The organism is Microbulbifer agarilyticus (assembly GCF_019800665.1).
GTDB lineage: Bacteria > Pseudomonadota > Gammaproteobacteria > Pseudomonadales > Cellvibrionaceae > Microbulbifer > Microbulbifer agarilyticus_C.
On sequence record NZ_JAHVKO010000003.1, the window covers coordinates 173014 to 288356 of the forward strand.

Consider the following 115343-nt stretch of genomic DNA (forward strand, 5'->3'; position numbering starts at 1 on the left):
CGGAAAACCTGATCTCGGGTCACGCGTTCAAACTGGGCGATGTGATTCGCTACAAAAATGGTGTAACCGCAGAAATCCTGAATACCGATGCGGAAGGGCGCTTGGTCCTGGCAGATGGCCTACTGGAGGCGAGCGAACAGAACCCGCGTTACATCCTCGATGCGGCCACGCTGACCGGTGCTGCGAAGATGGCGGTCGGACGGGATTACAATTCGGTGCTGAGCCTGGAAGATGGTATGGCGGACAAGGTGCTGAGTGCGGCCAAGTCCGAGCACGAAAAGGCCTGGCGTTTGCCGCTGGAAAAATTCCACCTGGAACAAATCCCGTCCGGTTTTGCAGACATCGCCAATATCGGTCGTGAGGGCACTCCCGGCGCTTCCACGGCGGCGGCATTCCTGGCCAAGTTTGTGCGCGATGAGGGGCGCGGCTGGGTGCATATGGATCTTTCCGGTTCCTATTTGCCCGCGCCAAATGATCAGTGGGCGCAGGGCGCCAAGGGGCATGGGTTCCGTACCATTGCCCGTTTCTTGCTGGATAACTAATAGGAATCAACACGATGGAAGAGTATCAAGTAATGATTCAGTCGCGGGAGTGGCTGGTGGGTTGGGGCACACTTTCCCTGATTAACGCAGGCTTGGCCCAGGGAAAGAATCGCAGTGGCCTGATCTGGTGGATTTTGAGTTTGATCTTCGGTCCGCTGGCGACACTGGTGCTCGTTTTGCTGAGTAAAGCTCCGGCAACCCCGCACGACTAATCATCGGTTTTGATTGCGTGTTTTTGTGCGGTGGCGAAATTAAGCCACCGCACAAGCTTACTTCCGCTCCATTCGATAGTATTCCCCATCTATCTACTTTCCCGCCTCAATTCATATCCCTACCTTTCGGTGCCGCGATAACAACTGGCTTGACGCTTTCCGTGCCGGGGGTGGATTGCCCGGAAATGCATGTCTGGTAAGACTTGAAACTGAAAACTGCTCATTTTTGGTCAGGCCAAAGGTCTGGGGTTGGTTGAGCCTGCCAAAACCCTTCTGCTAGAATCCCGCCACAATTTTTTAGCCTGACGGCCTGTGTGAGTGCAGCAGTGTTCGCCATAAGTGTGAATGAGCATTCTAGTGACGCTGTCATTGTGGCATGGGTCAGGCCAGGCTGGCCGTTCTGCTGCCAAGTGGGATGACCACAGAAGCCATTCAAGTCTATTTTTGCTGCCACAGTGGTCAGATAGGCGTGGCATAAAAAGCAAAATGGCAGATGCCGTAGATATTGGAGAGTGAGGAATGCGGGGCGCGAGACTTTACCAGCAGGTGGCGGAAAAGCTGGCGGCCGCTATTGGCGCGGGGGATTACCCGGCCGGCACTCGCCTTCCGGCGGAGCGCAAGCTGGCGGAGCGCTTTGAGGTCAGTCGCCCAACCGTGCGTGAGGCGATCATTGCCCTTGAGCTTGGCGGCTACGTCGAAGTAAAAGGTGGTTCCGGTGTGTACGTCACCGACGCACAACCCAGCGGCTTTTCCGGTGGTGATAACGACATCGGCGCATTTGAAGTCTTGCAGGCGCGCATGATGTTTGAAGGTGAGGCCGCGGGCCTTGCCGCGCGCGAGATGTCCGATAGCGAAATCACGCAACTGGAAGTATTGCTTGAAGAGATGGTTGCGGAGAACGCCGCCGAGTCCGGCGCTGAGATCGTGGACGAAAAATTCCACTTACATATTGCCCGCTGTACCCATAACGATGCCGTGGTTTCCGTGTGTGAGCACCTATGGAAACTGCGCAATAGCTCCTCTATTTCCGTGCGTATTCTAGAACGCGCACGACAGGCCGGCAGCAAACCGCGCATTGAAGAACACCGTCGTATCCTGCAAGCGATCAAGGCGCGCGATCCGGAAGCCGCGCGCAATGCCATGCGTGATCATTTACAACGCGTAGTTCAACAGTTGCTGGACGCTACCGAAGCGGAAGCGCTGGAGCAGGCGCGCCGAGAAATGAGCGCAGCCCGTCAGCGTTTTGCATTGCCTTGATACCTTTCCCGTAAGCGAGAATTTCAGATAAACCGGCCATGGGCCGGTTTTTTTGTGTCGCGCATTTATTCTCGACAAATCTCAAGTCCCGATGGCAGCAATTTCTTGCCGTCGCCGAAACCCTTTCTAGACTCAAGGTATGTGCTGAATTTTCCCGCCAGTGTAAAGCTGCGTGGCAATTGCGCATCGAAAGGAACCAGTCAGTTCTTTTTCATACTCGGTACGGCTCTTATTTCATTCGGTAATGAGCGGGTGACTTCCTTGGCGGAGCAAAAATCTGCAGACACGGCGGCGCAGCGTAAACGCGAAGGGCGGCTGGTGCTGTTTATCTTGGTTTTCCTGTTTCCGATTCTGGCGGTGATTATCGTCGGCAGTTACGGCTTTGTGGTTTGGATTCTGCAAATGATTTTTGGCCCACCGGGGCCTCCGATGTCTTAGTTGAACTAGAGGGAAAAATTCCGAGTGAAGTCATCGATAGCCGCTATTAAATCAAGCTCTTTAAGCTCGCCCTTGAGAGAAATCGCATGGAAAAACAAGGCCCCAGGTCACCGCTAAGCCAAGCTGCGACGCCAGCCAGTTTGCACATCGCGAGCCTGATTGTGCATGTGCGCCCGCATCTAGAAGGAGTCCTGGTCAGCTGGCTTGAAAGTCAGAGGGCATTGGAGATGCGCCTGTCGAATGACGCGGGGAAGCTCATTGTCTTGGTCGAGACCGAGCACCACCTGCAAATCAATCCGATGATCGAAGACATCCGCAACCAGCCCGGCGTACTGAATGTCGCCTTGGTGTATCACGAAGAATTGAGCCTCGCAGAGGCCGACGATGTGCTGCAAGAGGACGCCGATGTGCCGCAGCCGGTAAATATTGTGGGAGAGGGGTGATATGACGATCACACGACGGGAATTTGCCAAAGCCAGTGCGGTCGTTGCCGCTGCGACTGCCGCGGGTCTGGCCATTCCGGCAAAGGCGCAAAACCTAGTGAGCAAGGGTGGTGCCAATGAATTGCGCTGGGCCAAGGCACCCTGTCGGTTCTGCGGTACTGGTTGCAGCGTGATGGTGGCCACCAAGGACAATCGAGTAGTCGCCACCCATGGGGATATCAAATCTGAGGTAAACCGCGGCCTGAACTGCGTGAAAGGTTACTTTCTGTCAAAAATCATGTACGGCAGTGACCGGCTGATGAAGCCACTGCTGCGTATGAAAGATGGCAAGTACGATAAAAATGGCGATTTTGTTGAGGTGTCCTGGGACCAGGCCCTCGATGTGATGGAGCAGAAGACCAAGGATGCGCTGAAAAACCACGGCCCAGATTCCGTGGGTATGTTTGGTTCCGGCCAGTGGACCGTGTGGGAGGGCTACGCGGCCAGTAAATTGATGAAGGCGGGTTTCCGCACCAACAATATTGACCCCAATGCACGTCACTGTATGGCATCGGCGGTGATGGGTTTTATGCGTACCTTTGGCATTGATGAGCCCATGGGTTGCTATGACGATATGGAAGCCGCCGACGTATTTGTATTGTGGGGCTCCAATATGGCGGAGATGCACCCCATTCTGTGGTCGCGGGTCACCGATCGTCGACTTTCACATCCGGGATGCAAAGTCGCCGTCTTGTCCACCTTTGAGCACCGCAGTTTTGAGCTGGCGGATCTCCCGATCATATTCAACCCACACGCCGACCTTTTGGTTCTGAATTACATCGCCAACTACATCATTCAGAACAACAAGGTAAACAAAAATTTTGTGCAAAAGCATACGCGCTTTGTGCGTGGGCAAACGGATATTGGTTACGGTTTGCGCCCCGACGATCCGTTACAGAAAAAGGCCACCGGTAGTGACAAGGCGAACAGCTGGACGGACATGACCTTTGAGGAATATGCGGAGTTTCTCAAACCCTATTCGCTCAATCGCGTGTCCAAGGAAAGCGGCGTATCCAAGGAGCACCTGAAAGAACTGGCGGGGCTGTACGCAGATCCGAAAACCAAGGTGATGTCATTCTGGACCATGGGCTTCAACCAGCACACCCGCGGTGTCTGGGCGAACAATATGATCTATAACATACACCTGTTGACCGGGAAGATCTCCAGTCCCGGCAATAGTCCATTTTCACTCACCGGTCAGCCCTCTGCCTGTGGCACAGCGCGCGAAGTGGGTACCTTTGCCCATCGGTTGCCGGCAGACATGTTGGTGGAAAACGCTGAGCACCGCGCACGCACCGAAAAAATCTGGCGAATTCCAGTAGGTACTATTCCACCGAAGCCGGGATTTGATGCGGTGGCCCAAAGTCGCGCGCTGAAAGACGGCAAGCTGCGGGTGTACTGGACCCAGGTTACGAACAATGCCCAGGCGGGCCCTAACCTGATGCAGGAGTTGCTGCCCGGTTGGCGTAACCCAGACACATTTATCATCGTCTCCGATGTATACCCGACCACCTCTGCACAGGCTGCCGACCTGATCCTGCCCACCGCCATGTGGGTGGAAAAGGAGGGCGCTTACGGTAATGCCGAGCGCCGCACCCAGTTCTGGCATCAGCAGGTCAGGGCGCCGGGGGAGAGTAAGTCAGACTTGTGGCAGCTGGTGGAATTTTCCAAGCGCTTTAAAACAGACGAAGTGTGGCCGCGGGAACTGCTGGACCAAAACCCAACATTCAAAGGCAAGACTTTGTTTGAGGTATTGTTTGCCAATGGCCACGCCAATCGGTTTCCCAATTCCGATCGCGACAAGCGGTTTGAAAATGATGAGGCGGAAGCGTTTGGATTTTATATCCAGAAAGGGTTGTTCGAGGAGTACGCGGAATTCGGCCGTGGCCATGCCCACGACCTGGCGCCCTTTGATGTCTATCACAAAGGACGCGGTCTGCGCTGGCCGGTAGTGGATGGGCGCGAAACCCGCTGGCGTTTTCGCGAGGGATACGACCCCTACGTCAAGCCGGGAACGCGGGTACAGTTTTATGGCAATGAGGATGGCCGCGCGCGAATCTTCGCGTTGCCCTATGAGCCACCGGCGGAATCGCCGGATGAAGAATATCCGTTCTGGCTGTGTACCGGTCGTGTGCTTGAACACTGGCATACCGGTTCCATGACCCAGAGGGTACCGGAGCTGTTCAGTGCCGTGCCCTATGCGCTGGTATATATGCACCCCGATGACGCCAAGGCACAGGGCTTTCGCCGCGGCAGCGAGGTCAAGTTGGTCAGCCGCCGTGGCGAAATGATTGCGCGGGTGGAAACAAGAGACCGGGTGCAAGTGCCGAAAGGATTGGTCTATGTACCTTTCTTTGACGCCGAGCGCTTGATCAACAAGCTCACTCTGGATGCCACCGATCCCATCTCTAAGCAGACCGACTTCAAAAAGTGTGCGGTGCGGCTGGAGCTGGTGTCTTTGGCGTAACCCGAGGGCGCAGTGTAATGAAGCTTTTGTTTAGTGTAACCGCCGCCTGCATAGTACTGGTATATGCATTGGTGGCGATTGCGGCAGAGGTCATCGAACCATCCGGGCCAAATGGTATCCGCAAGGGGGGCACCTTGTTGGAAACCCTGCCAGCGCCACCTATCGCCGATCCTGTTGATGCGGAAAGCAAGCGGATGCGTGCCTACCCAGAGCAGCCCCCGACGATTCCCCACACTATCCGCGATTACCATATCAATAAAAACAACAATCGCTGCCTTGAATGCCATAACCGTATTCAAACCGCCGTCAGCGGTGCGCCAATGATCAGTATTACCCATTTTATGGACCGGGACTTTCAGGTGCTGGCAGATGTCGCGCCCCGGCGTTACTTCTGCCTGCAATGCCATGTGCCGCAGACCAAGGTTAAACCACCAGTAGGGAACACCTTTAAAGATATCGACATCCTGCTGCGCGACCAGAAGCAGCAGCCCACGCCATGACCGCCCCGGACTTTAGTAATGAAACAGTGGATTAAGAATTACTGGCAGACCCTGCGCAGCCCGGCAACCGCCTTCAGTTTGGGGTTCCTGTTATTAAGTGGTTTTGTCGGTGGCATCATTTTCTGGGGTGGTTTCAACACGGCCCTGGAGGCAACCAACACCGAAAAATTTTGCATCAGCTGCCATGAAATGCGCGATAACGTGTACGAGGAACTGAAAGGCACCATCCACTGGACTAACCGCTCCGGTGTGCGGGCAACCTGCCCGGACTGCCATGTGCCCCACGAATGGACACACAAGATCGCGCGTAAGATGCAGGCCTCAAAAGAAGTGTGGGGTAAGGTCTTTGGCACCATCAATACACGGCAGAAGTTTCTCGATAAACGTTTGGAGCTCGCACGTCACGAGTGGGCAAGGCTCAAGGCCAACGACTCACTGGAATGCCGGAACTGCCACAACTTCGAATACATGGACTTGAGTGTGCAGAGCCCGCGGGCGCGCGAGATGCACGCTACCCAGCTTGCCACTGGTAAGGCAACCTGTATCGATTGCCACCGGGGCATCGCCCACCACTTGCCAAATATGCAAAATGAAGATGCATGGGGACCGAAAAATCCGGCCCACGATGCCAGCCGCTTTGGTGATGAAAATCCGCTCAAGATTGAAAAGGAGAAACAGAACACGTCAGAGTAGCGTGTTGTAAGCATCGCAGGGTACGTGTGCACTTCACGTCAATTAGTCTTCGAGGAAGCTTGCTGTGATTTTTTCAATTATAAAGTTCATCTTTATTGCGGGTTTAATACTCTCTATGCCGGTTACAGCAAAAACCGCTAATGAAGATGGCACAAACGCGCCGATCTTTATTCTCGTTCACGGAACATTTCAATGGGGAGGTCAGTGGATTCCTCTTGCCTCAATACTTGAAGAAAAGGGTTACACAGTCCATATGCCAACGCTTTCTGGGCTGGGAGAGCGGAACAATCTGGTGTCTAAGCAAATCGGCTTGTCGACCCATATTGAGGATGTGAAGAATTACATCCAATGGTACGACGTCAAAAACGTTATCTTGGTCGGGCACAGCTACGGAGGTGCCGTCATTACCGGTGTCGCCGATGCGGTACCGGATCGAATTGCGCATGTTGTCTACGTGGATGCGACGGTGTTAAACCAAGGGGAGAACTTGGCGGGTGATTTTTTCACCGCTGAAGTTTCAAAAGGCATCAAGGGCGCTGTGGATAAGCTGGGAGATGGTTGGTTAATTCCTCCGGAATTTCTACGCAATCCACCACCAAAAACCATGAGTAAGCAGCCGTTTAAAACGTATACTGACCGTATTGATCTACAAGGCCCCTCTCCCAAATCTGGCACCGTCATCAATGCTACTGAGAATCCGGAAATCTTCGGCGTGATTCGCGAGAAGGGTAGCAAAAGGGCAAAAGAGCGCGGTTGGGCCTTGCACGTTGTTGAAGGACCTCATCCGCTTCAAGAGAAGAATCCCTCCAAACAGAAAGTTGCGGAGATTCTTCTGGATATTGCGCAAGACAATAAGTAAAAATAGATGTGTCGCAAGAATATTAATCCCGCAGCTTCGCGGTAGGCTTTGATATTCGCAGCTTCAACGACTATTTCGACAGGTCTTTGAGGTGCGGCCTCTTTTCACATTGATGGGCCTGGGAAATCACATGAGTGATCAAAAAGAAAGCAAAGGCAGTTCTTCAAACCTGACGGGAGTAGGTATCGCAATAGGTACTGCGATCGGTGCTGGTATTGGCGCGGCAATCGATAATCTCGCTCTCGGTATTGGCGTTGGTATAGCGATCGGTGCGGCAATCGGAGCAAGCAGGGCGGCGAAGAAAGAGGGTTCTGGCAAGTAGCGTTGTTGGTCGTATTGACGCGGTATGCTCTCTGCGCCGGGTAACTTAGATATGGATGTAGCGCAAGCAAAGCAATTCTGTCGATCCTTTCCCGGAGTGCACGAGGTGGAAAGTGGTCATCCAGCCAATGTGTTGTCCTATAAAGTCCGGGATAAACTCTTTGCATACTTCAAAACTAGTGAGCCGGAACGATGGCGATTTAGCTTTCGGGTAACGCCAGAGCGGTTTTTGGCGTTAACCGACCAGGCGGGGATCAAGCCTGCTCGGTATATGCATCGATATCATTGGGTTACCGTTGTCGACGTGAGTCGTTTTGACGATGAGTACCTGAAAGAGTTGGTGGCTTGGTCATTTAATAAAGCAGTTAGCCGTTTACCAAAGAAAGTGCAGGCAGAAATACGCGACATGACGTAGCGGGGGTGCTAGCTGACGCTGACTAGTCAGGCTGCTGGCTTGTTTGAAATCGGATTTCTTAGGGCGATACCCTTTTCAGCTGGCGAGAACCAAATGCGAGAGAGAATATGAAGATTCTTAACGAATCAAAAATCATGTATCTACTTTTGTTCGCCACGCTTCTATGTTCATTCTTCGGCCTTAGGGGGCTGTCGTTTCTTCTGATGTCGGTAACGGTCCCCATATTTGTAAGCTGGGCGTTAAATCACCGTGACTTCAGATATCGAATACAGGCATTTATCTACTTTGTTGTAATCATTATTATTGAGATCGCTGGATTTGCTGCGCTTTATGAGCGAGAAGGTATCGTGTGTGAAGGTAGTTTGGTTAAGGATACTTATACAAGTTTATATTTTAGTGTTGTCACATGGACAACCTTGGGGTACGGCGACTGTATACCCGCGCCACATATTCGACACTGGGCCGCGCTGCAGGCCATCCTGGGATACGTCATGATGGCCATTTTCACCGCGCTGATACTAAATTTCCTTAACGGCCGAATCCCTGTGAAAAGCGATAGGGAAAACTGATGTACGTATATGGGCAGCAGGTGGCTTTCTGCGCGAGGCGATTTTCTCAGATATATGTTTAGTGTCTCTGAGCATATTTTCAATAATTTTCAGTTATGAACTTTGATTTCGAAACGTCGCGGCTTGTGGTGACTGAGTTAACGGCTGATGGCGCTGTATCAGATCGAACGGGATTGCTTTTAGAAATACCGGAAATTCTGACACCTGCGGTTGTGGCTTATCTGCCACCACACTTTTCCGGGATTTGTTCTTCCCAAGATGCGGAGGCATGGCTAGATCGCATGTATTCTGAGAGCCATCTTCTATTGGTTACAGCACGGGTCGATAAAACGCCCGTCGGCTTTCTGTTTGTCCATGTGGGTCAGGAGCGCGATGCGCATATCGGTTTCTTGCTCCGAGAATCACACTGGGGGCAAGGGCTGGCGAGTGAATTGTTACGCGGCTTTATTGATGAGGTGCGTGAGAGTAGGACTCTTCGCACGCTAATTGGTGGTGTCAGTTTGGAAAATACCCAGTCTCAGCGACTTTTTGAGAAGCTCGACTTCTCTAAAAGGATTGATAGTCAAATGGATACTCTATTTTATGAAATCGCACTTGAGAAAAGTGACGTATAGGCAATTGTGCGGTCTGGCCTGATTTAGTGATTCTAGTGTTTTCGATTTTAAGGGTTGTGCGATGGGGAAGGTGATATTGAATGGGTACATTCTTGTCCCTGAAGCTGAGCTTGATAGCGTCAAACGAGAACTCATCGAGCATACTCGTCTTACCTGCGCGGAACCGGGGTGTCTAAAATTTGTGGTCGAACAGGATGGTGAAGAGCCGACACGTTTCAATGTGCAAGAGGAATTTATTGATCGTGACGCATTTGAACATCACCAAGAGCGTGTAAAAAACTCACGCTGGGGTAGCTTAACCACGAACGTTTCGCGTCACTATACGGTTGTTGGATAGCAGTTGTTTATTGTTTAGGGGACCTGCCCGTCTGATGTCTGTCTAACTGTGATAGCGTCATTTTCCACCTCATGGCCTATGCTTATTGCGATGATTCTCCACGATATATTCTTAATTGAGATATAGATATGGCTACTTCTACCAAACTGAGAGCAGGTGACACCTTTCCTTCTCTGGAGGCGGTCAAGCTGGATGGTTCGAGCGTTACGCTCGGTAAGCCACAAGGAGGCGCGACCTGGCAGGCAGTGTTTGTTTATCGTGGCAAACACTGCCCCCTGTGTACCAAGTACCTGAATGAACTGGAGACGTTTAAGCAGGCCTTTCAGGATGCTGATGTGGACATTCTGGCGGTGTCCGCTGATTCAAAAGAACAGTTGGAGCAGCACCTAGAAAAAGTGCAGGTTAGCTTCCCCGTTGCCTACGGGCTGACGGAAGAGCAGATGAAGGCTCTGGGCCTGTACATCTCCATCCCCCGCTCGGAACAAGAGACGGACCACAATTTTGCTGAGCCCGGACTGTTTGTGGTGAACGAGGAGGGCAATCTGCATGTTGTGGATATCTCGAACAATCCGTTTGTACGCCCGGAGCTGGGTGCGCTGACCCGGGGCCTCGCGTGGATTCGCGATCCGGACAACCATTACCCGATTCGCGGGACACTGAAGTACTAATACCAAGAAGAATTCGTCCCAGAAGTAATCATTCCGGCTTCACAATTCACCGGCTACTGGTGCTGTTATGGCGACACATTCCTTCGCGGTTTCTCCCGAGGACTATCCTCGCCCGCTAAATGTGATGGGTGATACGGTGAGCGTACTGGCGCGGCTCGCGCAGACCGGCTCATATGCAGTCACCATCGTTCACGGCAAGGCAGGGGATGGGCCGCCCCCGCACCGGCACGACTGGAACGAAACGTTTTTTGTGGTGCGGGGTAGTGTCGATTTTTCGTTTCGTGGTTGTGAGGCCTGTGCGGAGGCCGGGAGCTTGGTGCACTTCCCCGCAGGGGAGATTCACTCTTTCACCTTTGGTGCCAACGGTGCCGAACTACTCGAGATCACCGGGCCGGGGAGCCGGGCGGTGGAGATGTTCGAAGCGTTGGACCGCGAAATTCCTGCTGGTGCGAACGACGGGACACGTATCGCAGAGGTCCTTGCGCAGAACGGGGTGGAGGTGGTTTCGGGTACACCTTCCCACGACTAAGCGGTCCGGTGCGAAGTCATAGGGTCTTATTGGTCATCTCTATCAAACTGGAAAGTACAAACAATTTTTACAAATAGGAATTGTTCTCGATAATCGGCATATTGTTCGCGGCTGTACAAAATATGAACAGTGCAGCTGCGACCCGATACCGGTGCAACTGAGGATGATTCGCTATGAAGAAGACCTGTAGTTTTGCGTTAGTTCACATGGCCGTTGCGTTTACCGTGGGCTTTGTGATGACCGGGGATTTCTTGGTCGGAAGTGCGCTGGCACTTGTAGAGCCCGCGTGTAACACGGTCGCTTACTATTTTCATGAGAAGTGGTGGGGTGGTGCTGCGGTTGCCTAATACGCAGTGTCATCAGCGTCGGGACTTAGTCTGAATTCTTTTCGATGGTCAGTTAGTTTGCCCTAGCTTTTTAATGGCCTCCAATTAACTGCTTCGTTATTGAGATTCCCAAAAGAAAAGGCCGCGGATCGATTGCAATCCGCGGCCTTTTCTTTCTATCTGCCTGTTACTCCAGTCTCGCTGGAGCTGTTGAGGCGCAATTACTCAGTTATTACCAAGCACGAAACAACGTTCCAGTTCCTTCGGATATCGCAGGCTCAAATTATCGCTGGTCTTACCCAGCTTGGTTTGTGACTGAGGTTGCGTCTTGGTGTCTTTCTGCCGTGTGGCGAGAAAGGCTGCTTTGCTTTGGTTGTGGGGTTTTAGCGGCAAGTGCGTATTCATTTGGAAACCTCTACTGCATATACGCTGCGGTGAATGCCTTTGCTGCTTTCGCGGTCGTTCTCTCGTGAGCGTGTTGACCAGGGAAAAGATACGGAAAGTCTGCGCGGCCACGTTTTAACTGTAGTGTAAAAAACGAGGGACCAGCCGCCACATGCCCAATGTGCGCACAAATGCCATTTTCCCTGAGACTCACCGCAAATTCCCGTCGCCTGAAAGCAGGTTCACCGATTTACCAGCAATCGCTAGCGCATTGATATAGTCTTCGGCAATCACCGCCAAAGCTATATTTGATTATCGCTATGGTGACTTTGGGTCTATTCTTAGTCTTAGTTTCGCGAATACACGACAAACAGATTAAGAAATAGCGAGAGCAAAAATGAAAAATTTCACGACAACCTGGCTACTTACAGAGTTACCTGCAGCCGCTGAGGCCGAGTGCAACGTTGAATGCAATTATGGTGATAACTATTACGGTGACCAGGTATGTATCTTGAAAAAGTAGTGGCGGACTGGGTAACGGGTATTCTGCTGCGGGCACTGGAGACGCAGCTGCAAAGCTTGGACAAGGATGACAGCCTGTAAATGGCACTCAGTAATTTGCGTGCTGTTTTCCCGACTTGATATACCAGACCTGATTTTACGAAAGTAATCCCAAAAGTTCTTCGCCACTTTTTGGCAGCTGCTGTGCCTGCGTGGCATCAAACAGAGCATCCGCCAGCGCTTGCTTGTGCTGCTGCATTTTCTGGATGCGTTCCTCTACCGTATCGGCCGCAATGAGTTTGTACACAAACACCGGCTTGTCCTGACCGATGCGGTGAGCTCGATCTGTAGCCTGGTTTTCTACCGCGGGATTCCACCAGGGGTCCATATGGATCACTACATCCGCTGCGGTCAGGTTTAGTCCTGCACCTCCAGCCTTGAGACTGATTAAAAATACCCGTACGTCACCATTTTGAAAACGATCTATTGCCTGCTGGCGGTTGCGAGTCTGGCCGGTAAGTTTCGCGTATTCGACCTGTTGTTCGTCGAGCTGTTGCTCGATCAGCTTTAGCACCTGGGTAAACTGGGAGAAGATCAGAATACTGCGGCCTTCTTCTAGCAACTGCGGCAGGTTCTCTTCCAGCCAGTTGAGCTTGGCACTCTCCTGAATACCCGCCGCCATTTCCAGCTTGACCAGTCGAGGGTCGATGCAAGTCTGGCGAAGTTTTAGCAGGGCATCGAGAAACTCGATCTGGCTTTTTCCGAGCCCCTGGCTTGCGACCAGATCGCGGATACGCTTTTCCATACTGATGCGCACACTTTCATACAGGCTGCGCTGTTTGCTCCCGAGCTCAACGTATTGCATGGATTCCGTTTTCGGCGGCAGGTCAGCGACTACTTCGGATTTTGTGCGCCGCAGCATAAACGGGCGCACCTTGCGGGCGAGTTCTTGTTGCCGCTCGTGGTCGCCATGATTTTCGATGGGATTGCGGTATGCCTGTTGAAATGCCTTGGCGCCACCGAGCAATCCAGGCAGGGAAAAATCCATCAGTGCCCAGAGTTCGCCGAGGTGGTTTTCCAGCGGCGTGCCGGACAGGCACAGGCGGGTGGCACTGCGGATGCGGCGTACATGCTCGGCAACCTTGGTGTTGGGGTTTTTGATGGCCTGGGCTTCGTCCAGCACCAGCACGCTAAATGCGTGGTCTCGGTAGTGTTCGTAATCGCGGGCCAGCAGGGGGTAGGTAGTGATGACCAGATCGCTGTGGGCGATCTGGGTAAAGGCGGTTTCACGGTGGGGGCCGTGAATCAGCGTTACCTGTAACTCTGGGGTAAACTTCGCCGCTTCATGCACCCAGTTGCCGGTGAGGCTGGTTGGGGCGATGACCAGTGCCGGCGCGGTGAGGCTACCGCTTTCCTTCATGTGCTGAATCAGTGCCAGGGTTTGCAGGGTTTTACCCAGCCCCATATCGTCCGCAAGAATACCGCCGAAACCGTAGCTCTGCAGGAATGCCAGCCAGTTCAGGCCATCGTGCTGGTAGGGCCGCAGCGTTGCATGCAGATGTTGTGGCTTGGGTATATTGGGCAGCCCGGAAAAGTCCCGCAGGGTTTCTTTTAGCTGGTGAATGTTCGGCGCGTGCGCGTCGTCCAGTTTGTCGATATCCGCGAACTGCACTGCCTGGAAGGCGGGCAGCGGGATGGGTTTATCCAGCTTTTTTTCCTTCAGTAAATCGAACAGCAGGCTGCGAATACTTTGCAATGGCCGCGTATTTACGCTCACCCAGTCACCATCGACAATCAGGCTCAGTTCATTCGGTGCGTCCTGTTCCAGCCATTGCTCCACCAAATCGACGATGGGCCACTGTTGCCCGTTGGGCAGTGTCAGGTCCAGCCCCATATCAAACCAGTTGTTGTCGCGATCGGTCAGTTCGATGGCGATTTCAGCGCGGGCGATATCAAACCGGTAGCTGCTGTCGGTACCGATTACCCAGCCCAGTTTTCGCCATTCGGGCAATTGTTCCCGCAGTAGCGCGCTCCAGCGCTGGAAAATTTTCTCGGGCTTGGTGGCATCCAGTATCCAGACTTCTTCCTGGCCACCGAGGTTTTCCTGAATCAGGTAGAGGCCCTGCTCGTGTATTCGATCGCGGCAGCGCTGTTCGGCCTCTTCGTCGCGAATAATTCGAATGTAGTCACCACCTTGCTCTTGGGTAATTTCCTGGCCCGCATAGTGCCGGCTGTAGCTTGGGGCGAGGGCAAAGCCACCGTAGTCGAAGTGCAGTTTCAGGGCCGGGAGCTTGTAGTGGTCGAAGTCACACCCGACAAGGGTGATGTGGGGGGTAAAGGTGCGCACCACAGTGAGCGAGGGCTCTACCGGCAGTGGCAATTGTTCCAGTGGCACGCGCTGGCGCAGCTCCACGGACATTAGGCCGACGTCGCTCGCGGGCACCGCGGGCATCGCCAGCAGGTGTAGTAATTGGGCAGTTGGCAGCGGTGTGGCGATATCGCCTAGACGCGCGCGCTCTGTATCCAGATAGCAGGGTGGGTTGGTCGGGATTATGTCCCAGTTACCCTTGTCCAGCCCGTCGAGGCTTGCGGTCAGTTGCAGCTTGCCATCTTGCTCTGGCTGCCACGCCCATTGCAGTGCACGGGCTGGCCCCTGCTGAATCCGCTCTTCTTCAAAATAAAAGCGTTTGCTGTCGAGCAGGTAGGGCAGGGCGCGGCGGCCGGGCTCGCCAGAGAGTTCGAGCCTGCCGCTGGCGCTAACGCGGGGTAGCAACTGCAGGATGGTGACGTCTTCGTCCAGCAGGTGGCTGGGGCGGTTCCAGCCAAGGCGGTTGGTTTCCTGAGTGAAATAGCGCAACTGGCTCCAGCTGCCGTCTTTCTTCAGATAGCCTTTCTTGGTGGATAACTGCAGCTGCCCCTGGGTGTTCTGTTCCAGTACATACAACAAGTAGTGCTGGCCATGCTCGAGCGGCTGCACCTCGGTGCGCGGTGCACCGGGCAGGTCGGACAGCCACTGCTGCCAGGGGGCTGCGCCTGCTTCAGCTGCGGCACTTTCGCTATTCGAGCCGCCCTCTGTCGAATCTACCTGCTGTTCCTTGTTCAGCAGTTCCAGCGCAACAGCGACGGCATGCTTGCAATTAAGTGCCACCGGGCAGGAGCAGAGCCCTACCAAACGGCCGCGCTCCACATCCAGCTCAACCCGGTAAACAAAACGCGCCGAGCCTTTGACGCGACCGCGGTAGATTTCGGCGTCCTGGTCCCAGTAGGCCTCCTGTACCCGCCCGCGCTGGAAGTATTCCTCACCGCGCTCGAATGCGCGCGGGTCCACCATATTGCGAACGTTATTGAGGGTGAAACGGACCAAGTTGGGCTCTCCGGTACGGTTTTTTCTGCCGGTACTTAGGGTTAAACCTGCCACTTTAGCATGAGTTACTGGTGGGCAGGTTGAATACGGCGCAGTGCGACCTATACCTCTGTTTCGATAGTGTTTGTGATATTGGCTTTGGTATATTCGACCCGGTTTAGCGGAAGGATTTTTGTCGCCAAGGTGTGGTGCACTACCCGGGTATGGAAGTACTGATGTATGAATGATGTAACCGAACAGGTGGGGCAGGCGGGCGACGCGCCCGCGCATGACCCCTCGCAACTGAGTGAGCGCGAACAACGCGGCAATATTTGGCGATTAACCATCGCCCAGGCCCTGGCGGGAGCCAACTCGGTGGTGGCCTATGCCACCGGCGCGATCGTAGGTGCCGAGCTGGCACCGGTATCCTGGCTGGCAACCTTGCCTCTGTCGGTCTTTGTGGTGGGCATGGCGCTGTGCATCTTGCCAGTGGGTGCGATTGCCGGGCGCTACGGGCGACGCGCAGCATTCCTGGTGGGCGCCGGTGCCGGTGTGCTCGCGGGTTTGCTCGGCACCTATGCAATCCTGGTTGGCGGTGTCACCGGTTTTTGGCTGTTCTGTGGCTCGACAATGTTTGGTGGAGCCTACGCGGCGGTTGTCTTGCAATTCCGCTTTGCCGCGGCGGATGCGGTAGCACCCAGCCGCAAGGCGCGGGCACTATCCATGGTGATGGCGGGCGGTGTTGCCGCCGGTGTGGTTGGTCCACAGCTGGTGACCTGGACCATGGATATATGGGCCGGCCACGTATTTGCCGTTACCTTTCTTGCGCAGGCTCTGGTCGCGGCGCTGTCGGCGGTCATCCTGTTCGGTGTGCGTTTGCCCATGCCGTCTGCAAATGCCGCCAGCGGTGGCCGGCCTCTCTCGCTGATCGCGCGCCAGCCACGCTTTATTGCCGCTGCCGCGTGTGGAGCCATCTCTTATACGCTGATGAATTTCTTGATGACCGCGGCTCCGCTCGCCATGCACATGCATGGGCATTCCACCGAATCCTCCAACCTCGGACTGCAGTGGCATGTGATCGCCATGTTTGGCCCGAGCTTTTTTACCGGTAGCTTGATCGCGCGCTTTGGCGCGGAGCGGGTGATGATGGTGGGCCTGCTGCTGATCGGTGTCTCCGCCGCGGTGGGGCTGGCGGGAGTCGAGGTGATGCACTTCTGGGTAACGCTGGTTTTGCTGGGGCTGGGGTGGAACTTCGGTTTTCTCGGCGCCTCGGCGCTGGTGCTCGAATGCCACAGCGATAGCGAGAAAACCCGTGTGCAATCCCTCAACGACTTTATTGTGTTTGGGCTGATGGCATTGGGCTCGTTTGCTTCAGGCGGACTGCTCAGCGCCTACGATTGGAATACCGTACTGTGGGTATCGTTTGCGCCCTTGCTGGTGACCGTGGTTGCGCTGGGGGTATTAATTTTGCGTAAAAAGCCTGAAGTGATTCAGGCCGCTTGATGTGGCTGAATTTTTTGCAGAGAGTTTCGCTGCTGCAATGCAAAACCTGCACTGAAGCCGCAATGTTATTTGGGAATTAAGAGACGGGAATAAAGTAAAAATGGTGGGCCTTCCGGGACTTGAACCCAGGACCTGCCGATTATGAGTCGGATGCTCTAACCAACTGAGCTAAAGGCCCCCACAGGCGCTCGCAGGGACCTGCGAACGGGTTGGCAAAGTACTCGATTTTCTTCGTTAAATCAACGCTCTGGGGCAGTTTCCACATGCTGCCCCGATTCTTACCATGCCCAGTTGAAGCCGAGGCTGGCATTGCCCCCGGACCAGTTCAGGCCGTCCAGTGAAGTCTGGTAGCCCACGTTAATAAAGGCGCTGCCGTACTGGCCCTCGAGTAGTACTGCGCCACCGCCAAACTCGCCCCAGGTGGCCTCGCGCTCAAGATCGGTTTGCTGGTCCAGGTTGTACACCAACTGATCGTTGCCGCCGAGGGTGTGCCACAGGTTGCCGAACAGGTAGAGCCGCAAATTGCCATCGAGCCACTGGCTGTCGACATTGTAACCGCGGATGCCGGCGCGAAAATTGGCTTCCGGGGTCTTGTCCGGATCCACCCACGAAATACCGTCTTCATACGCTGAGAAATTGGTGTAATTTACTACCGCCTGCAGTTGCGGCTCCAGATTCAGCGATTCGCTGACCTGCCAGGTAAAGCCCTTTTCCATAGAGAGGGTGAGCTGTGGGCCGGTAACGGTGTCCCCGATGCCGCGTGTGGACTGGCTGTGCAGCTTCACGTAGGCGACTTTGGCGGTGAAGTCGAAATAGCCCATGTTGGGGCGATAGTCGTTGAAGTAGTAGCCGAAGTGGTGACTGGTGAGCTGGTTGCGGCCGGCGTCGTAGTTGTTGAAGCCGCGGGCGAAGCCCGTGACATCACCGCTGGTGCGGGTGCTGCCGACAAACAGCCCCATTTCCCGTGCGCCACCGGTACAGGTGGGGGCCGCCCAGAAATTCTTGCCTACCTGAAAGCCGGAGATGTTGCCGTCGAAGCGGTTATCCACATCGCCACGCCAGTTATAGTCTGTGCGGGTGTGGTGCACACGCACCCACTCTTGATTGATCCCATCGAACCAGCTGCGTTGCTCGCCACGCCGTTTGTGATAGCTGCCGATCTCCTGCAACGACGTTAGGCGTGCAAGGGATTTTGCCTGAGCGTACAGTGGCACTTCCGGGCGATAGAGGGGCAGTGGCTCAGTGATCGTATTGGCTGCGGCAAGATTCAACAGGGGAGCAGCGGCAGAGGGTGCGCTGGTATCGATTCCCCCTGTGCCGGAACTCGCTACCAGGTTAAATGAATCTGATTCGTTGCTCCCGGCATCGCCGGGAAGCAGGTTGGAGCGCAGAAACCAGTTGTCGCTGTCTTCGGCGCTGCGTGCGCCGCGAAACAGAAAGTACTCATAGGGCCCGGCAGATATGGGACTGTCCATGTAAAACGCGCCACTCCCGGTGGTGGCGCCATTGGTGACTTCCACGACGAGAATGCCATCGATGGTATCCGCGCCATTTCCGGAAAAGCGATCGAAAACCAGTTGCGTACTGCCGCTGATGTGGCCACCGCTCACGATGAGGCGGTCGGCGAGGCTGTCGTCACCACCGGCAATCATGTCCATGTGGATGATACCTGTGCCGCTGTAATCACCCTGCACCAGCAGCTGATTGGCGGTGGAGCCGCGCATGTCGATGACGCCGTGGTTAATGAGGCTGAGACGCTGGCCGCGGTAGGGGACGATTGCCGCGCTCAGATGTGGTAAAGCGAGGCTGCTGTTACTGCCGATGCGCAGCCGACCGGGCTGGCCGCCGTTGTCGCCAAGGACCAGCGTGGTGTCGAGTGTCAGCTGGCTGGCGCCGTCGAGCGCAATGGATTCCCAGCGCTGCAGGCGCGCGGGGTTGCTGATAACGACATCGCGCAGGGTCAGGGTGTCGAAGCCGCTGCCGCCATCAATCAGCAGCGCGTTGTTGCGCGCGGCACTTTCATCAGATTCGAGAATGTATTGATTGTCGCCGTCGTCTAACTGAATCTGGGCGTATGCACTAAGTGGCATGAGCGGGAGTGTTGTGAGAAGTGGTGCCAGCAAAGCCGCCGCTGTGCCCGCGCCAACACCGCGGGTCACCCGAAAATACAACATGGTTCCATCCCTGAACTTATTACTGGGCGCAAATCCTTTGCGCTTTATTTAGGGGGTACCAATTAGGTACGTCAGTGCAGGGAGTTTAGGTCGGGGCGGGAAGGGTTGCCGGGCTTGGCGCCCGGCGGTCACGAATTTTGTCGGGCTATTTCGCCCGGTCATCTTTTGGCAATGGTTCAGCCAAGCCAGCGTGGCAACAGGATGCAGGCCCAGGTGCTGACCCACAATAGCAGGGAGATGGAAACCGCGGCGGAGCCTGTATCTTTGGCGATTTTGGACAGCGGGTGCTTCTCCGGGCCAATCCGGTCGACCACGGCCTCCACTGCGCTGTTCATCAGCTCGACGATCATCACCAGCAGGGTCACGCCGATCAGCAGGGCGCGCTCGACACCGGATTCACCGAGCCACAGGGCGGCGGGAATCAGGATTACCGCGAGAGAGACTTCCTGGCGAAAGGCCGCTTCGTTGCGCCAGGTGGCGAGCAGCCCCTGACGGGAATACTCGGTGGCGTCGATAAGGCGGGAGATACCGGTTTTTCCGGGTTTGTTCACGAACTGCTCTTCCATTGTTTTTCTGTTGCTCCGTTGCCGTGGATGTTCATCCGTTTGCAATAAAATCGTGGCCCACAAAAAAGCCCGGCGAGCCGGGCTTTTTCAAGTATGGACAACATTTCCGCGATGGAAAGTTACTCGTCCAAGAAGCTGCGCAGGTGCTCGGAGCGCGAAGGGTGGCGCAGTTTGCGCAGTGCCTTGGCTTCGATCTGACGGATACGCTCACGGGTAACGTCGAACTGCTTGCCCACTTCCTCAAGGGTGTGGTCGGTGTTCATGTCGATACCAAAGCGCATGCGCAGTACCTTCGCTTCCCGCGCGGTCAGGCCGCCCAGTACAGAGCGGGTCGCATCGTGCAGGCCCGTGGAGGTCGCGGTGTCCACCGGGGAAGACTGGTTCTGGTCTTCGATAAAGTCGCCCAGATGGGAGTCTTCATCATCACCGATCGGCGTCTCCATGGAGATCGGCTCTTTGGCGATCTTCAGGACTTTACGCACCTTGTCTTCCGGCATATCCATGCGCTCGCCCAGCTCTTCCGGAGTTGGCTCGCGGCCCATCTCCTGCAGCATCTGACGGCTGATACGATTGAGCTTGTTAATGGTCTCAATCATATGCACCGGAATACGGATGGTGCGCGCCTGGTCGGCAATGGAGCGGGTGATCGCCTGGCGAATCCACCAGGTTGCATAGGTGGAGAACTTGTAACCGCGACGGTATTCGAACTTGTCTACCGCCTTCATCAGGCCGATGTTGCCTTCCTGGATCAGGTCCAGGAACTGCAGGCCGCGGTTGGTGTATTTCTTCGCGATAGAAATTACCAGACGCAGGTTGGCCTCAACCATTTCTTTCTTGGCGCGGCGAGAGCGAGCCTCACCGATGGACATGCGACGGTTGATCTCTTTGATCTGGCCTACGTCCAGTTGCGCCTTGTCCTGAGCGTGTTGCAGCTTGCGCTGGGCACGCTGGATTTCTTCGGCTACCTGGCGCAGCGCGTCGGAGTAGTCGCGCTTCTTCTTGATGATCGCCGGGATCCAATCTTCATTGGTCTCGTTGCCGGGGAATTCCTTGATAAAGGTCTTGCGCGGCATGCGGGCACGCTTGATACACAGGTTCATCACCAGACGTTCCTGAGCGCGCACTTCGTCGAGAATATCGCGGACTGCGGTGTACAGCGGATCGAACTGGCGCGGGGCCAGTTTGAAGAAGCGGAATACTTCGCCCACGGCTTCCATGGCGGCGCCGGCTTCTTTGGAGTCGCGGCCGTGCTTTTTGATCGCTGCGTCAGCTTTCTTCTGCGCGGCGATCAGCGCGTTCATGCGCTCGGCGAGCTCTTCCGGGTCGATACCACCGGGGTTCTCTTCTTCTTCCTCTTCCTCGGAGTCGTCGTCCGAATCGTCGTCGCCGTCCTCGGATTTGGCTTGCGCAGCCTGGCCGGCCTGGGCACCCGGAGGTACGTCTTCGGCAGGGTCGAGCCAGCCGGCGATCACGTCGGGGACGCGGCGCTCTTCTTTCTCGATCAGCGCGTACTCGTCGATGATCTGCTGTACGGCACCCGGCCAGTAGGCGAGGGCGGCCATCAGTTCACGCAGGCCTTCTTCGATGCGCTTGGCGATGGCGATTTCGCCTTCGCGGGTAAGCAGTTCCACGGTACCCATCTCGCGCATGTACATGCGCACCGGGTCGGTGGTACGGCCTACGTCGGATTCTACGGCGGCGAGTGCAGCGGCGGCTTCGGCGGCGGCGATTTCATCAGCGGAGCTGTCGCCTTCGGCCATCAACAGTTCTTCGGCATCCGGTGCTTGTTCAAACACCTTGATGCCCATGTCGTTGATCATGCCGATGATGTCTTCCACCTGATCGGGATCAGAGATGTCCTCTGGCAGGTGGTCATTCACTTCCGCATAGGTGAGATAGCCCTGCTCTTTACCGCGGGCAATCAGTTCTCGAATGCGGGAGGTGGTTTTTTGCTGTTGGGTTTTGTCGGTCATGCACAACCCTGAATTCTGGGGATTGATAGTCTGGACTTTTGTCTGGACAAAGACGCGGGATTATAGCGTATTTGCGATAGCAATAACCACTATGACTGTCAAGGCAGATGGCGTGGTTCAGGGTGTCCGAGCGCGCTTGTCTTTGGTTTCCCGCCGGCTAATGACGGCGGGCCTGTGTATATGGTGTTGGCTGGAGGGAATTCAAGGGGGAGAGACCGAAAACCTTGGGGGCGGCCGTCGTCAGTCTTGCTTGCGGCGAAATTGCGCCAATAGTGCCAGCTGGTCGGCACTTAGCTGGTTGCCGTTGCTCTTCAGCTGGTCCAGCAGGCCTCGTTTACGCTCGCGTTCGGCGGCGAGATCCAGGGTGCGCAGGCAATCGCTGAATTCGGTGTTCGGGTCATATTCCATCGCCTGGCCTTGGCCGCCGACAATGGGGTGGCTCATGGCGAGGCGCGGCAGCAGCTCGCGGGCTTCCTTGCTTTCCAGGTTCAGCAGGCGGCCGAACAACTGGTTGCTGTTGAGGCCGGGATTTTTGTGTAAAACCTGAAGAATTTCGCCGAACAGCTGCAAATCGGCGTCATTACTGGCGCTAAATCGGCTGCTGTCCTCAATCGTCTCCGCCAGCTGCGGGTGGTGCAGTAGCAGCGCGATCAGCATGCGCTCGGCGGGCAGCCGGTACTGGCCGCTGCGGCGGCGCGGACCGCCCTGTGCTGCCGGGGTTTCTTCCGGATAGTCTTGAGGGCCCTGAGGTATTCCGCTTTCGTCGTAGTCGGGCGGTGGTCCGTCGTAAGCCTCTGCGGGTGGCGCTTCGTCACCGTAGGGTGGCGGAGCTGCTTCTTCGGCAGGGGGGGGCGCCCAGGATTCTGTCGAGGGCGCCGCAGAGGGGGCCGATGCTGGCTTCGGTGCAGGTTTATGCGCGGGCTTGGCCGCGGGCTGGGACTGGCGGGCGAGTTCGGCGCTGCGGGCTTTTTCCGCGGCGATAATCTCTTCCAGCATGTCCTGTTCGAGGCCGGTGCGTCGTGCAAGTTGCTGGAACATGAGTTGGCGGTAAACGCCGGCGGGCAGTCGGTCGAGCAGGGGGGCGGCGGCCTTCGACAGGCGCGCGCGACCGTCCATTGTCTGTATGTTGATGCCCTCGCCGAGCAGGTCGAACAGGAGGTCTTCCAGTGGGCGGCCCTGCTCGTCGATCAGCTGGTCGAAGCGTTCGCCGCCGATCTGGCGCACCAGGGTGTCCGGGTCTTCCCCTTCCGGCAGCAGCAGGAAGCGCAGGCTGCGGCCGTCCTGCATGTGCGGCAGGCCGGCTTCCAGTGCCCGGCGGGCGGCGGTGCGGCCGGCCTTGTCGCCATCGAAACAGAAAACGATTTCTTGGGTGTGGCGGAATGCCAGTTGGATATGGTCTTCACCGCAGGCGGTGCCGAGGGTGGCCACGGCGCAGCGGATGTCGAACTGGGCCAGTGCCACCACATCCATATAGCCTTCCACCACAATCAGCCGCTTGAGCTCGCGGTTAGCCTGGCGCGCTTCCCACAGGCCGTAGAGTTCGCGGCCTTTGTGGAATATCGGGGTTTCTGGTGAATTCAGGTATTTGGGCTTGTCGTCCCCCAGCACCCGGCCGCCGAAGGCAATGGTGCGCCCGCGCTGGTCGCGGATCGGGAACATGATGCGGTTGCGAAAGCGGTCGTAGTGGTGCCGCTTGCCGGGCTCGGTTTTACCCGCGTTGCCATCGCTATCTTGGCGGCGGATTGCCAGGCCGGCAAGTTCTAACTGGGCGGACTTTTCCGAGCTGGTACCCAGCTGGTTCAGCAGGTTGTCCCACCCGGGCGGCGCCAGGCCGATACCGAATTCCTTGCAGATGGCTCCGGAAAGCCCGCGATTCTTCAGGTAGGTGATGGCGGGCGTGGAGACCTTGTGGTCCCGCAGTTTCTCGCGATAGAACTCCGCGGCCTTTTCGGTGAGCTGGTAGAGGGACTGGCTTTCCTGCTGGCGTTTGAGCTGGCCGGCATCGAGTTTTTCCCGCGGGACTTCCAGGCCCAGGCTGGCGGCGAGCTTTTCCACTGCCTCCGGGAATGGCAGGCGGTCGTATTCCATCAGGAAGCCAACGGCATTGCCGCTGGCACCGCAGCCGAAGCAGTAATAGAACTGCTTGTCGGGGCTTACGGTAAAGGATGGGGTTTTTTCGTCGTGAAACGGGCAGCAGGCGGAATAGTTTTTCCCGGTTTTGCGCAGCTTAACGCGGCTATCGACGACCGGAACAATGTCGGCGCGGGCCAACAGGTCGTCGATAAAATACTGCGGGATCTTGCCTGCCATAGGTCGTTAATCTAACTGCCCGGCAGGCGTTAGAAGGAGGCCTTTACCAGCTTGCTCACTGCGCCCATGTCGGCGCGGCCCTGTACCTGCGGCTTCACTAGTGCCATCACCTTGCCCATGTCGGCCATGCTGGCGGCGCCGGTTTCCTTGACCGCCGCGGCGACGATTTCCTGGATTTCCGCCTCGCTCAGCTGCTCCGGCAGGAAGTCCTGGATCACGTTGATTTCCTGCTGCTCCACTTCGGCAAGCTCCGGGCGGCCGGCCTTTTCATACTGGGCGATGGAGTCGCGGCGCTGCTTGGTCATTTTGTCCAGCAGGGCCAGGATGCGAGCGTCGTCCAGCTCGATACGCTCATCCACTTCTACGCGCTTAATCTCTGCATTGATCAGGCGCAGGGTCGCCAGACGTGCCTTTTCGCGGGCCTTCATGGCGTCTTTGGTAGCGGTAGCGAGGGTTTCCTTGAGTGTGCTCATTGGGCGTTGTCCGGTTCTGGTTGCGGAAGATGGTAGTAAGGCGGCTAAGCATAGCGCCTAGGGGGGAGCGGCTGAAGTGCCGCGCTTCGATAAATAAGCGCAAGAAATAGAAAACGGCGCGCGAGTGACCTCGGGCGCCGTTTCAGATCGCGAACCGAGTTCGCGTCAGCGTGCTGTGAGCGAGAGACCGGGCTCAGGCCCGGCAAAACTCAGTAGAGACGCTGGAACTTGCGGTTTTCGCGCTGCATTTTCTTGGCGTGGCGCTTAACAGCAGCCGCAGCCTTGCGCTTGCGAACAGAAGTTGGCTTCTCGTAAAACTCGCGACGACGTACTTCGGAGAGTACACCGGCTTTTTCGCAGGAGCGCTTGAAGCGGCGCAGAGCGATGTCAAATGGCTCGTTGTCTTTGATGCGTACTGAGGGCATTAGATTACCTGTAAAATTCGTTTCTCTCGGCCAGAATCCCTAAAGCAATACTTACTAGTAATACTACTGGTAACGCGCACAGGGACTGGCGGGGCCTATCCGGCAAAATGTCTATCTCGCAGATACAAGCCGGAGGCCGGTTCACAGCGAGGGCGCAAATTCTATACAGATGATTTGGCCTTCGCAAGCCTTGTGGATGCAATCGCGCCAACCCGGTGCCAGCCGGCGCCATACGGGCTTTGCGACTGGATAGACGGTTTCTACGCTGGCTCGGTTACACCCCACCCGGGCCGGTAAATATAGTCGCCTTAACCAAAGGGGACTGACTTCGGTGCGGTGCGGCGGATTTCTGGCCCACGTGAGAGTATGATAGCGCCCCCGCACGGGGGTTAACGCCGGTAGTTTGACCGGTTTTGATGCTTTTTTGGTTAATTTGTCACTATTGAAGGAAAGTCGGGCACTGTGCGAGTACTCGGAATAGAAACGTCCTGCGATGAAACTGGAGTGGCCCTGTACGACAACGAACAGGGGCTGCTTGGTCACACGCTCTACAGTCAGGTAAAACTGCACGCGGACTACGGTGGTGTGGTGCCCGAGCTTGCCAGCCGCGACCATGTGCGCAAACTGTTGCCGCTGGTGCGCGAAGTGATGGCGCAGAGCAATACTCGCGCCGAAGATATCGACGGTGTGGCCTACACCGCGGGCCCGGGCCTGATTGGCGCGCTGATGGTGGGCGCCTGTGCTGGCCGGGCCATTGCTTACGGCTGGGATGTCCCGGCGATCGGTGTGCACCATATGGAGGGGCATTTGCTAGCCCCGATGCTGGAGGAAAACCCGCCGGAATTCCCGTTTGTGGCACTGCTGGTTTCCGGCGGCCATACCCAGCTGGTGGACGTGCAGGGGTTGGGGCAATACGAGTTGCTGGGCGAATCCCTCGACGACGCCGCCGGTGAGGCCTTCGATAAGGCGGCCAAAATGCTGGACCTGGATTACCCGGGTGGTCCGCGCCTCGCGGCGCTGGCGGAAAAAGGCGACCCGCTGCGCTTTACCTTCCCGCGCCCGATGACCGACCGCCCCGGGCTCAACTTCAGCTTCTCCGGCTTGAAAACGTTCACTCTTACCACCGTGCAAAAGCATGCACTGGAAGACGGCTTGCCGGATGAGCAGACCTGTGCGGATATTGCCGCAGCCTTCCAGGAAGCGGTGGTGGATACCCTGGTCATCAAGTGTCGCCGCGCGCTCAAACAGGCGAAGCGCAAGACTCTGGTGATTGCTGGCGGGGTTTCTGCAAATACCCTGTTGCGTCAGCGGCTGGAAGCGCGGCTCGCGGAAGATGGCTGCAGTGTGTATTACCCGCGCCAGGAATTCTGTACCGACAACGGTGCGATGATCGCTTATGCCGGTTGCCTGCGCCTGCAGGCCGGGCAGCGTGCCGATCTCGAAATCGAAGTGCGCCCGCGCTGGCCGCTGACCGAATTGACCGGTGCGCTCGGTTCCCCTTAGCGGGCAAGCGCAGAATAAAAAGTAAGAATGAAAGGAGACGAGCGTTGGATATCGTTTACATCCGTGATTTGAAAGTCGAAACCATTATTGGCATTTACGACTGGGAGCGGGAAGTGCGCCAGACCGTGAGTCTCGATATCGAAATGGCGTTCGATATTCGTGAGGCCGCACGCACGGACAATATCGAACACACCCTGAACTACAAAGCCGTTGCCAAACGTCTGATCGCATTTATCGAAGGCAGCGAGTTTCTGCTGGTGGAAACCATGGCGGAACAGGCTGCCGAGATTGTGCGTAGCGAATTCAATGTGAGCTGGCTGCGCCTGCGTCTTTCCAAGCCGGGCGCCGTGCGCGGCGCGCGCGATGTGGGTGTCATCATAGAACGTGGTAAAAAACAGGCTGTGGAGGTCTGATCAATGGCAATCGTCTACCTGAGTCTCGGTAGTAACATTGACCGTGAAAAACACTTGTGTGCCGCAATGGATGCATTGGTGGAAGCCTTTGGTGACCTGAAAATGTCACAGGTTTACGAAAGCGAAGCGGTGGGCTTCGAGGGCGATAATTTTTACAATCTGGTGGCGGCGATCGATACAGATTTATCGGTCGGCGAGCTGGCCCTGCGCCTGCGCGATATCGAAGATGCAAACGGCCGCGTGCGCAGTGGGCCGAAGTTCAGCGCGCGAACACTGGATATCGATATCCTCACCTACGATGATGTGGCTGGAGACGTCGACGGTGTCGCACTGCCACGCGATGAAATCCTGAAGAATGCGTTCGTATTGCTGCCGCTGTCCGAGGTGGCGCCAACGGAAGTGCACCCGGTTCAGGGCAAAACCTACCAGCAGTTGTGGGAAGAGTACGACCAGACATCGCAGAAATTGTGGGCTGTGGAGTTTGATTGGCCCTGATATTGGCCTTGATATGGGCGCATAGATATATTGTAGACAATTAACATTTGGGTCATCCTTCGGCTATCGCATTCGCGAGCACCTAAAAAGCCGATAAAGGAAATAAAATGGCCCTCAAGTCCCTCTCCTATGCTGTGGCGGTTGCCGTCACCTTAGCCTGCGCCGGCGGTGCGCAGGCCAGCGACGCGGTGGAAAATCCCGCCAAACCCTCCATGCCTGCCGCCCCAGGCGCACTAAAACAGCTGCCTGCCACCATCGTAGACTTTGTGCATGCAAGCGAGCGTGGGTGGCTGGTGGCTGACCGGGCGGAGCTCAAACTGCCTGAAAAAGGCAGTGCGCAGGGCCTCGGCATGCGCTTTCCGGCAGCGTCCCACACGCCGGTTCTGAGCATAGTGCCGGATACTCCCTGGGACCTTTCCAGCCTCGACGATTACAACCTCGCTTTCGATGTGACCAATCTGGCGCCAGCCTCCACACACTTTTATGTGGAGCTGTTCGATGCCCATGGGGGTAGCCAGTCCCGGGAATTGAGTGTGCCCGAGGGGTATGAGGGCACAGTGTTTTTCCCGCTGGCAGGTGAAAAGGCGGCGATGGACAAGGGGATGTGGGCCAACCCGATGCCGTGGGTAACCGATGAGCTGAAGATGGTTTGGCGCTCCTGGCACGGCGCGCTGGACTTGGCGCAGATCACCAAAATATCGTTCTTCACCATTGGTGTGCTGCAAGACCGCGAACTGCAGGTGGGCAATATTCAGTTGAGACCCAACCCCGATGCTGGGCAGGACTGGACCGAAAAACTGGTGGACCGCTTCGGACAGGCCGCCAAAAAAGACACACCACTGAAGGTGGCATCGGAAGCCGAGCTCAAGGCCCTGGCGGAGAAGGAGTTGGCGTCGCTTGCACAAAATACCGGCCCGGAGGACCGCTCGCGCTTTGGTGGCTACAAAGATGGCCCTCGGTTGGAAGCCACGGGTTACTTTCGCACCGAGAAGGTGGATGGCAAATGGTGGATGGTAGACCCCGAGGGCTACATGTTCTTCTCTCATGGCCCTGCCAATGTGCGCATGTCGAACCTCACCACGCTGACTGGGGTAGACTTCAAGGACCCGTCGGTGCGGGTTGTGCATGCGGATGAAGTCACTCCGGAAGATTCCATGGGTATTGTGAAGGTCTCGGATAAGGTGCGCGCCTCCCGCTACATCATCAATGACACGCGCCATGACATGTTTGCCTGGCTACCCGAGTACGATCACCCGCTGGCCGATCATTACAGCTATCGCCGCTCTACCCATAAAGGGCCGGTTCCCCATGGGGAAACCTACAGTTTTTACCGCGCGAACCTGGAGCGCCGCTACGGCGAAACGGCACCTGAGTCGTATGTGAAACAATGGGAAGAGGTCACTCTGCAGCGTATGAATAGCTGGGGATTTACCTCCTTCGGTAACTGGGTAGATCCAGCGTTTTACCCCAATGAAAAAGTACCTTACTTTGCCAATGGCTGGATCATTGGTGATTACCAGACGCTATCCGGTGACACCAATCACTGGGGGCTAATGCCGGACTTCTTCGACCCGGTGTTTGCCGAGCGCGCCCGCGCCACCATTGAAGTCATCGCCAACGATGTGCAGGCCTCGCCCTGGTGTGTGGGGGTGTTTATCGATAACGAAAAAAGTTGGGGTGAGCGCGAAGGAACGGTGGCCGAACGCTACGGCGTGATCCTGGATGCATTGAGTAAAGATGCGGCCAACAGTCCCGCCAAGCATGCTTTTACCCGTCGCTTGCAGGCGCAATATGGGACTGTGGCTGCGCTTAACCGCGCCTGGGGTAGCCAGTTTGAAAGTTGGGAAGCGTTTGCCGCGGGTGCCAGCCTGAACGAGCACACCGAGGCACAAGTGGCGGATCTGTCTTCGCTGCTGGAAGCGCTGGGCGAGCAGTACTTTAAAGTGGTACACGGCACCCTGAAGGAATACTTGCCGGATCATCTCTACATGGGCGCGCGTATGGCCAACTGGGGCATGCCGGATGAAATCATCAAGGCCTCGGTGAAGTATTCGGACGTGCTCAGCTTCAATATCTATGAAGAGGGTATGCAAACGCACCAATGGGATTTTTTGGAAGACATTGATTTACCGGTGGTGATTGGCGAGTTTCATATTGGCGCCACCAGCGATTCGGACAACTACCATCCGGGGATTGTCAGTGCAGCCAGCCAGAAAGATCGGGCGCGCATGTACAAAGCCTATATGCGCAGCGTACTGGAGAAGGACTATATGGTAGGCGCGCACTGGTTCCAGTATGTCGATGAGCCGGTAACCGGGCGCGCCTTTGATGGTGAGAATGCTAATATCGGCTTTGTCACTGTGACCGATATTCCCTATCCGGAAATGGTGGAAGCGGCGAAAGAAATTACATTCGACCTCTATCGCGAACGGTACGGTAAATAATCGATACCAGAACTATCCGTCTGGCACTTTCCCCTGCAAGCAGTGGATCTGCTTGCAGGAGTTTTGCTTGAAGGGAATTCTCTTGCGAGAAAAACTGTCAGAAATTCTCATGCGTGCCTTTCAATGGCTTGAAAGGCGTGTATCGTTTGTGGCGGATTTGGCGCTCGCTAGCAGTCGCACGATATCCAGAAATTTTTTCATCTCTCCTTTCATGGCCGCGACAATGCCGTGCATGGCCAGCAGGCGCCGGTCGATCACTTCTCCCTCTCCACCTGCGTGCTGCAAGAAACTCTGTAGTGTTTCACTGGCAGCGCCATGGCCGTTGTTTTCATAAGCCAACAGTACTTCCACGGTTTTTTCGGTTGCGGTGATTGTGCGAGGTACTGGTTCATAGCCAAGTGCGCGTACCATTGCTTCGGTCACGTTCCATGATGACCAGGGGTTTTGTCCTGTAACCAGGCCATCATCGGTGGTGACCTGATTCAGATAGAGCGGGCCCTTTTCAAAGATGGCGCCATTGTCACGCAAGCGGGTTTCCAGCAAGAAAGGGAACACCTGCTCGGCATCTGGAATCAGGAACAGTTCTTCTTCGTTGGTAAAGCTGCTGATGCGGCGTCCGTCGAGGAACGAAGTTCCGGAATCGAACCTGATATCCGCCAGTGCAGCAGGGCCGTGGCAGACAGCGCCGATCACGCCATCGTTCTGGTGCAGCGCAATAACCAGGTTCTGGATCGCCTGGTTACCGGGGAAATCAAACATGGCGCCTTTGCCACCGGCAAAGAAGATGCCTTCATACTGGTCCGCGATGACGTTTTTCAGGGGAATACTGTTGCGCAGCTTTTCCATCGCGTCGTCATCGTTGAGAAAGGCGTATTCGAATGGCCCCATATCATCTTTGTCCATCACCGCGGGTGGTTCGCCTCCCTGTGGGCTGGCGATATCCACGGTAAAGCCATTGGCGCTGAATACATAGTAGGGGCGCGTTAGTTCGGTGAATTCATAGCCGGTTTTTTTGCCGGTGTCGCCGAATTCGGCGGCGCTGCTCACGACGGCGAGAATACGTCCGCGCTCTTTTTCAGTGGGAATCTGCTTGAGGTAGGGAACGTCTGCGGTAGTGGTGCGCGCCAGCGCGTCATGATCGGGCGCTGGGGGTATCAGGCTTTTTAGCCAGAAGGCGGTGCCGAACAAAATTGCGGCGGTGCAAAGGATGGTTGCCAGTATCTTCTTAAGCATGGTGGATCTCCTGTATGTAGTAGGGAGATCTTGCCGGGCAGAAGGTGAAGTACGGGTGAAATAATCCAGCTAACTTGGTCAAAACAGGTGTTACTGGCCGGCGCTCTTCGAATCAGGATACACGGCGAGAGAAAATCTACCATTTTCACAGGTAGACGAAAAACGCCAGCCGAGTGCGGAAAAAATTCTACCGGCCAGGTAGAGCCCCTGCCCAAAACCCTCGCTGTTCGGCCCGCGTGTGCCGGCGTTAAACAGTGATGCAGTGCTGAATTCCTTCAGGACGGGGTTTTCGAAAATGAGTGCGCCGTCCTCGTGGCGAATCGTCAACGCCGGTTGCGACGCGTGCTGGAGGGCGTTGTCGAACAGGATATCAAGCAGCGATGCGGCAAGGTGTGGATGCCCTTCTACCGGTAAGGTGTCCGGTAACGTTACGCCCAGTTGGAAGTCTGGGTGCATGACAATCTCGCGGCGAGCAAGCAGGCGTTCTTCCACAAGTGGGCGCAGGTCGAAACGGGAGTGTTCGAAGGATTCGAATCGTGCCAGTGCCAGCAGCGTACAGACGGTTCTATTCATGCTCGCCAGTATGTCGCTGAGCTCGCGAGATTCTTCCACACCCAGACCCTGGTCGCGCGCAAGGGCTAGGGTGTTGCTGGCGATGGCCAGGTTGGTGCGCAGTTCGTGACTGACATCGTGGGTGAATTCCGCCTCTCTCTGCCGCGCCTGTTTGAGTTCGTGCACGTTGCGCTGCAGGGTGCGTGCTAGAAAGCCGATCTCGTCGTGGCGACTGCTGGTGCTCAGTGCCAGCGGCGACTGGCTTGTTGCCTGCAGCTCAACTTCCCGGGCAAGGTTGAGAATAGGGCGAATCGCGCTCGTTACCAGCCGGTAGGCGAGCCACAGCGCCAGAACTGTGGTGGTTAGAAAGGCAGCCAATGGCAGCCAGATCAGGCGGCCCGACTGGCTGGAAACGGTGAGTAGGTTGCCAACCTCGGCGGCGAGTATTGCACCGGTGTCGGGGGGAAGTTCACGCAAGTGAAAATGCTGGTCCCCTTCGACAAAGTATTCGGCTCTGCGCTGCTCTCCCGCTAGCGCGGTGAGGAATTCTGGTGGGGTATCGGCAGGTGAAGTGTATAGGGTAAACATCGGCAGCCGCGGGCGGGGCAGGGTGCCGTCATCACGGAACGATTGCTCAATGTAATGCGCTTCTTCATTGATCAGGTTATCGAGCAGCTGGTCCTCGATCACGTAGGCGGTGAGTAGCCCAATACCGGAGTAAATCAGGCAGAGCAGTAGGGTAAAGCCACCGAACAGGGTGAAGACTTTGCGTTGCAGATTACTGCGGGGTGTTTCAGCTTGCACTTGGTAATTCCAGCTGGAAGCCGATGCTGCTGATGGTGCGCAGCATGGGTTCGGGAAACGGTCGGTCCAGCTGGCGCCGCAGACTGTAGATGTGTGATTTCAGGGCGTCGCTGTCGGGCGGGTTATCGCCCCATATGCGATGCACGATTTCCCCGCGGCTGAGTGGCTCGGGGTAGGCGCAGGCAAGCTCCCAAAGGATATTGAAGGCGATGGTGGTGAGCTTGAGAACTTGCCCGTCTCTGACCGCTTCGCGGCGGCGACGGTGGACGTGCAGGGGGCCGATACTGATTTCATCATTGCGGTGCAGTTCCCAGCGTCGCGCCAGGGCGCGGCAGCGCAAGGCCAGTTCGCGTGGGTCGAACGGTTTGCACAGGTAGTCATCTGCGCCGGAGTCAAACCCCTCTGCCTTATCGGTAAAGGCATCGCGCGCGGTTAGCATAAGAATTGGGGCAGAAAACTGGGCTTTTTTGCGCAGTTGTCGACAGACTTCAAGGCCGTCCATATCCGGCAGATTGAGGTCCAGCAGGATCAGGTCGTAGATCTCCTGTAGAGCCAGTTGCAGGCCAAGTTGCCCGTTGCTGGCAAAGTCCACATGCCAGCCATGTCCTTCCAGAAATTGACCGGTCTGGCGGGCGAGGGTGGGGTTGTCTTCAACCAGAAGGATCTTGAGGGTGTTCACCGGCAGTGTCTGTCCACGAGTTAGATGAGTAGACATTGTGACAAGCTGCCGGTGAAATTGAAGTGAAATTTGGCGGGCAGATGAGCGGAGGGCTCGGCAAGCGAGAGCCCTGGCCTATAACTTCGTTCAGGCTTGCCAGTACTTCTTAGGCAAGCTGCACATGTTCACAGCCGTTTCCGGCTGTCGGGCTCCCCTATACGATCGTTAGTGACAGGATTCCTATGGGTAGCTAGCCGTTTTTCTTTAGCGCACGCAGTTTGTCTTCGTGCTTACGCAGCTCCTGCTTGTTTTCGAGAATCTCATCCATGCTCAGGCCTTTCAGTTCATGGGGGAAGACCAGCCACTTGTCAGTTTCGTGCAGGTAGTAGTCCGGTTCCATGTCGGTCTGATTGCGGCTGGGTTTGAAGTAAGGGCAGGCAACACGGATTTCCGGGGTGTTTTTCTTCGCCGCCTTGCGCATGTCGCTGATGGCTTGCTGAATGCTCAGTCCGGTGTCGTAAACGTCGTCGACGATCAACATTTTTTCATGGGACTCCACCTGTTTGATCAGGTAGGTGAGGCCGTGCACTTTTACTTCTTTCTGGCGCTGGTTAACGCCGCTGTACGAGGAGGTGCGAATGGCAATGTGATCCGCATGGAAGCCGAGGAAATCAAACATTTCCTGTACCGCGATACCGATGGGAGCGCCGCCGCGCCAAACCCCTACGATGTAGTCTGGCTGGAAGCCGCTCTCTACGACCTTCAGGGCCAATGTGTAGGAATCGTCCAGCAGGGACTGGGCGGAAATATATTGCTTTTCGCTCACTGCGTTACCTCAAGCTTTAAGTGAAATAATGGCATTACATATTCAGGCTGCGGCCACCATCGACCGCGATAATCTGGCCGGTGATATAGGGTGCGTCACAGGCCAGGAAGCGCACAGTACGGGCGATGTCCGATGGGTCACCGCTACGCTGCATGGGGATGCGCTCCAGTATCTGCTCCTTGTTATAGCCTTCGCTGACCTGTTCCGGCCATAGAATCGCACCGGGAGCCACGGCATTGACCCGAACCCGCGGTGCCAGCTCACGGGCCAGGCTCTTGGTCATCATTACCAGTCCCGCCTTGGCCGCACTGTAGATGGTGTGGCTGGGCATGGGTTTGTCTGCGTGAATATCGGCAAGGTTGACGATACAGCCGTTCGCATCCGCAAGGGCCGGCGTCAGGGCCTGGCTGAGAAAAAACGGTGCCTTCAGGTTGCTGCCCATCAGTTCGCCCCACTGCTGCTCGCTGGCACTGCCAATGGGGGTGGGGTAGAAGGCGGAAGCGTTGTTCACCAGTACCGACACTTCGCCGAAGCAGGCCAGGGCGGACTCGGCCAGCTGCTGGCAGTCGTCGGCGCTGGCGAGTTCGCTCTGCACTGCGGCCGCAGAGCCGGGGCGACGCTGATTCAGGGTCTCCACCAGTGCCTGCGCTGCCTGACTGGAGTGACGGTAATGCACAATGACCCGATGATCGCGGTGGAGTTCTTCTGCGATTGCGCGCCCGAGACGCGCGGCGGCGCCGGTGATCAGAGCTGTGGCCATGGTTGGGTTTCCGTCGGCTATTGGAATGCTTGCAGGTGGTGCGCTTGCCGCTCAGTCTTGAGCGGGCGCCCCGTAGGTGTTTTTCAGCTTGGTCAGGGCTTGCAGGCGTGCCCGGTCCAGTGCTTTACCGAGCTCTGCACCGGCAAAGCCCTGCGCGATAAGCGCCTGCGGGTCTACCTGTGCGGCGGCGTCGCGTGCGGCGCGCAGGTAGTCGACTTGCGGATATTCGCGGTCTTCCAGCCCCAGGCGCCCACGGGCGTCGGCCTCGCAACTCTCGAGAAACTGCTCAAAACGCTCCGGCTTACGCAGCGCATCGAGCGCGCGCAGTAGTTTCAGTAGCGTCTGCGGGCGCAGCTCAAACGCTTTATGGCTGTGCAGATGGTATTCGCACACGCCGAGTGACAGCGCGGTAATTGGATTTGGCACGCGCAGGCGTTTGCACACCGCCTTTACCAGCGGCAGGCCGGCCGCTTCGTGGCCGCGGTGGCTCGGCAGAACCTCCTGCGGGGTAACGCCTTTGCCCAGATCGTGTACCAGTACCGCAAAGCGCACAGGGAGTTCCGGTGGCGCCTGACGCAATGCGCGCAGAACATGGTCGCCAGTGTCAATTTCCGGGTGATGTAGCGGTGGTTGTGGGATGCCAAACAGGCAATCTACTTCCGGCAGCAGTACCTTGAGGGCGCCACATTCGCGCAACGTGCTGATAAAAATATCTGGCCGCGGCTCGGTGAGTGCGCGACTCACCTCTTTCCATACCCGTTCGGCAACCAGGTGCTCGACCTCTCCCGCATCCACCATCGAGCGCATCAGCGTCATCGTCTCATCGGCGATGGTAAAGCCCAATGGTGCGTAACGTGCGGCAAAGCGGGCCACGCGCAATATGCGCAGGGGGTCTTCGCTAAATGCTGGCGATACATGGCGTAGCGTGCGTGCTTCCAGATCGGCGCGGCCGCCATAGGGGTCGATGATGGCGCCACCCTCGGTTTCAGCCATGGCGTTGACCGTTAGGTCTCGCCGCTGCAGGTCCTGTTCCAGGGTGACGTCAGGGCTGGCAAATACCGTAAAGCCGCCGTAGCCATGGCCGCTTTTACGCTCGGTGCGGGCCAGTGCGTATTCCTCGCCGGTATCCGGGTGCAGGAAAACCGGGAAGTCCTTGCCCACCGGGCGGAAGCCTCGGTTGCGCATGTCGTCCTCGGTGGCGCCCACTACCACCCAGTCACGCTCGTGCACCGGGCGCTGCAGCAGTTTGTCGCGGACAGCGCCGCCGACCAGATAGACATTCATTGGTTAAAGCCCGGCGTCCGTGGAAACGCAGCACCCGCGGAGTGGGAGGTAACCAACAAAATGTGAGAAAAGGCGAAAACTGCCATAAATGCCGCTGTACCTGAGATAAACCACGCCAAAAAACCCGCGCATCCAGGTAAATATTAGGAAAAAGAAGGATCGGGAAGATAAAAAAAAGGCCCCGAAAAAACAAGGGGGCCCAGGGTCTTAGGGTATTCGTGAAGAGAGAATCCCAACAAGCTCGTGTGCGCTGAAGAGGTCTGCAGGACGCCAAATAGCAACCATTTTGTGACTTTTTGCTACAAAAGGCTGCAGGGTCAGGCTAGATAGCGCGTGTATTGTCGACATAATGAGTCGACGTCAACATGTCCCCCATTCTATTTAACCTGTCTTAACTGTCAACCGTGGCTTTCAAACTTTAATTGAGGGATATGTCGGTTGGTTCGTTAAACATATATAGGCATAGAATTAACGCCTGCTTTTTTGATTTAATTCAGCACAATTAATAACAAGATGCGCGATTCGTGGGGGAAAGTAATAAGATGAGCGAAGTGCATGTACTTACGACCGGGGAAGCCGCCCGGTATTGCGGGGTCAATTTCCGTACCGTTATCCGCTGGATTGAGCGTGGGCAACTCAAGGCATACAAGCTTCCAGGCCGCGGTGATCACCGTATCTGCGTGGAAGACTTCGTCAGCTTCCTGCGGGATAACGCCATGCCAGTACCAGCCGAACTGGGTGCTGCTACGCGCAAAGTGCTGGTGGTGTCTGATTCCCCCGAAATGATTGCGGGGCGCCAGTTGTTGCAACAGGCTGGTTGTGAAGTGGATCTGGCGAGCGATTCCTTTAGTGCGGGTACCATGCTGGCCAGCGGTAAGCCGGCTATGTTGGTGCTGGACAGCAACCTTGAAGGGGTAAACGGCTTTCAGGTATTGGACATGCTGCGCTCACGCAGCGAGTTTTCGTCCCTGAATGTGGTGTTGGTTGCCCCTCAGGACGAAGACAACCAGCAGCGCTGGTTGGATGCCGGTGCGGATGCGGTGGTTGCTGCCGGTTGCGACCGCAACGAGCTGGTAGGCCGCATTAACCTGCTGCTGGACGCCTGATCTACCGGTCTGGATGCCTCGCCGATATCAGATCGGCTTTGGCACCAGCATGGACTCTTCCAATTCTGATCGGTCTCTTCCCTGCTCTGGACAATGATAGCTCGCGGTGATTTCATCGCCGTTGAGGCTATGCAGATGCACGTCGAATCCCCACAGCCGATGCAAATGCTTGAGTACCTCGAGTGTGTCTTTACCCAGAGGTCGGCGCTGATGCTGTGTGTGGTGCAGGGTGATCGATCGGTCGCCGCGGGTATCGACGGAGTACACCTGGATGTTTGGCTCGCGATTGCCCAGGTTGTATTGCCCGGCAAGCTTCGCTCTCAGCTCCCGATAGCCATCCTCATTGTGGATGGCTCCCACCTCAATTTCTTTCTCGCGATCGTCATCGGAGATGCAGAACAACTTCATGTCCCGCATCACCTTCGGTGACAGGAACTGCAGGATAAAGCTTTCGTCCTTGAAGTCGCGCATTGCGAACTGCAGGGTTTCTTTCCAGTTACTACCGGCAATGTCCGGGAACCAGGCACGATCCTCGTCGGTGGGGTTCTCACAGATGCGGCGCAGGTCGGTAAAAATACTGAAACCCAGCGCGTAAGGATTGATGCCGTTGTAGTAGGGGCTGTCATACGGTGGCTGGTAGATCACACTGGTGTGGCTGCTCAGGAACTCCATCATAAAGCCATCGGTGACCTTACCCTTGGCGTGCAACTCGTTAAGCAGGGTGTAGTGCCAGAAGGTTGCCCAGCCTTCGTTCATTACCTGGGTCTGGCGCTGTGGGTAAAAGTACTGCGCCATTTTGCGCACGATGCGTATCAGTTCGCGCTGCCAGTTTTCCAGTAGCGGTGCATTTTTTTCGATAAAGTAGAGCAGGTTTTCCTGCGGTTCATCGGGGAAGCGCTGTACCGTCGCTTCTTCTTCGCCGCCCCCCAGTTTGGGGATGGTTCGCCACAGATCATTTAACTGGCGCTGCCGATATTCTTCGCGTTCTTTCTGACGGCGCTCCTCTTCGTGGGCGGAAATCGGGTAGGGGCGCTTGTAGCGGTCTACGCCGTAATTCATCAGCGCGTGACAGCTGTCCAGCAACGCCTCTACTTCATCAACGCCATAGCGCTCTTCGCAGCGGGCAATATAGTTTTTTGCAAACAGCAGGTAATCGATGATGCTGCTGGCATCGGTCCAGGTGCGGAACAGGTAGTTGCCCTTGAAGAAAGAGTTGTGCCCGTAGCAGGCATGCGCGATGACCAGCGCCTGCATGGTCATAGTGTTTTCTTCCATCAGGTAGGCGATACACGGATTGGAATTGATCACAATCTCGTAGGCCAGGCCCATACGTCCGCGCTGGTAGTTGTTCTCCACACTGATGAACTGCTTACCGAAGGACCAGTGGTTGTAGCCCACTGGCATGCCCACGGACGAGTACGCATCCATCATCTGCTCGGAGCTGATCACCTCAATCTGGTTGGGGTAGGTGTCGAGGCCAAATTCTTTGGCCAGCAGCGCGATTTCCCGGTCGTACTCTTGAATGAGTTCGAAGGTCCACTCTGAGGTGGTGGAGATGGGCTGCTTGTTATTGAGTGCTGTATCAAGCATCAGGCGGCAACCTTCTGGGTAAATAGCTGGCGGAATACCGGGTAGATATCGCCGACATCAATGATCTGTTCCATGGCGAAGTGCTCCGGGAACACATCCGCCACGCTTTGGTATTCATCCCACAGGGCTTGGTGGTCTCGCGGCGTAATTTCCACATAGGAGTAGTACTGCACGTGCGGCATGATGTCGTCGATGAGAATTTTGTGGCAGGTGCTGGAGTCGTCGTTCCAGTTGTCGCCATCGGATGCCTGGGCACCGTAAATATTCCACTCACTGGCGGGATAGCGTTCCCGCATGATGTTGCGCATCATCTTCAGCGCGCTGGATACGATGGTGCCGCCGGTTTCGCGAGAGTAGAAAAATTCCTGTTCGTCCACTTCCTTGGCACTGGTGTGATGGCGAATAAACACGATCTCGGTGTATTCATAGCTGCGCTGCAGGAACAGGTAGAGCAGCAAGAAAAACCGCTTGGCCATATCCTTCGTGGCCTGGTTCATGGAGCCGGATACATCCATCAAACAGAACATCACCGCCTTGGAGCTGGGGCGAGGCTGTTTCACCAGCAGGTTGTACTTGAGGTCAAAGTCGTCAAGGAAAGGGATGCGACCCACGCGGGCACGCAGATCTTCAATCTTTACGCGCAGCTCATCCAGCTTGCGCTGGTCGCGCAGCGCCGGATCCTTTTCTTCTTCTGCCAGTAACTCCTGTTCCAGCAGTTTCAGGTTGCGACGCTTGCCGCCGCTCAGCGCAATGCGGCGTGCATTTGCCGCGCGCATGGAGCGAACTACATTCAGCCGTCCGGGCGTTCCCTCGTTGCAAATGCCTGCGCGCACGACGTGAAAGGCATCGTTGCCGGCAAGCTTGCGCTTGACCATGTTCGGAAGCTCGAGGCCTTCGAACATGAACTCAAGGAATTCATCTTGTGAAATTTGGAAGGCGAACTCATCCATTCCCTCGCCACTATCACTGGCGCCACTGCCGCCACTGCCCTGACCCTGCCCCTGTCCGGGACGTGGGATCCGGTCGCCGGTGACAAACTCTTTATTGCCCGGCAAAACCTGTTCCATATGGCCACCGCGTCCATTGGAGAAGATCGGCTCATTGAGGTCGCGGGTGGGGATGCTGATCTTTTCACCTTTACCTAAATCGGTGATCGATCGGCTATTCATAGCTTCGCCGACAGCTTTCTTGATGTGCGCCTTGTAACGCCGTAAAAAACGCTGGCGATTCACGGTGCTTTTCTTTTTGCCATTCAGGCGACGGTCGATGATGTAGCTCATAGTACTGCCTTATATTGCTGACCTAGGCCGCTGCAAATTCGGCATATGCCAAGCAATCAATACCAACTACGCTGCCTACGGAGCTGGATGGGTTGTCTGAAGGCCCTGACACCGGTGGAGCTCTTCGAGACTGTCCGTCGGAGGGACCCGACGGACAAGCCCCCAGGGATGGGTTCACGGCGTGTCTCGGAGAGCTCCACCGGTGGCAGGGCCGCCACCGTCGGACTTCAAGACACAAACCCCGATTGATTACTGAGACTTGCGCACCCGCAGATACCACTCGGAGAGCAGTCGCACCTGCTTCTCGGTATAGCCGCGTTCCACCATCCGTGCGACAAAGTCCGCGTGTTTCTTCTGGTCGTCCGCAGACGCCTTGGTGTTAAACGAAATGACCGGCAGCAGATCCTCGGTGTTCGAGAACATTTTTTTCTCGATGACTGCTTTAAGCTTCTCGTAGGATCTCCAGTCCGGATTCTTGCCCTGGTTGCCGGCACGGGCGCGCAGGACAAAGTTGACGATTTCGTTGCGGAAATCCTTCGGATTGGAAATGCCCGCGGGCTTCTCGGTTTTTTCCAGTTCCTCATTCAGTGCCGCGCGATCCAGAATCTCACCGGTTTCCGGGTCGCGGTATTCCTGATCCTGAATCCAGAAGTCGGCGTAAGTCACGTAGCGATCGAACAGGTTCTGGCCGTACTCGGCATAGGATTCCAGGTATGCGGTCTGGATTTCCTTGCCGATAAAGTCCACATAGCGCGGCGCCAGGTATTCCTTGATAAAACCCAGATAATTTTCCTGAATCTCCGGAGGGAACTGCTCCTGCTCAATCTGCTGTTCCAGCACATACAACAGATGCACCGGGTTGGCGGCCACTTCGGTCGCGTCGAAGTTGAACACCTTGGACAGGATCTTGAACGCGAACCGGGTAGAGAGGCCGTTCATTCCCTCATCGACACCGGAATTGTCGCGGTACTCCTGAATGGTCTTCGCCTTGGGATCTGTGTCTTTCAGATTCTCGCCGTCATAGACCCGCATCTTGGAAAACACACTGGAGTTTTCCGGGTTCTTGATGCGTGACAGCACCGAGAATTGTGCCAGCATGCGCAGGGTGTCGGGCGCACAGGGCGCTTTCGACAGCGAACTGTTTTCCAGCAGCTTGTCGTAGATACGGATCTCTTCCTGAACCCGCAGGCAATAGGGCACCTTGACGATATAGATGCGGTCGAGGAAGGCCTCGTTATTGCGATTGTTGCGGAACGACTGCCACTCAGACTCGTTGGAGTGCGCCAGGATCACGCCGTTGAATGGAATGGCACCCAGCCCTTCGGTACTGTTGTAGTTGCCTTCCTGGGTTGCGGTCAGCAGTGGGTGCAGCACCTTGATTGGCGCCTTGAACATCTCCACAAATTCCATCAGGCCCTGGTTCGACCGGCACAGGCTGCCGGAGAAACTGTAGGCATCCGGGTCGTTCTGCGGGAAATCTTCCAGCTTGCGGATATCGACCTTGCCCACCAGGGCAGAAATATCCTGGTTGTTCTCGTCCCCAGGCTCCGTTTTGGCAATTGCCTGCTGATCCAGGATCGATGGGCGGATTTTGACCACCTTGAATTTGGTGATGTCGCCGTTGTATTCGTGCAGGCGCTTGACGGCCCAGGGGGACATAATGGTGTTTACATAGCGGCGCGGGATGCCGTAGTCCTCTTCCAGGATCTGGCCGTCCTCGGTGGGCGAGAAGAGTGCTAGTGGTGATTCAAACACCGGGGACCCTTTAATGGCATAAATGGGGATCTGCTCCATCAGCGCCTTGAGTCGTTCGGCCAGAGATGACTTGCCGCCACCCACCGGACCCAGCAGGTACAAAATCTGTTTCTTCTCTTCCAGCCCCTGGGCCGCATGGCGGAAGAAGGAAACGATCTGCTCGATCGCTTCTTCCATGCCATAGAATTCGCTGAACGCCTTGTAGCGCTTGATGACCTTGTTGGAGAAGATACGTGAGAGTCGTGGGTCGCGGGAGGTATCCACCAGCTCGGCTTCACCGATGGCCATCAGCATGCGCTCTGCCGGGGAGGCATAGGCGCTGCGGTCGTTTTTGCACAGCTCCAGGTACTCCTGGATGGTGAGTTCTTCCTCCTGAATCGACTCATAGCGTTCCAGGTAGTGATTGAATATCGACATGGTTTACGACTCCCTGTAGCGTACCGCGTCAGTAATCGGCCTCCTGCCGTGGAGTGCCAACTGCGCTGCAGCGTGTGATGACCGCGAATACATCCCGCAAACTATTTCCGGTGAGACTGGAAGAGCGGGAACGCTATCGTTATTACCTATTGAGTGCGCGACGATGCTGCTGTCGCAACAGGGGCCTGCTAACAGGTCCCGCACTTTCAGGATAGTCAGCGCTGTGGCCTTGAAAGGTGGATAGTGACAAGATGCGTCGATTGGCGCGTCAGTTTTGCGAAGCGGATTGACGACGTAAAATCCGTCACAGGTAATCGGGTGCAATAACACCCTGGTTGTATTTGGCCCGAATAATGGCTCTTGCGCGGGCAGAGGCCAGAAGAATGGAAGAGGAATTGGGGGACAGATGAAGATTTTGGTGACCGGAGGCGCGGGGTATATCGGCAGTCACACCTGCGTGGAGCTGATTGAGGCCGGCTTTGAGCCAATAGTGGTGGATAACCTGTATAACAGCAGTGAGGAAGCCCTGCAGCGCGTCGAAGCGATCACCGGCCACTCGGTACCGCTCCACAAGGTGGATATTACCGATGCGGCAGCGTTGCGTCGTGTATTCGCGCAATACGAGATACAGGCGGTGATTCACTTTGCCGGGCTCAAGGCGGTGGGAGAATCTGTTGCTCAACCACTGCGTTATTATCAGAACAATGTCGCCGGTACCCTGACCCTGTGTGAGGTGATGGAAGAAGCGGGCGTCCGCCAGTTAATCTTCAGTTCCTCCGCCACCGTTTATGGAGACCCGGAGACTGTGCCCATTCGCGAAGACTTCCCTACTGGGGCTACTAATCCATATGGAGCCAGCAAACTGATTGTTGAGGATATGCTGCGCGACCTGTGCAAGGCGCCGGGCAACCAGTGGAAAGTTACCTTGCTGCGTTATTTCAATCCGATCGGTGCCCATGTAAGCGGCACCATTGGCGAAGATCCGGCGGGTATTCCGAACAACCTGCTACCTTACGTAGCTCAGGTCGCGGTCGGACGTCTGCCGCAGTTACAGGTCTTCGGCGATGATTATGACACACAGGATGGCACCGGGGTGCGCGACTATATTCATGTGGTAGATCTGGCGCGCGGCCACCTGGCAGCGCTTACCAAGCTTGAGGATGGAGCTACAGAGGCAGGTTGCTATACTTATAACCTCGGCACCGGCCGTGGCAGCTCGGTGCTGGAAATCGTGCAGGCCTTTGCCGAAACGGCTGGCAAAGAAATTCCCTATGCGATTGTTCCGCGTCGCGCAGGTGACATTGCCGAGTGTTACGCCGACCCAGCGTTTGCCGAGCGAGAGCTGAAGTGGAAAGCTGAGTTTGATTTGAAGCGTATGGTGGAAGATACCTGGCGCTGGCAGTCGCAGAACCCACAGGGATATGGCAAGTAGCTCTTGACGGTAAGTCGCTCTTGGCAAGGAAGCGCCTAAAAGACGGCAATAAAAAACCCGGCATATAGCCGGGTTTTTTATTGCCTGATAACGGGTCGCTAATTAGAAGAAGCGGCGACGCAGCAGAGCAGCGGCGAGCAGAGCGAGGAGGGCGAAGCCGGTGGCGCCGCCACTGGAGTCGTTGTCCTCATCCTCACCTTGGTCATCTTCCAGCTCTTCCTCATCTTCGGGGATAGAGCTGTCGTCTTCACGGGCCAGGGTGAACACCGCAGTGGTACGTGCTGGAACAGTGAACACGCCAGCGTCTGCGGTTGCATCGGCCAGTGCCTCATCTGCGGATGCCTGCTGCACTTCGTGCAGGGCAAACGGCAATTCCGCGGCGGATGCGAGGGTAAACTCCTGCGCTTCCGCACCGCCGTTGAACAGCACCAGGATCTGCGAGGTCTCTTCATCAAAGTCGCCGGCTGGATCGTTCAAATGCATGGCGATCAGCCCGGGGATCTGCTCGGGACCAGTGTTGGCAAAGGACACCACAGAATCAATCGCTTCCTTGGTGGGCAGACGGAACAGTTTGCTGCTGCCGCGGATCTGCAGTTGCTCTTTGAATACCGCTAGCGCAAATTCGCGATCGGACTGCTGTGGTGCAATATCCGGGTTCGCCAGCAGCGGTGCCATTAGCTCCCACTTGTCTTCATTCTTGTCAGCGATCGGCAGGCCGGCGGCCCAATTGTCGGTGGCAAGGGAGTAGTCGATGGCGTTGAACCAGTCACCGGAGTTATAACTGTCGCGGTCCATGGACTTGGAGCGCAGGATTTCCTGGCCCGCATGGATGAACGGAACACCCTGGGCGAACATCACCAGCGAGGTGCTGAAGTTCTGCAGACGCACACGGTCCGCCAGGCTGGTGGTGCTATTGGCCTTGATCTGGATGCCGTCAAACAGCGTCTCGTTGTCGTGCGCGGCGACGTAGTTGATCGACTCCTGTGGGTCCGCGGTATAGCCCGTAGCCTGACCATTGTACTCCAGTTGGGCGCCGGTCATGGTGGTGCCGTTTGAAGTTTCCAACTCGTAACCTGCCAGGTTACCGGCGAGGGTGATACGTACTTTGTCTGCTAGGGTCAAAAGAGTAGCACGCTCATCATCACCGCCGAATTTACCATTGCTATCGGTAAACAGGCCGGTACTGAAGCCCTGTTCCTCAAAGCCACCGAACGGGTTGCCACCACGCGCGGAATCGCGAATGCGATCGTTGAAGGTGCCGACGCCGGTGCCTGCCATATTGCCCTGACGTGCCTGCTCAAAGCGTGCATCATCAACAACTTCACCAAAGTTCCAGCCTTCGCCGTACAGGTAAATGGACGAGCCATCTACGCCGTCTGTTTCGGTGGTGAGCGCTTCCATATCCGCTGCCACATTGAGGATGTTTTGCTTGGTGTGATGCCCCATCAGGTCAAAGCGGAATCCATCCACCTTGTAGGCGGTGGCCCAGACCTTCATGGAGTCGCGCATCAGCTTCTCCATCATGGCGTGCTCACTGGCGGTATTCGCGCAGCAGCTACTCATTTCCACAAAGCCTTCACCGTTGCGGCGGTGGTAATAGCCTGGAACGATTTTGTCGAGAATGGACTTGTCGTACTGAGCAAACGAGCTGGTGTGGTTGTACACCACATCCATCACCACGCGCAGGCCAACGTCGCTCAGCGATTGCACCATCTCGCGGAATTCGATAATGCGCTGTACACCGTTGGGATCGGTGGAGTAGCTACCTTCGGGCACGGTGAAGTGCAGTGGGTCATATCCCCAGTTGAAGCCATCCTCATCACGGATCGCGTTCACCGCTGCCTGCTGCTCACTGCTGTCCGCCATGTAGACGCTGAGGTCTTCGGTGGTTTTCTGTGCGGAGCGATCTTCATTCACCGTGGCGAAATCGAATGCCGGCAACAGGTGTACATGGGTCAGGCCCGCTGCCGCCAGTTCTGCCAGGTGCAGGCTACCGCGACCGTCTTCAGCAAATGCTGCGAAGGTGCCGCGAGCCGCTTCACTCACCATGTCGTCCGCAATACTAAAATCGCGCACGTGCAGTTCATAAATGGAGATATCTTCCGCCGCATCGAGAGACGGTTTCATTACCGAGTCCCAACCTTCAGGCTTCAGGTCATCATCATTCAGATTGACGATCTGGGTCTTGTAGGAGTTGGTGGACAGGCTCAGAGAGTAGGGGTCGGAAACCCAGTTGTTTTCGATTGCTCGTGTCGCGTAGGAATAGACTTCCACTTCGTACATATAGAACTTGCGGTCCCAGTCGATGCTGGTGGAAGCCGTCCACACGCCGTTGCTTTCCGTCATCACTACATTGCTGCTGGGTTCTAACTGATCGCCACTGTCGAACAGGTGTACCTTGACGGATTTTGCGGTTGGCGCCCACAGTGCGAATTCGACGGCGTTCTCGCCAACGGTGGCTCCGAGAGTACCTTCATACGCAAAAGCGTCATCTAGCAGACCCGGCATTTGAATACCGGTGGCATCCACAATTGCGCCTTCTGCATCAAAAATGGCAACCGCCAGCTGGCCTTTTACCAGCGCGGACAAATCCGCAGTTTCGGGCACGGTAAGGGCTGTTGAATTCGCAAGGTGTGGGAATTTAGCGAGGGCTTCTTCGGACGCGCCATTTGCATTTACTGTCAGCGCAATTTCGCTATCACCGGAAACGCCGTCAGGACCCAGGGTAAGTGCGGCGCTGTCGCTGACAACCAGTTTGGCGCTGCCGCCTTCTGGCATGGTAACCGGCCACAGTATAGTGCTGGCATCTACCCAGTGTGCCTTGTCGGTGGTCAGGTCGCCACGGGGAACGCCGTCGGTGCTGACTACGACTTTCTTGGTATTGCTGTCGAAAGCGAAGTAGATTTCTTTGCCCGCTTCTACGGTAAATGCGATGTCGGCACCGTTGTCGCCGTAGCTCTCGTCCCACCCTTCATGAAGTGCTGCTTTCATGAGGTAGTCACCGGCCGGAATTTCGTCGGTAATAAACTCGTAAATACCGTCGCCGTCTACATCCTGCAATAAAGTCTGCAGGCATTGTGGCTGCCAATCGCCTGGACAGCCCAATGCACTTTGGAAATTGCCTGCAGCAGTCACAATAGTGTGTCTAACGTTGTCAGTAATCCAGTTAGTCTCGTGGTCGTAGATGAATTTAACGGACTGCTCTGCGGTAATGTTCAGCGGGATATCTGGGCCATTAGCATCGGCGTTGCCACCATAGTTTTCATCCCAGCTGCCGTTGATCGCGACTTTATATTTGTACTCGCCCGCAGGAAGGGTGAAGGTGCCCTGCCATAGGTCATCTTCTGCGTCATAGGTAAGCTGTGATTCAGGGCAGGCTTGCTGCCACTCACCGCTGCAGCCAATTGCAGGCTGGATGGTGCCAGGAATATTGACCATGGAAAGTTCAGAGTTTGTACTCGCCTGAGCGGTACTGTGGGTGGCGGCGGCGACCGCCATGGCCAGCAGCGAACTTAATTGTACGCGGCGGGCACTCCCCCGGGAGTGTGAGGATGCTTGCATGCTCTTTGACCTTATTTTTTCTATTGTCGATTCTCTGCCAGCCACGGCTTTTATGTGTTGCCGCAGGCTGCTTCACCATCGTTACACGAGCCCCCTCAAACCGACGGGCGACTGAAATCATGTACAAAAACGGAAGATCGATTAGAGGTCAGGTGTCTGCAAGCGGCATCCCACCCGAGGGGGGCGGAGAAAAAAGTAGTCAGGGATGATTCAGAAAAGCAGAGGGGGATACGGGGGGGGAGGAAAGTGAGGTGTGAATCACATTTGTGTGAAATTTGTTCGCTAGAAGTCCGTCCCGGTACAATATTAATCGTACTTACAGCGGGCAATCGGCGCAATAAAACGATTCGTCTTCCATTTTCATCGCAGTAAGGTAGCCGCCCCAAACACAGCCGGTGTCGAGTGCGTAAACATTTTTGGTGTTGGCCTCTCCTTCCAGTGCTGCCCAGTGGCCAAAAATAATTCGGTCGTTTTTTGTTTTGCGGTTTTTGAAGCTGAACCATGGATGGTAGTCGTGGTGTGCGGCCAGCGGCCCCTGTTTTGTGACCAAGTCCAAAGTTCCGTCTTCTTTGCAGAAGCGCATACGTGTGAAGTAGTTGGTAATCGAGCGCAGTCGCTCGACCCCAATTAGGTGGTCACTCCACTTGTGTGGTTCATTGCCATACATTCCAAAGAAATAGGCTTCGGCCATTGCCGGATCCTGCAGCGCTTTGTGTACTTCGCCGGCGAGCTCCAGAGCCTTGCTCATACTCCAGATGGGCGGTATGCCCGCGTGCACCATAGAAAAGTATTTGCCATTTACTTTTTTATGCACCATCAGCGGCTGCTTTTGCAGCCAGCCCAGTAATGTATCCGCATCTTTGGCCCGCAGGATCTTCGCAAGGTCGTGCTCTTTATCGGTGAGGCGCTTGGCACCGTGGGCGATGGCGAGCAAATGCAGATCGTGGTTGCCGAGTACGGCAGTCACCTGGCTGCGGTGCTCGTACAGAAAGCGCAGAGTGCCGAGGCTGTCATGCCCACGGTGCACCATGTCACCGGCCAGCCACAATTTATCCTGATGCGGATTAAAGTCGACTTTTTTTAGAAGTCGCTGTAAGGGCTCGAAGCAGCCTTGAATATCGCCAATTGCGTAAGTAGCCAAGGTATTTCTCGTTTACTGCGCTTGGGTTTGCGGTGGAGTCAGGTTATCGCAGAAGTTTGCCAGCTCTACATACTCTTTCACGCTCAGGGTTTCCGCGCGACGGCTGGTATCCACCGGTAGTTGTTCTGGGTCTAGGTCAGGGAACAGGGGCTTCAGTGCGTTGCGCAGGGTTTTACGGCGTTGCTGGAAAGCCACACTGACAATGCGCTCCAGTAGCGCTTCGTTCTCTGCCGGATATGGCAGTGTTTGGTGGGGTACGAGGCGGACAATGGCGGAGTCTACTTTGGGGGCCGGACGGAAAGACTGCGGCGGTACCGGAAACAACCCCTGCACGCGACAGTAGTATTGGGTCATCACACTCAGTCGGCCGTAGGCTTTTACTCCGGGTACTGCGCTGAGGCGATCCACCACCTCCTTCTGCAGCATAAAGTGCATGTCTTTTACCTTGCCGCGAAAGCTCAGCAGGTGGAACAGCAGAGGGGTGGAGATGTTGTAGGGCAGGTTGCCGACGATGCGCAGCTGTTCGCCTTCTTTCACCATGCTGCCGAAATCAAATTTCAGTGCATCTTTCTCAATAATAGTGAAATCCGGGTAGTCGCGGAATTTGAACTCCAGCATGGGGATTAGATCGCGGTCCAGCTCTACTGCGGTCAGCGACGGACATTTGTCGATCAGCAGGGAAGTAATGGCGCCCTGGCCCGGGCCGATTTCCACCAGTTTGTCGGTTTCTTTGGGGCCGATGGCGCGCACAATACGCTCGATAATGTTTTCGTCGACAAGAAAGTTCTGGCCGAAGCGCTTGCGCGCCTTATGTTGGAAAAAGTTGTCCATGGAATCGTTCGTGTGGATAAGAGTTTGCGCGCCGGTCAAAAAGGCGCGCCTAAACAGCCGGCCTAAAAAGCCTGGCGTAGTTGGGCCAGTTCGATGGCCTGGTCCAGTGCCGCAATCAGGCTGCCTGTGTCAGCGATACCCTGGCCGGCAATATTGAGGGCGGTACCGTGATCCACCGAGGTGCGGATAAACGGCAGCCCGAGAGTGATATTGATTGCGCGCCCAAATCCCTTGAATTTTAACACTGGCAGGCCCTGATCGTGGTACATGGCAAGTACCGCGTCACAGCGCGCCAGTTGTGGCGGGGTAAACAGGGTGTCGGCGGGCAGCGGACCGATCAGGTTGATACCAAGTGAGCGTAGGGTATTCAGCGTGGGTTCGATTACATCGATTTCTTCCCGGCCCAGGTGCCCGCCTTCGCCGGCATGGGGGTTGAGGCCACATACGCCAATGCGCGGCTGTTCGATACGGAACTGGTCGCGCAGACTCCGGTGCAGAATCGTGAGTACCTGCTGCAGGGATTGTCCGGTAACCGCGGAGCTGACGTCTTTTAACGGCAGGTGGGTAGTCGCAAGGGCAACGCGCAGGTCATCGGCAGCGAGCATCATCACGACCTTTTCCACGCCGGCTTTTTCGGCGAAGTATTCGGTGTGCCCGCTGAAGGAGACGCCGGCCTCGTTAATGACGCCTTTGTGCACCGGCCCGGTTACCACCGCGTCAAAAGTGCGTTGTAAGCAGCCCTCCGCGGCAATGCGCAGGGTTTCCAGAACGTAGGCGCCGTTGGCAGAGTTCAATTGCCCGGGCAGGGCGGGTTCCGCCAGCGCCACCGGGACTATGTGCAGGCTAGCTGGGGGCGTTGGTTCCGCATCACGGTTACTGTCGAAGGGGATCAGTTGCAGGGGCTTACCCTGGCGCGCGGCCTCCTGCTGCAGCAGGTCCGGATCGGCGATGGCGATGATTTGTGCGCGAGTTGCGGAGGCAGGGCGCTCAGAGCTGGCAATTTTGATCGCCAGCTCCGGGCCTATCCCGGCAGGTTCGCCGGGGGTGAAGGCAATGCGAGGGACCATAAAGCGTTACTGGGGATCGTTGGCGCCCTCGGCGCTTTGCTCGGAGTCGCTGGATTCAGCATCCGGCAGTTTGATTTCCACATAGGCCTGGTCGCGAATCTCCTGGCGCCAGTTCTGCAGTTCTTCCTCGTAACGGCGGTTGCGCAGCAGGTTGGCGGCCTGGTTGCGGATGTATTGGTCTGTCATGTCCTGCTGACGGCGCTCATCCACGCGCAGGATGTGCCAGCCGAACTGGCTGCGGAAGGGCATGCTGATTTCACCGACCGGGGTGTTGTTCATGGCCTGAGTAAATTCAGGGACGAACTGACCAGGCATGGACCAGCCCAGATCGCCACCCTGCAGCATGGTGCCGATATCTTCGGAGTTGTCCTTGGCGGCATCTTCAAACTTCAGCTCACCGGCTTCGATCTTGCTGCGCAGATCGGTGAGCAGGTTGTAGGCAGCGTCGTCATCACGGATGGCTGAGGTTTTTACCAGAATATGGCGCACCTTGGTCTGTTCCACCACCTGCTCGGTAGCGCCGCGCTGCTGATGGATCTTCAGCATGTGGAAACCGGCATCGCTGCGGAAGGGCTTCGTGGTTTCACCCACCTTCACGCCGTCCAGCGCATCCGCAAACAGGGTCGGCAGCTCAACGGGTTTACGCCAACCCAGATCACCGCCTTGCAGGGCGTTCTGGCCGGAGGAGTTGGAAATAGCGAGGGCGCGGAAATCTTCGCCGCCAGTGGCCTTCTCATAAACTGCATCAGCTTTTTCACGCGCTGCCGTGACTTCTTCGGCAGGGGCGCTGGAACTTACCGCGATCAGGATATGACCAAGTTCATATTGGGGAGACTTCCAGAACTCGCCTTCTTTGGAGCGCAGGAAGTTATTGATGTCCTGATCGGTGATCTGAATACGGCGGCTCACGCTGCCTTGCTCCACCCGGCGAATGATCAGTTCCTGGCGAATTTGCTGGCGGAAGGCATTGTTGGAGATACCGTCCACTTCAAGCTTTTGCTGAAACTGGGCCGGAGACAGGTTCATGTTCTGCTGTACCCGCGCGATCGCCTGATCGAGTTCTTCTTCGGAAATGGTGACACCGGCGCGTGCACCCATCTGCAGCTGCAGGCGTTCGACGATAAGCTGCTCCAGTACCTGGCGACGCAGCACGTCCATTGGCGGCGCCTGTACATTTTGCGCGGCGATCTGCTGACTGATGGTGTTGATGCGCTGTTGCAGCTCACTGGCCATGACCACGTCGTCGTCCACTACGGCTACCACACCGTCCAGTTGTTGAACCTGGGCCCAGGTGGGAAGCGCGATCGCGCTGGCGGCGGCTGCTGCCAGCAGGCCGCGGCGAAGAGAGGTGAACATCTGCATTATTGTCATCACTGTTTCAGTACTTCTCGTTGTTCAAAGTTGGCAATGCCCTGGGACAGAATACGGCTGACTGAGCCGCCCAGGCCCGCTAGGCCCTTCAGCTGCAGTTCAATATAGACACCTTCGTCGAACTCCAGCTCTTCCGGCGGTACGACGTCGGCCAGGTCATTGTCCAGTTCGCGGCGCCACAGCACCCGGGTGCGGTAGCAGCATGTGTCATATTCGAGTCCCGCCAGGTATTCCAGTTCCCTGTCGAAGGTGAAATCGTAGTTGGCGCGAGCCAGGACCGAAAGGCGATCATTTATTGGCCAGGCTGCAGAAATGTCGGCCTGGCGTACCGGTCCCTGCACCAGGAAGGTGTCGGTCGGATCGAGGCGCTCTTCCTTGCGCAGGTAGCGGTAGCTTACGTTAAACAGGCGAAAATCGTTATCCAGGTAGCGCAGGGTAACGTTGCCGCGGTTAATCGTGTTATCGCTGTCGTGGTAGATCAGCTCACTGCTGATGCGCAGGTCGCCCGTGGGGCGGCTCTCCAGACGCGCGGCAAACTCGGAGCGCGGCACGTCCTCGATAAACCCTGCCAGCTCAATGCGGCTGTCATTGGAGTAGAAGATCTGCCCCACACTGGCGGCAAACAGGTCGCGGCCGCTGCGCGGGTCGATAAACCGGGTGGTCAGGCCAAGGGCGGCGCGGTCGGCATCATCGATTCGATCGTTGCCGTTAAAGCGGCTGTCGCGGAACAGTTGGTCGTAGCTAAAGGTAAACAGCGACGTGTCGTACAGCAGGTCGTTGCCACCGTCTACGGGACTGGTGCTGACATTCAGGAAATCTGATTGATCCGCGTTAGAGCTTGCGAGCAGGAACAGGCGCGGCTCCAGAGTTTGCACGTACTCCCGCGAAAACAGGTTGCCATCGCGTTCGAAGAACAGGCCGCTATCAATAGACAGTTGCGCCGCCGCGGCCTCGGGGGTGTCCATGTCTGGATTTTCGAGGAAGGTGTCGGACAGCTCGTAACCGAGATAGATACCGGCCACCTGCGGGTTGAAAAAACCCCACAACCATTGCTTGTCCCAGCCGTAGCTGTAGTCCACCCGCGCACGGCGCGCATTTACGAAATTGCGGGTGCTGGTGGTAACGCTGCCCGGATCATTGACGTCGGCAATGAATTGGATGGTCTGGGTATCCTGATGGTCGAAGCTGGTGATCTCATGGTCGAGCATCAGGTGCCAGTCGTTCCACTTGTAGTTGCCATTCACATTGATGCGCGGCAGCTGGCTATAGGTATCGAAGCGGTCTTTGGACAGCTGCTGATATTCCTGCACACGCACGCTGGCGTTCCAGTGCTCCAGGGTCAGGCTGGCTTCCGCCGTCTGATTGAGGTTGGTAAGCGCTCGCGAACTCACGTTGGCCGGTGCTTTCAACTCGGCGGTGTCGAGGTCGCGGAAATAGTCTGGGTCACTGACCTTGGAGAAATCGATGCGGGTGCGCCACGGTCCCCCGTTACCGCCTACCTGGTCTAAATTCACATACCAGCGGTCTTCGCCTTTGGCGGGTAATACCAGCTCTTCCGGGAAGCCTTCATTAATCAGGCGTCGCGCGTCGTCGTCGTCGCCACCCTTGTCGTCGGGCAGGCCAGCGAGGCGTGCCTCGGTGCTGAACCATTCGCTGAGATGGCGGGCTTCCACTTCCAGGCCGGTGCCGCGGTGCTGGATATAGCGCGGAGCAATGGTGGCATCCATTTGCGGAGCGATGTTCCAGTAGTAGGGCACCGCGATGTCCCAGCCGTTGTCATCGCTAGTGCTGATACTGGGGAACAGGAAGCCAGACATGCGCTCATCCCCTACCGGGAAGCGCATGTAGGGAAAATAGAATACGGGGATATCGGCAATTTCCAGGCGCACGTTACGCGCGGTGCCTTGGCGCTCAACATTGTCGATGGTGATTTCACCACCGATCATGCGCCAGAAAACGTCGTCCGGTTCACAGCGCGTATAGTTACCTTGCGTCAGAATCAGCTCCCCGCTGGCCTCGCGGGAGGCAAAACGCGCGGAACCGTGCACGGATTCTTCGTGGACCACATAGGTCGCGTCTTCAATGGAGGCCGCCTTGCTGTCGGTGTGTACCTCGGCGGCCTTGCCGCGCACCAGCATGCCGGGCTCGCGCATTTCGATGGCGCCACTCAGGTAGGCGGTGTTTTCTGCGCGGTTGACGTTTACCTGATCGGCAAACAGCTGACGGTAGCCCTGGGTGATGTGCACATTGCCGCGCAATTGCGCCGTGCCGTCTTCCAGCCAGTCGGAGCTGTCGGCGGTGGCGCGCAGTGGCGCGCCTTCCGGCAGCTCGTCGGCATTGGGGTAGTCGCGTGCGGGCTCGATAAACATACCGCCGCAGATCGGTGAGATCTGGTTGCGCAGGTAAGGCTCCAGCTGGCCTCTGGGAAACCAGTCCAGATAGAGGTACGGATTTTCTTCGAGCTGAGTTGAAGCGACGTCGCTGTCCGCGGCAGCAGCGAGCGGCCACAGGGCATGGGCAGCGAGCAGGCCGAAAGCGAGGGGGCGGGGGCGTGATAATTGTCCAATGGCCAGCGCAAGGCTGCGCCAGCGGGAAGCTTCCAGCATCGAGTGATTGGTTCCAGCTATCTTTAGAGTCTGTCTTGGATTCTGGCCGTTGGCGAGAGTTGCGCGAATGGCGTCAAAAAGTACGAATCGGCGAAGTTTGAACCGGTCCGCAAAATCAGCGGTCGATTCTACTTGAATGGTTGCGGCCATGGAAACCGGCCGCGCAAAGATTAGCGGGTGAACCGCGTGGCGGGTGTCGTTACAATGCCGGGTTTTCGGGCGGCATCGGTACCATTCAGGGCCATTCGAGTGGCCAATCCCGTGGTGGCGTGTTGAAGTGAACAAGCAGGTAGTGGATGAACGAGTGTGTAACCCAGGCCCCAGATGAGCGCAAAGAACAGCTGCGCCAGTGGGCTGCCCGTGCCCTGCAGTCAGGCCATGAGTCCTTGCGGGTGCCGCCGCTGGAGGCGACCCTGCACCTGCAGGCGCTGTCCGGTGATGCCGGGTTCCGCCGCTACTTTCGCACCGATACCGCCCCCACCCTGATCGCGGTGGATTCTCCCCCGAGTAAGACCAACGTCAATCGATTTGTCGCGCTCGCAGACTACCTGCGCCGCAATGGCATCCATACCCCGCTCGTGATCGCCGCCGATGTCGAGCATGGCTATATGCTGCTCGAAGACCTCGGTGACACGCAGTTACTGCGGGACCTCAATCCGGACAGCGTCTCCGGCCTGTATGCCGAAGTGATGAACGAGCTACTGTGCCTGCAGCAAATCCCGCGTCAGGAAGGCCTGTTCCCGCCCTACAACCGCGAGCTGCTGCACATGGAAATGCGCCTGCTGCCCGAATGGTTAATCGGCAAGCTGCTGCAGCGGGAGCTGAGCGAAGAAGAAAACCAGCTGATAGAGCACACCTTTGCCCACCTGCTCGACAGCGCCAGTAGTCAGCCGCAGGTGCTGGTGCACCGGGACTACCATAGCCGCAACCTGATGATTCGCGATGGCGAGCGGCCGGGAGTGGTGGACTTCCAGGACGCGGTGTGGGGCCCTGTCACCTACGACCTCGCCTCATTGCTGCGTGACTGCTATATCCGCTGGCCGCAGGAACAGGTGGAAAACTGGGCCCTGGCTTACGCCACTACCGCGGTCGATGCGGGCGTAATTCCCGAAGTGGCGCCGGAAACTTTCTTGCGTTGGTTTGATTGGATCGGTCTGCAACGCCACTTCAAGGTGCTTGGGCTCTTCCCTCGGCTGTATTTGCGGGATGGCAAGCACGGTTACCTGCCTGATTTGCCGTTGGTCATTCGCTATACCCTTGAAGTGTGCGATAAATACGCAGAGCTTCAGCCCTTCGCCCGCTGGTTCCGGGCTGAAATAATGCCGTTGATTGAGCAGCAGGACTGGTATCGCGACTACCGCACTGCCGGCGAGCGGCAGCCGGCCGATACCACCGTTACTCCGTAACGCGAGCTCTTTCATAACGAACGTTGCCCGCTAGCTGCCCAATAACGCAGCCCAATAAAGCCCAATAAAAAGGACCGCATGACATCGCAACCGCCCAAGGCGTCTAAGTCGCCTACCGCCATGCTACTTGCCGCCGGGTTCGGCAAGCGTATGCGCCCGCTTACCGATTTCACGCCCAAGCCGTTGATCCCCGTGCTGGGCAAGCCGCTGATCGAATACGCCATCGAGCGCCTCGCGGCCGCAGGTGTTAAGAACCTTGTGATCAACCTCGCACACCTGGGCGGCCAGATCCGAGAGCATCTGGGTAGCGGCGAGCGTTTTGGTGTGCAGATTCAGTATTCGGAAGAGAGTGAGCCACTGGAAACCGCCGGAGGTATCTGCAAGGCATTACCGCTGCTGGGCGAAGAGCCCTTCTTTGTGGTGAATGGCGATGTCTGGTGTGACTTTGATTTTTCCACGTGGGTCGCCACCCCATTGCCGGAAAGCTGCCCCGGTCGCCTGCTGATGGTGCCCAACCCGCCGCACAACCCGGAGGGGGACTTCGGCATCGATGACGGCCTGCTCTCTGGCAGCACCAAGCCTCGCTTCACCTTCGCCGGCATTAGCTACCTGCGCCCGCAAATCCTCACCGAATACCCCAATGCCCGTGAATGCTATGGCCTTGGTGAAGTCTTCGCACATAACGAAGACAAGATGCAGGCGGAAGTCTACACGGGGGACTGGTGTGACGTGGGTACGCCTGAGCGTCTGAATAACCTTGAAGAAAGGTTACGAGCGGGATAACAAAAACGGTTACATAGTAGAAAGTTCAAATCGAAGGCTGGGTGCCGGGTGGAGCTTTTCAGGATCGTCGGCAACAGGGATGTTGCCGACGAAGTATACAGGGATGTATTCACAGCGGTCCTGAAAAGCTCCACCCGGTGCCCAGCCGCCACCGGGCCAAAACAGAGCGCCGGGGAGCAACTCCAAGCACCGAGACGAAAAAATGCCAGACTACAAAATTGCACCTTCCATCCTCTCCGCCAACTTCGCTCGCCTGGGTGAGGAAGTGGATAATGTCCTCGCCGCTGGCGCCGACTGGGTGCACTTCGACGTAATGGACAACCATTACGTCCCCAACCTCACCATTGGGCCCATGGTGTGCAAAGCCCTGCGCAACCATGGTGTGGAAGCACCGATCGACGTGCACCTGATGGTCGAGCCCGTCGACGACATGATCCGCATGTTCGCCGATGCCGGTGCCACCTACATCACCTTCCACCCGGAGGCGAGCAAGCACGTCGACCGCTCCCTGCAGCTGATCAGGTCTCTCGGCTGTAAGGCGGGCCTGGTATTCAACCCCGCCTCCAGCCTCGACGCCGCCAAATACGTCATGGACAAGCTCGACATGATCCTGCTGATGTCCGTAAACCCCGGCTTCGGCGGCCAGAAATTCATTCCTGCCACCCTCGATAAGCTCAAGGAAGCTCGCAAGCTGATCGACGACTGTGGCCTCGACATCCGCCTGGAGATTGATGGCGGCGTGACCCGCGACAACATCCGCGAAATCGCCCAAGCCGGTGCCGACAGCTTCGTGGCGGGCTCAGCGATCTTCAATCAGGATGACTACGCAGAGGTCATAAACGCCATGCGCGCCGAGCTGGCCCAGGTCTGAGAACTGACTTGGGACTGGCAGAGAGCTGCTGGTCACCAGGGCAGGCGCCCGCGAAGCGGCGCTTGCCCACCCCAAGAGACCTTTGTACACTTGCTCGCCGGAATACAGGGAAGCAACTCGACGCTGCGAGATTCTGACATTGAACTGCACTGCCCACCTCAACAACAGCTGGCGATGGCGCCGCTGATCCGCTGAAGCCTGAAGACCTAACTCGATGAAGAGTCACACAACTAGGTCCGACGGGCGCCTTCCCCGCGGGTTGGATTCCACAACGATGGGAAATCCAGGCCCCGATAGAACAAACAAAGCATTGCACAGACCGGAGTCGCCATGACCCCCAGCGAATATACCCAGCTTGCGTCTGCAGGATACAACCGCATACCGCTCGTACGTCGCGTGCTGGCCGATATCGAAACCCCGCTCACCACCTATATGAAACTCGCTGCCCGCGATGGCGGCCGCTACAGCTACCTGCTGGAGTCGGTACAGGGCGGGGAAAAGTGGGGCCGCTACTCCATTATCGGCCTGCCGGCGCGCACCGTACTGAAAGTGACCGGCCATGAGATAACGGTTGAACGCGACGGCAAAGTGATCGAGCAGAAGCAGGTTGATGACCCGCTGGCGTTCGTCGAAGAGTTCCGCGGCCGCTATAAAGTGCCAGAAATCGACGGGCTGCCGCGCTTCAATGGTGGCTTGGTCGGTTATTTCGGCTATGACGTGGTGCGCTATATCGAACCGAAACTGGCCGACAGCTGCCCGCCGGACACCCTGGGGAACCCGGATATCCTGCTGATGGTGAGCGACGAACTGGTAGTGTTCGACAACTTGGCCGGTGCCGTGCTGTTTATCGTGCACGCCGACCCGCAGCAGGAAAATGCCTTTGAATCGGCGCAGCGTCGCCTGGATGAGCTGGTCGGCCAGCTGTCCCAGCCCCTCGACAGCGTCGAGCCGCTCGGGATTGACGGGGAGCACACCGCCGAAGACACCTTTGTTTCCCATTTCGGCGAAGATGCCTTCAAGCAGGGCGTACACAAGGTGAAAGACTACATCCTCGCCGGTGATGTCATGCAGGTAGTGCCGTCCCAGCGCCTGTCCGCGCCGTTTACCGTGCCACCGCTGAATCTCTACCGCGCGTTGCGCAGCCTGAACCCCTCTCCCTATATGTATTTCCTCGACCTGGGTGATCACCAGGTGGTCGGCTCCAGCCCGGAAATCCTGGTGCATTTGGAAGATGGGGATATGACCGTGCGCCCGATTGCCGGCACCCGTCGCCGCGGTGTCACCGAAGAACAGGATCTGGCGCTGGAACAGGATTTGCTGGCGGACCCGAAAGAAATCGCCGAGCACCTGATGCTGATTGATCTCGGCCGCAATGATGTCGGGCGGGTTGCGCAGACCGGCACCGTGCAGGTAACGGAAAAGATGGTGGTAGAGCGTTACTCTCACGTGATGCACATTGTGTCGAATGTGACCGGCAAGATTAAACCGGGGCTCAATGCCATCGACGCCCTGCGTGCGGCGCATCCGGCGGGTACGCTTTCCGGTGCGCCCAAGATCCGCGCCATGGAAATTATTGATGAGCTGGAGCCAGAAAAACGCGGCGTTTACGGCGGTGCCGTGGGCTATCTGGCGTGGAACGGCAATATGGATACCGCCATCGCGATCCGCACCGCGGTGATCAAGGATGGAAAAGTATTTGTACAGGCCGGCGCCGGTCTGGTGGCGGACTCCGATCCGCAGTCCGAGTGGGATGAGACCATGAACAAGGCGCGGGCACTGTTCCGCGCCGTGGCCATCGCCACCGGTGAATAACTCAATCGTATTGAAACCCGTATTGAAACATTGGAAGACGTATTACCGATGAGTGAAATATCAGTACAACAGAGGCGCGGCTTTGCCGAGAGTTGCCGTCGCCTCGTAGAAGCGCCGATCTTCAACCAGGTAATTATTGGCCTGATTATGGTCAACGCGGTTGCTGTGGGCCTGGAAACCTCCACCTGGGTGGTTGAGCGTTTCAACGGCATGTTGCAGGGCGTGAACCAGTTGATCCTGCTGGCATTTATGGTGGAAGCGGCAATCAAGATTGCCGCCGAAGGTCGTCGCCCGTGGCGCTATTTTGCCAACGGTTGGAACTGCTTTGATTTCTCCATCATCGTGCTCAGCCTGATTCCGGCGGCGGGCCCAATGGCCACGCTGGCGCGCCTAGTGCGGGTGTTGCGGGTCTTACGTTTGGTATCCGCTTTCCCAGAGCTGCGCTTGCTGGTGGATACACTGTTACGCAGCCTGCCCAGCATGTTCCATATCAGTTTGTTGATGGGGATTATTTTTTACATTTACGGTGTGGCAGGTTATTTCCTGTTTCATGAAATCGACCCCACCCACTGGCGCACGCTGCCCATCGCACTGCTGAGCCTGTTCCGTATCGTCACCTTTGAGGACTGGACAGACATTATGTACACCGCGATGGATGCCATGCCCTACGCCTGGATCTATTTCATCAGCTTCGTGGTGATGGGCGCGTTTGTGATGATCAACCTGTTTATCGGCGTGGTGCTGAACAACTTGGAAGAGGCCAAGTTGCGCCGCCTGGACGAGCTTTCCATGCCGCCGAGCCAGACCGAAATTTTGCGCGAACTGCGTGCCACCCAGGAATCCCTTGCCCGCTTACAGAAGCGGCTGGGCGAGGCGGCACAGGATAAAGGAACCGAATCATGATCCTGATGATCGATAACTACGATTCATTCACGTTCAATATTGTGCAGTACCTGGCGGAGCTGGGTGCGGATGTGGTGGTGAAGCGCAATGACGAGATCAGCGTTGCCGATATTGAGCAGCTGAACCCGGAAAAGATTGTGATTTCCCCGGGGCCCTGTACGCCGAACGAAGCCGGTATCTCCATGGATACTATTCGCGCCTATGCGGGCAAGCTGCCGATTCTCGGCATCTGCCTCGGTCACCAGAGTATTGGTCAGGTGTTCGGTGGACGTGTGGTGCGTGCCGGTGAAGTGATGCACGGCAAGACGTCGCCTATTATCCACAACAACCTGGGCGTGTTTAACGGCCTGTCGAACCCGTTTGAGGCGACCCGTTATCACTCGTTGGTGGTGGAGAAGGGCAGTTTGCCGGACTGTCTTGAGGTCACTGCGTGGACCGAGACGGAAGATGGCGAGATGGATGAAATTATGGGGCTGCGCCATCGCGAGCTGTCGATCGAGGGGGTGCAGTTCCACCCGGAATCGATTTTGACTCAGCACGGGCACGATATGCTGAGGAATTTTTTGGAGTCTTGAGGTTTACTTGTGCGCTTCGAAGCGGATTTGGTGGCGGCACTGCTACCGGGATCCGTTTGCGAGACACGCCGTAAACCCATCCATGGGGGCTCTTCTAAAACATCCCTGTTTTAGAAGGTCTCACAAACGGATCCCGGCATCAGTACCTTCACGTAGAAGACCTGAGCTTTATCGGAGATCTGCTATCCAACCTGATTAGGGATTTGGGGGAGGAGTAAAAATAATGAATATCCAGCAGGCCATTGCCAAATTGGTGGAAGGCGAACATCTCACCCGCGAAGAGATGCGCGGGGCCATGGGGCAGATTATGCGCGGCGAAGCGGAAGACGCGCAGATCGGTGCGTTTCTGGTCGCCCTGCGTATGGCGGGAGAAACCGTTGACGAGATTACCGGCGCGGTGGAAGTGATGCGTGAGCTGGCCACTAAGGTTGAGCTCGACCCCACTTATGCAGTCGACATTGTGGGTACCGGTGGTGACGGGGCAAACTTGTTCAACGTCTCCAGTGCGTCCAGCTTTGTTGCAGCCGCTGCCGGCGCACGGGTGGCCAAGCACGGCAACCGCTCGGTTTCCTCTTCTTCCGGTTCTGCAGATCTGCTGGAAAAAGCGGGCATTTATTTGCCACTAACCCCGGAGCAGGTGGCGCGTTGCGTGGATGGTGTTGGTGTGGGCTTTATGTTCGCGCCGAGCTATCACAGTGCCATGCGTCACGCGATTGGACCGCGCAAGGCGCTGGGCCTGCGCACTATTTTCAACCTGCTAGGACCACTGACCAATCCGGCCGGCGTAAAGCGCCAGGTAATCGGCGTGTTTGACCCGCACTACTGCCGCATGCTGGCAGAAGTTTTACAGACGCTGGGTTCCGAGCACGTGCTGGTACTTCACAGCGACGATGGGCTGGATGAAGTGAGCCTCGCCGCCGAGACCCGCGGTTGGGAATTAAAAGATGGTGAGTTAACCGAAGTCGTCATCAAGCCCGCGGATTTCGATATCGAACCGAGAGCCATGGACGACCTATGTGTGGATGGCTCCGAGGCCTCCCTCGCACTGATTCACGATGCCTTGGGCAAGCGCGAAACACCTGCGGGCAACAAGGCTGCCGACATTATTGCCCTCAACGCCGGCATGGCTATTTATGTCAGTGGCGTAGCGGCGAGCCCCGCGGAAGGGGTGAGTATGGCGCAGGACGCGATTTATAGCGGACTGGCCGGGGAAAAAATCAACGAGCTGGCTGCCTTTACCAGCGCATTCAAAGAGTGAAGTCATGAGTACGCCAACAATTCTGAAGACCATTGTCGAGCGCAAGTGGGAAGAAGTCGCCGAGCGCAAGAAGCTGGTTAGCCAGGATGAAATGCAGCAGCGTGCGTTGCAGCAGCCGCCCTGTCGCGGTTTTGTGAAGGCGATTGAAGCCAAGCGCAATGCCGGTGAGGCAGCGGTGATTGCGGAGATTAAAAAGGCTTCGCCAAGCAAGGGTGTTATTCGTGAAGATTTTATTCCCGCGGAGATTGCCACCAGTTATGAAAAGGGCGGTGCGGCCTGCCTGTCGGTGCTGACCGATGTGGACTTCTTCCAAGGGGCGGATGAATACCTGCAGCAGGCGCGCAGTGCGGTGCGTCTGCCGGTTATTCGCAAGGATTTTATTGTCGACCCGTATCAGGTGTATGAGGCCCGCGCCATGGGTGCCGACTGCATCCTGCTGATTGCTGCCTGCCTGGATGATAAGCAGCTCACCAGTCTGAATGATCTTGCGCAGGAGTTGGGCCTGGATGTGCTGGTGGAAGTACATGATCGCGAGGAGCTGGAACGCGCGCTAAAACTGCCGAACCGACTAATCGGGATCAACAATCGCAACCTGCACACCTTTGATGTGCAATTGGAAACCACCTTCAGCCTGCTGGGCATGATTCCGGACGACCGTATCGTGGTTACCGAGAGTGGTATCCACACCACCGATGATGTGGCCGCCATGCGTGGCCACAATGTAGATACCTTCCTGGTGGGCGAAGCGTTTATGCGCGAGGAAGAGCCCGGCCGTCGCCTGATGGAGTTGTTTAACTAAGAGTTAGCCTGGCAATCTCCTTTCCTAAATCAGCCCGGCCTCGGCAAAGATTTCCGCGGCCGGTTGTAACTCCTTCTCATACTTGCGCCAGCGTTCCACTGCACTGCGGTAAATAGGCTGGCGTACCTGCACACTACTGGCCGTAGATACGGCGGCACCTGAACGATAAAATTCGAGACACTCTGCTTCCCATGGCAACGCTAAATATTGCATCAGCGCGCGCGCTTCCTGCTCCGGATTCTCGGTGAGCTTTTCGTAATTCAGCGTATAGATTCTGTCCCCGAACAGGCTGTTCCAGTGCGCCATTAAATCTTTGTAGGCGCAGATATAGCGTGCCGTATCGGCAAGGCTGTAGTGGTAGTGGTAGTAGCGGAAGTTGAAGGAAAACAGCTGGCGGTAATTGCTCAGACATACATCCAGTGGGTTTCGGTCGAGCACCACGATTTTGGCCTTGGGCAGGCTGCGCAGGATAAATCCCAGATAAAGGAAATTCATCGGTAGCTTGTCGATCAGACGTGTGGCGGTTTTGCCGCGCTCGCCGCAGCGTGCTACATAATCCCTGCCAATAGATTCCGCGTCCGCGGCGAGTGCCCCAGCGATTACTTCCAGATCCAGTGTTTGTGCTGAACGGCTTTGTGAGTGGTGCTTGATTGCCAGCGGAATCTCGTGCAGTTCACCGAGAGTCTCGATCTGCGAATGGCTCGCAAGAATACGCTCTACCAGTGTTGTGCCGGAGCGGGGCATGCCCAGGATAAACAGGCAATTTTCCCCAAGGCTTGCGCTCGCACTCTCTGATATGGGCGAGTCACCGGGAAACGCAGATTTAATTGCCTCAAACAGTTCCGCGTCCTGGGAAAAATCGTAGCCAATCTTCTCACGGTAGCGTGCTTTCGCCTGGGCCAGGTAGCGGAATGACTGGGTGTAATCGCCGGCGCGCTCCAGATCCCGTGCCAGTGCATGGCTCAGGTAGAGCTGGTCTTCGGCGGCAAGGCCGTGCTGCGCTAACAGCTTCTCAAGCTCGCCGCTCGTTGCGGTCTGCGTGTCATTTTTTTCCAGCTCAGAGAGTGCCCAGCGTGCGCGACTGAAGCCTGGCTGCAGTGAGATTGCTTTTTCGTAAGCAGCGCGGGCCGCTTCCTGGTTGCCAAGAAACTGCTCGGCAGACGCCAGGTTAAACTGGAACTGCGCATTGTCTGGTGCGAGTGCCACGGCACGTCGCAGTGGGATCACCGCTTTCGCGTGTTCATCAAACTTCGCATACACCACGCCGAGGGTGTCGAGAATCAGTGGGCGCTCGGGGCTTTCCGCCATGGCGGCGTCTGCCGCCTGTAGTGCTTTGGTATACAGGTTCAGCTGCGCACAGTAGCGGGCCTTCTGGCTCAAATATTCTGCGTTGCGCGGTGCCGTTGCCAGTGCGCGCTCGATCATTTCCAGCGCCTTGTTGACCTGCCCGGCCGCAGCGGCCGCGATACTGATCAGAAACCAGGCGTCACTGTGCGCGGGCTCCAGCTGCAAAATCTGTCGGCAGCACTGGTGCAGCGTGCGCATATCGCCCCGGTTAAGGGCCTGTTCGGCAGCAGCGTGGAGTTGTGGAATCGAGGGGTTTTGCATGAATAGCAACCAATAAAAAAGCCGGCCGGGATAGTGTATCCCAGGCCGGCTTCCAGTGAAGTTCTGAAGCTAAGTCAGCATCAGAATTCGTAGGTGAAGCGGGCACCGATGGTGCGCGGCGTACCTACGTACTGGCCGTAAGAGCGCTGGGTGAAGCCATTGCCCCACTCGATGCCCGGGCCATTGTTTTCGTCCTGCAGATTGCGACGGCTGGAGCGGGTGCCGGTGATGTAGTACTTGTCCCACAGGTTGTCGGCGAATGCCTGAACGGTCCACTTGTCCAAACGCAGAGTTGCGGACATATGGTGTACTGCGTAACCGGGGATCGCTTCACCACCGCGGTCGCCATCGATAATGGTGATGGTGCCGTCTTCTTCTGTTTCGAGCGTATAAAGCGGGTCTTCCGGCCCGCCGACCATGTTGTATACATCACTGGCGAACACCAGGCCGTAGTTCAGGTCCAGGTCGTAGCCGTTCAGTACCGTGGTGGTGTAGTTCAGGTTCAGAGAGCCCTGGTGTTCCGCATGTCCGGGCAGGCGCGCGCTGGAGTATACGTCGTATGGGCCAACCAGGCCGGGAGCGTCTTCGCTTAGCGCTGCATCGGTATAGGCATAGGTGAATGCAAGGTCCAGGTTGTCGCTGATTAACCAGCTACCCTGCAGCTCAAAGCCCTGGCTGATCGCGGCACTGCCGTTGCCGGTAATCGGCAGGGAGCCGTTGGTGGTGGTGGTGGCCACCTGCAGGTCGGTCCAGTCGATGTAATAGAGCGCGGTGCTCACAGACAGGCGGTCGCCAACCAGGCCCTTGTAGCCCACTTCGTAGTTGTCGATCTTGTCCGGGTCGATCAGTACTTCACCCGACAGTGCACACAGCTGCTGGTTGTCACTGGCGATCTGCTCGGCGGTACACTCCGGTACGGAGTTAACGCCACCGTTGCGGTAGCCCTGCGAGTAGGTGAAATACACCATGCCGTTGGCAGTGGCATCCCAGGCGACGTTGAACTTGAACAGGTCGCCCTCGTCTTCACCCTGGTTTCTGCCCAGGTCTACGTTGATCGCGTCCTGGGGCTCGCCCAGGAATACGGTTTCAAACAGCGGCAGGCCGAAACCGCCGGTAATGTCGGTTTCAAACTTGTAGCGACGGTAGCCACCGGTAACCGACAGGGTGTCGGTGATGTCGTAGGTCAGCTCGCCGTAGAAAGCGGATTCCTTTTCGTCGATGTCGGTCAGCTGGATGTATTCCAGGTTGTCCGGACGCAGCTGCACACCGCCCCAGTTGTCCACAACGAACTGGTCGAAGAAGGGGGTGAATTCTTCACTGATGGCATCGGATTGGTATTCGTTCTGGAAGTAGCCGGCTACCCACTTGAACGGGCCTTCGTGCTGGGAAGACATGCGCAGTTCGAAAGTGTCGGCCTTGTCCTTCACTTCCTCACGGGTATAGGCGGAGAAAGAGGGGAAGGAGTCATAGCCGTAGTCCAGGTCCAACAACAGGTCGGTCTGGTCACGTTGACCCAGCTCATCGTATTCGGACTGGCCGTAAACCATAGTGGCCTGGGCGAAGCCCAGATCGCCGATCAGCTCGATGCTGGTGAGTTTGTTGGTGTAGTGGTTAGGTTCTTCGTAGCGCATACCGGACTCGTAAGGGCCGGTATTGAAGGACAGCTGGTGAGCCAGCTGGCGACCTTCCGCCTTGGTGTCCTGGTAGTAGTGCCACAGGTTGGCTTCCAGCCAGTCGGTGGCCAGCCAGCGCACGTTGATACGGCCAGACTTGGTGTCTTCACCGTTGGCATCTTTTACCCGGCGCAGGTTCGCGGCAACGTCGTCGGGGTTGCTGAAATCCGGGTCGGGGTTAGATACACCGGATTCACGTACGACATAGTTGTAGTCGATAAAGCCGGGGTCCTGGATGCTGTCCGCGTTTACGCGCACGGCCAGGTTATCGGTGATCGCAAAGTTCAGGGTCGCACCGTATTCAGAGCCGAGGCCGGAGCTCTCCGCGTTGCTGCTGGCGCTACTGCGCACGGTTGCGGTGAACCCAGAAGGGTCCGCTTTAGCGGGGATATAGCGGATAGCACCACCCATAGTGCCCTGACCATACAGGGTGCCCTGAGGACCGATCAGTACTTCCACACGCTCCAGATCGATGGGCTTCAGGTCCACCTGCAGCGGGATGTCGCCCAGGTAAGTGGCAACGGTGCTGCTGCTGAAGCCCGGGCCGAGGCCGCCGGTGTTCAGGCCGCGCACCAGAATGTCCGGGTTCTCGTCACGCGGGCCGCGATCGACCACGGTCAGGCCGGGGGTGTAGTAGGCAATCTTGGCGATGCTGTCGAGGCGCAGGTCTTCGATCTTCTCGCCACCCACCGCAGAAATATTGATGGGGATATCCATCACGTTTTCTTCGCGGCGGGAGCCGGTTACCACCACTTCCTCAAATACAGGTTTGTTTTCGGTGTCCGCAGCCTGCGCGGTGGCTAGGTGCGGCATGGGCAGGGCGGCACAGGAAATCGCCAGTGCCAGATGGGACTTTTTCAGCCCAAGATAGTTGTTGTGTCTCACGTGGTTCCCCTAGAGCTTTTTGTTGTGTGTTATTTGTCTGCAACCAACGTACCAGTGCGGAAAAGAATATGTTGCTAAATTTCCCCGCAGTACGGTGAATTATTTTGCGAAAATGCAACAATTTGGTGCAAGCTTTGGCGGGGCTGAAAATACAGGCTCTCTATTGGTGCGGATGCTCAATCTTGGGGCGCTGCTCAAATTTTGCCCACAAAAAAGCCGGGCGATTGCCCGGCTTTTGATTGGTGATATCGGCAGCTTAGCGGGTGCCGTACACCACCATGGTTTTACCCTTCACCGATACCAGTCCCTGTTCTTCCAGGGTTTTCAGTACCCGGCCTACCATCTCGCGGGAGCAGCCAACGATTCGGCCGATTTCCTGACGGGTAATCTTGATCTGCATGCCTTCCGGGTGGGTCATGGCATCTGGCTCGTTACACAGATCCAGCAGGGTGCGGGCTACGCGGCCGGTGACGTCGAGGAACGCCAGGTCGCCCACCTTGCGGGTGGTGTTGCGCAGGCGCAGTGCCATCTGGGTAGCCAGATTGAACAGGAACTCCGGATGCTGACGGGTCAGCTCCTGGAATTTGGTGTAGGAGATTTCCGCTACTTCACACTCGGTCTTGGTGCGAACCCAGGCGCTGCGGGTATCCTGGTCGAACAGGCCCATTTCGCCGAAGAAATCGCCATCGTTCAGGTAGGCAACGATCATTTCGCGGCCTTCGTCGTCTTCGATCAGAACGGTGACGGAACCACGCATAATGAAGTACAGAGACTCACAGCGGTCGCCGGCGTAAATAATGGTGCTCTTGGCTGGGTAGCGGCGGCGGTGGCAGTGGGCGAGGAAGTCTTCGATGTTGCCACTAGTCAGAGTGTCTTCGGTAGAGACCGTCACGGATCTACTCCTTTTTTTGAAATATTTGTGCCTGATCCCGGTTAAGGGGACGATTATCCCGCTAAAACCCTAGTGCAAACAGGGCCTTTACGAGCCAATCTTTCGCAATGTGATCTGGGCCACTTTTTGTATGGGGCATAGGCAGCGTTTGTTTATAGCGGTTGAGCGCAGCGCTGACAACCACCGTAAGTTAAGGCTTACTCAGATGGTAGGGTGGGACTGCACGTCCGTACCAATTACCGGGTGTGCTGTTCTGCGGATTCGCGGGGTTGTTGTGATAAGCTCCCGGCCCCCATCCAATATGAAGGAGAGAGTTCCATGGCGGGCGTAATGCAGGGTCAGGTGACCTGGGTAAATGGTGTCACTTTTGTCGGTGAAGCGGGCAGTGGTAATTCCGTAGTGATGGAAGGTGGCCAGAAAAACAATGGTATCCGCCCCATGGAAATGATTCTGTTGGGTGTAGGTGGCTGCGCATCCTACGACGTGGTGGGCATCCTGCAAAAGACCCGTCAGGACGTGGCCAGCTGTCACGTGGAACTGAAAGGTCATCGCCCGGACGCGGTGCCGGCGCCGTTCGAGAAAATCGAGATGGAATTTGTGGTGCGTGGACGCAACATCAAGGAATCACAGGTGGCGCGTGCGGTAGAGCTGTCTGCGGAGAAGTATTGCTCGGCATCCATCATGCTCGGCAAGGCCGGTGTGGAAATCGTGCACTCTTACCGTATTGAAGAAGTCTAAGCCCTTCTTTCCCCAATCTTCCCCTGACCTGCCGGTGGTATCACGCCACGGGCAGGCTCCTATCCCGCAACTCATGAATTGCGTTGCGGGACACTAGAATTGTCTCGTTCTCTCTAGCCCACTAAGATGCGCACATTTGTACTCACTCAGCGGGAAAAACGATGACAGATCTCAACCAAAAGACCAGTGTCCGCATTCTCACTACCGGTGGCACCATTGAGAAGAGCTACTGCGAATCCGAAGGCACCCTGAAAAACCGCGCCTCGATTATTCGCGAGGGCCTGATCAGTAGCCTGCGCCTGCCCTATACCCACCTCGAGCTAGAGAGCATCCTCAACAAAGACTCCCTGGAGATGGACGATAGCGACCGCGACCAGATTTGTGCGGCCATTGCGCGCACCGCCGAAAAGGGCGACCCCATCGTGATTCTGCACGGAACCGACACCATGTCGGTCACCGCCGAATACTGCTTCGAAAAGATGGGTACGCCCGCGGTACCAGTGGTGTTCACCGGTGCCATGCGTCCCATGGGCTTTATCGATTCCGATGCCCGCCAGAACGTCACCGAAGCGTTGCTCGCCGCGCGCCTGCTGTCGCCGGGGTTCTATATCGCGTTCCACAACCGGGTATTCGCGATTCCCGGTGCACGCAAGAATCTTGAGACCGGTACCTTCGAGGCCGTGTAAGCGGATTTCACCGATTTGCAGCGGTAGCTTCCGTGCAGCAAAATACAGACTCGTTGATTTGTGATCACATTTTAGATATAAACTGAATAATCCTTCAGTTTTTAGCTGATAGCCAACTTTTCGTGTGCCAAACCGAGGTGACCATGACTGACAACCGGAACCCACAGCCAACGCCGCAAACCCTGCAGGAGTGGCTCGCCCGGGCCGACGAACTCACTATTGAGGGGCGCGCCTTTATCAACGGCGCCTACGTGGACGCGATCAGCGGCCAGACCCGCCCGTGTACCAGCCCGGCAGATGGCCGCGAGCTGGCGCAGATTGCCAATTGTGGCCCGGAAGACGCCGAGGTAGCGGTTAAGGTTGCCCGTGAGACTTTCGAATCCGGTATCTGGTCCGACATGCCACCCATGGATCGCAAGAAGATCCTGGTGCGTTTTGCGGAGCTGATCGAAGAAAACCGCGAAGAAATCGCCCTGCTGGAAAGCCTCGACGCGGGCAAGCCCATCAGCGACACCATGAATGTGGATGTGCCCAGTGCGGTCACCACCATTCGCTGGAATGCGGAAGCGATCGACAAGATTTACGACGAGATTGCCCCCACCGGCCCCGCCGAGATCGGCCTGATTACCCGTATGCCGCTGGGCGTTGTGGCGGCGATCGTACCGTGGAACTTCCCGCTCTCCACCACCGCGTGGAAGCTGGGCCCGGCGCTTGCCACCGGCAACAGTGTGATCCTGAAACCGGCATCCAACACACCACTCACCGCAATCAAACTGGCGGGGCTGGCGAAGCAGGCGGGTCTGCCGGATGGCGTACTGAACGTGCTGCCCGGACCTGGTAGCAGCCTGGGCAAGGCCCTGGGCCTGCACATGGATATCGATGGTCTGACCTTCACCGGTTCCACCGAAGTGGGCAAGACCCTGACCGAATACTCCGGTCAATCCAACCTGAAGCGTACCTTCCTCGAGCTCGGCGGCAAAAGCCCGAACATCGTGTTTGCCGACGCCGACCTGGACAAGGCCGCGGAAGCGGCCGCACTGGCGGTGTTCTACAACCAGGGTGAGACCTGTACCGCTGGTACCCGTCTGCTGGTGGAGAAAGGCATCGCCGACACCTTTATCGAAAAGGTCAAGAAAGCTTCTGAGCGCTTCCAGCCGGGCCACCCGCAGGATCCCAACACCGTGATGGGTGCCCTGATTGACCAGAGCCAGTACGACACCGTGGAGTTCTACGTGGCCAAAGGCCTCGAGCAGGGCGCGAACCTGGTGTGCGGCGGCAAGCCGGCGGCAGCTGTGGAGGGCGGTCACTACTACGAGCCGACCATCTTCCGCGGTGTGAGCGGTGACATGACCATTGCCCGCGAGGAAATCTTTGGCCCGGTACTGTCGATCATCGAATTCGAGACCGAAGAGGAAGCGCTGCAAATTGCCAACGACTCCATCTACGGCCTGGCCTCCGGCGTGTGGACCAAAGATCTCGCCCGCGCCCACCGCATGGCGCGTGATATTCGCGCGGGCTCGGTATGGGTCAACAACTACTTCGGTGGTGACATCACCGTGCCCTTCGGTGGTTTCAAGCAGTCCGGCAACGGTCGTGACAAGTCGCTGCACGCGCTGGACAAGTACTGCGAGCTGAAGTCCACCTGGATCGATATCAGTTAATCATCCCTACGTTATCCCGTCTAAATTGACTCCTTTGGGCTGCTTTTGCAGCCCTTTTTTTATTCAGGGTGGAGTCATTTTCACAAGGTTATGCTGAAACTGTGATCTACCGCGAAGGTGAACGGCCGTGTGCGGTTTAGCATGGTGTCCATACCGATCTGTACAAGATATCCAGCAAGGAAAATATTATGTTCAAGCATATCGCCACCACTCTGGTTGTTTCGGCTCTGGCAATGGGCGGTACCAGCGCCATGGCGAAACCCGACAAGCACAACAGCGATCTACCCCCGGGCCTGCAAAAGAAAGTGACACGTGGTGGTGAATTGCCTCCCGGCTGGAAGAAAAAGCTTGCGCCCGGTTATGTCCTGGAAGACGAAATTTATCGTCATGCAGTGATCGTACAGCCGGTGGATTCTCGCGGTTTGGTGACCGTGCGTATTGAAGGCGAGCTGGTTCGTCTGATCCATGCGACCCATGAAATTGTTGACGTGCTGTCACACTAAAACCATTACCCGCCGAGTTTGTTGTTTGGCCGAATTTGTCCTTTGAAAGTATCTGGCCTATACCTGTGTGCTTAAACTGTACGCAGGTATAGGAGCGAACATGCACGAATATCATCATGGCTTTTCCGTCAGTGTGGAGCGTGTTGCAGATGAAAAAGTTCTGCTGACCATGCATGCGCGCGGAAAATTGCGGCACGAAGACTACCAGATCATGGTGCCCATGCTGGAAACTGCGATTGCGGGTATGGAAAGCCCGAAAATCGACGTGATGATGGATGCCCGGGAAATGGACGGCTGGGAAATGCATGCAGCCTGGGATGACTTAAAGCTCGGCTTAAAGCACGGCCGCCAGTTCAGCAAGGTGGCCATGGTCGGCAGCAAGTCCTGGCAGGAGACCGCGGCCAAGATCGGCAGCTGGTTTATCGGCGGCGAAGCCCGCTTCTTCGAAGACAAAGCGCCCGCCTTGGCGTGGTTGATGGAAACCGCCTAAACTCCTTTCCTGTTTCTCCCCGTCGCGGTCCGCCTCCCTGAGGCCGCTGGCTACCAATTACAATAAATTGACAGGAACGTTCACATGTTCGAATGGATCGCCAGCCCCGAGGCGTGGGTTGCCCTGGCAACGTTAGCCGCGCTGGAAATCGTGCTGGGCATCGACAACATTATCTTTATTTCCATTCTGGTTGGGCGCTTGCCGGAAAAACAGCGGGAGTCGGCGCGATTTATCGGTTTGGCGCTGGCCATGATTACCCGCCTCGCCCTGCTATTTTCCATCGCCTGGATTATGGGCCTTACCGAACCCTGGTTTACCGTATTGGGTGAAGAGATTTCCGGCCGGGATGTGATTCTGATTGGCGGCGGCCTGTTCCTGCTGTTTAAAGCGACCCATGAAATCCACAACAGCCTGGAAGGTGTCGACGGCGAAGCCTCCAGTGTAAAAACTGCAACCTACGGTATGGTGCTGGCACAAATAGCGGTGCTGGATATTGTGTTCTCGCTGGACTCGGTTATTACCGCGGTAGGTCTGGTGGACCATATTTCGATTATGGCGATTGCCATTATCCTCGTCGTGGTGGTCATGTTGATTGCGGCCAAGCCCATTGGTGATTTTGTTGACCGCCATCCCACCATCAAGATGCTGGCGTTGTCTTTCCTGATTCTGGTCGGCGTCACCCTGATTATCGAAGGCTTCGAAATACATGTGCCGAAAGGCTACATCTACTTTGCGATGGCTTTCTCGGTGGCCGTGGAAATGCTCAATATTCGGATGCGCAGCAAGAAAGCGACCGCGGTTAAACTGCACAAGCCCATTCGGGCAGCAGAAGATGCATAAATAAAAAAGGGGCGGTTAACCGCCCCTTTTTTATTGTGGTATGTGATGTGCCTGTTATTGGCACAAGCTGCGAATGCTGTGCGACTCTTGAGCCGCATCCATCCACAAGAACACATCGTCGTCACTGAAGTAGTAGTACACCGAGTTGTTGGGCAGGATCAGCACACTGATTCCGCCGTAGCCAGACATAAACGGCAGCCACAGCGGGTTGCTACAGCCGCTCATGTTGCTACTTACCTCGTGCGCCCATAAACCGTTGTTGTACTTGTAGTCATTGAGCGGTTCCAAGCCGCGGTCGGCGCTGTTGCGCTGTAGCGCTGCATCCAGTTCTCCCTGATGCAATACAGATTGGCTGCCGCCCGCGAGGAAAGCGCCGATCTTCGCCACATCATCGCGCAGCCATATCAGCCCCCAACCGGTAAATGGTTGCTGCACGCTGTCGTAGGTACGACGGGTAAATTCTGCAGTGGGGCTGACACCCAGCGGTGCGAGAATTTCCTCTACCACAATGTCAGTGAAAATATCACTGCTGCCGCCTTCAATACCGCGCAGGTAGGCGTTCATCGCGGTGCCGAGAATATAGGTATCGGATGTGTGATATACCCACTTGGTACCGGGTGCTGCCTTGCGCGAGTACTCGGTACAGCTGTAATTGATCTTGCTGGCGTGATCCTCCGGCAGGAATAGATCGTTGGTGTGGCTCGCACCCTCGTCACTCATATAACCGGCCAAATTGTAATTGCCCGTTCCCATATCCAGCGCGTTGCCAAAGGTCACATCATTCCAGTTGCCGTTGGTATTGCACTCGCTGATATAGCTGCCAATGGCCTGATTAAAGGTCCCGGGATACTTCTTTTCCAGACGCATCATCGCACCACCGGCAAACACCGATTTGGCACTGGAATAAGAGGGTACTACCAGTGATTCACAGTAGGGATAGTCACCGCGGCGGGAACCACAACCCCCCATGTAATGGGTGCCGTCAATGACAAAACCCGCGAGCGAAATGTCCAGGGGGGCTTTGCCATTCGGTGCGGCGAAAGCGGTGTAGTCGGTGCCGGGATAATCCTGGGCCAGTGCGCTGAGCGGTTTGCTGGGCATGCGATCGTTGACTTCGGCCTGGTAATCGCTAATCAACTGGTCGCTGTTCGCAACGCTGTGGGGCGTGTAGCTAGCTGCGAGTTGTCCCCACATATCCACCTGGAAGTAAAGGCAGGTTTCACCGGCGATCTGATAGGCCACATCGGAGACAGAACCGTCGTCCTTGAACAGGAATGTCATCATGCCATTGTGCACACAGTTGGCATTTTTCTGCTGCAGCGCAAATGGCAGGGCTACGCGGCTGTAACCGGCATCCCCATTTTCATTCCATACCCGCCCCGGTGTCAGGATGTACTCCCACTCGGGGTGGGCACTGGCAATGGAGCCACGCTCTACCGGAAAAATATGGCTACCGCTCTGAACGAATTCAAAATCGAATTCCGGCAGGTGCTTGCGGGTGGTGTCGCGAGAGCCGGTATAACGGAAACTGTCCTTGTGTTCGTCAAAGTCGCCACCGGTGGCTTCGCCGAATAATTCCAGAGAGCCTTCAAACTGGTTGCCGGGCATGGCAGCATCGGCAGGGAGCGCGTAGTTACTGTAATCCACTAAGCTGCCCGGATCACTGCCGTTAATTAGCGTATTTATGGTCAGTGCACTGCGAGAAACATTGCCGCTACCGCTCAGTGGGTCGAAATCGTCCACGCTGCCGCCGCCTGTGGAGGCGCTGCCGCTGAGGCTGACCGAAACGCTCGCCTCGTCTGGATCGTTCGAGGAAATACTGAGGCTGCCGTTAAAGTTGCCATCTGCTTGTGGTGTAAATGCTACGTCGATATCGCAACTTGCGCCGGCACTTACATTGCCACAATTGTTACTGGCTACCGAAAAAGGTGATGCCGGGTTGCTTACATTGCTGATAACAAGAGCGGCAGAGCCTTCGTTGGAAATGGTGATGGTGCGGGTGGAGCTGGTGCCTGTGCCGATGGCACCAAAACTGATACTTGCCGGTACGCTAATGTCCGGCTCGGTCGGTGCGCCACCAGTACCGGTGACCAGTGCGCGGTATCCATAACAGTAGTCGCCGGTGGTGGCGCCGGTACCACGAAAGCGCAACTGCACCGCAACGTTATTATCGATACCGGATGGTGAACTGTTGCCGGAGAATTGACTGCCGTTGTCATCACCGTTGGCAATAGTTAACGCCGTTGTCCAGTTGCTGCCGCCGTCTGTGGAAATTTCGCCGTAACAGAACTCGCCGTTTTCCAGTGAACTCGCTGACATCATGAGTTCAACGGAGACCGCGGAGTAGCCCGCGGTAGAAAGTGCCTGCGTTGCGGTAGACGTGCCCCGCAGGCGAATACTGCTTCCATTGTACGCATCAACGGTACCGGTGGTGGTCCATCCGCTAATATCCCCGTTGGCAAAATTGTCCTGGTAAATGGTATCTGCTGTTGCGCTGGTAGATGCCCAGGCACCAATCAATATTGCCGCCGTCGTTAATTTAAATCCCGTCAAAATTCCGGAGGATTGCATGATGTGTCCTCGATAGTTTTTTATTTGTGACCAAAGATTCTTCTGATCAAACGTTTTTTGGGAAGCTTGCCAAGGCATAACATGCGGGGTTTTCGAAATTCCCTATAGAACCAGCTGGGTGGTTGCACAGGGGCCAGTCTGAATGGGTGGTCTATTTTGGCGCCAGGCGGAAAGTGTTAAATGGTTTGCTTTATTGAGTTAGCGACCGGCTGGCGGGCATCGCGGGTCAGCGGACAGGGTGGTATGGTTGTACAAAATTCGTGCGAAATCGAAATTTCATGCGCTTTGTGAGACAGTTCACGTTCGATGCCGAAAACAGGAGATGTACGCGGTATGACCGGGTTGGTAGGAAAACGGACACAAGAAAAGGATCGCTTGGGGGCTGTAAGAGCGGGATGGGTAGTGGCAGTAGCCCTGCTCGGCATTCTGTTGGCCGCCTGTGGCGATACCAGTAGGGAAAAGGCTGCGCAGGTTCTCGAGAATGACCGCGCGGCAGAGTTGACTGAGAAGGCGACTGAAGAGGGGACTGAAGAAAGAGCCTCGCAGGCCAGCGAACCCGAGGTGCCCGCATTTACCAACTATATCAATCAGGGTGACCTCGCAGAGATTCACCAGCAAGGTACCCTGCGGCTGCTTGCGCCCAAGGGGCTGGAAGAGGAGTCTTTACCGCGAGACGGCCTGCCCACGGCGGAATGGCGAGCCCTGGCCGAGAAGTTTGCCGAGCAGCGCGGGCTCGCCGTGCAGTGGATTTATGTGGATAACTTTGCCGACCTGATTCCCGCGTTGCGGGAAGGGCGCGGTGATGTGATTGCGGTGAACTTTACTCGTACCGAACAGCGTGCTGAACAGGTCCTGTATATACGCCCATTGAAGTATGTTCAGGAACAGCTGATCACTCGACGCAAGCAAGGTTCCGCTCCCGAGCAGGTTACCGAAGCTGAACCCGTCAAGGTTGCGGTGCGCAAGGGCAGTGCTTTCGAGGAAACCATTTCCGAGTTGGCCGAATCCTCCTCAAATAAGTTGCAGGTATCCCTGCAAGCCCAGATTCTCGATGAACCGATTAGTCAGGATGAATTGCTGGGCGGCGTCGCCGATGGCACTTTTGCCGCAACGATTATCGATAGCAATTTATCCGCAGTATTGCTGGAAGATTTTCCCACGCTAAAGGCGGAAAACCTTAGCGATCGCCGCCGCGCCATCGCCTGGGCCGTGCGCAGTAATGCGGTAGCGCTGGGGCAGGCATTAAATGAATTCTTGACCGAAGAACACCTGGTCGCGGCACAGCAACGCAACAGCGCTCGTCGCGATTGGGCGCAAATCAAAGAAAGTAAAACCCTGCGCGTACTGACCCGCAATCACCCCGCCTCCTACTTTATGTGGCGCGGCGAACTGATGGGTTTTGATTACGATTTGTTGAAGCGCTTTGCCAAAGACCATGGCTTGCGCCTGAGCATGGTGGTGCCCGGCCACGATGTGGATCTGGCGGAGGCGCTGGCAGAGGGCATGGGGGATGTGATCGCCGCATCCATGACCGTCACCGACCCGCGCAAACAGCAGGGGTTGGTATTTACCCGCCCATACATGCAGGTCACCGAACAATTGATCGCTGCTGTAGACAATACGCAGGAACTGGCAGTCCCCGTCGCCGAGCGATTAATCGGCCAGTCCGTCGCGGTAAACCCTCTCAACAGCTATTACTCCAGTCTCGAGGCGCTGGCGGCACTGCAGTCTGGCGTTGCGGAAGGTGAGGGTAGTAAGCCGGTTAATATTTTGCCGATTCAGGGCGCTACCACCGAGCAGCTGATCGATGCGGTTGCGGAGGGACGCTACGACTACACGGTAGCAGATTCGCACCTGGTGCAAATCGAGCAAACCTATCGCGATGACTTTGTTGTGGTGGGTGACCTTTCCGAAGAGCAGGCTATTGCCTGGGCGGTACGTGACGATCAGCCGGAGTTGTTGGGCAAACTGAATGACTTTCTGAATAAGTACTACCGCGGCCTATTTTTCAATGTGACCTACAACAAGTATTTCAAGGAAGAAAAGTTCATCAAGGGCAAGCAGGGCCAGCGCCTGCGGGATACCACCGAGCTGTCACCTTACGACCCGCTGGTGCGCAAACATGCGGTACCCGCCGATCTGGACTGGCGCATGGTCGTGTCGCAGATGTATCAGGAAAGTCGCTTCAATCCCAAGGCGCGCTCCTTTGCCGGCGCTCGCGGCTTGATGCAGGTGATGCCGCGCACCGGCAAGCAGCTCGGCATCTCTGATTTGTACCACCCGGAAAACAGTATTCGTGCGGGGGTGTCTTATCTTGGCTGGCTGGAAGAGCGCTTCCCCTCATCGCTGCCGTTTGACCAGAAGATTTATTTTTCCCTGGCCGCCTATAACGCCGGACACGGGCATGTAAGAGACGCGCGGGTGCTGGCGAAAAAGCTGGGTAAAGATCCGAATCGCTGGTTCGACAATGTGGAAGAGGCCATGCTACTGCTGTCAAAACCGCAGTACTACAAGAAGGCGCGCTTCGGTTACGTGCGAGGGCGGGAACCGGTGAATTATGTACGTGAAATTCGCGATCGCTATTTTGGCTATCTGTCGGTGGCGAAGAAAGAGCGGCTGGGAGAAAACCTATTAGAACAACTTGGCGAGCTGCCAGGAGAGAAAGCGGCAGAGCAGCTTTGATTTGCGTCGCACAGGGGTTAGGGAAGATCAGGATTAACTGACCTTCCCTGACGGGGCAAACGAGATTACCCCAAAGTGTGCGTTAAACGCGCGTGGTCACCTGAATCTCAATTTTCATCGCGTCGTCCAGCAGGCGCGCTTCAAACATGGTGGCTGCGGGGCGTACCTCCCCCAGCCACTTTTCAAATACCGGCCAGCAGGGCTCGAAGTCATCGCGGTTGGGCAGAATGTAGGTCACCCGCACAATCTGTGCGATGCTGCTGCCCGCTTCTTTCAGTGCCTGTTCAATGTTCGCAAAACACTGGTCCGCCTGTTCCGCGGCATCGTCACTGATGCTGTTGGTGGCGTAGTTGTAGCCGGTGGTGCCGGAGACGAAAACGTAATCGCCATCCACAACCGCGCGGGAATATCCGATCTTGGTTTCAAATTCCGATCCGCTGGAAATCAGCTTTCTGCTCATTGTGCGCACTCCTTGAATTGCAGTGAATCCGCAGCTTGGCGGACTGTTGGGGGCGCGGATAATGACACAATGCGAACAATTCTGCTAAATATCTCCTCTTAACCAATAAATATTGCACGGTGGTTCATAAATAAAAACGCCCGCAGATTTTTCTGCGGGCGTTTTTCGTAGATAGCGAGTGGAGGGGATCAGTTACTCGGGAAAGAGAACTGCGCACCTTCGCGCACGCCGCTGGATGGCCAGCGCTGGGTGATGGTCTTGCGCTTGGTGTAGAAGCGCACACCGTCCGGGCCGTAGGCACCCAGGTCGCCGAACAGGGAGCGCTTCCAGCCGCCGAAGCTGTGGTAGGCCACCGGTACCGGCAGTGGTACGTTGATGCCGACCATGCCCACCAGGATGTTGTCGCTGAAGTAGCGCGCCGCTTCGCCATCGCGGGTGAAGATGCAGGTACCGTTGCCGTACTCGTGATCGTTGATCAGCTGCATGGCTTGCTCCATGGATTCGGCGCGCACTACCAGTAGTACTGGGCCAAAGATTTCCTCTTCGTAGCAGGTCATGCCCTGCTTCACCTTGTCGATCAGCGTGCCGCCGACAAAGAAGCCATTTTCATAACCGGCCACTTTCGGATCGCGACCGTCGACCACAATGGTCGCACCCTGTTCGGCGGCGCTGGCGATATAGCCGTCCACCTTGTTTTTGTGTGCTTCGGTGATGACCGGGCCAAAGTCGTTGCTGCTGTCGGTGTAGGCACCCACTTTGAGGTCTTTCATGGCGTGGGACATCTTGTCGATAAAGGTATCCGCGGCTTCGTCGCCCACACACACGGCCACCGAAAGTGCCATGCAGCGCTCACCGGAGGAACCGAAGGCCGCACCGGTCAGTGCGGCGACGGCATTATCCATGTCCGCATCCGGCATGATGATCGCGTGGTTCTTGGCACCGCCCAGTGCCTGGCAGCGTTTGCCGTTGGCGCTGGCCGTGGCGTAAACGTATTCGGCGATCGGGGTGGAACCAACGAAGCTCACCGCTTCCACACGCGGGTCGGTCAGCAGGGTATCTACCGCAACCTTATCGCCATTCACCACATTGAATACGCCGTCGGGCAGACCAGCTTCCTGCAGCAGTTGTGCCAGCAGCAGGGCGCAGGACGGGTCGCGCTCAGAGGGCTTCAGTACAAAGGTGTTGCCGCACACGATGGCCAGCGGGAACATCCACAGCGGTACCATGGCGGGGAAGTTGAACGGGGTAATACCGGCAACCACGCCCAGCGGCTGCATTTCGCTCCAGGAGTCGATGTCCGGGCCAACGTTGCGGCTGTGTTCGCCTTTGAGCATCTGCGGAGCAGTGCAGGCAAACTCCACATTCTCGATACCGCGAGTCAGTTCGCCCATGGCGTCGTGGGAAATCTTGCCGTGTTCTTCGCCGATCAGCGCGCAGATTTTTTCTGCGTTGTCTTCCAGCAGCTGCTTGAACTTGAACATGATGCGCGCACGTTTGATCGGCTGGGTATTGCGCCAGGTCTTGTACGCTTCTGACGCCGCCGCGACCGCTTCTTCCACGGTGTCTTTTGCGGCGATCGCTACCTGCTTGGAAACCTCACCGGTTGCCGGGTTGAATACGTCCTGGGTGCGCTCGGCGGCGTCGACGGTTTTGCCGTTAATAAAATGGCCAACAATGCTCATGCTATTTCCTTGGTTAACTCTCTAAATTTTTTGTGTTCATGGTACGTTTGGTTTGTGTGCTTTATTAGCCTGTATCAGCCGGCAGCGACGCTGGTGATGGCATCGCCCAGGGCGTTGACCAGGGTGTCGACTTCTTCCGCCTCGGCCACAAAGGGCAGGCCCAGCTGGATGGTGTCGCCCCCGTAGCGCACGTAAAAACCCTTTTCCCACATCTTCATTGCGATCTGGTACGGACGCAGCAGCGGTTCACCCGGTGCGGCCTCGATGGTGAGACCCGCGGCAACACCACAGTTGCGGATGTCGGTCACCAGCGGTGTGCCTTTCAATTGATGCACACGGTCTTCCAGTACCACTGCCAGTTCGGCGGCGCGGGAGAAGAGGTTTTCCTTCTCCAGAATATCCAGTGACGCCAGCGCTGCCGCGCAGGACACCGGGTGGGCGGAATAGGTGTAACCGTGGGGCAGTTCCAGCAGGTACTCGGGGCCGCCCTGGTCCATAAAGGTATCGTAAATTTCCTGCTTGGCGATGACCGCGCCCATGGGTACGGCGCCATTGGTCAGCTGCTTGGCCGTGTTGATGATGTCCGGGGTAACACCGAAGGCCTCGGCGCCGGTGGCGGCACCCATACGGCCGAAGGCGGTGATCACCTCGTCGAAAATCAGCAGGATGTTGTGCTGGTCGCAAATCTCGCGCAGGCGCTGCAGGTAGCCTACGGGCGGCGGCAGTACACCGGCGGAGCCGGCCATGGGCTCGACGATGACCGCGGCGATGTTGGAAGCATCGTGCAGGGCGATCATTTCCAGCAGGTCGTCTGCCAGGTGGGCACCTTCCTCGGGCATACCCTTGCAGAACTTGTTCTGCGGCAGCACGGTGTGCGGCAGGTGGTCGGCATCTACAGCGGTGCCATACAGGGCGCGGTTGGCGCCGATACCGCCGACACTGATGCCGCCAAAGTTCACCCCGTGGTAACCCTTGGCGCGGCCGATCAGCTTGGTTTTCGATGGCATGCCCTTTTTGCGCCAGTAGGCGCGGGCGATCTTCAGGGAGGTTTCTGCAGACTCGGAACCGGAGCCGGTGAAGAACACCCGGTTCAGGCCTTCCGGCATAAACTGGGTGATGCGCTCTGCCAGCTGGAAGGCCTTGGGGTGGCCAAACTGGAACGCCGGCGCGTAGTCCAGGGTGCGCAACTGCTCACTCACTGCGTCGGCAATTTCCACGCGGTTGTGGCCGGCACCGCAGGTCCACAGGCCGGAGAGGCCGTCGAAGATGCGGCGGCCATCGGCACTGGTGTAGTAGCAGCCTTCGGCGCCTTTGATGATGCGTGGGTCCTGCTTGAACTGGCGGTTGCCGGTGTAGGCCATCCAGTGGGCGTCCAGCTGGTCCTGGCTCAGGCCGGCAAACTTGTCGCTCACGCTCATGTCCATTGCTCTGCTCCCCTTTGTTCTTGTCTCTTGCTTCTTATCGATAGCAGCTTGTTTGGTTTGGTTTAGTTGGTTTGGTTTAGTTGGTTTGGTTGCAGCCAATGTAGAAGAGCTTTAATGTTGCATAAACTGTTATTTATCGATGTTCAGTTTCACTTCTATGCAACTAAGCATCTGAAGAGACTGGGTAAGACGGATAGGAAGGTACTGTGGGGCGCAAACAGACGGCGCTGCTGGGGCAGCTGAGTGATATCGACCTGCGCTTGCTGCGGGTATTCCGCGCGGTGGCGGAGGCAGGGGGCTTCTCGGCGGCGGAGCTGGAGCTCAACGTGGGGCGCTCCACCATCAGTCGCCATATCAAGGACCTGGAGGTGCGCCTCGGCGTGACCCTGTGCCAGCGCGGGCGCAGCGGCTTTGCCCTCACCAGCGAGGGGCGCCAGATCTACCAGGCCACCCTGCGCCTGCTCAGCTCCCTGGACGCCTTCCGCGGTGAGGTGGCGGATGTGCACAAGCGCATGACCGGGCATATTTCCCTGGCCCTGTTCGACAAGATGGTCACCAACCCCGCGGCACACATCGACGCCGCCCTGCGCCAGTTTGACGATCTGGCCCCGGAAGTCAGCCTGGATATCCACATCGAGCCGATCAATGAAATCGAGCGCGGGGTGATGGAGGGGCGCTTTCAGCTGGGGGTGATCCCCGCCCACCGCGAGTCTCCCAGTCTCGATTACCAGCACCTGTTTTATGAGCAGATGTATCTCTACTGCGGCTATCGCCACCCGCTTTTCGGTACCGCGGATATCTCCATCGACGACGATGCCATCCGCGCGTGCAAATACGCCGGCCTCGGCTATCACTCACCGAATATGGAAGTGGGTAACCGGCTAGGGTTGCAGCGGGACATTACCGTCAACGACCAGGAAGCGATCGTGCACTGCCTGCAATCCGGGCGCTATATCGGTTACCTGCCGGACCACTATGCGGAGACGTTTTTGAAGAAGGGGGAGATTCGGGCCATCTGTCCACAGCGCTATCACTACGAATGTGACTTTATGGCGATTCAGCGGCGCTCACCCAAGGCATCGCGCATCGTGCAGACCCTGTGGGAGTGTCTGGCCAGCGCGCACGGCTGATCGTTTTATCAGAGAGGGAAAGGAAGCGAAGGGTAAGAAAGGAAAAGAACGGAAGGAGAGGGGAGAAAGGGAGAATCGGCGCGCACCCGCAACAGGCACGCGCCGCACAAGCGCATCAGAAGAAGATGAACTTGGCCACAAACAGTGCCGCCAGTGCGTACACCGCAATGCTCACATCTTTGGAGCGGCCACTCAGGGTCTTGATCGCCGCGTAAGCGATAAAGCCCAGCGCAATGCCGTTGGCGATGGAGAACGACAGCGGCATCATCACCGCGGCGATTACCGCAGGCGCAGCCTCGGTAATGTCATCCCAGTCGATAGTGGACAGGCCGGAGGTCATCAGTACCGCAACGTACATCAGTGCACCGGCAGTCGCGTAGGCCGGAACCATACCCACCAGCGGCGAGAAGAACAGCGCCAGCAGGAACAGGCCCGCACATACTACCGCGGTCAAACCGGTACGGCCGCCAGCGGCAACACCCGCGGTGCTTTCCACGTAGGTAGTGGTGGTGGAGGAACCCATCAGGGAGCCCACCGCAGACGCGGAGCTGTCTGCCATCAGTGCCTTGCCCATACCCGGCAGCTGGCCTTTTTTGTCCAGCAGCTTGGCGCGGTCGGCGGTGCTCAGCAGGGTGCCTGCAGTGTCGAACAGGTCCACAAACAGGAACGCGAAGATTACGCTGATCATGCCCACGTTAAACGCACCTGCAATATCCAGCTGCATAAAGGTCGGCGCCATGCTCGGCGGCGCGGAAACCAGGCCACCGTATTGCACCTTGCCCAGGGCCAGCGCAATACCGGTCACGATCAGGATGCCGATCATCACCGCGCCCAGCATACGGCGGTAAGCCAGCGCTGCAATCAGTACAAAGCTCAGTGCGGCCAGTACCGCCTCTGTGGAAGTGACATCACCCAGGGTTACCAGAGTGGCCGGGCTTGCGGTCACGATGCCCGCGCTCTTCAGCGCGATGATCGCCAGGAACAGGCCCACACCGGCCGCCAGCGCCTGACGCAGGGACATGGGAATGCTGTCGATCACCCACTGGCGCACCTTGAAGATGCTGAGCAGCAGGAACACGACACCGGAGATAAATACCGCACCCAGTGCCACCTTCCAGCTGTAGCCCATTTCACCCACAACCACGTAGCTGAAGAAGGCGTTCAGGCCCATGCCCGGTGCCAGCGCAAACGGATAGTTGGCGTACAGCCCCATGATCAAACAGCCTACGGCCGCGGCGAGACAGGTCGCGGTAAAGACCGCGCCCTGATCCATGCCGGCAGCAGACATGATGTTCGGGTTGACGAAAATGATGTAGGCCATGGTCAGGAAGGTGGTGAGACCGGCAATGACTTCCTGGCGCACAGTGGTCTGGCGCTCGGAGAGTTTGAACAGGCGCTCGAGGATATTCGCTTGCGGGGCCGCGCTGTTGGCGGCCGCGGTAGATTTCGACTGGCTCATGATATTACGCACCTATTATTTAGAAGTGGTACTTCAGCAGCAGGTTGATGTTGCGCTCGTTGGAATCGATACCGAAGGTACCGTCCTTGATGCCGAACTTGTCGTTCCAGTGCACGTACTCAACACCGGCGTACAGCTTCTTCGGGTTGCCGCTGCGCGCGCCAATGTCCCATTTCAGCTGGGAGGTGAAGTTCAGGCTGGCGTGTACATCGCGGGAAGCGCTGGCCCAGTCGATAAAACCGTCGTACAGGAAGGATTCGCTACCGATGGTGAACGGCAGGCCCCAAACCAGGGTCAGCTGCTCGTTGTCCGCACGCTTTTCGTTGTTACGGTGGTAAACATTGGCCTGCAGGTAGGCAAAGCCAGGCGCGTCCAGGTCAAAACCCACACCCGCCAACTTGTTGACGAAGCGCTCGCCGGTTACCAGCAGGTTGTCCGGGTCATCGGTATTGCCCAGTTCCAGCTGGCCAGCCAGCAGCACGTCTTTTACCGGGCCAAATGCCACATCGTTGCCCAGCTTGCCCAGGCTCAGGCGCGGGGAAATTTCACCGTACAGTTCGGCAGAACCGTCGGTGGACTTGAGGTAGTCGCCAAACATGAACAGGTCGCCCCAGGTGTGGCCGCTCACGTGTTCGAAGGTCAGGACGTTACGGGTGCTGTCGTCGGTGGACAGGCCGTAGTTCACTTCGTAGTTCTTACCGTGCAGCGCGGTCAGGCTGTTGTCGCTCCACAGGGTTTTGGCCTGGGTGCCAGCGGCGAACAGGCCGGTCAGCAGGGAGAGGGATAGGACGGGCAGGGACTGGGTCAGCTTCATGGTTACCTCAATTAAGCTGCGGAATCCTTCCCGACTGAGTGAGCGACTAGACGCAACGGGCGACTAAAAAGTCACGCTCTGGCTGAAAAATAAGCGCGCAATTTACCGGAACTGGTGGGGCACTTTCAAGGCTTCCGGCGCCAGACTGAAAGGTCAGTAACAAGATGGTTGAGTTCGCCAGTTAATATGGGCGGGACTGAAAACATGGCGCGTCTGCTACGCTGCTATTGCAATTGGATCGGCGCATTCCCGGAGGCTCAGTGGGGTAGCGGTGGCGCTAGATATAGCCCCTGGTGAAGGCATTAGAGAGGGAGTTTGGTGAAAGCATCGGATCTGTTTGTGCGCGCACTGGAAGCGGAAGGCGTCGAGTTCGTCTTTGGCATCCCTGGAGAAGAAAACCTGGACCTGCTGGAATCCCTGCGCGGTTCCAAGATCCGGCTGGTGATTGGCCGCCATGAGCAGGCGGCCGGTTTTATGGCGGCCACCTACGGGCGGCTGACCGGTAACGCCGGCGTGTGCCTCTCTACCCTCGGCCCTGGCGCCACCAACCTGGTGACGGCAGCCGCCTACGCGCAGCTCGGTGCCATGCCCATGGTCATGGTCACCGGGCAGAAGCCGATCAAAAGCTCGAAGCAGGGGCGTTTCCAGATTATCGATATCGTCGACATGATGCAGCCGCTGACCAAGTTCACCAAGGTGATCGTCAGTGGCGACAATGTGCCGGCGCATGTGCGCGAGGCATTTCGGCAGGCGGAGGAAGAGCGGCCCGGTGCGACGCATCTGGAGCTGCCGGAAGATATCGCCCGCGAACACTCCACCATGCCGGTGCTGGAACCCAGCTATACCCGCCGGCCGATCGCCGAGAATAAAGCCGTGTGCCAGGCGGTGCAGGCCATCGCCGCCGCGCGCAAGCCTCTGTTGTTAATCGGTGCCGGTGCCAACCGCAAACTCACTGCAAAAATGCTGCGGGAATTTGTGGAAAAGTTTGGCATCCCCGCAGTGACCACGCAGATGGGTAAAGGCGTGATCGACGAAGCGAGTTCGCATTTTATCGGCAACACCGCCTTGTCTGACGGCGACTTTGTGCACCGTGCTATTGATCAGGCCGATCTCATCATCAACGTCGGTCACGACGTTGTGGAAAAACCCCCATTCTTCATGCGCCCGGGCGGGCCGGAAGTGGTGCATATCAACTTCAGTTCCGCACAGGTCGACCCGGTGTATTTCCCGCAGATTGAAGTGGTCGGGGATATCGCCAACAGCCTGTGGCAGATAAAAGAAAAGCTTGAGCCGCAAAGCCACTGGAGCTTCACCGACGCGCACCGGATTCGCGATGCGCTGCGCAAGCATATTGTGGACGGCGCACAGGACGCGAGCTTCCCGGTAAAGACGCAGCGTCTGGTAAAAGAAGTGCGCGAGGCGGTGCCGGATAACGGCATCATCGCGCTGGACAATGGCATGTACAAAATCTGGTTTGCGCGCAATTACCAAGCGCACAAACCGAATACCGTGTTGCTGGATAATGCACTCGCAACCATGGGCGCCGGGCTGCCCTCCGCCATGGCCGCCAAGCTGGTGCACCCGGATCGGAGTGTGGTGGCCATCTGCGGCGACGGCGGGTTTATGATGAATTCCCAAGAGCTGGAAACCGCGGTGCGCCTGAAACTCGACCTGGTGATTTTAATTTTGCGTGACGACGGTTACGGCATGATCAAGTGGAAGCAGTCGCAGATGGATTTCCACGACTTTGGCCTGGATTTCGGCAACCCGGATTTTGTTGCTTACGCAGGGTCCTATGGGGCCAGCGGTCACCGTATCGAACGCACAGAAGATGTTCGCCCCACCATCGAACGCTGTATGCAGGAAGGGGGGATACACCTGATCGATATCCCCATGGACTACAGCGATAACGACCGTATCTTAAACCGCGAGATTCGCGAGCTCTCCGCCAAGCTGTAAACGCGAAACGACTATTCAGGAGTTGAGCTTTTGGGTCTGGTGTGAACTCGGGTAACGGCATACTATCGCCGATTGATTTACACAGAAGACCTTCTTTATGCCGGACTCCCGTGCGCCCTCAGCAACTGACATCGCCCCATCGCAATCTCCAAAATCTGCGAGCTTAAGCGCAACTTCCATGGCCAGGGCGCTGTGGCCATTCGTGCGGCCCTACAAACTGGTGCTGGTGTGCGCGGCGGTGGCATTGGTATTTACCGCGGGTATCACCCTGTCCATCGGCCAGGGCGTACGATTGCTGGTGGACGAGGGCCTAACCGGTGATTCAACCCAGGCGCTGTCCCACGCGGTGTTTATTATTATGGTGCTCGCGGTGCTGATGGCCCTGGGTACTTACACCCGGCACTATCTGGTTTCCTGGCTGGGCGAACGGGTCGTGGCGGACCTGCGCAAAGCGGTGTTCGATCATATCGTCACCCTGCATCCGAGTTATTTCGAAACCAACCGCAGCGGCGAGATTATGTCTCGCCTCACCACCGATACCACCTTGCTGCAGCAGATTATCGGTACCTCATTTTCCATGGCGCTGCGCAGTGCACTGATGTTTGTCGGTGCGTTGATTCTTCTATTGTTTACTAATTTGAAGTTGAGCCTGATGGTGCTGATTGGCGTACCACTGGTACTGCTGCCGATTACCCTTTACGGGCGCCGGGTGCGTAAACTCTCCAAGGCAAGCCAGGACTCCATTGCCGATGTGGGCAGCTACGCCGGAGAAATTATTCAGCACATTAAAACCGTGCAGAGCTACACGCGCGAGCGCCATGAAATGCAGGCGTTTTCCGGTGAAGTGGAAGTCGCGTTTGGCGTTGCCAAGCGACGTGTGCGCCAGCGCTCGCTGCTTATTGCGGTAGTGATATTGATGATGTTCGGTGCGGTCAGCGGCCTGATCTGGGTCGGCGGCAACGACATGATTGCCGGGCGCATCACCAGCGGTGACCTCGCGGCTTTCGTTTTCTATGCAGTGATGATGGGCTCAGCGGTGGCCACAATTTCCGAGGTCTACAGCGAGCTGCAGCGTGCCACCGGTGCCACCGAACGGCTGATTGATCTGCTAAATGTAAAAGCGGAAATCCCGGTCAGTGAAACCGTTTCGTCCCAAACCGCTGGGCAAGATACAGACAGCAAGGTAGATGGCGCGCAAGGTGAAGCCCAGCTCGCCTTCGAGTCCGTCACCTTCCACTACCCCTCACGACCAGGTAAACCCGCATTGGAAGAGCTGAGCCTGGATGTGCCCGCGGGCAAAAGCCTGGCTCTCGTCGGCCCATCCGGCGCAGGTAAATCCACCATGATGGATTTGCTGCAGCGCTTTTACGATCCACAAAATGGGCGCATTACCTTAAACGGAACCGATATTCGCGGCCTTGATACCGCGGTGTTGCGCAGCCAGATGGCGGTAGTGCCGCAGCAGCCCGCACTGTTTACTGCGGATGTCTGGTACAACCTGCGCTACGGCAAGCCCGATGCCAGCGACGAAGAAGTCATTGCCGCAGCCAAGGCCGCCCACGCGCATGAATTTATTGAGCAACTTCCAGACGGCTACAACAGTCATCTGGGCGAGCAGGGCGCAAGGCTCTCCGGTGGGCAGCGGCAGCGTCTCGCCATTGCCCGGGCCATTCTAAAAGACCCCAAGATTTTGTTGCTGGACGAAGCTACCAGTGCGCTCGACGCCGAGAGTGAACACCATGTGCAGCGTGCGCTAGAAACGCTGATGAAAGATCGCACCACAATTATTATTGCCCACCGCCTTGCCACTATCCTGCACGCGGACAATATCGCCGTGCTGGAAAACGGCCGTCTGGTTGCTCAAGGCCGACATCGGCAATTGGTGGAAAGCTCCGCGCTGTACAAGCGCCTCGCCGAGCTGCAATTTCGCGAGGCGCAAACTCAGGAATCCTGATCGGTAATCGGTGACGACTCCGCCGCTTGCAGCAGCTCGCGCCGGCTTTGCAGTTGGTACACGCGCTGCAGGTTTCTCTTGGCGGAGACATTCTTATCGTCAAGAGAAATGGCGCGGGTGTAACTCAACTCCGCTAATTCCAGGCTGCCTTGACGTCGGTACAAATAACCGAGGGTGTTCCATGCTACGGACGATTTTGGTGAGAGTGTCAGCGCCTCGCGAGCAATACCAATTGCCGCGTCGAAATTTTCGTCCCGGGCTTCACTCAAAGCCAGATTATTCAGGTACAACACCTGCACGGCCTCATCCGAAAGTTTCTCGTGGCGGTAGTGCGAGCGCGGCTCAAAATTCATTTCCACAATTCGCGTATTCCAGCCGTAGGAAATTTCCGCATTGATATGCAGGACGTTCTCTACCAGTACCCGTCCACTGTCGCTGCGCGTGGCGCGCCGCTCCTTCGGCGCATGCACCCGGTTAAAGTGAGCGGGTACGCCCACCTCCCGCGCCAGCGCCACAATCATTGCCGCAAACGAAATGCAGTTTCCCCGCTGCTGCGAGAAGGCCTCGGCGGCGGTGGCGGTGGTATCCAGGTCGTACTCCATGAAAAACCGCTGCTGGCGCAGCGTGCGCAGAATCCGTCGCATGCGCTGGTTCGGCGAAAGGGATGGATCGATCGAATCCACAAACGCTTTCATCTCTGGCGATACCGCCAGCAGGTCCGGTGCCAGTGTTTGCAGGTCCGCCTGCGGGGGTTGCTGCCCTTCCATTTCCCAGGGTAAAGGGGACAGAGGCGTGCTCGCCAGTGGTAGGCCACTGCCGGTTTGTGCGCTGTGGACAAGTGGCGCAGCGTGCGCACTGAACCCTCCACTCCCGGCAGCAGTATTCTCGGGCAGCATCGTCGAGCTGCTACATGCAGCCAGCGTCGCACTGGCTAAAATTGCAATCCATCGCATAAGTCAATTCTCCTAAAAGTTGGAGTATTGATGCACATAAATATCGATTCAGATGCGCTGGATCGACGAAATTGCTGAAAATGGGGGTAAAACGAAGATCTACGCAGATGCACGTCGGCAAGCCGAGTGACAGCTGCGGCCGGCCGAGTGGAAGAAAGGTGACTGGGAGTGAGTGATTGGTGTCAGCTTTTGGCTGGTCGAAACAACGGGTGCTGGAATACGGAAAATGCTGCGGAGCAATTAGCGGAAAGAAACACACACCGGGCTGCGCACCCGCAGTACCGACTCCTGCTGAAAGCGCCGCTTGTAGATATCCACAAGCTCGCCAATGGCGGTATCAGACTCCGCTGTTTCCCGATGCACCAGTAACAAAACCTTACTGCGCTCACGCACAATCTCGCCGCTACTACCACGCCACTGCCCCCTGCCAGAAAGCACCGTAAATCCGTTGGGGAAGCGCGGCGACACCGCATTGGCAAGGAAGTCCCGCCACTCGGCGTCTGATACCTCACCGGTGAATGTTTCTGTGCCAAAGAAAAGCTGGTCGTGAATTTCCAGTTGTTCGCCCGGCTTACAGTTTGAATTAGGCGCAGCCACGCAGCCGTAAATACTTAGGAACGTCAAAGTCGCTAGCCCGCGAACAGTATGAAAAAAAAAGGCTAGAATTTTGGCCGGAATAAACTTTCTTTCTTTACTGGACCGGTACGTTGGCATGGTATTCATTCTTTGCCCGGCGGTCTATGTCGGAGCCCGGGCTTTAGGTATGTAGTTCAATAGCTTCAGCTAAATCCTAGTAGATGAGTACCAATAAGTATTTGGATCGGTCAAGGTAGACACACAAATGCATAAACTCGGAAAGAGTCGATAATGAATTTTGCAAAATGGGTGACACTGCTCGCGTCATTATTTGTTGGCTCGTGCCACTCCAATTCAATTATAAGATCAGGAAGTGGATATGTGATTTTTGACTTCTATCACATAGACGAAGAGGTAAGAAAAGATTATTGGTTGGCCGTGTCTAATGGCTGGAAAACTTGGCATTTGTCCTCAAGCATACCGGTACATGCACTCCGAGCAGACACTTATACGATTACACATCTCGACCGATCGACAAACCTGAATAGGTCGCCAGATGATTTAGAGATACCGGTGAAGCAGCGAATCGACTTTGACGTGGGGGATGGTGAGGTCGTTTATTTGGGTATATTTACCCTGAAAAGTATACCCAGCAAGAAGGGTTATGAAATTGGAGTCTCGACGGGATTGGGCTTAATGCAGCGAGCGTGTATGCATGCGCCAAATATATTTGACAAAGGGAAGGTCACGCTAGGAATTCTCGAGCCTGAAGAAGGGAGTCACGTCAAATTTCAGTGCATTTTTAGTTGATAAGTGGATTAATCAAAAAGGTCATGTGTGAGGCGGTGTTTCATATATTGACAATTATCCTGAACAGGAAGTGTGGCTATTAATGTATTGGAAAATAATATTAATTACCTTGTGCTTATCAGCATGTGCCTCATTTGAGGACATTAACTCCGGTACTGGCTATGTAGTGTTCGATTTCTATTTGATGGACGATAATCAGAGAAAAGACTGCAAGCTCGCATTGCATAATCGTGGGCGTATAAGACATTTTTCGTCGATAAAATCGATTCATTCACTCCGTTCGGGTAGTTACAAAATATTACATTTTGATTGCAGTGATATACAGAGCGGTCTTGTCGGGGGATTGAATGTCTCACTTGAGAATCCACTCGAGTTTGAAGTGAAGAATGAGGAAGTTACTTATTTGGGAACATTCATACTTAAGAAAGCTAAACAAGCTGGCGCATTTGAGGTAGGGCTATCGGCAGGGATGGGGTTGCTGGATAGGGTGTGTGAGCATTCGCCAGAAGTCTTGGCGCCGGGAAACATAAATATGGGGCTAATCAATTGGAGCGGTAAGGCTGAGTTTGAATATCAGTGTAAAAAAAGTAAAAAAGCAATCTGAGCAAAGTTTAACTAGTGCAAGTACCTATAGTGCCCCTATAAGAAGATTTTCAATTTTCGCTATTGATAGCTTTAGCCACTTAGCCAGTAATTACCCCTTTGCCAACTCGATCGTTTTTAGTGGGGCATTGAAACTCCATCGCTTAACCTCACACACCTGCTATCTTCCTTTACATAACAATGCACAGGAATGCCCAATGCTCCGCAATATCACCGCCACATTGGCGCTCTTTACTGCAGTATCCCTACCTGCTCTGTTCCTTATCGGCTGCGACCGCTCACAGACCGAGTCTACACCCAAGCCCCTAACCGACACTGCGCCAAAAGAGCAGACACAGGAGGGCGCCAAACCCGACTTCTCCATCGAATACGAGCAATTCCAGCTGGATAACGGCCTCAACGTGGTGTTCCACATTGACCGTTCGGATCCGGTGGTAGCGGTATCACTTACCGCCCATGTGGGTTCGGCGCGTGAGGTAGAGGGGCGCACCGGCTTCGCGCATTTGTTCGAGCACCTGCTGTTTTTGGAGTCTGAGAACCTGGGCAAGGGCGGGCTGGATGCGATGAGTGCGCGCATCGGCGGTTCCGGTGCCAATGGTTCTACTTCCCGGGATGTCACCAATTACTACCAGACGGTGCCGAAAGACGCGCTGGAAAAAATGCTGTGGGCAGAGGCGGACAAGCTGGGCTGGTTTATCAATACGGTGACCGATCCGGTGCTGGCGAAAGAAAAGCAAGTGGTAAAGAACGAGAAGCGTCAGGGTGTGGATAACCGCCCTTACGGCCATACCCAGTACGTGATCGACAACAACCTCTACCCGGAAGGGCACCCTTACAGTTGGCAGGTAATAGGTTCGCTGGAAGATGTGGGCAATGCCACGCTGGATGATGTAAAGACGTTTTTCCGCCGCTGGTATGTGCCGAACAATGTGACCCTTGTGGTATCCGGGGACTTTGACCCGGAGCAGGCCCGCAAATTGGTGCATAAGTACTTCGATGAGATTCCCAAGGGTGAGCCGGTGGAACGCGCAGCCAAGCAGCCGGTGACTCTGAAGGAAACCAAGCGCCTGTATTACGAAGACAACTTTGCCCGCCAGCCACAACTCACCATGGCCTGGCCCACCGTGCCCCGCTATAACGCCGACAGTTATCCACTGGCGGTACTCGCGAATTACCTTTCTGTGGGCAAGCGTGCGCCTCTGTACCGGGTGCTGGTGGAAGAAGAGCAGTTAACCCCGGGTGTTTCCATGTACGCCTATGAATCGGAACTGGCAGGGCAGATGCAACTCAAGACACAGGCGTTTGCCGGTGGTGCGCTGGACCCGATTTATGCGGGCATCGAAAAGAGTTTCGCCCTGTTTGAAAAAGAAGGTATATCTGAGGAAGACCTGGAACGTATCAAGGCGGGCCAGGAGGTGGCTTTCTACAACAGTCTTTCCAGCGTGGTGGGTAAGGCCTTCCAGCTGGCGCAGTACCAGATTTACGCCAACGACCCGGGTTATGTGGGGCAGGACATTGCACGTCTGCTGGCGGTGACTGCGGAAGATGTTGTCCGCGTGTACGAGAAATACATCAAAGGTAAGCCCTATATTGCAACGAGCTTCGTGCCACGTGGTGAAAAGGATTTGGCACTGGCGGGCTCTGTCGCCGCACAAGTAGTGGAAGAGGAGGTGGTCGCCGGTGCGGAGGCTCAGTTTGATGCCTCCGGCAGTGCGGAATACGAGAAAACTCCTTCGACTTTTGACCGCTCCAAGGAGCCCGAATACGGCGAACCGGCGGAGCCAGTGGTGCCGGATGTCTGGCGCGGCAAGCTGGGTAATGGCATCGAAGTACTGGGCATCGAAAACAGTGAAGTACCCACCGTGCGCTTCAGCCTGGTGATGGACGGTGGCCAGTTGCAGGAGAGCATTGATAAAACCGGTGTGGCGCACCTCACCTCGATACTGATGGGCCGCGGTACCAAAAACCGTACGCCGGAAGAACTGGAAACCGCCATCCAGAAACTCGGTGCCGGCATCGGCATTTATTCCGGGCAGGATACCTTCCGTTTTGATGTGACGACCCTGGCGCGCAACTTCAATGAGGTGTTCGCGCTGTTGCAGGAAATGCTGCTGGAACCGCGCTGGGATGAAAAGGAGTTGGTGCTGGCGAAGAAGGGCGTCATCAGCCAGATCAAGCAGGCGGAAGGCGAGCCCAACGCCATCGCCGGTAAGAACTTTGCCCGCCTGCTGCACGGCAAAGACAATATCCGTGGTTACAGTGGCCTGGGTACCGAGGAATCCGTGAATGCAATTACCATGGATGACCTCAAGGCCTACTACAACAACTACCTGTCGCCGTCGGTGGCCCGTGCCCATGTTGTGGGGGATATCCAGCAGGCGGACTTTATGGCCACCGCGGAGCAGCTGGCCAAGCAGTGGCCGGCAAAAGCGGTAGATGTGCCCAATCCGAAATCCGAACCCGCCGAGCCCGGTATTTATTTTATCGATGTGCCCGGCTCCAAGCAGTCGGTACTGCGCATTGGTCGCATGGCGATGCCGGTGGTATCGGAAGATTATTATCCGGCGGTATTCACCAATTACATCCTCGGTGGCGGTGGCTTCGCCTCGCGCCTGACCCAATTATTGCGCGAGGGTAAGGGCTACACCTACGGCATCAGCTCCAGTATTTCTGGTAACAAACATGAGGGGCAGTTCACCATTGGCAGTGGTGTGCGCGCCAATATCACCGCGGAATCGGTACAGTTGATTAACGAGGTACTCAAGGAGTACGGGCCTACCTATACCGAGGAGGATCTGCAGACCTCGAAATCCTTCCTTATTCGCAGTAATGCCCGCGCCTTCGAAACCGCGGGCGCCAAGCTTGGTGTACTGGAGAGCATGAGCGAGTTCGGCTGGCCGGCGGATTTCGTGCGCGAGCGCGAGGCGGTGGCCAAGGCGATGACGATTCCCAAGGTGCAGAAAATTGCCGAAACCTACATGCTGCCGGATTCGATGATCTGGGTTGTGGTGGGGGATGAGGCGACGCAACTGCAGCGGCTGGAAGATCTCAAGCTGTTTAACGTAAAGCTGCTGAAGAAGGAAGAGCTCGCCAAATTGCACTCGCCTCCACAAGACTGACCGGCGTGCAGTAAAAAGGAGAACGTCAGTCCACGTCTATACTTGCCGCACGCAAAAAATTTCCTCATGGAGTAATGCGGCAGCGCAGTTCGGTAACAATCTGCGCCGCTGACATGGATGTCGTAAAGAAGTGATGGATACGGAGGTGCACTCCGGCGACCAGCCGCCTACAGGATGGGGCGAACGCATTTGGTCGCTGGCGCTACTGGCTTTTCCCCTCGGGGTCACGCTCTGGCTGCTGTCATTGATCGGCCCAGTGCGGGAGCACGCGCCACTGGTGTTCGGCGTCAGTTGGATTCCAAGTCTCGGTGTCGAGCTGAATTTCCTGATTGACGGACTAAGCCTGCTGTTCGGTCTACTGGTCAGCGGGGTCGGCTTTTTTGTAGCGCTGTACGCCAAGTTTTATCTCCGTGGCCACCCGCTGATCCAGCGATTTTTCTTTTATCTCTTCCTGTTTATGCTCGGCATGCTGGGGCTGGTGCTCGCCGGCAATCTCATTACGCTGTTTGTGTTTTGGGAAATCACCACCATCGCCAGTTACCTGCTGATCGGTTTCAACCACGAAAAAGCCAGCGCACGGCGCTCGGCGCTGCAGGCACTGCTGATTACCGCGGTCGGCGGACTGGCCTTGCTGGCCGGCTTGCTCCTGCTGGGGATGATTGTCGGCAGTTACAACTTTGTCGAAGTGCTGGCGGCGAAAGACAAGGTGCACAGCCACGCGCTGTACCTGCCGATTTTGATCCTGGTGCTGATCGGCGCCTTTACCAAATCTGCGCAATTACCTTTCCATTTCTGGCTGCCTAACGCCATGGCTGCGCCTACCCCGGTCAGCGCCTACCTGCATTCCGCCACCATGGTAAAGGCCGGTATCTACCTACTCGCGCGCATGTATCCGGTGCTGGGGGGCAGTGAAGCCTGGCTGCTGACACTCAATATCGTCGGCGCGGTGACGGCGGTGATTGCTGCAATTCTCGCCATGCGACAGACGGATCTGAAGCTCGCACTCGCCTACACCACGGTGGTGGCGCTGGGCATCCTGATTATGTTCCTCGGCTCCGAGGCCAGCGTGGCCATTGCCGCAGCGATCACCTTTATTCTGGTGCACTCTTTCTACAAGGCGGCGCTGTTTATGGTGGTGGGAATTATCGACCACCAGACCGGCACCCGTGAATTAACCGCGCTCGGCGGTTTGGGCAGGCGCCTGCCAATTACCTTTGCAATTGCCGCCGCCGCCGGCTTTTCCATGGCGGGGTTCCCGCCATTTCTCGGTTTTATTGGCAAGGAATTGAAATACGAGGGTGCGCTGGCGATCGCCGAGGAGCCCACCTTTGTAGCCTGGGCAGCAGTGTTTGCCAATGCATTAATGGTCGCCATTGCCGCAACGGTTGCGTTGCGGCCTTTCTGGGGGCGCCTGCCGGAAAAACTGCAGTCGGTACGCGAGGCGCCACCGGGGTTATGGATCAGCCCGCTGGTGATGGCGTTACTGGGTTTGACCTTTGGTCTGGCGCCCGCATTGATTGCCGACACTCTGGTCGGGCCTGCGGTGACTGCCACCATGGGTCGGGAAGAGAGTGTGTCGTTAAAGCTCTGGCATGGCATCAATCTTCCGCTGGTAATGAGTATTACCACCTTTGCCCTGGGCGCGCTGGCGTTCTATCTGCAGCCGCAAATTCGCACCCTGCTCAACAGGATTGCCAACTGGCTGCCGGCCAATTCGGACACCCAGTGGGACCGCGGCCTGGATTTATTCAAACGCGGCGCTGCGCTACATACCCGACACATTCAACACGGCATTCTCAAACACTATCTGGCGGCGGTATTTGCTGTTGCCTCGGTACTGTTGTTGTGGGGGCTGATGCGCAGTGGCGGTTTTGATATGGCCGTGAACTGGGAGCGCCTGACGGTGAAGGAGTGGGCGGCGATGGCGCTGGTGTTTGCCGGCTCTCTGGTGGCGATATGCACTCGTACGCCGCTGACCGCCATTTGTAGCCTCGGTGGCATGGGCGTCGGAATTGCGCTGATCTTTTTGTTTTTCGGTGCACCGGATGTGGCCATCACCCAGCTGTTGGTGGAGACGCTGTTTTTAGTGCTGGTTGCGCTGACGCTACACCGTTTGCCGCACGCTACCGAGGTGAGTGGGACTGGGTTTCGTTTTGTGGATGCGCTACTCGCGGTATCGGTCGGTACTACGGTGTCTTTGACCATATTGGCGGTGCTGCAGCAGCCACTGATCAGTCCAACTAAGGAATACTTTGAACTCGCCGCCGTACCCGAGGCGTTCGGGCGCAATATCGTCAATGTGATTCTGGTGGACTTCCGCGCGCTGGATACCTTTGGTGAGGTGGTGGTGGTGCTGGTAGCTGCGGTCGGTGCCGCCGCTTTGTTGCGGCGTAAACTCAAGCCGAGTGTGCCGCATGGAGATACGCAAGAGGAGCAGACATGAGTTCCGTCATCCTCCAGGGCGCCACGCGTTTGCTGGTTGCTCTGATTCTATTGTTTTCCGTGTATATGTTGATGCGCGGGCATAACTTGCCCGGCGGTGGGTTTATTGCCGGGTTAATCGCCTCCGCCGCATTCGTGCTGTATGCGCTTGCCTGGAGTCTGCAGGAAGCGCGTGCGGCGTTGCGTGTTTCACCGGTGAAGCTGGCGGCCATCGGCGCGTTGCTTTCCCTGGCATCTGCGGTGCCGGGCCTGCTCAAGGGCTTTCCGCCGTTTACCGGCCTGTGGCTATTTATCGGCGGTGGTGAGGGAGACAAGGGCATTCCGATCAGCACGGTATTGCTGTTCGACGTTGGTATTTACCTGGCGGTACTCGGCGCGGTGCTGGCTCTGTTTTTCACCATAGAGGTGGACTGACATGGAATCGGCATTGGTACTGGTGATTGGCGTGATGGTGGCCGCGGGTGTGTACCTGATGCTGGCGGCCAACCTGCTGTGTTATCTGTTCGGCCTGATATTGCTGAGCAATGCCGCCAACCTGGTGATTTTTGTCGCCGGTCGCTTGACCCGGGCGGTGCCGCCACTGATTCCCAAGGGTCAGGAAGCGCCGCTAGAGCCGGTCGCCAATGCACTGCCACAGGCGATGATTCTTACCGCGATCGTGATCGGTTTTGGGCTGTTGGCATTTACCCTGGCATTGGTCGTGGCCTGCTATCGCGAGCTCGGAACCATTGATTCCGACCATATGCGCCTGGCGGAACCCCCGCCAAAAAGTGGGGAGCATTGATGGGCTGGCTACTGGCACTACCATTCCTGCTGCCGATTGCGACCGGGCTTTTCGCCCTGGGCGCCCGGCGCAAACCGCGGCGCGCACGCACGATCAGCCTGTTGGGGTGTGTTGGCCTGTTTGTCATTGTGGTGATTATCTTTGTGCGGGTAATAGACGAGGGCACCATTGCCGCGCAAATGGGCAATTGGCCGGCGCCTTTCGGTATTACGCTGGTGGCGGATCGCCTGAGCGCAATCATGCTGCTGTTGGCCGGGCTGGTGGGATTGGCGGTCGCCATTTTTGCCCAGGCAGATGTGGATTTACGCCGCGAAGTCTTGGGGTTTCAGGGGTTTTATCAATTGTTGCTTGCCGGGGTGTGCGGCAGCTTTGTCACCGGTGACCTGTTCAACCTGTATGTGTGGTTTGAGGTGATGTTGATTGCCTCTTTTGCGTTGCTGATTCTGGGCGGCGAGCGTGCGCAGCTGGACGGTGGTATTAAATATGTCGCGCTGAATCTGGTGTCGACGCTGTTTATGCTGATGGCCATCGGCATGGTATATGGCCTGACCGGGACCTTGAACCTTGCCGCACTGCACACGGCGCTTGCACAGGTGGAGCAGCCTGCCGCACTGCATATGCTCGCGGTATTGTTGATTGTGGCCTTCGGCATCAAGGCGGCATTGTTTCCACTCTACTTCTGGTTGCCGGCCTCTTATCACGTGCCGCCAGTGGCGGTGACGGCAGTATTTGCCGGGCTGCTCACCAAGGTGGGGGTCTACGCGCTGATCCGTACCTTTACCCTGATATTTCCCGCCGACTTTAGCTTTGCCCACGATCTTTTACTGATTGCCGCGCTGCTTACCATGTTAAGCGGGGTCATTGGCGCGGCCTCGCAATACGAGTTTCGCAAGATCCTCGCTTTTCACATCATCAGCCAGATTGGCTTTCTGGTGCTGGGGCTTGCGCTGTTCAGTCCGTTGGCGCTGGCCGGCTCGATTTTTTACATGGTGCATAACATCGTCGCCAAGACCAACCTGCTGCTGATCAGTGGCACGGCGCGGCGTATGACCGGCAGTTTCAACCTCGCGGAAATTGGTGGGCTGTATCGCGTGAGTCCGGTACTGGCAGCCGTGTTTTTTATTGCCGCGTTCAGTCTTGCCGGCTTCCCGCCGTTGTCTGGTTTCTGGGCCAAGTTGATGCTGGTTTCTGCGAGCCTGGAGCAGGCGGCTTACTGGGTTGCCGCCATTGCGCTGATAACTGGGGCGCTCACCCTGTTTTCCATGAGCAAGATTTGGAGCGAGGCGTTCTGGAAACCGCACCCAACCGGGGAGGCGCGCTCTCTCACCAGTCTCACGGTTACCGAACGCATACAGCGTATGTTGCCAGCGCTACTGTTGGTGGCGATTACGCTGGGCTTGGGGTTGTTCCCCCAGCCGCTGATCCAGTTTTGCGAAACCGCGGCGAAGGAGCTGTTAGATCCGGCGGGTTACGTGGCAACAGTGTTGCCTTCGCGCGGTGGTTGATGTGATTTCCGAGTAGTCGATGGAGGCGTCATGCAATTATTTTTGATGAATATCCTGCTGGCGATTAGTTGGTGTGCGCTCACCAGTGACGCCACCCTGGATAATGTCGTAGTCGGGATGATCATCGGCTTCCTGGCGATGGCACTGTCACCGGTGCGCAAATTTAACGATGGCTATTTTCGGCGCCTGCCCAAGGTGTTGGCGCTGATCGGTTACTTCCTGAAGGAACTGCTGGTTTCTGGGTTGCGCGCTACCTGGGAAGTGCTGGCCCCCTCACCGAATCGACACCCTTGTGTGGTGGAAGTGCCCACGTCGTATCCGGATGAAAATGAGTTACTGCTGTTGTCGCAACTCCTCTCGCTGACCCCGGGGACTCTGGTGGTGGATATCGACGACGAAAACAAAACCTTGTACGTGCACAGTATGTTTGTCTCCGACGGGGCGCAATTTCGCAAGGAGTTGCACGACGGGCTGGAGAAAAAAATTCGCGAGGCGTTTGAATAATGTTGCAGGCGATTCTCGATGGCAGCTCGCCGATCCTTGCTCTGGCGATCGCACTGGCTTCCTGGTTGTTGTTGCTGGCGCTCGGTTTGTGCTTTTACCGTATTGCGCGCGGGCCGACATTGGCAGACCGTGTGGTAGCGTTGGATGTATTGAACATCCTGGCGGTTGCCTACTGTGCGCTGCTGGCGATTTCTTCCGGGCGTGATGTGTATCTGGATGCAGCGATCGCTCTGGCACTGGTCGCGTTCCTGGTTACGGTGGCGTTCGGTCGCTTTGTAGAGCGGCTTGCGGAGGAAGAAGTATTGGGGAAAACCGAGAGCGAGGGCACAGATGATTCAAGCCATTCTTGAATGGGCGCTCGCGTTGCTCATTATCAGTGGGAGCTTTTTCGGTTTTACCGCGGCACTGGGCTTGGTGCGCATGCGGGATATTTATTTGCGCATGAGTACCTCCGGCAAGGGCGCCACGCTGTGTTGTGGCTTGTTATTGATTGGTGTGGCGCTGTTGTTTCAGGATACCGGGGTAACGGCGCGCGCGGTGGCGGCCATCCTTTTCTTGCTGCTCACGGTACCGGTGGGTGCACACATGATTGCGCGCGCGGCATTTCGTACAGGTACACCCATGTGGGATGGTGAATCGTTAAATTCACCGCGCAAAGGCCTGCCGAATGATATCGATAAGCGCGGGTCTGACTAGCGTCAACCTTTTGGGAGAGCACAATGGATTATCGACTTTACTACTGGAACATTCCCTTTCGCGGTGTATTTGTCGAACTGCTGTTGCATGAGGTCGGGGCGAGTTATCAACGCCTGGGTGCCAGTGAAATCTATCCCGAAAAAAGCCTGCAGATTGACAATCCTGGTATGGCACCGCCGTATTTGTACGATTATGGTATGCAGAAAACCATCGCGCAGTTACCGGCGATTATGCTGCACCTGGCGCACAAGTATGACTATCTGCCGCGCTCTGTAGAGGAGCAAACCATGGCACTGAAGGCGATTCTGGATTGCGGGGACGTGTTGATGGAGGTTACCCGTTTCTATGGCCTGCAGATGTGGGACAAGGCGGCATGGGAAACGTTTCGCGAGCGGCGCCTGTCGCGCTGGATGCAGTTATTTGAAAAGACCGGGCGTGAGTATGGATTGCAGCAAGACCGTGGATTTATGCTCGGCAACTCGATTTCCGTGGCAGACATTGCGGTAACGGCACTATTCGGAACGCTCACACATTGCTATCCCGCGCTGGCGGCAGACCTCAATCGGCAGGCCCCTTCTCTTGCCGCTTTAATTCAGCGTATTGAGCAGCGGCCGGCGCTGGCAGACTTCCTGGCCCAGCAGCGGCAGCACTATGGGCGCGCGTATTGCGGCGGTGACATCGAGCGGTCGCTGCAGCAGGTGCTTGGCTAAGCCCGCTGCCGCAGTGCGCGCTTAACTATTGTCGATCTGCTCGCGAATTTTGCCGAATACATTGCGGATCAGTCGCTTTGCTCTGGGCATTTTCTCGTCCACTTCCTTACGCAGGGCCAGCAGTTCTTCGTCGTCGGGCTGGACCTTAAGGCCGCGCTTCACGTTGCGGTCGGCGCCCTTGATATCGCCTTCCAGCAAATCGGTACGGGCACGGCGGGTGTATTCGTCCACAACCTGTCCCATACCTGCGAGCGCGTGGCTGTTTTCGGCATCCAGTGCCAGCGCCTCGCGGTAGAAGTACAGGGCATTGTTCCCTTTCGGGCGGTTGAGGTCGCCCCGCTCCAGCGCTTCGGTGCCCTGTGTTACATACCGCTGTACCAGCCGCGCAGTTACTTCGGCCAGGCCGTCTTCCGCGGCACTGTTGTCGTCGTCCAGCATCAACACCTGACGAAAGTAATAACGGGCGTTGTCCTGCTCCGGGAAGATGTAGCGTTCTTCCTCCAGGCCCAGTTCCGCCTGCTCCAGCAGCCGGTTTATTTCCTTGTCGGTCTCACTTTCATAGGTCAGTGCCGCTATGAGCAGTGTGGCACTGGCAATTCCGGCCAGCGCAAGCGCTGGGCGAGATTGTAGAAATGCGGGCTTCGCAAAATCGCTTTGGCGGGCCGGGGCAGATGTGGCCACAGTGGTCGCGGACGGCTGGTGTACAGATTGAATCGCCTTTACCAGTGCCTCACAGCTCTGGAAGCGCTTGGCCGGTGTCTTGGCCAGCATGCGTTTCAGCAGAGGCGCAAGGTAAGCCAGTTCTGTGGGGAGCTCTGGTACCGGCTGCTGAATGTGGTTGATGGCGGTGCCCGTGTGGCTGTCGCCCTTAAACGGGTTATAGCCGAGTAACAGTTCCAGCAGGATAACGCCGAGACTGTAGATATCGCTGGTGATATCCAGCGGTTGCCCCTGAGCCTGTTCCGGGCTGCTGTAAGACGGGCTGCCCAGGCTGAAACCAGCTTGGGTCAGGTCGGAGTTGTTATCCACTTCCTTGGCGATGCCAAAGTCGGTGAGCACAACCGTCTTGTCTTTACGAAACAGAATATTCGCGGGCTTTACGTCCCGGTGAATGATGCCTTGCTGGTGCACCACCGCCAGCCCCTGGGCGATCTCACGGATCAAGCCCAGTGCGGCCTGTGGCTCACGGAACCGCTCCAGGTTCTCATCCAGGTCACCGCCACTGACAAATTCCATGGCGATGTAGTGGTCGCCATTCGCCAGGGTGGCGATGTCGTGAATGGTGATGATGTGCGGGTTGTTGAGGCTCGCAATAAAGTGGGCCTCATTGATAAAGCGCGCATTCAGCTTGGCACTGGCGCTATCGCGCTCGACGTTGCGCAGTACCTTGATGGCCACTTTGCGATTGAGAGACTCCTGGGTGGCCAGATAGACCGATGCCATACCGCCCTGGCCAATGGGGCCATGCACGGTGTAACCGGGGATTATGAGGTCGGAGGGTGTCATAAGAATCGTGCGCCAAATGTCAGCGGGCAAGAATACCCTTGCCGCAGATTGAGATAAACCGACCAGATCCAGTTTGCCGCTCTTCGAGCACATTCGGAAAGCTGATGCGCGCTACGAGCCTTATTCTGAATCGACCTAACCCGTCGATTCTACTGCCGTACACTGATGAGAGTGATTCGTTTGAATGCACGCCGCCGACACCGATGACGCCTGTCTGGCTGTTCGCGCGGTCGATCTAGGTAACCAGCAATGGCCTGACGGTGTGGGCCTGTTAGCAAGGTCTGAAGAGGTAACTAAATGGCTGACAATATATTGGATATGGCGGTACGCCACCTGGGTTCGGCGGGAATGGGTGCGCTGGGCAGTGCCCTGGGCTTGCCGGCGGACAAGTCGGAAGGTGCCTTTTCAACCGGTGTGGCCTCGGTGCTCGCCGGCATGATGGGTAAGGCCGGCAGCGAAAGTGGTCTGGGCTCCCTGCTGAATATGGCCACCAAGAGTACCGAAATGGACCTGTCCTCTCCGGGGGATATCTTTGCCGATGCCGGCCGCATGACCAGCCTGCAGGATGTCGGGGGCAATATCCTTGGTTCTCTGTTTGGGAGCAAGGAGTCTGGCGTATTCAATGTGATTTCCAGTGCGCTGGGGCTCGACAGCACCAAGAGTGGTAGCCTGCTCAAAGTCGCTGCGCCCGTGGTGATGTCCATTATCGGCAAGCTGGTGAAGAGCAAGGGCCTGAACATGCAGGGCCTGGCGTCACTACTGATGGGGCAAAAAGACAGTATCAAAGATTACGTGCCCGCCGGCTTGATGAACGAGCTGGGGGTGAAGAGTCTGGACGACTTTACCGGCCCGGCGGCAGAGGCGGCCCCACGCCAGGCCGCCGCTACACCACCAGTGGAGCGCAAAAGCGGTTTCGGCAAGTGGCTGTGGCCGTTGCTGATTGCGCTCGCGGTCCTGTGGGCACTGAATATGTGTGCCAAGAAAGAGAAAATGGATGATGGCACCGGTGGTGTGGTGATAGAGCAGCAGGAAGAAGTGGTGGTTGACGATGCTACTCCGCCACCGGCAGATACCACGACGACCACGCCAGACACGGGAACCGAAACCCCGGTCGGTACGATCGTGGGTACCGAAGACTTTGCCAGTAGCTTCCGTGCCTACCTGGCCGAAGCAGCACGGGATCCAAACAAGGAATTCCTGCTGAAAATCGTGTTCCCGACGGATGGCACTATGCCCACTGCGGCATCGCTGCCGGACGTACAGGCACTGATCAAAATTATGCAGGAAAACCCGGGACTCTCGGTGATCATTGAAGGGCATACTGACAGTGATGGTGATGCCGCGGCGAACGAAGAGTTGTCGAAAACCCGCGCGGAAGCGGTGAAGAAAATGCTCGCTGATGCCGGTGTGCAGGCGGTTCGCGTGACCGCGGTGGGTGTTGGTGCGGCCAAGCCGGTTGCCGACAACAATACCGAAGAAGGTAAGCAGAAAAACCGTCGCATTGCGGTCAAGGTGGACAAATACACCGAGTAAGCAGATGCATTGACGGAAATAAAAAAAACCGCGGTTCGCCGCGGTTTTTTTATGGGGTCTACTGCTTGTTCTGTCGCGCTGCACTTAGCCGCGGAATTTTTCCCGATAGGCACCCGGTGCCAATCCGGTCCATTTCTTGAACGCGCGGTTGAATGCGCTGGGCTCGGAAAAGCCCAGACGCTCGGCAATTTCGGCAACCGCGGTTTCCTGGCCCTTCAGCTGGTACATGGCCATATCGCGGCGCACGGAATCCTTGATGTCTTGCCAACTGTTGCCCTCGTCCTTCAGGCGCCGGCGCAGGGTCTGCGGCGAAGTGAACAGTCGCTCGGCCACGTCGTCGAGGGACAGGTTTTCAATACTGTTGTCGCTTTGCAGCATACGGCGAATACGGCCGGTAAAACTGTTGTCGGACTTGTACTGGGTCAGCAGGCATTCCGGCGCACGGGCGAGGAATTCACTCAGCTGTTGGGCATCGCGCACCAGCGGCATGCTCAGGTAGCGGGTATTAAATACCAGGCAGGTTTCCTGCTGATCAAAGTAGTGCCGGCAGGGGAACATGTCTGCGTACTCTTCGTCGTAATCCGGCGGCGGGAAGGCCAGGTGCACTCGCTCCAGCAAAATCGTGCGGTCGATTAGCCAGCTGAAAAAGCGCAGCCAGATTACCGCAAGGGATTCGACAAAGTTCTGGTTGGGCAGCTGTTTGCGGTTTTCGTGATGGAAAATAAGGCGCGCTTCCTCGCCGTCTTCCACCAGCTTGATGTGCAGGTCGTCGCTGACCATGGCAACAAAACGCGCGGAACGCAGCAGGGCGCGGCGCAGGCTGGGGCAGGTGATGGTGGCGTGGCCCATCATGGCGAAGGTGCCGGGCAGCCAGGGGCGGGACAGATAGCCGCTGGACTCATCGCCAAGCTCGTCCCACAGGCGGCGCAGTAACAGAGAAAGCTGCTCGCGGCCAATACGCGCGTCCGGTGCCTGGACTTTCGCGAGGTCAACGCCGGAGTCCACCAGCAGGCGCTCGCAGTCGATGCCTTGCGCGCGGGCAGCGGCCAGGTGGGCAAATACCGCAGCGGCCAGAATGCCGGATTCCCGATACTGCAAGGATTCTTGAGGCTTCTCTTCTGTCTCCACGGTCACTTTCCCGCTGTGCGCTTATTGAATATTTGTGACCGGATTATGCAAAAAGGTGCGTGAAAAGTCGCGCTTTGCGGCGATTCATTCCGCGGCTGATTCGGCGGACGCCGGCAACTTGTGATCTGCCGGGGGTTGTTTGCGGCTCTCTATGTGCTACAAAGGGCGCAGCTTAACTCGCAAACAAGGAAGTAGCATGTCCCAAGCCCTGAATTCGGGTCTCAACCCAACTATCTGTCGCCGCCTGTTGATTGCCTACCTGATTGAGCGACTGCCGCGCCCGAATAACCCCGCACTGGAAGAGGCCACCGGCTGGCCGCGTCGCACCATTCAGGATGTGATTGCTAAGGGCCTGCCGGGCCACGGTACCCTGGTGGAGTTTGTCCAGCAGGGGGTGCGCAATAACGACGGTTATTACGAGATGAAAGATTGGGGATCCATTGATCGAAAGTGGGTGCAGGAAAATCTGGCGGCGATTATCGAGGAGCTACAAGTGGCGCCGGAACTGATTCCGGCGCCCCAGTAAGCATAAGCGTTAAGAACAGGCCGTACCGATTACTGCTGTGGCGCGGCGGCCTTTTGCAAGATGGCGTTGACCTTCTTCAGCAGTTCCGGATTCTCGCGCAGCTGGGTGGCAATGCCCTGATACTCTTCCTTGCTTAGGCCCGCGCTTTTCACTGCGGCGAGCATTTTTCCCTGCGCTTCCACATTGATGGCTTCCGCGGCAGCGGCATCGGCTGCGGCTTTGATTTTCGGCGCGTATTCCTGGCTCAGGGTCACGATTGAGCGGTAGGCATCGGCAAATTTCTGCAGCTGTGCGTCGGACACCGCGGTTTCCGCAAAGGCGCTGGAAACGGCGAGTGCCAGGGCGAGGGCAAGGGAATAAATGGCGGACGGCTTCATAAGCACCTCTGGTTTTCGAATGCTATGGGTTTTCGAATGCAATGGGTTATCGAACGCAACGCATCTGTGCGGGTTCGCACGCCCAGCGTCGGGTGAGGGCGACAGAGCCTTGATCAGACGGTAGCAAAAGCGCAGACACAGGGGCAACCAAAGGGGCAAAGCACTGTCTGCAAAGGGTAGTTGCTATTCGGGCGCTCTCAGCAAATCCGGCGCCACTTAGTGTGCGGCCTACCGAATTTGTCGACGCGTCGAATGATTGGCTCAGAACAGGCCGAGGAATTTTTTCCGCTTCTTCAACGAGGCTTCGCAGCTATTGAGTTGTCGCTGATAGGTTTGTGAGCGCGCAGATACCTTTTGCGCCACATTTTTTAGCCATTGCTTGTTGCGGTAGGTGCGGCGGTTAAACCCGCCCTGACCCTCGTGGTAGGCGAGGTACAGGTGGTAGGTATCGTTGGAGCGGATGTTGCACTGGCGCTGGCTGGTATTGTGGTACCAGCCGACAAAATCGATGGCATCGCCAAAGTCGTCGCGGTCTGCGCCATAGCTACCGGTGGCGCGCTGGTAGCCGCGCCAGGTAGTTCCCAACGCCTGTGAATATCCATAGGCATCCGAGGGGCGCGGGCCGGGAATGATCCACAGGATTTTGCTGCGCGGCGGTTTGGCATCGTGCACAAAGCGCGATTCCTGGTGCAGTGTTGCCATCATGGTGGCGATGGGCGTGTTCCACTTGCGCGCGGATTTCGCGGCATCCTGATACCAGCCGTCTTTCTCACGGAAAATCTCACACAGATTGTCGGTGTTACTGGGCGGGGTGGTGGCACAGCCGGTTGCCAGCAGGGCTGGCAGCACGAGCAGTGCCAATGCACGTTTCTTATTCTTGTGGGTCATTGCTGTCGATCGCGGGCTCGTTAATACGAATTTAGACTTTGGACTTCACCGTCTTCACGCCGTCGGCAGTCCCTAAAAGCAGGATATCGGCCGGGCGCGCAGCGAACAAGCCGTTGGTTACAACGCCGGTGATGTTGTTGAGGGCGTCTTCCAGTGCCAGGGGTTTGGCAATCTGCATATTGTGTACGTCGAGGATGACATTGCCGTTGTCGGTGGTCACACCCTCGCGGTAAACGGGATCACCGCCCAGCTTGACGATTTCCCGCGCGACATAAGAGCGCGCCATGGGGATCACTTCCACCGGCAGCGGGAAGTTGCCCAGCACCTCCACCCATTTGCTCTCGTCGGCTATACATACGAATTCCTCGGAGCAGGCGGCGACAATTTTTTCGCGGGTCAGGGCCGCGCCACCACCCTTGATCAGTTGCAGCAGCGGGTTGGTTTCATCGGCGCCGTCCACGTAGACCCGGATGCCGTCCACCGCGTTCAGGTCGTACACCGGAATACCGTGGGACTGCAGTCGCTCGGCGGAGGCCTCGGAGCTGGCCACGGTGCCGTCGAACAGGCCCTTTTTCTCCGCCAGATAGTCGATGAAGTAGTTGGCAGTGGAGCCGGTACCCACGCCGACGATGGTGTCGGAGTCGAGCATGGGGGTGATGTATTCCACGGCGGCGCGCGCGACGGCCTGTTTCAGTTGATCCTGATTCATGAGGAATTATGCGTCCTTGTGCAATTATTGCCATCCATGCGCCTGAAAATGAAAATTTCCGTGCGCAAAAATGGCTTTTTGGTGGCTTTGCTGCTGTATAGAGATTAGACTGGCGGGCTTGCAAACACCTACTGGCTGCCGATTTCTGTCATGCCCAAGTCCTATATCAAGCGCATTTTAGACGCGCGTATTTACGATGTCGCCATCGAAACTCCACTGGAGCCGATGCGTCAGCTCTCTCATCGCCTTGGCAACCGTGTTCTGCTGAAGCGCGAAGACCTGCAACCGGTGTTCTCGTTCAAGATCCGCGGCGCCTATAACAAACTGCTGCAGCTGCCTGCGGAGCAACGCGCCAAGGGCGTGATTTGCGCGTCGGCCGGCAACCACGCACAGGGGCTGGCGCTGGGTGCGCAGCAGTTGGGGGTGCGCGCCACCATTGTGATGCCGTCCACCACGCCGGCGATTAAGGTCAACGCGGTGCGTATGCGCGGCGCGGAAGTCGTGCTGCACGGGGATACCTTTGACGAGGCGGCCGCCCACGCCAGGGCGCTGGTAGACGAGCGCGGACTGGTGTTTATCCACCCTTACGACGACCCTGACGTCATTGCCGGCCAGGGCACCGTGGCGATGGAGTTGTTGCGCCAGCGCCCGGGTAATCTGGATGCGGTGTTTATCCCGGTGGGTGGGGGTGGCCTTGCGGCGGGCATGGCGGCCTACATCAAGTATGTGCGCCCGGAGATCAAGGTCTATGCGGTGGAGCCGGAAGATGCGGCCTGCTTGAAGCTGGCCATGGACGAGGGCCATCGCGAGGGACGCCTGCCGCAGGTGGGTTTGTTCGCCGATGGTGTGGCGGTTGCCCAGATCGGTGAGGAAACCTACCGGGTGCTGCGCGAGACCATCGATGGCGTCATCACTGTATCTACCGACGAGATCTGTGCGGCGATCAAGGATATCTTCGAAGACACCCGCTCGATTGCCGAGCCCGCCGGTGCCGTCGGCCTTGCGGGGCTGAAGAAGTACGCGGAGCAGAGTGGCGAGCAAAACCAGGCACTTGCCACCGTGTGCAGTGGCGCCAATACCAATTTCGACCGACTGCGCTATATCAGCGAGCGCACCGAAATCGGAGAGAAGCGCGAAGCGGTACTGGCGGTGACTATCCCGGAAAAGGCCGGCAGTTACCTGCAGTTCTGTCGCGATCTGGGCGACCGTTCGATCACTGAATTTAACTATCGCTACGCCAACTCCGGCGAGGCGCATATCTTTGTGGGCATCCAGGTATCCACCGACGCGGATCGCGCGCAGCTGGTGGCTAATCTGGAGAAATCTGGCTATCAGGTCACCGACCTTACCGACAACGAGATGGCCAAGCTGCATATTCGCCATCTGGTGGGTGGGCGAGCGCCCGGTGTCAGCAACGAGGTGGTATATCGCTTCGAGTTCCCCGAGCGCCCCGGTGCCCTGCGCAACTTCCTCGAGCAGCTGGCGGGCCGCTGGAACATCACCCTGTTCCACTACCGCAACCACGGCGCGGCCTATGGTCGCGTGCTGGTGGGGCTGGAGGTTGCCGAGGCCGAGCGTCCGGAACTGAATGCCCTGTTGGATCAGCTGCACTATCCCTTCTGGGACGAAACTGAGAACCCGGCCTACCGCTTCTTCCTGGCACAGCGGGATTGAGCAATAACGGGCTTTGTAGGCAAATCTTGCGGCGAGTAGTGCACAGATTCGGATCTGTCGAACTTGCAATTTGCAAACTGTGAGGGGAATCTCAAAAAAAAGTTGTTGACGGGTTACTATTTGGCCACTGATCGAGTATCTTTTGATCGGTATTTGGCACCGCTGGCTGGGTTTTTCTCACCTTAGCGGGCCGGATAACCACTGGCGGCGGAGATCGCCAGATGTAAAAAGATAGCGAAAACAACAAAAAATTTAGATCTTACAGGATGGTCCCCATGAAACCCGACGCAATGACACTCGCGGTAGTTGTCTTTGTTGCGGGCGTACTGCTGAGCAGCAGCGGTCTGACCGAGGTGTTCTCTTCCGATGAAGAGGAAGCACAAGCCCCGGCAGCCCTTCAGCAAGGTGTGGTCACTCGCTGACCCTTGCGTCCGCAGGCTAGATGCCCAAAAAAGCCGGGCCCCGTTTCGGGGCCCGGCTTTTTTTATGTCCTCAGCATCTGGGCGCGCTAGCCGCAGCGATACAGCCGAGCATCGGTCGCCACCAGGGCGAGCGGAATATCCCAGCTTTCCATTGTCAGCTTTTCTACGCATTGCAGCTGGTGCGCCACGCCCACCAGCTGTGGGCCACTGCCCGGTCGTACATGCTTGAACGCAAAAGTTCGGTCGTAATAGCCCGCGCCCATACCGAGGCGCGCACCGCTGGGATCAAAAGCCACCAGTGGCACCAACACGATATCCAGCTTCTGCGGCTTGCGCACTTCGCTGCGACTGAAGGCCGGTTCCGGAATACCGTAGCGGTTGCGGTAGCGTAACGAGGCTCCGTGCCAGCGCAGAAACGTCATGGTATTGCGCCCGGGGCGCGGCAGGGCGGGCAGGTAAAACTGTTTATCCGGGAAGCGTACTTGCAGCGCGCGCGGGTCTATCTCGCCGTCCATCGGCCAGTAGATGCCGATATGCCGTGCGCGCTTTAGCTCCGGGCTGCGTGCCAGTCGCAGGCACAAGTGCCGGCTGGCGAGTCGCTGCTGGTTGGGGTTGAGTGCGCGGCGCGCAGCTCGTATCCGTTTGCGCAGTTGGTGCTTGTTTGGAGGCGCGGGAGAATTTGGCATGGACTGGCTGGTATGCGTCTTCCACTACCTTTCGCAGCGAAAGCGCGAGATGGGAATTAAGAGCCCCGAAATGCGGCTGAAGACATAGCCTTGAACCGTAAGGCTCAAGGTGGCGGTCCCCGGGATGTATAAGGCTTTCCGCTACGTGGCGGACTTGCACACCAACACCCGCTGGAAACCTCCAGGGTAGAATTATCGGCTCAGGACATAGTCAACTGGCCAACACTTCAGGGCGTGTAAGCAGTATACCTCTTGTGGGTGGTCTTGGCTAAACGCACTTTCGCGCCAAAACGGTCTTTTTTGCGCTAGTCAAGTTTGTGCGGGAAGAAAGGGCGGGGGAATAAATAAAACGTTAATTATTGTCGAACTTGTTCAGTGCGGCCTGAACTTTTTCGTGCAACCGGTCGAGCATCTGCTCTTCCACTGGCTGACGGGCGAGACCGGCTTTGGCCTGAAGCAATTCGTGCGCAATGTTGAGTGCGGCCATCACCGCAATGCGCTCGGCGCCGATCACAGAGCCGCTGTTGCGAATTTTTGCCATGCGCTCATTGAGCAGTTTCGCAGACGCCTGCAAGCCAGCCTGCTCTTCTTCGGAGCAGGCAACCCGGTACTCTTTGTCGAGTATGGTTACTGCGACTGTGGCGGATTGGTTGGTATTACTGCTCATGGATCATCAGGGCTCGGGCGATTTGACTCTTGCTGCCAGTATTCTGGTCTCAGCCATCAGGGTTAATACCCTTCAGGCGGTTGATAATGGTTTCAACACGGCTGCGGGCAATTTCGTTGTTCTTAATTAACCGTTGGCGCTCTTGTTGCCACAGGCCTTCCTGCTCGCGCAGGACCTGATTATCGGCCGCCAGCTGCTGATACTGTTGAATCAGCGTATCCAGCTTGAGTTCTAACGCCTGTACTTTGTCCATAATTCCTGCGTATCGTGTGCGCCGCCTGCTCCAATGACCTGCGCAAGCCGGGGTATTCCGCTACTATATTGCCGGTATATTTTAGGGTCAATTACCTGCAATAGCCGTGTGCCCGCACGATTGTCCGCCGGGGTAGTGAATTAGCTATTATTTCGCCAGATTGGCGATTTATTCGCACATTTGAATTTCTGTCGAAGATTATTTCACGTGCGGTCGGTCAATTCCCGGCGCTAGCGCAAATTTTTTACTCTCCGTGGCCGGCATTGGCTAAGCAAGCGCGGCGGGGGAGGAAGGTGGCACATCCGCTTTGTGGTGGCCGCAGGCCCACGCGTAATGTCTTTGTTTTTGGAGAATGTATGTCCGCAAAAAAGTTGTCGTTTGATGACCTGGCCAATCAGATTGTCGCGGCGGGAGGCAAGGTAGGCCCGAGTGAGTTACACGGGTTTATCTGCGGGTTGCTCGCCGCCGGGGCGCGCCCTGATGCGGCGCGTTGGCAGAAAGAAGCCGGTGTTTTTCTTGATCTGGAAGCGGTACCTGCAGAGCTGAACAGTGACGTACAGGCATTGGCGAAGAAAAGTCTCGACGATTTTTCCGAAAAGGATTTTACGTTTGAGCCACTGCTCAGTGACAGCGACGAACTGGCGGAGCGTGGCCAGACCCTGTGTCTTTGGTGTGAAGGTTTTCTGCATGGCTTTGGGGTGGGCAAGTACAGCGAAAAGCTCTTACCTACCAGCAGTGAAGCATTGAAAGATATGGCAGAAATTGCCCAGCTGGATGCCGAAGGGATGGAAAATGATATGGAGCAGGAGCGTCAGCTGTTTGAAGTGCAGGAATATGTGCGTATGGCTGCGCTGAATATTTTTGTGGAATGTAATAATGCAGCGGGGGCTGATTCCGCAGCGGCGGCGAAAAAGCCTGCCGGCCCAACCCTGCATTGATATCTGACCGTTCGCATCTTCAATGAATATCTCGAAAGCCGAATACGCCCGTCGCCGCCAGCGTTTGGTGGATGCGCTGCCGGAAAACAGTGTCGCCATTGTGCCTGCTGCACGGGAACAGCTGCGCTCCCGCGATACCTACTTCCCGTTTCGTCAGGACAGTGATTTTCTCTATCTGAGTGGTTTTAGCGAGCCGGAATCACTGCTGGTTTTGGTGCCGGGGCGTGCGCAGGGTGAGTCTGTGCTGTTCTGTCGCGAGCGCGATGCGGACAAGGAAATGTGGGATGGCCCGCGTCTTGGGCCGGAGCAGGCGGCGGAGCACTGCGGCCTGTGCGATGCATTCCCGATCGGCGATCTCGACGATATTCTTCCCGGCCTACTCGAGGGGCGCGAGTTTATCTGTTACACCATGGGGCGTTATCCGCAGCTGGACCGGCGCTTGCAGACTTATCTGCAGGCGATCGACGAAGCGCCTGGCAGTAGTGGCGCGCCACAGATGGTCAGCCTCGACCCACTACTGCACGATTTGCGCCTGTTCAAAAGCGCTGCGGAGATTCGCCTGATGACGCGCGCGGCCGAGATCAGCGCTGCAGGGCACCGTCGAGCGATGCAGGCCTGCCGCCCCGGGATTTACGAGTACCAGCTGGAGGCGGAATTACTGCATACCTTTGCCACCGAAGGCGCCCGGGAACCGGCCTATCCGAGTATTGTGGGCGGCGGTCGCAATGCCCTGGTGATGCATTACATCGCCAATAACGCGCAGTTGAAAAAAGGCGATCTGGTATTGATTGATGCCGGCTGTGAGTATCGCGGCTATGCCGCCGATATTACCCGCACCATTCCGGTCAGTGGCCGTTTCAGCGGTCCGCAAAAAGCGGTGTATGAAATTGTGCTCGCGAGCCAGGAGGCGGCGATTGAAAAAATTCGCCCGGGACATGATTGGGATCAACCGCACCTCGCCAGTGTCGAAGTTATTGTGCAGGGATTAAAAGACCTGGGGCTGTTGCGGGGCGATATTGACGGACTGATTGAGTCCGGAGCTTACCGAAAATTTTACATGCATAGGGTCGGCCATTGGCTGGGCATGGACGTGCACGATGTGGGTGACTACAAGGTGCACGGACAGTGGCGACAGCTGGAAGTCGGGATGGCGATGACGGTGGAGCCCGGTATTTACATCGGTGCGGACGAAACGTCGGTGGCGGAAAAATTCCGCGGCATTGGTATTCGCATTGAAGACGACGTAGCGCTGACGAAAGAGGGCTGCAAAATTCTGTCTGCCGGTGCGCCAAAAGCCATTGCCGATATCGAACACCTTATGGGCGCCGGTGATTTGATTCAGGAGGCCCTGCTATGACCGAAAAACAAATGGCCAACAAGCAAATGACCGACGTTGCCATTGTCGGTGGCGGCATGGCCGGGGCCAGCCTGGCATTGCTGTTGGCACAGCATTGCCCGGGACTCAAAGTTACTTTGCTCGAGCGCCAGTCGATCGCTATCGAAGCGGGCGAGCTCAAATTACCCAGCTTCGATACCCGCGCTACCGCCATTGCCGCGGGTAGCTTGCGAATTTTTGACGAGCTGGGACTTTGGTCTGAACTGCAGAAGTTCGCCGCGCCGATCCACCGGGTTCAGGTGTCAGATCGTGGGCACAGCCTGGGCGCCAGTTTGCAGGCGCAGCGGGAGGCGGATGCAAGCTTTGCTGGCATGCTCGGCGCGGTAATAGAAAACGCGGCCCTGGGGCCGATGCTGTATCGCGCCCTGGCAGAATCCGCGGTAGATGTGTGGGCGCCGGCCGAGGTTGCAAAGGTGGAGATGCATCCGCAGGGGGCCCACCTTGAGGTGCAATGTGAAACGCAGCTGGTCTACCTGGATACCCGCCTGCTGGTGGTGGCCGACGGCGCGGATTCAGCGTTGTGCCGCCAGTTGGGTATTGCCACCGAGAAGGTCGATTACCAGCAGCATGCGCTGGTTACTACTGTGGGGCTGCAGCGTGATCATAACGGGGTGGCCTATGAGCGCTTCACCGACCGCGGTCCCATGGCCTTGCTGCCGCTGCCCAAGCGCGATGGTATGCATCGCGCAGCGTTGGTGTGGACTTGTGAAAATGGCAGTGAGCAGGAGCTTGCGGGCCTGCCTGAAGCCGAGTTTTTGCAGCGTCTGCAAGATAGTTTTGGCTGGCGCGCGGGGCGTATCGTGCGTGCGGGCAAGGTGCACAGTTATCCGCTGACCCTATCGCTGGCGCGTGAACAGGTGCGCCGCGGGGTGGCGCTGGTGGGCAATAGCGCGCATTTTCTGCACCCGGTTGCGGGGCAGGGCTTCAATCTCACCCTGCGCGACTGTGACAGCCTGGCGCGAATTATTGGGCGGGAAATGGCGGCAAAAGGCGCGAACTTCGCGCAAAGTGGCCCTGGCGAGCTAGAATTAATGCAGCATTTTTGGCGTGAGCGCCAACAGGATCAGATGCTTACCATCGGTTTCAGCGACAAGGTCCCGTCATTATTTGCATCCCGTAACCTGTTGGTCAGTGGTTTGCGCCAGCTGGGCTTGCTGGGACTGGCCCTGGCTCCGACCGCTCGGGCTGCTTTTGCCCGGCAAGCGGCTGGGATTGCACGATAAGCACACTATAACAGTTCGGATTTCTGCGGCGGTCCCGCAACGTATCGGGTCGCCCACTCCTCTCAAAAATTCTTGTCCGGAGACACACTGCCTATGAACAGACAGCGAATGGATGTGACCATCGTTGGTGGCGGTATGGTGGGGATGGCGCAGGCGGCTCTGCTGGCTGTGCGCTGCCCGCAATTGC

General features: G+C 56.8%; 102 protein-coding genes, 1 tRNA gene and 1 other RNA gene (2 of these 104 only partly in view). 61 read left to right on the top strand and 43 right to left on the bottom strand.

Going from position 1 to position 115343, the window contains the following annotated elements; translation table 11 throughout:
- The 17 genes from pepB to KUV22_RS06490 all read left to right on the top strand — a co-directional run.
- A protein-coding gene (gene pepB / locus KUV22_RS06410) for an aminopeptidase PepB (protein ID WP_222229486.1) crosses the window boundary here: on the top strand, window positions 1–542 show its final stretch. 748 nt of this gene lie to the left of the window's left edge; only the last 542 of its 1290 coding nucleotides appear in the window; its start codon lies off the left edge, out of view; the stop codon is at window positions 540–542.
- Between the two features lie 14 nt (window positions 543–556).
- A complete protein-coding gene (locus KUV22_RS06415) occupies window positions 557–754 on the top strand; it encodes an antitermination protein NusB (protein ID WP_222229488.1) in 198 nt (65 codons plus the stop codon).
- A gap of 519 nt (window positions 755–1273) precedes the next feature.
- Window positions 1274–2011: a FadR/GntR family transcriptional regulator gene (locus KUV22_RS06420; RefSeq protein ID WP_222229490.1), complete on the top strand. Its 738-nt coding sequence runs from the start codon at window positions 1274–1276 to the stop codon at window positions 2009–2011.
- A gap of 54 nt (window positions 2012–2065) precedes the next feature.
- Window positions 2066–2449: a periplasmic nitrate reductase, NapE protein gene (locus KUV22_RS17550; protein WP_390625236.1), complete on the top strand. Its 384-nt coding sequence runs from the start codon at window positions 2066–2068 to the stop codon at window positions 2447–2449.
- A gap of 86 nt (window positions 2450–2535) precedes the next feature.
- Window positions 2536–2892, top strand: a complete 357-nt coding sequence (locus tag KUV22_RS06430; protein ID WP_222229492.1) for a chaperone NapD — start codon at window positions 2536–2538, stop codon at window positions 2890–2892.
- Between the two features lies 1 nt (window position 2893).
- Window positions 2894–5398, top strand: a complete 2505-nt coding sequence (gene napA, locus KUV22_RS06435) for a nitrate reductase catalytic subunit NapA (RefSeq protein WP_222229494.1) — start codon at window positions 2894–2896, stop codon at window positions 5396–5398.
- A 17-nt stretch (window positions 5399–5415) separates the two neighbouring features.
- Window positions 5416–5898, top strand: a complete 483-nt coding sequence (locus KUV22_RS06440; RefSeq protein WP_222229496.1) for a nitrate reductase cytochrome c-type subunit — start codon at window positions 5416–5418, stop codon at window positions 5896–5898.
- Window positions 5899–5916: 18 nt separating this feature from the next.
- On the top strand, window positions 5917–6591 hold the full coding sequence (locus KUV22_RS06445; RefSeq protein WP_222229498.1) for a cytochrome c3 family protein: 675 nt from the start codon (window positions 5917–5919) through the stop codon (window positions 6589–6591).
- 64 nt (window positions 6592–6655) lie between these two features.
- Window positions 6656–7450, top strand: a complete 795-nt coding sequence (locus tag KUV22_RS06450) for an alpha/beta hydrolase (RefSeq protein ID WP_222229499.1) — start codon at window positions 6656–6658, stop codon at window positions 7448–7450.
- A gap of 130 nt (window positions 7451–7580) precedes the next feature.
- Window positions 7581–7772 (top strand): hypothetical protein, encoded by a 192-nt coding sequence (locus KUV22_RS06455; protein ID WP_222229501.1) that lies wholly within the window; start codon window positions 7581–7583, stop codon window positions 7770–7772.
- A 51-nt stretch (window positions 7773–7823) separates the two neighbouring features.
- A complete protein-coding gene (locus KUV22_RS06460; protein WP_222229503.1) occupies window positions 7824–8186 on the top strand; it encodes an MmcQ/YjbR family DNA-binding protein in 363 nt (120 codons plus the stop codon).
- Between the two features lie 107 nt (window positions 8187–8293).
- Window positions 8294–8755, top strand: coding sequence for an ion channel (locus tag KUV22_RS06465; protein ID WP_222229505.1), 462 nt, complete (start codon window positions 8294–8296; stop codon window positions 8753–8755).
- 95 nt (window positions 8756–8850) lie between these two features.
- Complete coding sequence (locus KUV22_RS06470; protein ID WP_222229507.1) at window positions 8851–9369, top strand: GNAT family N-acetyltransferase; 519 nt, start codon at window positions 8851–8853, stop codon at window positions 9367–9369.
- A gap of 70 nt (window positions 9370–9439) precedes the next feature.
- Window positions 9440–9706, top strand: coding sequence for a putative quinol monooxygenase (locus KUV22_RS06475; protein WP_315856900.1), 267 nt, complete (start codon window positions 9440–9442; stop codon window positions 9704–9706).
- A 128-nt stretch (window positions 9707–9834) separates the two neighbouring features.
- Entirely contained in the window at window positions 9835–10374 is a 540-nt protein-coding gene (locus KUV22_RS06480; protein WP_222229509.1) for a peroxiredoxin family protein, read from the top strand.
- Between the two features lie 67 nt (window positions 10375–10441).
- Window positions 10442–10903: a cupin domain-containing protein gene (locus tag KUV22_RS06485; protein WP_222229510.1), complete on the top strand. Its 462-nt coding sequence runs from the start codon at window positions 10442–10444 to the stop codon at window positions 10901–10903.
- Between the two features lie 173 nt (window positions 10904–11076).
- Window positions 11077–11250, top strand: a complete 174-nt coding sequence (locus tag KUV22_RS06490; protein ID WP_010133370.1) for a DUF2061 domain-containing protein — start codon at window positions 11077–11079, stop codon at window positions 11248–11250.
- 1021 nt (window positions 11251–12271) lie between these two features.
- Here KUV22_RS06490 and KUV22_RS06495 read toward each other — a convergent pair.
- The gene (locus KUV22_RS06495) at window positions 12272–15478 is read right to left on the bottom strand and encodes a DEAD/DEAH box helicase (protein WP_222229511.1); all 3207 of its coding nucleotides are present in this window, start codon (window positions 15476–15478) and stop codon (window positions 12272–12274) included.
- Between the two features lie 219 nt (window positions 15479–15697).
- Here KUV22_RS06495 and KUV22_RS06500 point away from each other — a divergent pair, with 219 nt between their 5' ends.
- Complete coding sequence (locus KUV22_RS06500) at window positions 15698–16960, top strand: MFS transporter (RefSeq protein WP_222229512.1); 1263 nt, start codon at window positions 15698–15700, stop codon at window positions 16958–16960.
- Window positions 16961–17061: 101 nt separating this feature from the next.
- On the opposite strand, the gene KUV22_RS06505 is transcribed toward KUV22_RS06500, so the two are convergent.
- From KUV22_RS06505 to rpsU, 7 genes are all read right to left on the bottom strand, one after another.
- Window positions 17062–17138, bottom strand: a tRNA-Ile gene (locus tag KUV22_RS06505).
- A 100-nt stretch (window positions 17139–17238) separates the two neighbouring features.
- Window positions 17239–19134: an autotransporter family protein gene (locus KUV22_RS06510; RefSeq protein ID WP_222229513.1), complete on the bottom strand. Its 1896-nt coding sequence runs from the start codon at window positions 19132–19134 to the stop codon at window positions 17239–17241.
- A 176-nt stretch (window positions 19135–19310) separates the two neighbouring features.
- Complete coding sequence (locus KUV22_RS06515) at window positions 19311–19700, bottom strand: diacylglycerol kinase (protein WP_222229514.1); 390 nt, start codon at window positions 19698–19700, stop codon at window positions 19311–19313.
- 119 nt (window positions 19701–19819) lie between these two features.
- Window positions 19820–21673, bottom strand: coding sequence for an RNA polymerase sigma factor RpoD (gene rpoD, locus KUV22_RS06520; protein ID WP_222229515.1), 1854 nt, complete (start codon window positions 21671–21673; stop codon window positions 19820–19822).
- Window positions 21674–21913: 240 nt separating this feature from the next.
- Window positions 21914–23983: a DNA primase gene (dnaG, locus tag KUV22_RS06525; protein ID WP_222229517.1), complete on the bottom strand. Its 2070-nt coding sequence runs from the start codon at window positions 23981–23983 to the stop codon at window positions 21914–21916.
- A 29-nt stretch (window positions 23984–24012) separates the two neighbouring features.
- Entirely contained in the window at window positions 24013–24456 is a 444-nt protein-coding gene (locus tag KUV22_RS06530) for a GatB/YqeY domain-containing protein (protein ID WP_222229519.1), read from the bottom strand.
- A gap of 209 nt (window positions 24457–24665) precedes the next feature.
- A complete protein-coding gene (gene rpsU / locus KUV22_RS06535; RefSeq protein WP_010133379.1) occupies window positions 24666–24881 on the bottom strand; it encodes a 30S ribosomal protein S21 in 216 nt (71 codons plus the stop codon).
- A 462-nt stretch (window positions 24882–25343) separates the two neighbouring features.
- Here rpsU and tsaD point away from each other — a divergent pair, with 462 nt between their 5' ends.
- The 4 genes from tsaD (at window position 25344) to KUV22_RS06555 (ending at window position 29736) form a co-directional block, all read left to right on the top strand.
- Window positions 25344–26384, top strand: coding sequence for a tRNA (adenosine(37)-N6)-threonylcarbamoyltransferase complex transferase subunit TsaD (gene tsaD / locus KUV22_RS06540; protein ID WP_222229521.1), 1041 nt, complete (start codon window positions 25344–25346; stop codon window positions 26382–26384).
- 44 nt (window positions 26385–26428) lie between these two features.
- Complete coding sequence (folB, locus tag KUV22_RS06545; protein ID WP_010133381.1) at window positions 26429–26797, top strand: dihydroneopterin aldolase; 369 nt, start codon at window positions 26429–26431, stop codon at window positions 26795–26797.
- 3 nt (window positions 26798–26800) lie between these two features.
- Window positions 26801–27292 (top strand): 2-amino-4-hydroxy-6-hydroxymethyldihydropteridine diphosphokinase, encoded by a 492-nt coding sequence (gene folK, locus KUV22_RS06550; protein WP_222229523.1) that lies wholly within the window; start codon window positions 26801–26803, stop codon window positions 27290–27292.
- Between the two features lie 107 nt (window positions 27293–27399).
- Window positions 27400–29736, top strand: a complete 2337-nt coding sequence (locus KUV22_RS06555) for an agarase (RefSeq protein ID WP_222229525.1) — start codon at window positions 27400–27402, stop codon at window positions 29734–29736.
- A gap of 120 nt (window positions 29737–29856) precedes the next feature.
- On the opposite strand, the gene KUV22_RS06560 is transcribed toward KUV22_RS06555, so the two are convergent.
- The 6 genes from KUV22_RS06560 to KUV22_RS06585 all read right to left on the bottom strand — a co-directional run bounded on the left by KUV22_RS06560 (window position 29857) and on the right by KUV22_RS06585 (window position 35853).
- On the bottom strand, window positions 29857–30969 hold the full coding sequence (locus KUV22_RS06560) for a type 1 glutamine amidotransferase domain-containing protein (RefSeq protein WP_222229527.1): 1113 nt from the start codon (window positions 30967–30969) through the stop codon (window positions 29857–29859).
- Window positions 30970–31059: 90 nt separating this feature from the next.
- Complete coding sequence (locus KUV22_RS06565) at window positions 31060–32325, bottom strand: sensor histidine kinase (RefSeq protein WP_222229529.1); 1266 nt, start codon at window positions 32323–32325, stop codon at window positions 31060–31062.
- Window positions 32315–33040 carry a response regulator transcription factor gene (locus KUV22_RS06570; protein WP_261319241.1) on the bottom strand — a complete coding sequence of 242 codons (726 nt, stop codon included), beginning with the start codon at window positions 33038–33040 and terminating at the stop codon, window positions 32315–32317. The genes KUV22_RS06565 and KUV22_RS06570 overlap by 11 nt, the downstream gene beginning before the upstream one ends.
- A gap of 193 nt (window positions 33041–33233) precedes the next feature.
- On the bottom strand, window positions 33234–33809 hold the full coding sequence (locus KUV22_RS06575; protein WP_222229531.1) for a phosphoribosyltransferase: 576 nt from the start codon (window positions 33807–33809) through the stop codon (window positions 33234–33236).
- Between the two features lie 34 nt (window positions 33810–33843).
- On the bottom strand, window positions 33844–34569 hold the full coding sequence (locus KUV22_RS06580) for a pteridine reductase (RefSeq protein ID WP_222229533.1): 726 nt from the start codon (window positions 34567–34569) through the stop codon (window positions 33844–33846).
- Between the two features lie 51 nt (window positions 34570–34620).
- Window positions 34621–35853 (bottom strand): multifunctional CCA addition/repair protein, encoded by a 1233-nt coding sequence (locus KUV22_RS06585; protein ID WP_222229535.1) that lies wholly within the window; start codon window positions 35851–35853, stop codon window positions 34621–34623.
- 542 nt (window positions 35854–36395) lie between these two features.
- On the opposite strand from KUV22_RS06585, the gene KUV22_RS06590 reads away from it, so the two are divergent.
- Window positions 36396–36959, top strand: coding sequence for a response regulator (locus KUV22_RS06590; protein WP_222229537.1), 564 nt, complete (start codon window positions 36396–36398; stop codon window positions 36957–36959).
- A gap of 27 nt (window positions 36960–36986) precedes the next feature.
- Here the strand turns inward: KUV22_RS06590 and KUV22_RS06595 are convergent, their stop codons facing one another.
- The 3 genes from KUV22_RS06595 to KUV22_RS06605 all read right to left on the bottom strand — a co-directional run bounded on the left by KUV22_RS06595 (window position 36987) and on the right by KUV22_RS06605 (window position 42001).
- On the bottom strand, window positions 36987–38549 hold the full coding sequence (locus tag KUV22_RS06595; protein WP_222229539.1) for a SpoVR family protein: 1563 nt from the start codon (window positions 38547–38549) through the stop codon (window positions 36987–36989).
- Window positions 38549–39829, bottom strand: a complete 1281-nt coding sequence (locus KUV22_RS06600; RefSeq protein ID WP_222229541.1) for a YeaH/YhbH family protein — start codon at window positions 39827–39829, stop codon at window positions 38549–38551. The genes KUV22_RS06595 and KUV22_RS06600 overlap by 1 nt, the downstream gene beginning before the upstream one ends.
- 249 nt (window positions 39830–40078) lie before the next feature.
- Window positions 40079–42001 (bottom strand): PrkA family serine protein kinase, encoded by a 1923-nt coding sequence (locus KUV22_RS06605; RefSeq protein ID WP_222229543.1) that lies wholly within the window; start codon window positions 41999–42001, stop codon window positions 40079–40081.
- Between the two features lie 406 nt (window positions 42002–42407).
- Between KUV22_RS06605 and galE the strand changes: the two genes are divergently transcribed.
- Window positions 42408–43433 (top strand): UDP-glucose 4-epimerase GalE, encoded by a 1026-nt coding sequence (galE, locus tag KUV22_RS06610; RefSeq protein WP_222229545.1) that lies wholly within the window; start codon window positions 42408–42410, stop codon window positions 43431–43433.
- Between the two features lie 102 nt (window positions 43434–43535).
- Here galE and pulA read toward each other — a convergent pair whose 3' ends face one another.
- The 6 genes from pulA to KUV22_RS06640 form a co-directional block, all read right to left on the bottom strand.
- Window positions 43536–46994, bottom strand: a complete 3459-nt coding sequence (pulA, locus tag KUV22_RS06615; RefSeq protein ID WP_261319242.1) for a pullulanase-type alpha-1,6-glucosidase — start codon at window positions 46992–46994, stop codon at window positions 43536–43538.
- Between the two features lie 316 nt (window positions 46995–47310).
- Complete coding sequence (locus KUV22_RS06620; protein WP_077400085.1) at window positions 47311–48135, bottom strand: symmetrical bis(5'-nucleosyl)-tetraphosphatase; 825 nt, start codon at window positions 48133–48135, stop codon at window positions 47311–47313.
- Between the two features lie 12 nt (window positions 48136–48147).
- Entirely contained in the window at window positions 48148–48966 is an 819-nt protein-coding gene (gene rsmA, locus KUV22_RS06625) for a 16S rRNA (adenine(1518)-N(6)/adenine(1519)-N(6))-dimethyltransferase RsmA (RefSeq protein ID WP_222229546.1), read from the bottom strand.
- A gap of 62 nt (window positions 48967–49028) precedes the next feature.
- The gene (gene pdxA / locus KUV22_RS06630) at window positions 49029–50033 is read right to left on the bottom strand and encodes a 4-hydroxythreonine-4-phosphate dehydrogenase PdxA (RefSeq protein WP_222229549.1); all 1005 of its coding nucleotides are present in this window, start codon (window positions 50031–50033) and stop codon (window positions 49029–49031) included.
- Window positions 50034–50039: 6 nt separating this feature from the next.
- Window positions 50040–51404 carry a peptidylprolyl isomerase gene (locus tag KUV22_RS06635; protein ID WP_222229551.1) on the bottom strand — a complete coding sequence of 455 codons (1365 nt, stop codon included), beginning with the start codon at window positions 51402–51404 and terminating at the stop codon, window positions 50040–50042.
- On the bottom strand, window positions 51404–54010 hold the full coding sequence (locus tag KUV22_RS06640; protein ID WP_222229553.1) for an LPS-assembly protein LptD: 2607 nt from the start codon (window positions 54008–54010) through the stop codon (window positions 51404–51406). Before KUV22_RS06640 ends, KUV22_RS06635 begins: the two co-directional genes overlap by 1 nt.
- Before the next feature lie 296 nt (window positions 54011–54306).
- Here KUV22_RS06640 and KUV22_RS06645 point away from each other — a divergent pair, with 296 nt between their 5' ends.
- The 8 genes from KUV22_RS06645 to trpC all read left to right on the top strand — a co-directional run bounded on the left by KUV22_RS06645 (window position 54307) and on the right by trpC (window position 62417).
- Window positions 54307–55416, top strand: a complete 1110-nt coding sequence (locus KUV22_RS06645; protein WP_222229555.1) for an aminoglycoside phosphotransferase family protein — start codon at window positions 54307–54309, stop codon at window positions 55414–55416.
- A 78-nt stretch (window positions 55417–55494) separates the two neighbouring features.
- Entirely contained in the window at window positions 55495–56199 is a 705-nt protein-coding gene (gene murU, locus KUV22_RS06650; RefSeq protein WP_222229557.1) for an N-acetylmuramate alpha-1-phosphate uridylyltransferase MurU, read from the top strand.
- A gap of 202 nt (window positions 56200–56401) precedes the next feature.
- Window positions 56402–57070 (top strand): ribulose-phosphate 3-epimerase, encoded by a 669-nt coding sequence (gene rpe / locus KUV22_RS06655; protein ID WP_222229559.1) that lies wholly within the window; start codon window positions 56402–56404, stop codon window positions 57068–57070.
- A 330-nt stretch (window positions 57071–57400) separates the two neighbouring features.
- Window positions 57401–58882: an anthranilate synthase component I gene (gene trpE / locus KUV22_RS06660; protein WP_222229561.1), complete on the top strand. Its 1482-nt coding sequence runs from the start codon at window positions 57401–57403 to the stop codon at window positions 58880–58882.
- Between the two features lie 48 nt (window positions 58883–58930).
- A complete protein-coding gene (locus KUV22_RS06665) occupies window positions 58931–59785 on the top strand; it encodes an ion transporter (protein ID WP_222229563.1) in 855 nt (284 codons plus the stop codon).
- On the top strand, window positions 59782–60360 hold the full coding sequence (locus KUV22_RS06670) for an anthranilate synthase component II (protein ID WP_222229565.1): 579 nt from the start codon (window positions 59782–59784) through the stop codon (window positions 60358–60360). Before KUV22_RS06665 ends, KUV22_RS06670 begins: the two co-directional genes overlap by 4 nt.
- A gap of 223 nt (window positions 60361–60583) precedes the next feature.
- Window positions 60584–61618 carry an anthranilate phosphoribosyltransferase gene (gene trpD, locus KUV22_RS06675; RefSeq protein WP_222229567.1) on the top strand — a complete coding sequence of 345 codons (1035 nt, stop codon included), beginning with the start codon at window positions 60584–60586 and terminating at the stop codon, window positions 61616–61618.
- 4 nt (window positions 61619–61622) lie between these two features.
- Window positions 61623–62417, top strand: coding sequence for an indole-3-glycerol phosphate synthase TrpC (gene trpC / locus KUV22_RS06680; protein WP_222229569.1), 795 nt, complete (start codon window positions 61623–61625; stop codon window positions 62415–62417).
- Between the two features lie 24 nt (window positions 62418–62441).
- Here the strand turns inward: trpC and KUV22_RS06685 are convergent, their stop codons facing one another.
- From KUV22_RS06685 to crp, 3 genes are all read right to left on the bottom strand, one after another.
- Window positions 62442–64025, bottom strand: coding sequence for a tetratricopeptide repeat-containing sulfotransferase family protein (locus tag KUV22_RS06685; RefSeq protein WP_222229571.1), 1584 nt, complete (start codon window positions 64023–64025; stop codon window positions 62442–62444).
- Window positions 64026–64105: 80 nt separating this feature from the next.
- Window positions 64106–66583 carry a TonB-dependent receptor gene (locus KUV22_RS06690; RefSeq protein WP_222229573.1) on the bottom strand — a complete coding sequence of 826 codons (2478 nt, stop codon included), beginning with the start codon at window positions 66581–66583 and terminating at the stop codon, window positions 64106–64108.
- A gap of 256 nt (window positions 66584–66839) precedes the next feature.
- A complete protein-coding gene (gene crp, locus KUV22_RS06695; RefSeq protein ID WP_010133420.1) occupies window positions 66840–67475 on the bottom strand; it encodes a cAMP-activated global transcriptional regulator CRP in 636 nt (211 codons plus the stop codon).
- Window positions 67476–67805: 330 nt separating this feature from the next.
- On the opposite strand from crp, the gene KUV22_RS06700 reads away from it, so the two are divergent.
- The 6 genes from KUV22_RS06700 to KUV22_RS06725 all read left to right on the top strand — a co-directional run bounded on the left by KUV22_RS06700 (window position 67806) and on the right by KUV22_RS06725 (window position 72393).
- Window positions 67806–68213 (top strand): OsmC family protein, encoded by a 408-nt coding sequence (locus tag KUV22_RS06700; RefSeq protein ID WP_222230415.1) that lies wholly within the window; start codon window positions 67806–67808, stop codon window positions 68211–68213.
- A gap of 161 nt (window positions 68214–68374) precedes the next feature.
- Entirely contained in the window at window positions 68375–68899 is a 525-nt protein-coding gene (locus KUV22_RS06705; protein ID WP_222229575.1) for an asparaginase, read from the top strand.
- 143 nt (window positions 68900–69042) lie between these two features.
- A complete protein-coding gene (locus KUV22_RS06710; protein WP_222229577.1) occupies window positions 69043–70560 on the top strand; it encodes an aldehyde dehydrogenase in 1518 nt (505 codons plus the stop codon).
- Between the two features lie 188 nt (window positions 70561–70748).
- Window positions 70749–71063, top strand: a complete 315-nt coding sequence (locus tag KUV22_RS06715; protein ID WP_222229579.1) for a hypothetical protein — start codon at window positions 70749–70751, stop codon at window positions 71061–71063.
- 100 nt (window positions 71064–71163) lie between these two features.
- The gene (locus KUV22_RS06720) at window positions 71164–71553 is read left to right on the top strand and encodes a SpoIIAA family protein (RefSeq protein ID WP_222229581.1); all 390 of its coding nucleotides are present in this window, start codon (window positions 71164–71166) and stop codon (window positions 71551–71553) included.
- 84 nt (window positions 71554–71637) lie between these two features.
- Window positions 71638–72393 (top strand): TerC family protein, encoded by a 756-nt coding sequence (locus tag KUV22_RS06725; protein ID WP_222229583.1) that lies wholly within the window; start codon window positions 71638–71640, stop codon window positions 72391–72393.
- 54 nt (window positions 72394–72447) lie between these two features.
- Here the strand turns inward: KUV22_RS06725 and KUV22_RS06730 are convergent, their stop codons facing one another.
- Window positions 72448–74964 carry a choice-of-anchor D domain-containing protein gene (locus tag KUV22_RS06730; protein WP_222229585.1) on the bottom strand — a complete coding sequence of 839 codons (2517 nt, stop codon included), beginning with the start codon at window positions 74962–74964 and terminating at the stop codon, window positions 72448–72450.
- 402 nt (window positions 74965–75366) lie between these two features.
- Between KUV22_RS06730 and KUV22_RS06735 the strand changes: the two genes are divergently transcribed.
- Window positions 75367–77646 (top strand): transporter substrate-binding domain-containing protein, encoded by a 2280-nt coding sequence (locus tag KUV22_RS06735; RefSeq protein WP_222229587.1) that lies wholly within the window; start codon window positions 75367–75369, stop codon window positions 77644–77646.
- Window positions 77647–77728: 82 nt separating this feature from the next.
- Here KUV22_RS06735 and KUV22_RS06740 read toward each other — a convergent pair whose 3' ends face one another.
- From KUV22_RS06740 to KUV22_RS06750, 3 genes are all read right to left on the bottom strand, one after another.
- Window positions 77729–78106 carry a RidA family protein gene (locus KUV22_RS06740; RefSeq protein ID WP_222229589.1) on the bottom strand — a complete coding sequence of 126 codons (378 nt, stop codon included), beginning with the start codon at window positions 78104–78106 and terminating at the stop codon, window positions 77729–77731.
- A gap of 188 nt (window positions 78107–78294) precedes the next feature.
- The gene (locus KUV22_RS06745) at window positions 78295–79788 is read right to left on the bottom strand and encodes a CoA-acylating methylmalonate-semialdehyde dehydrogenase (RefSeq protein WP_010133697.1); all 1494 of its coding nucleotides are present in this window, start codon (window positions 79786–79788) and stop codon (window positions 78295–78297) included.
- Window positions 79789–79862: 74 nt separating this feature from the next.
- A complete protein-coding gene (locus tag KUV22_RS06750; RefSeq protein ID WP_222229591.1) occupies window positions 79863–81212 on the bottom strand; it encodes an aspartate aminotransferase family protein in 1350 nt (449 codons plus the stop codon).
- Between the two features lie 206 nt (window positions 81213–81418).
- On the opposite strand from KUV22_RS06750, the gene KUV22_RS06755 reads away from it, so the two are divergent.
- Entirely contained in the window at window positions 81419–82342 is a 924-nt protein-coding gene (locus tag KUV22_RS06755; protein ID WP_222229593.1) for a LysR family transcriptional regulator, read from the top strand.
- Between the two features lie 115 nt (window positions 82343–82457).
- Here KUV22_RS06755 and KUV22_RS06760 read toward each other — a convergent pair whose 3' ends face one another.
- Both KUV22_RS06760 and KUV22_RS06765 read right to left on the bottom strand, forming a co-directional pair.
- Window positions 82458–83801, bottom strand: a complete 1344-nt coding sequence (locus KUV22_RS06760; protein WP_222229595.1) for an NCS2 family permease — start codon at window positions 83799–83801, stop codon at window positions 82458–82460.
- Window positions 83802–83820: 19 nt separating this feature from the next.
- The gene (locus tag KUV22_RS06765) at window positions 83821–84615 is read right to left on the bottom strand and encodes an outer membrane protein OmpK (RefSeq protein ID WP_222229597.1); all 795 of its coding nucleotides are present in this window, start codon (window positions 84613–84615) and stop codon (window positions 83821–83823) included.
- A gap of 318 nt (window positions 84616–84933) precedes the next feature.
- On the opposite strand from KUV22_RS06765, the gene KUV22_RS06770 reads away from it, so the two are divergent.
- Window positions 84934–86574 carry an acetolactate synthase large subunit gene (locus KUV22_RS06770; protein ID WP_222229599.1) on the top strand — a complete coding sequence of 547 codons (1641 nt, stop codon included), beginning with the start codon at window positions 84934–84936 and terminating at the stop codon, window positions 86572–86574.
- Window positions 86575–86752: 178 nt separating this feature from the next.
- Entirely contained in the window at window positions 86753–88528 is a 1776-nt protein-coding gene (locus KUV22_RS06775; RefSeq protein WP_222229602.1) for an ABC transporter transmembrane domain-containing protein, read from the top strand.
- On the opposite strand, the gene KUV22_RS06780 is transcribed toward KUV22_RS06775, so the two are convergent.
- Complete coding sequence (locus tag KUV22_RS06780; RefSeq protein ID WP_222229603.1) at window positions 88516–89481, bottom strand: transglutaminase domain-containing protein; 966 nt, start codon at window positions 89479–89481, stop codon at window positions 88516–88518. The two genes, KUV22_RS06775 and KUV22_RS06780, sit on opposite strands and share 13 nt — an antisense overlap.
- Before the next feature lie 240 nt (window positions 89482–89721).
- The gene (locus KUV22_RS06785; RefSeq protein WP_222229605.1) at window positions 89722–90078 is read right to left on the bottom strand and encodes a DUF3574 domain-containing protein; all 357 of its coding nucleotides are present in this window, start codon (window positions 90076–90078) and stop codon (window positions 89722–89724) included.
- A 270-nt stretch (window positions 90079–90348) separates the two neighbouring features.
- Between KUV22_RS06785 and KUV22_RS06790 the strand changes: the two genes are divergently transcribed.
- From KUV22_RS06790 to KUV22_RS06840, 11 genes are all read left to right on the top strand, one after another.
- Entirely contained in the window at window positions 90349–90867 is a 519-nt protein-coding gene (locus KUV22_RS06790; protein WP_222229607.1) for a hypothetical protein, read from the top strand.
- Window positions 90868–91051: 184 nt separating this feature from the next.
- Complete coding sequence (locus KUV22_RS06795) at window positions 91052–91471, top strand: hypothetical protein (RefSeq protein WP_222229609.1); 420 nt, start codon at window positions 91052–91054, stop codon at window positions 91469–91471.
- Window positions 91472–91667: 196 nt separating this feature from the next.
- Window positions 91668–94589, top strand: a complete 2922-nt coding sequence (locus KUV22_RS06800) for a M16 family metallopeptidase (RefSeq protein ID WP_222229611.1) — start codon at window positions 91668–91670, stop codon at window positions 94587–94589.
- A gap of 133 nt (window positions 94590–94722) precedes the next feature.
- Entirely contained in the window at window positions 94723–97032 is a 2310-nt protein-coding gene (gene mbhE / locus KUV22_RS06805; protein WP_222230416.1) for a hydrogen gas-evolving membrane-bound hydrogenase subunit E, read from the top strand.
- Window positions 97029–97445 (top strand): MnhB domain-containing protein, encoded by a 417-nt coding sequence (locus tag KUV22_RS06810; protein WP_222229613.1) that lies wholly within the window; start codon window positions 97029–97031, stop codon window positions 97443–97445. The genes mbhE and KUV22_RS06810 overlap by 4 nt, the downstream gene beginning before the upstream one ends.
- A gap of 1 nt (window position 97446) precedes the next feature.
- Window positions 97447–97815, top strand: a complete 369-nt coding sequence (locus KUV22_RS06815; protein ID WP_222229615.1) for a Na+/H+ antiporter subunit C — start codon at window positions 97447–97449, stop codon at window positions 97813–97815.
- A complete protein-coding gene (locus KUV22_RS06820) occupies window positions 97815–99320 on the top strand; it encodes a Na+/H+ antiporter subunit D (protein WP_222229618.1) in 1506 nt (501 codons plus the stop codon). Before KUV22_RS06815 ends, KUV22_RS06820 begins: the two co-directional genes overlap by 1 nt.
- 30 nt (window positions 99321–99350) lie before the next feature.
- Window positions 99351–99824 (top strand): Na+/H+ antiporter subunit E, encoded by a 474-nt coding sequence (locus KUV22_RS06825; RefSeq protein ID WP_222229620.1) that lies wholly within the window; start codon window positions 99351–99353, stop codon window positions 99822–99824.
- Window positions 99824–100174, top strand: coding sequence for a cation:proton antiporter (locus tag KUV22_RS06830; protein ID WP_261319247.1), 351 nt, complete (start codon window positions 99824–99826; stop codon window positions 100172–100174). The genes KUV22_RS06825 and KUV22_RS06830 overlap by 1 nt, the downstream gene beginning before the upstream one ends.
- Window positions 100155–100520, top strand: a complete 366-nt coding sequence (gene mnhG / locus KUV22_RS06835) for a monovalent cation/H(+) antiporter subunit G (RefSeq protein WP_222229622.1) — start codon at window positions 100155–100157, stop codon at window positions 100518–100520. Before KUV22_RS06830 ends, mnhG begins: the two co-directional genes overlap by 20 nt.
- A gap of 23 nt (window positions 100521–100543) precedes the next feature.
- Window positions 100544–101230 carry a glutathione S-transferase family protein gene (locus KUV22_RS06840; protein ID WP_222229624.1) on the top strand — a complete coding sequence of 229 codons (687 nt, stop codon included), beginning with the start codon at window positions 100544–100546 and terminating at the stop codon, window positions 101228–101230.
- Between the two features lie 21 nt (window positions 101231–101251).
- Here the strand turns inward: KUV22_RS06840 and KUV22_RS06845 are convergent, their stop codons facing one another.
- Window positions 101252–102736, bottom strand: coding sequence for a serine/threonine-protein kinase (locus KUV22_RS06845; RefSeq protein ID WP_222229626.1), 1485 nt, complete (start codon window positions 102734–102736; stop codon window positions 101252–101254).
- Between the two features lie 297 nt (window positions 102737–103033).
- Between KUV22_RS06845 and KUV22_RS06850 the strand changes: the two genes are divergently transcribed.
- Window positions 103034–104269, top strand: a complete 1236-nt coding sequence (locus tag KUV22_RS06850) for an OmpA family protein (RefSeq protein WP_222229627.1) — start codon at window positions 103034–103036, stop codon at window positions 104267–104269.
- An 84-nt stretch (window positions 104270–104353) separates the two neighbouring features.
- On the opposite strand, the gene KUV22_RS06855 is transcribed toward KUV22_RS06850, so the two are convergent.
- On the bottom strand, window positions 104354–105397 hold the full coding sequence (locus KUV22_RS06855) for an AraC family transcriptional regulator (RefSeq protein ID WP_224917397.1): 1044 nt from the start codon (window positions 105395–105397) through the stop codon (window positions 104354–104356).
- A 196-nt stretch (window positions 105398–105593) separates the two neighbouring features.
- Between KUV22_RS06855 and KUV22_RS06860 the strand changes: the two genes are divergently transcribed.
- Entirely contained in the window at window positions 105594–105923 is a 330-nt protein-coding gene (locus tag KUV22_RS06860) for a winged helix-turn-helix domain-containing protein (RefSeq protein ID WP_222229630.1), read from the top strand.
- Between the two features lie 29 nt (window positions 105924–105952).
- Here the strand turns inward: KUV22_RS06860 and KUV22_RS06865 are convergent, their stop codons facing one another.
- From KUV22_RS06865 to rpiA, 3 genes are all read right to left on the bottom strand, one after another.
- A complete protein-coding gene (locus KUV22_RS06865; protein WP_222229632.1) occupies window positions 105953–106300 on the bottom strand; it encodes a DUF4168 domain-containing protein in 348 nt (115 codons plus the stop codon).
- Window positions 106301–106561: 261 nt separating this feature from the next.
- Window positions 106562–107188, bottom strand: coding sequence for a transglycosylase SLT domain-containing protein (locus KUV22_RS06870; RefSeq protein WP_222229634.1), 627 nt, complete (start codon window positions 107186–107188; stop codon window positions 106562–106564).
- 31 nt (window positions 107189–107219) lie between these two features.
- Entirely contained in the window at window positions 107220–107897 is a 678-nt protein-coding gene (gene rpiA, locus KUV22_RS06875) for a ribose-5-phosphate isomerase RpiA (RefSeq protein ID WP_222229636.1), read from the bottom strand.
- A 150-nt stretch (window positions 107898–108047) separates the two neighbouring features.
- On the opposite strand from rpiA, the gene ilvA reads away from it, so the two are divergent.
- Complete coding sequence (ilvA, locus tag KUV22_RS06880) at window positions 108048–109571, top strand: threonine ammonia-lyase, biosynthetic (protein ID WP_222229638.1); 1524 nt, start codon at window positions 108048–108050, stop codon at window positions 109569–109571.
- A 275-nt stretch (window positions 109572–109846) separates the two neighbouring features.
- A complete protein-coding gene (locus KUV22_RS06885; protein ID WP_198040190.1) occupies window positions 109847–109993 on the top strand; it encodes a hypothetical protein in 147 nt (48 codons plus the stop codon).
- A gap of 86 nt (window positions 109994–110079) precedes the next feature.
- Here KUV22_RS06885 and KUV22_RS06890 read toward each other — a convergent pair whose 3' ends face one another.
- The 4 genes from KUV22_RS06890 to KUV22_RS06905 form a co-directional block, all read right to left on the bottom strand.
- Window positions 110080–110679, bottom strand: a complete 600-nt coding sequence (locus tag KUV22_RS06890; protein ID WP_222229640.1) for a 5-formyltetrahydrofolate cyclo-ligase — start codon at window positions 110677–110679, stop codon at window positions 110080–110082.
- Between the two features lie 58 nt (window positions 110680–110737).
- A non-coding RNA gene (gene ssrS / locus KUV22_RS06895) (6S RNA) lies at window positions 110738–110916 on the bottom strand.
- Between the two features lie 115 nt (window positions 110917–111031).
- Complete coding sequence (locus KUV22_RS06900) at window positions 111032–111346, bottom strand: cell division protein ZapA (RefSeq protein WP_222229642.1); 315 nt, start codon at window positions 111344–111346, stop codon at window positions 111032–111034.
- 49 nt (window positions 111347–111395) lie between these two features.
- Complete coding sequence (locus tag KUV22_RS06905) at window positions 111396–111599, bottom strand: TIGR02449 family protein (RefSeq protein ID WP_222229644.1); 204 nt, start codon at window positions 111597–111599, stop codon at window positions 111396–111398.
- Window positions 111600–111955: 356 nt separating this feature from the next.
- Between KUV22_RS06905 and KUV22_RS06910 the strand changes: the two genes are divergently transcribed.
- From KUV22_RS06910 to KUV22_RS06925, 4 genes are all read left to right on the top strand, one after another.
- Window positions 111956–112537, top strand: coding sequence for a UPF0149 family protein (locus KUV22_RS06910; protein ID WP_222229645.1), 582 nt, complete (start codon window positions 111956–111958; stop codon window positions 112535–112537).
- Window positions 112538–112559: 22 nt separating this feature from the next.
- Window positions 112560–113894, top strand: a complete 1335-nt coding sequence (gene pepP / locus KUV22_RS06915) for a Xaa-Pro aminopeptidase (RefSeq protein ID WP_222229647.1) — start codon at window positions 112560–112562, stop codon at window positions 113892–113894.
- Window positions 113891–115156, top strand: coding sequence for a 2-octaprenyl-6-methoxyphenyl hydroxylase (gene ubiH, locus KUV22_RS06920; RefSeq protein WP_222229649.1), 1266 nt, complete (start codon window positions 113891–113893; stop codon window positions 115154–115156). Before pepP ends, ubiH begins: the two co-directional genes overlap by 4 nt.
- 93 nt (window positions 115157–115249) lie before the next feature.
- Window positions 115250–115343, top strand: the beginning of a protein-coding gene (locus tag KUV22_RS06925; RefSeq protein ID WP_261319248.1) for a UbiH/UbiF/VisC/COQ6 family ubiquinone biosynthesis hydroxylase. Its footprint extends 1142 nt past the window's final position; the window shows 94 of its 1236 coding nt (coding positions 1–94); its start codon is at window positions 115250–115252; the stop codon falls past the right edge of the window.

Excerpts from the sequence above, each read along its gene's own strand:
- KUV22_RS06415 (WP_222229488.1), top strand. The coding sequence starts at position 557 with ATGGAAGAGTATCAAGTAATGATTCAGTCGCGGGAGTGGCTGGTGGGT.
- KUV22_RS06420 (WP_222229490.1), top strand. The coding sequence starts at position 1,274 with ATGCGGGGCGCGAGACTTTACCAGCAGGTGGCGGAAAAGCTGGCGGCC.
- KUV22_RS06430 (WP_222229492.1), top strand. The coding sequence starts at position 2,536 with ATGGAAAAACAAGGCCCCAGGTCACCGCTAAGCCAAGCTGCGACGCCA.
- napA (WP_222229494.1), top strand. The coding sequence starts at position 2,894 with ATGACGATCACACGACGGGAATTTGCCAAAGCCAGTGCGGTCGTTGCC.
- KUV22_RS06440 (WP_222229496.1), top strand. The coding sequence starts at position 5,416 with ATGAAGCTTTTGTTTAGTGTAACCGCCGCCTGCATAGTACTGGTATAT.
- KUV22_RS06445 (WP_222229498.1), top strand. The coding sequence starts at position 5,917 with ATGAAACAGTGGATTAAGAATTACTGGCAGACCCTGCGCAGCCCGGCA.
- KUV22_RS06455 (WP_222229501.1), top strand. The coding sequence starts at position 7,581 with ATGAGTGATCAAAAAGAAAGCAAAGGCAGTTCTTCAAACCTGACGGGA.
- KUV22_RS06460 (WP_222229503.1), top strand. The coding sequence starts at position 7,824 with ATGGATGTAGCGCAAGCAAAGCAATTCTGTCGATCCTTTCCCGGAGTG.
- KUV22_RS06465 (WP_222229505.1), top strand. The coding sequence starts at position 8,294 with ATGAAGATTCTTAACGAATCAAAAATCATGTATCTACTTTTGTTCGCC.
- KUV22_RS06470 (WP_222229507.1), top strand. The coding sequence starts at position 8,851 with ATGAACTTTGATTTCGAAACGTCGCGGCTTGTGGTGACTGAGTTAACG.
- KUV22_RS06480 (WP_222229509.1), top strand. The coding sequence starts at position 9,835 with ATGGCTACTTCTACCAAACTGAGAGCAGGTGACACCTTTCCTTCTCTG.
- KUV22_RS06485 (WP_222229510.1), top strand. The coding sequence starts at position 10,442 with ATGGCGACACATTCCTTCGCGGTTTCTCCCGAGGACTATCCTCGCCCG.
- KUV22_RS06490 (WP_010133370.1), top strand. The coding sequence starts at position 11,077 with ATGAAGAAGACCTGTAGTTTTGCGTTAGTTCACATGGCCGTTGCGTTT.
- KUV22_RS06500 (WP_222229512.1), top strand. The coding sequence starts at position 15,698 with ATGAATGATGTAACCGAACAGGTGGGGCAGGCGGGCGACGCGCCCGCG.
- KUV22_RS06510 (WP_222229513.1), bottom strand. The coding sequence starts at position 19,134 with ATGTTGTATTTTCGGGTGACCCGCGGTGTTGGCGCGGGCACAGCGGCG.
- KUV22_RS06515 (WP_222229514.1), bottom strand. The coding sequence starts at position 19,700 with ATGGAAGAGCAGTTCGTGAACAAACCCGGAAAAACCGGTATCTCCCGC.
- rpoD (WP_222229515.1), bottom strand. The coding sequence starts at position 21,673 with ATGACCGACAAAACCCAACAGCAAAAAACCACCTCCCGCATTCGAGAA.
- dnaG (WP_222229517.1), bottom strand. The coding sequence starts at position 23,983 with ATGGCAGGCAAGATCCCGCAGTATTTTATCGACGACCTGTTGGCCCGC.
- KUV22_RS06530 (WP_222229519.1), bottom strand. The coding sequence starts at position 24,456 with ATGAGCACACTCAAGGAAACCCTCGCTACCGCTACCAAAGACGCCATG.
- rpsU (WP_010133379.1), bottom strand. The coding sequence starts at position 24,881 with ATGCCCTCAGTACGCATCAAAGACAACGAGCCATTTGACATCGCTCTG.
- folK (WP_222229523.1), top strand. The coding sequence starts at position 26,801 with ATGGCAATCGTCTACCTGAGTCTCGGTAGTAACATTGACCGTGAAAAA.
- KUV22_RS06555 (WP_222229525.1), top strand. The coding sequence starts at position 27,400 with ATGGCCCTCAAGTCCCTCTCCTATGCTGTGGCGGTTGCCGTCACCTTA.
- KUV22_RS06560 (WP_222229527.1), bottom strand. The coding sequence starts at position 30,969 with ATGCTTAAGAAGATACTGGCAACCATCCTTTGCACCGCCGCAATTTTG.
- KUV22_RS06570 (WP_261319241.1), bottom strand. The coding sequence starts at position 33,040 with ATGTCTACTCATCTAACTCGTGGACAGACACTGCCGGTGAACACCCTC.
- KUV22_RS06580 (WP_222229533.1), bottom strand. The coding sequence starts at position 34,569 with ATGGCCACAGCTCTGATCACCGGCGCCGCCGCGCGTCTCGGGCGCGCA.
- KUV22_RS06585 (WP_222229535.1), bottom strand. The coding sequence starts at position 35,853 with ATGAATGTCTATCTGGTCGGCGGCGCTGTCCGCGACAAACTGCTGCAG.
- KUV22_RS06590 (WP_222229537.1), top strand. The coding sequence starts at position 36,396 with ATGAGCGAAGTGCATGTACTTACGACCGGGGAAGCCGCCCGGTATTGC.
- KUV22_RS06595 (WP_222229539.1), bottom strand. The coding sequence starts at position 38,549 with ATGCTTGATACAGCACTCAATAACAAGCAGCCCATCTCCACCACCTCA.
- KUV22_RS06600 (WP_222229541.1), bottom strand. The coding sequence starts at position 39,829 with ATGAGCTACATCATCGACCGTCGCCTGAATGGCAAAAAGAAAAGCACC.
- KUV22_RS06605 (WP_222229543.1), bottom strand. The coding sequence starts at position 42,001 with ATGTCGATATTCAATCACTACCTGGAACGCTATGAGTCGATTCAGGAG.
- galE (WP_222229545.1), top strand. The coding sequence starts at position 42,408 with ATGAAGATTTTGGTGACCGGAGGCGCGGGGTATATCGGCAGTCACACC.
- pulA (WP_261319242.1), bottom strand. The coding sequence starts at position 46,994 with ATGCAAGCATCCTCACACTCCCGGGGGAGTGCCCGCCGCGTACAATTA.
- rsmA (WP_222229546.1), bottom strand. The coding sequence starts at position 48,966 with ATGGACAACTTTTTCCAACATAAGGCGCGCAAGCGCTTCGGCCAGAAC.
- pdxA (WP_222229549.1), bottom strand. The coding sequence starts at position 50,033 with ATGGTCCCTCGCATTGCCTTCACCCCCGGCGAACCTGCCGGGATAGGC.
- KUV22_RS06635 (WP_222229551.1), bottom strand. The coding sequence starts at position 51,404 with ATGACAATAATGCAGATGTTCACCTCTCTTCGCCGCGGCCTGCTGGCA.
- KUV22_RS06640 (WP_222229553.1), bottom strand. The coding sequence starts at position 54,010 with ATGCTGGAAGCTTCCCGCTGGCGCAGCCTTGCGCTGGCCATTGGACAA.
- KUV22_RS06645 (WP_222229555.1), top strand. The coding sequence starts at position 54,307 with ATGAACGAGTGTGTAACCCAGGCCCCAGATGAGCGCAAAGAACAGCTG.
- murU (WP_222229557.1), top strand. The coding sequence starts at position 55,495 with ATGACATCGCAACCGCCCAAGGCGTCTAAGTCGCCTACCGCCATGCTA.
- rpe (WP_222229559.1), top strand. The coding sequence starts at position 56,402 with ATGCCAGACTACAAAATTGCACCTTCCATCCTCTCCGCCAACTTCGCT.
- trpE (WP_222229561.1), top strand. The coding sequence starts at position 57,401 with ATGACCCCCAGCGAATATACCCAGCTTGCGTCTGCAGGATACAACCGC.
- KUV22_RS06665 (WP_222229563.1), top strand. The coding sequence starts at position 58,931 with ATGAGTGAAATATCAGTACAACAGAGGCGCGGCTTTGCCGAGAGTTGC.
- KUV22_RS06670 (WP_222229565.1), top strand. The coding sequence starts at position 59,782 with ATGATCCTGATGATCGATAACTACGATTCATTCACGTTCAATATTGTG.
- trpD (WP_222229567.1), top strand. The coding sequence starts at position 60,584 with ATGAATATCCAGCAGGCCATTGCCAAATTGGTGGAAGGCGAACATCTC.
- trpC (WP_222229569.1), top strand. The coding sequence starts at position 61,623 with ATGAGTACGCCAACAATTCTGAAGACCATTGTCGAGCGCAAGTGGGAA.
- KUV22_RS06685 (WP_222229571.1), bottom strand. The coding sequence starts at position 64,025 with ATGCAAAACCCCTCGATTCCACAACTCCACGCTGCTGCCGAACAGGCC.
- KUV22_RS06700 (WP_222230415.1), top strand. The coding sequence starts at position 67,806 with ATGCAGGGTCAGGTGACCTGGGTAAATGGTGTCACTTTTGTCGGTGAA.
- KUV22_RS06705 (WP_222229575.1), top strand. The coding sequence starts at position 68,375 with ATGACAGATCTCAACCAAAAGACCAGTGTCCGCATTCTCACTACCGGT.
- KUV22_RS06710 (WP_222229577.1), top strand. The coding sequence starts at position 69,043 with ATGACTGACAACCGGAACCCACAGCCAACGCCGCAAACCCTGCAGGAG.
- KUV22_RS06715 (WP_222229579.1), top strand. The coding sequence starts at position 70,749 with ATGTTCAAGCATATCGCCACCACTCTGGTTGTTTCGGCTCTGGCAATG.
- KUV22_RS06720 (WP_222229581.1), top strand. The coding sequence starts at position 71,164 with ATGCACGAATATCATCATGGCTTTTCCGTCAGTGTGGAGCGTGTTGCA.
- KUV22_RS06725 (WP_222229583.1), top strand. The coding sequence starts at position 71,638 with ATGTTCGAATGGATCGCCAGCCCCGAGGCGTGGGTTGCCCTGGCAACG.
- KUV22_RS06730 (WP_222229585.1), bottom strand. The coding sequence starts at position 74,964 with ATGCAATCCTCCGGAATTTTGACGGGATTTAAATTAACGACGGCGGCA.
- KUV22_RS06740 (WP_222229589.1), bottom strand. The coding sequence starts at position 78,106 with ATGAGCAGAAAGCTGATTTCCAGCGGATCGGAATTTGAAACCAAGATC.
- KUV22_RS06745 (WP_010133697.1), bottom strand. The coding sequence starts at position 79,788 with ATGAGCATTGTTGGCCATTTTATTAACGGCAAAACCGTCGACGCCGCC.
- KUV22_RS06750 (WP_222229591.1), bottom strand. The coding sequence starts at position 81,212 with ATGGACATGAGCGTGAGCGACAAGTTTGCCGGCCTGAGCCAGGACCAG.
- KUV22_RS06760 (WP_222229595.1), bottom strand. The coding sequence starts at position 83,801 with ATGAGCCAGTCGAAATCTACCGCGGCCGCCAACAGCGCGGCCCCGCAA.
- KUV22_RS06765 (WP_222229597.1), bottom strand. The coding sequence starts at position 84,615 with ATGAAGCTGACCCAGTCCCTGCCCGTCCTATCCCTCTCCCTGCTGACC.
- KUV22_RS06775 (WP_222229602.1), top strand. The coding sequence starts at position 86,753 with ATGGCCAGGGCGCTGTGGCCATTCGTGCGGCCCTACAAACTGGTGCTG.
- KUV22_RS06780 (WP_222229603.1), bottom strand. The coding sequence starts at position 89,481 with ATGCGATGGATTGCAATTTTAGCCAGTGCGACGCTGGCTGCATGTAGC.
- KUV22_RS06790 (WP_222229607.1), top strand. The coding sequence starts at position 90,349 with ATGAATTTTGCAAAATGGGTGACACTGCTCGCGTCATTATTTGTTGGC.
- KUV22_RS06795 (WP_222229609.1), top strand. The coding sequence starts at position 91,052 with ATGGACGATAATCAGAGAAAAGACTGCAAGCTCGCATTGCATAATCGT.
- KUV22_RS06800 (WP_222229611.1), top strand. The coding sequence starts at position 91,668 with ATGCTCCGCAATATCACCGCCACATTGGCGCTCTTTACTGCAGTATCC.
- mbhE (WP_222230416.1), top strand. The coding sequence starts at position 94,723 with ATGGATACGGAGGTGCACTCCGGCGACCAGCCGCCTACAGGATGGGGC.
- KUV22_RS06810 (WP_222229613.1), top strand. The coding sequence starts at position 97,029 with ATGAGTTCCGTCATCCTCCAGGGCGCCACGCGTTTGCTGGTTGCTCTG.
- KUV22_RS06815 (WP_222229615.1), top strand. The coding sequence starts at position 97,447 with ATGGAATCGGCATTGGTACTGGTGATTGGCGTGATGGTGGCCGCGGGT.
- KUV22_RS06820 (WP_222229618.1), top strand. The coding sequence starts at position 97,815 with ATGGGCTGGCTACTGGCACTACCATTCCTGCTGCCGATTGCGACCGGG.
- KUV22_RS06825 (WP_222229620.1), top strand. The coding sequence starts at position 99,351 with ATGCAATTATTTTTGATGAATATCCTGCTGGCGATTAGTTGGTGTGCG.
- KUV22_RS06830 (WP_261319247.1), top strand. The coding sequence starts at position 99,824 with ATGTTGCAGGCGATTCTCGATGGCAGCTCGCCGATCCTTGCTCTGGCG.
- mnhG (WP_222229622.1), top strand. The coding sequence starts at position 100,155 with ATGATTCAAGCCATTCTTGAATGGGCGCTCGCGTTGCTCATTATCAGT.
- KUV22_RS06840 (WP_222229624.1), top strand. The coding sequence starts at position 100,544 with ATGGATTATCGACTTTACTACTGGAACATTCCCTTTCGCGGTGTATTT.
- KUV22_RS06845 (WP_222229626.1), bottom strand. The coding sequence starts at position 102,736 with ATGACACCCTCCGACCTCATAATCCCCGGTTACACCGTGCATGGCCCC.
- KUV22_RS06850 (WP_222229627.1), top strand. The coding sequence starts at position 103,034 with ATGGCTGACAATATATTGGATATGGCGGTACGCCACCTGGGTTCGGCG.
- KUV22_RS06860 (WP_222229630.1), top strand. The coding sequence starts at position 105,594 with ATGTCCCAAGCCCTGAATTCGGGTCTCAACCCAACTATCTGTCGCCGC.
- KUV22_RS06865 (WP_222229632.1), bottom strand. The coding sequence starts at position 106,300 with ATGAAGCCGTCCGCCATTTATTCCCTTGCCCTCGCCCTGGCACTCGCC.
- KUV22_RS06870 (WP_222229634.1), bottom strand. The coding sequence starts at position 107,188 with ATGACCCACAAGAATAAGAAACGTGCATTGGCACTGCTCGTGCTGCCA.
- rpiA (WP_222229636.1), bottom strand. The coding sequence starts at position 107,897 with ATGAATCAGGATCAACTGAAACAGGCCGTCGCGCGCGCCGCCGTGGAA.
- ilvA (WP_222229638.1), top strand. The coding sequence starts at position 108,048 with ATGCCCAAGTCCTATATCAAGCGCATTTTAGACGCGCGTATTTACGAT.
- KUV22_RS06885 (WP_198040190.1), top strand. The coding sequence starts at position 109,847 with ATGAAACCCGACGCAATGACACTCGCGGTAGTTGTCTTTGTTGCGGGC.
- KUV22_RS06890 (WP_222229640.1), bottom strand. The coding sequence starts at position 110,679 with ATGCCAAATTCTCCCGCGCCTCCAAACAAGCACCAACTGCGCAAACGG.
- KUV22_RS06900 (WP_222229642.1), bottom strand. The coding sequence starts at position 111,346 with ATGAGCAGTAATACCAACCAATCCGCCACAGTCGCAGTAACCATACTC.
- KUV22_RS06905 (WP_222229644.1), bottom strand. The coding sequence starts at position 111,599 with ATGGACAAAGTACAGGCGTTAGAACTCAAGCTGGATACGCTGATTCAA.
- KUV22_RS06910 (WP_222229645.1), top strand. The coding sequence starts at position 111,956 with ATGTCCGCAAAAAAGTTGTCGTTTGATGACCTGGCCAATCAGATTGTC.
- pepP (WP_222229647.1), top strand. The coding sequence starts at position 112,560 with ATGAATATCTCGAAAGCCGAATACGCCCGTCGCCGCCAGCGTTTGGTG.
- ubiH (WP_222229649.1), top strand. The coding sequence starts at position 113,891 with ATGACCGAAAAACAAATGGCCAACAAGCAAATGACCGACGTTGCCATT.